This window comes from Leptothoe sp. LEGE 181152, assembly GCF_032906605.1.
Classification (GTDB): Bacteria; Cyanobacteriota; Cyanobacteriia; order Phormidesmidales; family Phormidesmidaceae; genus Leptothoe; species Leptothoe turfae.
Genome location: NZ_JASATU010000017.1, coordinates 749,728 through 839,842, shown reverse-complemented (window position 1 = coordinate 839,842; position 90,115 = coordinate 749,728). Strand labels below are relative to the sequence as shown.

Annotated in this window: 68 protein-coding genes, 2 pseudogenes and 1 riboswitch (1 of these 71 cut by a window edge); of the genes and pseudogenes, 29 read left to right on the top strand and 41 right to left on the bottom strand. The window is 46.8% G+C overall.

Going from position 1 to position 90,115, the window contains the following annotated elements:
- Positions 1-43: 43 nt before the first annotated feature.
- A complete protein-coding gene (locus tag QGP82_RS11770; protein ID WP_499059251.1) occupies positions 44-403 on the bottom strand; it encodes a hypothetical protein in 360 nt (119 codons plus the stop codon).
- 346 nt (positions 404-749) lie between these two features.
- Between QGP82_RS11770 and QGP82_RS11765 the strand changes: the two are divergent.
- Positions 750-1,717, top strand: a pseudogene (locus tag QGP82_RS11765) (integron integrase).
- A gap of 15 nt (positions 1,718-1,732) precedes the next feature.
- On the opposite strand, the gene QGP82_RS11760 reads toward QGP82_RS11765, so the two are convergent.
- The 5 genes from QGP82_RS11760 to crtL all read right to left on the bottom strand — a co-directional run bounded on the left by QGP82_RS11760 (position 1,733) and on the right by crtL (position 7,386).
- Entirely contained in the window at positions 1,733-2,581 is an 849-nt protein-coding gene (locus tag QGP82_RS11760) for a hypothetical protein (protein ID WP_163659343.1), read from the bottom strand.
- A 128-nt stretch (positions 2,582-2,709) separates the two neighbouring features.
- Positions 2,710-2,976 carry a hypothetical protein gene (locus QGP82_RS11755; RefSeq protein ID WP_163659342.1) on the bottom strand — a complete coding sequence of 89 codons (267 nt, stop codon included), beginning with the start codon at positions 2,974-2,976 and terminating at the stop codon, positions 2,710-2,712.
- Between the two features lie 274 nt (positions 2,977-3,250).
- The gene (locus tag QGP82_RS11750) at positions 3,251-5,152 is read right to left on the bottom strand and encodes a thiamine pyrophosphate-binding protein (RefSeq protein WP_499059246.1); all 1,902 of its coding nucleotides are present in this window, start codon (positions 5,150-5,152) and stop codon (positions 3,251-3,253) included.
- Positions 5,153-5,252: 100 nt separating this feature from the next.
- The gene (locus QGP82_RS11745) at positions 5,253-5,741 is read right to left on the bottom strand and encodes a response regulator (protein ID WP_499059244.1); all 489 of its coding nucleotides are present in this window, start codon (positions 5,739-5,741) and stop codon (positions 5,253-5,255) included.
- Positions 5,742-6,141: 400 nt separating this feature from the next.
- Positions 6,142-7,386: a lycopene beta cyclase gene (crtL, locus tag QGP82_RS11740; protein WP_499059242.1), complete on the bottom strand. Its 1,245-nt coding sequence runs from the start codon at positions 7,384-7,386 to the stop codon at positions 6,142-6,144.
- A gap of 271 nt (positions 7,387-7,657) precedes the next feature.
- Between crtL and QGP82_RS11735 the strand changes: the two genes are divergently transcribed.
- A complete protein-coding gene (locus tag QGP82_RS11735; RefSeq protein ID WP_499059240.1) occupies positions 7,658-8,938 on the top strand; it encodes a glycerate kinase type-2 family protein in 1,281 nt (426 codons plus the stop codon).
- A 118-nt stretch (positions 8,939-9,056) separates the two neighbouring features.
- Here QGP82_RS11735 and QGP82_RS11730 read toward each other — a convergent pair whose 3' ends face one another.
- Positions 9,057-9,383: an ArsR/SmtB family transcription factor gene (locus tag QGP82_RS11730; protein WP_163699212.1), complete on the bottom strand. Its 327-nt coding sequence runs from the start codon at positions 9,381-9,383 to the stop codon at positions 9,057-9,059.
- A gap of 168 nt (positions 9,384-9,551) precedes the next feature.
- Between QGP82_RS11730 and trxA the strand changes: the two genes are divergently transcribed.
- From trxA to QGP82_RS11705, 5 genes are all read left to right on the top strand, one after another.
- Positions 9,552-9,887: a thioredoxin gene (gene trxA, locus QGP82_RS11725; RefSeq protein WP_499059238.1), complete on the top strand. Its 336-nt coding sequence runs from the start codon at positions 9,552-9,554 to the stop codon at positions 9,885-9,887.
- 126 nt (positions 9,888-10,013) lie between these two features.
- Positions 10,014-10,319, top strand: a complete 306-nt coding sequence (locus tag QGP82_RS11720; RefSeq protein WP_163659336.1) for a DUF4342 domain-containing protein — start codon at positions 10,014-10,016, stop codon at positions 10,317-10,319.
- A 201-nt stretch (positions 10,320-10,520) separates the two neighbouring features.
- A complete protein-coding gene (locus tag QGP82_RS11715) occupies positions 10,521-11,540 on the top strand; it encodes a hypothetical protein (RefSeq protein WP_163699214.1) in 1,020 nt (339 codons plus the stop codon).
- A 149-nt stretch (positions 11,541-11,689) separates the two neighbouring features.
- A complete protein-coding gene (locus QGP82_RS11710; protein ID WP_499059235.1) occupies positions 11,690-12,313 on the top strand; it encodes a Crp/Fnr family transcriptional regulator in 624 nt (207 codons plus the stop codon).
- Between the two features lie 314 nt (positions 12,314-12,627).
- On the top strand, positions 12,628-14,367 hold the full coding sequence (locus tag QGP82_RS11705; RefSeq protein WP_499059233.1) for an ATP-binding protein: 1,740 nt from the start codon (positions 12,628-12,630) through the stop codon (positions 14,365-14,367).
- A gap of 78 nt (positions 14,368-14,445) precedes the next feature.
- Here the strand turns inward: QGP82_RS11705 and QGP82_RS11700 are convergent, their stop codons facing one another.
- The 4 genes from QGP82_RS11700 to QGP82_RS11685 form a co-directional block, all read right to left on the bottom strand.
- The gene (locus QGP82_RS11700; protein WP_499059231.1) at positions 14,446-15,516 is read right to left on the bottom strand and encodes a sensor histidine kinase; all 1,071 of its coding nucleotides are present in this window, start codon (positions 15,514-15,516) and stop codon (positions 14,446-14,448) included.
- 7 nt (positions 15,517-15,523) lie between these two features.
- Positions 15,524-16,678, bottom strand: coding sequence for an FIST signal transduction protein (locus QGP82_RS11695; protein ID WP_163659332.1), 1,155 nt, complete (start codon positions 16,676-16,678; stop codon positions 15,524-15,526).
- Between the two features lie 134 nt (positions 16,679-16,812).
- Positions 16,813-17,793, bottom strand: coding sequence for a hormogonium polysaccharide biosynthesis glycosyltransferase HpsE (hpsE, locus tag QGP82_RS11690; RefSeq protein WP_499059229.1), 981 nt, complete (start codon positions 17,791-17,793; stop codon positions 16,813-16,815).
- Positions 17,794-17,998: 205 nt separating this feature from the next.
- Positions 17,999-19,225: a CPBP family intramembrane glutamic endopeptidase gene (locus QGP82_RS11685; RefSeq protein ID WP_499059228.1), complete on the bottom strand. Its 1,227-nt coding sequence runs from the start codon at positions 19,223-19,225 to the stop codon at positions 17,999-18,001.
- 328 nt (positions 19,226-19,553) lie between these two features.
- Here QGP82_RS11685 and QGP82_RS11680 point away from each other — a divergent pair, with 328 nt between their 5' ends.
- Complete coding sequence (locus QGP82_RS11680; protein ID WP_499059225.1) at positions 19,554-19,769, top strand: tetratricopeptide repeat protein; 216 nt, start codon at positions 19,554-19,556, stop codon at positions 19,767-19,769.
- On the opposite strand, the gene QGP82_RS11675 is transcribed toward QGP82_RS11680, so the two are convergent.
- Positions 19,670-22,408, bottom strand: a complete 2,739-nt coding sequence (locus QGP82_RS11675; protein WP_499059222.1) for a WD40 repeat domain-containing protein — start codon at positions 22,406-22,408, stop codon at positions 19,670-19,672. The genes QGP82_RS11680 and QGP82_RS11675 overlap by 100 nt on opposite strands.
- A gap of 242 nt (positions 22,409-22,650) precedes the next feature.
- On the opposite strand from QGP82_RS11675, the gene QGP82_RS11670 reads away from it, so the two are divergent.
- Entirely contained in the window at positions 22,651-23,691 is a 1,041-nt protein-coding gene (locus QGP82_RS11670) for a serine hydrolase domain-containing protein (protein WP_499059220.1), read from the top strand.
- 69 nt (positions 23,692-23,760) lie between these two features.
- Positions 23,761-24,402 (top strand): YHS domain-containing (seleno)protein, encoded by a 642-nt coding sequence (locus QGP82_RS11665; RefSeq protein WP_490793053.1) that lies wholly within the window; start codon positions 23,761-23,763, stop codon positions 24,400-24,402.
- Between the two features lie 73 nt (positions 24,403-24,475).
- On the opposite strand, the gene QGP82_RS11660 is transcribed toward QGP82_RS11665, so the two are convergent.
- Positions 24,476-25,354, bottom strand: coding sequence for a response regulator transcription factor (locus QGP82_RS11660; RefSeq protein WP_499059218.1), 879 nt, complete (start codon positions 25,352-25,354; stop codon positions 24,476-24,478).
- 442 nt (positions 25,355-25,796) lie between these two features.
- Complete coding sequence (locus QGP82_RS11655) at positions 25,797-29,858, bottom strand: glycerophosphodiester phosphodiesterase family protein (RefSeq protein ID WP_499059216.1); 4,062 nt, start codon at positions 29,856-29,858, stop codon at positions 25,797-25,799.
- A gap of 415 nt (positions 29,859-30,273) precedes the next feature.
- Here QGP82_RS11655 and QGP82_RS11650 point away from each other — a divergent pair, with 415 nt between their 5' ends.
- Complete coding sequence (locus QGP82_RS11650) at positions 30,274-31,944, top strand: GspE/PulE family protein (RefSeq protein WP_499059214.1); 1,671 nt, start codon at positions 30,274-30,276, stop codon at positions 31,942-31,944.
- A gap of 147 nt (positions 31,945-32,091) precedes the next feature.
- On the opposite strand, the gene QGP82_RS11645 is transcribed toward QGP82_RS11650, so the two are convergent.
- The 6 genes from QGP82_RS11645 to QGP82_RS11620 form a co-directional block, all read right to left on the bottom strand.
- Positions 32,092-33,510, bottom strand: coding sequence for an alkaline phosphatase PhoX (locus QGP82_RS11645; protein WP_348917866.1), 1,419 nt, complete (start codon positions 33,508-33,510; stop codon positions 32,092-32,094).
- A gap of 346 nt (positions 33,511-33,856) precedes the next feature.
- A complete protein-coding gene (locus QGP82_RS11640) occupies positions 33,857-34,330 on the bottom strand; it encodes a hypothetical protein (protein ID WP_499059212.1) in 474 nt (157 codons plus the stop codon).
- 194 nt (positions 34,331-34,524) lie between these two features.
- Positions 34,525-35,079: a PEP-CTERM sorting domain-containing protein gene (locus QGP82_RS11635; protein ID WP_499059210.1), complete on the bottom strand. Its 555-nt coding sequence runs from the start codon at positions 35,077-35,079 to the stop codon at positions 34,525-34,527.
- A gap of 104 nt (positions 35,080-35,183) precedes the next feature.
- Positions 35,184-37,142, bottom strand: a complete 1,959-nt coding sequence (locus QGP82_RS11630; RefSeq protein WP_499059208.1) for a PhoX family protein — start codon at positions 37,140-37,142, stop codon at positions 35,184-35,186.
- A 144-nt stretch (positions 37,143-37,286) separates the two neighbouring features.
- Positions 37,287-37,778, bottom strand: a complete 492-nt coding sequence (locus QGP82_RS11625; RefSeq protein WP_163659320.1) for a hypothetical protein — start codon at positions 37,776-37,778, stop codon at positions 37,287-37,289.
- Between the two features lie 476 nt (positions 37,779-38,254).
- Complete coding sequence (locus tag QGP82_RS11620; RefSeq protein ID WP_499059206.1) at positions 38,255-41,497, bottom strand: CHRD domain-containing protein; 3,243 nt, start codon at positions 41,495-41,497, stop codon at positions 38,255-38,257.
- Positions 41,498-41,948: 451 nt separating this feature from the next.
- On the opposite strand from QGP82_RS11620, the gene QGP82_RS11615 reads away from it, so the two are divergent.
- The gene (locus tag QGP82_RS11615; RefSeq protein WP_499059204.1) at positions 41,949-42,683 is read left to right on the top strand and encodes an SDR family oxidoreductase; all 735 of its coding nucleotides are present in this window, start codon (positions 41,949-41,951) and stop codon (positions 42,681-42,683) included.
- A 580-nt stretch (positions 42,684-43,263) separates the two neighbouring features.
- On the opposite strand, the gene QGP82_RS11610 is transcribed toward QGP82_RS11615, so the two are convergent.
- Positions 43,264-43,863, bottom strand: a complete 600-nt coding sequence (locus QGP82_RS11610; protein WP_163700187.1) for a superoxide dismutase — start codon at positions 43,861-43,863, stop codon at positions 43,264-43,266.
- Between the two features lie 538 nt (positions 43,864-44,401).
- Here QGP82_RS11610 and QGP82_RS11605 point away from each other — a divergent pair.
- Both QGP82_RS11605 and QGP82_RS11600 read left to right on the top strand, forming a co-directional pair.
- A complete protein-coding gene (locus QGP82_RS11605) occupies positions 44,402-44,842 on the top strand; it encodes an Lrp/AsnC family transcriptional regulator (RefSeq protein WP_499059202.1) in 441 nt (146 codons plus the stop codon).
- A gap of 42 nt (positions 44,843-44,884) precedes the next feature.
- A complete protein-coding gene (locus tag QGP82_RS11600; RefSeq protein WP_163700180.1) occupies positions 44,885-45,229 on the top strand; it encodes a cupin domain-containing protein in 345 nt (114 codons plus the stop codon).
- A 191-nt stretch (positions 45,230-45,420) separates the two neighbouring features.
- On the opposite strand, the gene QGP82_RS11595 is transcribed toward QGP82_RS11600, so the two are convergent.
- The 8 genes and pseudogenes from QGP82_RS11595 to QGP82_RS11560 all read right to left on the bottom strand — a co-directional run bounded on the left by QGP82_RS11595 (position 45,421) and on the right by QGP82_RS11560 (position 57,632).
- Positions 45,421-45,795 (bottom strand): hypothetical protein, encoded by a 375-nt coding sequence (locus tag QGP82_RS11595; RefSeq protein ID WP_499059200.1) that lies wholly within the window; start codon positions 45,793-45,795, stop codon positions 45,421-45,423.
- A 193-nt stretch (positions 45,796-45,988) separates the two neighbouring features.
- A complete protein-coding gene (locus QGP82_RS11590) occupies positions 45,989-46,615 on the bottom strand; it encodes a hypothetical protein (RefSeq protein ID WP_499059198.1) in 627 nt (208 codons plus the stop codon).
- 321 nt (positions 46,616-46,936) lie between these two features.
- Entirely contained in the window at positions 46,937-47,893 is a 957-nt protein-coding gene (locus QGP82_RS11585) for a M48 family metallopeptidase (protein WP_499059196.1), read from the bottom strand.
- On the bottom strand, positions 47,884-48,234 hold the full coding sequence (locus tag QGP82_RS11580) for a zinc ribbon domain-containing protein (protein WP_499059194.1): 351 nt from the start codon (positions 48,232-48,234) through the stop codon (positions 47,884-47,886). Before QGP82_RS11580 ends, QGP82_RS11585 begins: the two co-directional genes overlap by 10 nt.
- Before the next feature lie 18 nt (positions 48,235-48,252).
- Positions 48,253-49,578 carry a toll/interleukin-1 receptor domain-containing protein gene (locus QGP82_RS11575; protein ID WP_499059192.1) on the bottom strand — a complete coding sequence of 442 codons (1,326 nt, stop codon included), beginning with the start codon at positions 49,576-49,578 and terminating at the stop codon, positions 48,253-48,255.
- A 484-nt stretch (positions 49,579-50,062) separates the two neighbouring features.
- A pseudogene (locus QGP82_RS11570) lies at positions 50,063-50,257 on the bottom strand (ACP S-malonyltransferase); the annotation flags it as partial.
- A gap of 291 nt (positions 50,258-50,548) precedes the next feature.
- On the bottom strand, positions 50,549-56,296 hold the full coding sequence (locus tag QGP82_RS11565) for a choice-of-anchor I family protein (protein WP_499059190.1): 5,748 nt from the start codon (positions 56,294-56,296) through the stop codon (positions 50,549-50,551).
- Positions 56,297-56,885: 589 nt separating this feature from the next.
- Positions 56,886-57,632 carry a hypothetical protein gene (locus tag QGP82_RS11560; protein ID WP_163659312.1) on the bottom strand — a complete coding sequence of 249 codons (747 nt, stop codon included), beginning with the start codon at positions 57,630-57,632 and terminating at the stop codon, positions 56,886-56,888.
- 440 nt (positions 57,633-58,072) lie between these two features.
- Between QGP82_RS11560 and QGP82_RS11555 the strand changes: the two genes are divergently transcribed.
- Complete coding sequence (locus QGP82_RS11555) at positions 58,073-58,426, top strand: response regulator transcription factor (RefSeq protein ID WP_499059186.1); 354 nt, start codon at positions 58,073-58,075, stop codon at positions 58,424-58,426.
- Positions 58,427-58,493: 67 nt separating this feature from the next.
- Here the strand turns inward: QGP82_RS11555 and QGP82_RS11550 are convergent, their stop codons facing one another.
- Positions 58,494-59,735: a response regulator gene (locus tag QGP82_RS11550; protein ID WP_163659310.1), complete on the bottom strand. Its 1,242-nt coding sequence runs from the start codon at positions 59,733-59,735 to the stop codon at positions 58,494-58,496.
- 1,120 nt (positions 59,736-60,855) lie between these two features.
- Here QGP82_RS11550 and QGP82_RS11545 point away from each other — a divergent pair.
- From QGP82_RS11545 to QGP82_RS11510, 8 genes are all read left to right on the top strand, one after another.
- The gene (locus QGP82_RS11545) at positions 60,856-62,742 is read left to right on the top strand and encodes a methyl-accepting chemotaxis protein (RefSeq protein WP_499059183.1); all 1,887 of its coding nucleotides are present in this window, start codon (positions 60,856-60,858) and stop codon (positions 62,740-62,742) included.
- Between the two features lie 91 nt (positions 62,743-62,833).
- Positions 62,834-65,905, top strand: a complete 3,072-nt coding sequence (locus QGP82_RS11540; protein WP_499059180.1) for a hybrid sensor histidine kinase/response regulator — start codon at positions 62,834-62,836, stop codon at positions 65,903-65,905.
- 23 nt (positions 65,906-65,928) lie between these two features.
- Complete coding sequence (gene cheB, locus QGP82_RS11535; protein ID WP_163659307.1) at positions 65,929-67,002, top strand: chemotaxis-specific protein-glutamate methyltransferase CheB; 1,074 nt, start codon at positions 65,929-65,931, stop codon at positions 67,000-67,002.
- A 37-nt stretch (positions 67,003-67,039) separates the two neighbouring features.
- Entirely contained in the window at positions 67,040-68,143 is a 1,104-nt protein-coding gene (locus QGP82_RS11530; protein ID WP_499059178.1) for a CheR family methyltransferase, read from the top strand.
- A 9-nt stretch (positions 68,144-68,152) separates the two neighbouring features.
- The gene (locus QGP82_RS11525; RefSeq protein ID WP_163659305.1) at positions 68,153-69,241 is read left to right on the top strand and encodes a chemotaxis protein CheW; all 1,089 of its coding nucleotides are present in this window, start codon (positions 68,153-68,155) and stop codon (positions 69,239-69,241) included.
- 550 nt (positions 69,242-69,791) lie between these two features.
- The gene (locus tag QGP82_RS11520; protein ID WP_499059176.1) at positions 69,792-71,165 is read left to right on the top strand and encodes a hypothetical protein; all 1,374 of its coding nucleotides are present in this window, start codon (positions 69,792-69,794) and stop codon (positions 71,163-71,165) included.
- 300 nt (positions 71,166-71,465) lie between these two features.
- Entirely contained in the window at positions 71,466-71,960 is a 495-nt protein-coding gene (locus QGP82_RS11515) for a DUF5946 family protein (protein WP_499059174.1), read from the top strand.
- Between the two features lie 56 nt (positions 71,961-72,016).
- Positions 72,017-73,000 carry a glycerophosphodiester phosphodiesterase family protein gene (locus QGP82_RS11510; RefSeq protein ID WP_499059172.1) on the top strand — a complete coding sequence of 328 codons (984 nt, stop codon included), beginning with the start codon at positions 72,017-72,019 and terminating at the stop codon, positions 72,998-73,000.
- A gap of 12 nt (positions 73,001-73,012) precedes the next feature.
- Here QGP82_RS11510 and QGP82_RS11505 read toward each other — a convergent pair whose 3' ends face one another.
- Complete coding sequence (locus QGP82_RS11505; protein ID WP_163659301.1) at positions 73,013-73,723, bottom strand: glutathione S-transferase family protein; 711 nt, start codon at positions 73,721-73,723, stop codon at positions 73,013-73,015.
- Positions 73,724-73,812: 89 nt separating this feature from the next.
- Between QGP82_RS11505 and QGP82_RS11500 the strand changes: the two genes are divergently transcribed.
- On the top strand, positions 73,813-74,175 hold the full coding sequence (locus QGP82_RS11500; RefSeq protein WP_250565850.1) for a winged helix-turn-helix transcriptional regulator: 363 nt from the start codon (positions 73,813-73,815) through the stop codon (positions 74,173-74,175).
- A 31-nt stretch (positions 74,176-74,206) separates the two neighbouring features.
- On the opposite strand, the gene QGP82_RS11495 is transcribed toward QGP82_RS11500, so the two are convergent.
- Positions 74,207-75,196 carry a Rieske 2Fe-2S domain-containing protein gene (locus QGP82_RS11495; protein WP_499059170.1) on the bottom strand — a complete coding sequence of 330 codons (990 nt, stop codon included), beginning with the start codon at positions 75,194-75,196 and terminating at the stop codon, positions 74,207-74,209.
- 52 nt (positions 75,197-75,248) lie between these two features.
- Here QGP82_RS11495 and QGP82_RS11490 point away from each other — a divergent pair, with 52 nt between their 5' ends.
- A complete protein-coding gene (locus QGP82_RS11490; protein WP_499059168.1) occupies positions 75,249-76,028 on the top strand; it encodes a TetR family transcriptional regulator in 780 nt (259 codons plus the stop codon).
- 21 nt (positions 76,029-76,049) lie between these two features.
- On the opposite strand, the gene QGP82_RS11485 is transcribed toward QGP82_RS11490, so the two are convergent.
- Positions 76,050-77,033: a phosphotransferase enzyme family protein gene (locus QGP82_RS11485; protein WP_499059166.1), complete on the bottom strand. Its 984-nt coding sequence runs from the start codon at positions 77,031-77,033 to the stop codon at positions 76,050-76,052.
- 169 nt (positions 77,034-77,202) lie between these two features.
- A riboswitch (cobalamin riboswitch) is annotated at positions 77,203-77,358 on the top strand.
- Between the two features lie 383 nt (positions 77,359-77,741).
- Between QGP82_RS11485 and QGP82_RS11480 the strand changes: the two genes are divergently transcribed.
- The 4 genes from QGP82_RS11480 (at position 77,742) to QGP82_RS11465 (ending at position 83,153) form a co-directional block, all read left to right on the top strand.
- Positions 77,742-79,781 (top strand): TonB-dependent receptor plug domain-containing protein, encoded by a 2,040-nt coding sequence (locus QGP82_RS11480; protein ID WP_499059164.1) that lies wholly within the window; start codon positions 77,742-77,744, stop codon positions 79,779-79,781.
- 23 nt (positions 79,782-79,804) lie between these two features.
- The gene (locus QGP82_RS11475; RefSeq protein ID WP_499059162.1) at positions 79,805-81,079 is read left to right on the top strand and encodes an ABC transporter substrate-binding protein; all 1,275 of its coding nucleotides are present in this window, start codon (positions 79,805-79,807) and stop codon (positions 81,077-81,079) included.
- Positions 81,076-81,849, top strand: coding sequence for a phosphodiesterase (locus QGP82_RS11470; protein WP_499059160.1), 774 nt, complete (start codon positions 81,076-81,078; stop codon positions 81,847-81,849). The genes QGP82_RS11475 and QGP82_RS11470 overlap by 4 nt, the downstream gene beginning before the upstream one ends.
- Positions 81,850-82,040: 191 nt before the next feature.
- A complete protein-coding gene (locus QGP82_RS11465; protein WP_499059158.1) occupies positions 82,041-83,153 on the top strand; it encodes an iron chelate uptake ABC transporter family permease subunit in 1,113 nt (370 codons plus the stop codon).
- Here QGP82_RS11465 and QGP82_RS11460 read toward each other — a convergent pair.
- The 8 genes from QGP82_RS11460 to QGP82_RS11425 all read right to left on the bottom strand — a co-directional run.
- On the bottom strand, positions 83,150-85,135 hold the full coding sequence (locus QGP82_RS11460) for an amylo-alpha-1,6-glucosidase (protein ID WP_499059156.1): 1,986 nt from the start codon (positions 85,133-85,135) through the stop codon (positions 83,150-83,152). The two genes, QGP82_RS11465 and QGP82_RS11460, sit on opposite strands and share 4 nt — an antisense overlap.
- A 277-nt stretch (positions 85,136-85,412) precedes the next feature.
- Entirely contained in the window at positions 85,413-86,276 is an 864-nt protein-coding gene (locus QGP82_RS11455) for an acyl-CoA desaturase (protein WP_499059154.1), read from the bottom strand.
- Between the two features lie 95 nt (positions 86,277-86,371).
- Positions 86,372-87,454: a photosystem II q(b) protein gene (gene psbA / locus QGP82_RS11450; protein WP_499059152.1), complete on the bottom strand. Its 1,083-nt coding sequence runs from the start codon at positions 87,452-87,454 to the stop codon at positions 86,372-86,374.
- 358 nt (positions 87,455-87,812) lie between these two features.
- On the bottom strand, positions 87,813-88,397 hold the full coding sequence (locus tag QGP82_RS11445; RefSeq protein WP_499059150.1) for a ferritin-like domain-containing protein: 585 nt from the start codon (positions 88,395-88,397) through the stop codon (positions 87,813-87,815).
- 57 nt (positions 88,398-88,454) lie between these two features.
- Positions 88,455-88,994, bottom strand: a complete 540-nt coding sequence (locus tag QGP82_RS11440) for a DUF3122 domain-containing protein (protein ID WP_163659290.1) — start codon at positions 88,992-88,994, stop codon at positions 88,455-88,457.
- A 39-nt stretch (positions 88,995-89,033) separates the two neighbouring features.
- Positions 89,034-89,633 carry a Tll0287-like domain-containing protein gene (locus QGP82_RS11435; protein WP_348918778.1) on the bottom strand — a complete coding sequence of 200 codons (600 nt, stop codon included), beginning with the start codon at positions 89,631-89,633 and terminating at the stop codon, positions 89,034-89,036.
- A complete protein-coding gene (locus QGP82_RS11430; protein ID WP_499059148.1) occupies positions 89,515-89,994 on the bottom strand; it encodes an ArsR/SmtB family transcription factor in 480 nt (159 codons plus the stop codon). Before QGP82_RS11430 ends, QGP82_RS11435 begins: the two co-directional genes overlap by 119 nt.
- A gap of 49 nt (positions 89,995-90,043) precedes the next feature.
- A protein-coding gene (locus QGP82_RS11425; RefSeq protein ID WP_499059146.1) for an NAD(P)/FAD-dependent oxidoreductase crosses the window boundary here: on the bottom strand, positions 90,044-90,115 show its 3' portion. It continues 1,233 nt past the right edge of the window; 72 of the gene's 1,305 nt are visible here — the last part of the coding sequence; its start codon lies off the right edge, out of view; it ends in the stop codon at positions 90,044-90,046.

Genomic DNA, 90,115 nt, shown 5'->3' with positions numbered 1-90,115 from the left:
AACACTCGTATCAAGGCATCTTTTGCCTCAGGGCTTAGGTCACTTAGGTCAGGAAGGTCTTGCATCCTTCTACACTACGATATTTTCTTATGGTTGCCATCCCCAGCGGGGGGAGTTGAGCAATTACATAATCAGCATCTGGCATAAACACTAACTGGGCCTTGGAATCAAGAATAAATCCAACAGAAGTTATCTCGATTTCAAAAGAACTATTGTTCACAACTTCGACTGACTTTGCCCAGACAATAGGGGGATCTATAAGAGCATCTCTTGCTGTTATTTTGAGCCTAACTGTATCTTTTTTCAGTTCTCTCAAAAAGTTTAGAGTAGCAAGTATTGCACCATATGAAGCAACTATAGCAGTCACATACAGCATTTGCTGAGGTTCTATATTCCAAGGCATTTTATGTCACTATGAAAGCTTCATTTTTTTTATATTACCAAGTCTTTTGATAGCAGATTCTATTTCAGTTGAATTATTGCTGTACGTACACTAGCTAAATGACTTGCCGCATAACTATATATTCAGCGTCAGATCTGACGGATAAGATCCATATTTCCGGATCTTATCCGTCAGTTTTAGGTAATAACACCCTTATTTACAGAACTTATATGCAACTCATGACGTATAACTCCGGGAAAATAGGGTGTTATCCGTCAGATTTGACAGTTAAGTATGGTGAATGGGGTACTTATCCGTCAGATTTGACAGTTAAGTCACTCCATACAGGAGTTATACGTCATGTACGATGGCAAAATCAAAGCCACCACGCTTACTTGATCAAGTTAGGGAAGTTGCTCGGCTAAAGCACTTTAGTCTTTCAACTGAAAAATCCTATGTCTATTACATTCGGGACTACATTTTGTTGCATAACAAGCGACACCCGAAAGACATGGGGGCATCTGAAATCAGAGCTTACTTATCGCATCTTGCTATCCACCGGAATGTGGCAGCATCGACTCAAACGGTGGCTCTCAGTGCGCTGTTATTTCTATATCGTCGGGTTCTCAATATAGAATTGCCTTACATAGATGATATTGAGCGTGCTAAACGCCCTCAACGCTTACCAACTGTCTTTACGCGCTCAGAAGTAAAACGCATTTTAGCCAATCTAGACGGCATTCAACATCTGATAGTCAGTTTGCTCTACGGTACAGGTATGCGCTTGATGGAAGGGCTGCGCTTACGCGTAAAGGATTTAGACTTTGAGTACCACCAAATTACAGTGCGAGATGGCAAAGGCCAGAAAGATCGTCGTACGATGTACCTGACTCATTGGTTGATCCATTACAGCAACAGTTGCAAAAAGCTAAACGTTTACATGACCAAGACTTAGCAATGGGGTACGGAACGGTTGAAATGCCCTATGCCCTAGAACGTAAATATCCCAATGCCCATAGCGAATGGAAATGGCAATTTGTGTTTCCCTCTTGGAAACGTTCTGTCGATCCTCGAACCAAGATTATCAGAAGACATCATGTTTATGAGCGCTCTATACAACGGGCGGTGAAACAGGCGCTTCAGCGTGCTGGTGTCACAAAATATGGTGGCTGTCATACCTTTCGCCATAGCTTTGCTACCCATCTTTTGGAAGATGGCTACGATATCCGCACCGTACAAGAACTATTAGGTCATAAGGATGTAAAAACAACCATCATTTATACCCATGTGCTTAATCGCGGTGGTCGTGGAGTCAAAAGCCCATTAGATACCTAATCTAAATAAGAAATTTCAGGGACCATCATGGGATACCTTACACCGCTGCAGATGCCTGCTGACCTTGTTACCATCTGAAAGAGTGTCCCACTCTACTCTGCCATTGACCATATCAATGTCCACCTTGCTGCCAAGGATTTCGATACTCTTGAGCAGCCAGTACAGAGAAAACGCCCATATACCTGCCCACTCAATCCACAAAACCAGGCGATCACCGATAATACTCGTACCAGTGGCCAGCCTCAGCAACAGCACTAGGCCAATGGAAATCGGCATCAGAAATCTGGCAACACTAAAGACGGCTGTCCAAAAAGCTCTCTTTTTTTCATCTTCAGTAATTTTGACCGTGTCCATTGCCGTGTAGATGTTGACCACCATAATCGCAATAAAAAATGCGATCGCAGCAATAAAATGAATCGACATCGGCAACCCTAGCAGTTCGCTAGGCACATAATCCACAAAACCCGGCGTGTCTTTACACGATGCCAGCATCTGAGGTTCAGGCCAGTCCGTCGGGAAAAAAGCCACACCGGCAAGACAAACACCGGCAATGTTGAGCAACCAGTTCTCTAGCTTGCCAAAGCCACTGTAGATTACACAGCAGGCTGCGATCGCAGCCAAAACACCAACAAATAAATCCCGATAAACACCCTCTAAAGCCGTACAGCTCGACCCAGCATAGTAGTAAGCACTCAGAGAATTCTGAACCGGCAGCGGTGCCGCAAGCCACCACCAGCTTCTAAGCCCACCAATCACAAGCAACAGAGGCAAAATAAAACCAAACACACTCATACACCAGCGCAGTACAGAATAGCTACGTAAGATATGAGTATCTAAATGCTCAGGGGAACCAGTAAATCGCATAATTCACGAGTTAATACCAATTAAAGTATGGAATACCCCAATAAAATTCACGTAGTACCCGTAGGGGTACTTTCCTTTTTTCACTTTTTTACCCTATAAATTTTTACCACCTCCCCATCTCGACATCTTCATTGCCGTACTAAGGAGAAATGTCTTACGGGAGAAAGTTCGAAATACATATAATCGACCCCGCCGTAACTCCTTAACGTAATGCGATTAGGAACAATCCAGTACGTTGGGTCGTAGGGTGTCGTCACGGCCCTACCCATGGGAAACCCCAATATGCCTAAAGGAGATAACTTAACTACTTCCAGAAAGAGAACTCGGAGGGACCCCAAGCAACCGGTTTTGCCTTTAACCAACAGCTCAGGTTCATAAAGTGAAAATTGATCCATAGCGAAGAGGGTTGCTCAGGGCTTTCCTCCCTGAAACCCTCCCTTTCGTGGGGGCCTAACTCCCCCACACCCCCCGACAGGGTGATCGCTCATAGCAATGATGCAGGTGTAGTGAGAGTTACGGTGAGGTCGATTGTTAAGGTTCACTATCTTTCTTTAAAGACTCTTTAGGCTTAGGTAAAGCCATTAATTTCAACATAAGAAAAAGCGGCAGAGCCTTCAAAGAGCTCTGCCGCTTTTTATCAAGAGAAAATCAAAAGATTATTCGCTGTAATTAACCCAGCATCTCTTTTACCTTAGCAACAATGCCAGTAGAATCAATCCCCTGGTGAGGGAACTGTTCCCAAAGACCACCGCCACCTTCAATGTGAGTACCAATGTAACCATACTTAGGCGTCAACCCCCGCTCCAGCAACCAGGAGCCCATGCGACTACCTAGACCAGTACGACGGTTAAAGGACTCAACCACAAGTACCATAGGAGTGTCACCAATTTTAGCAAGAGTCTCTTCATCTACAACATTAAGAGTACCCTTGTTGATTAGACCCACATCAATACCTTCTGCCTTAAGTTTCTCTACCGCATCTAGAGCACGGTAAAGCGCAGCACCAAAGGCAACAACGTAGCCTGCAGTACCCTCACGAACAATGTCATCCTTACCCGATGTGAACGTGTAGTCTCCTGCAAACATCTCGTTACCGTCAGTATCCAAAATCATGGGTACCTTAGAACGGGTAGAGAAGATAAAGCGCAGACCGGGAGCGTTAAAGATCGACTTCACGCAGGCCCGCATTTGGTTAGCGTCAGCAGGGAAGTAAATGTTAGTGGGATGACTGTCATCCAAACCATTGTCGGCGAACAGGTTGTTCATACCGAAGTGGCAGGTGTTGTCAGCCATGTCGTCAATGCCTGCGTGGGAGAAATGGCACAACAGGTTGGAGTAGTTGAGACGAGCCATGGTGATCTCAGAAATACACATTTCCAAGAACGCACTAAAGGTGGCAAAGATACCTTGCTTGCCTTTCTCCATACCAAAGCCAGCTGCCGCAGATAGGTTGCCGCGCTCCTGAATACCACCGCTGATAAAGACTTCTGGATGAGCTTCACGGATGGTGTTCAGACCACAAGAGCCTTCCAGGTCGCTGTCCACAACGAGAACGCTGTTCTTGCGCTCTTCTTCACCCATGGCACCGAGCATTTCTACCACAGCAGCACCAAAGACCTTACGGTTGGCATCCATTTTATCGGTGGAACCGGTGTAGGTGTTGGGATTCTTAGGTGTCTCAGTATTCTTGAGAATGTCGGCTGCTGCCTGGTGACCGCGAGCTTCTAGATACTTGATCGCAGCAGGAACAGAGATTACATCATGACCGTGGTTAGACCCCTCCAGGCCTTCAATGCCAGGACACATGGGACGCTTGAGGATAACAGCGATCGGCCCGGGAGTATTGATGGCCTCGCAGATGTTAGCGTATAGCGCATCGATATCTTCACCGTTGCACTCTAGAACCTTCAGACCGTGACCTTCTAGTGTCTTCTTAACACTGTAACCAGGCAAATACTTAGAAGGGTTACCCGCAATGGTGACGTCATTGTCATCAATGAGCAGCTTCACATTGATGTGCTGAGCTACCGCTAGACGAGCCGCTTCAGCGTCGTTACCTTCCTGCTGGGAACCGTCGGAACCAAGACAGAAAACAGTTTTGCCAGGGTTAGCTAGGGCAACGCCATTAACGTAGGGCCACATGTGCCCCAGACGACCAGAGCTGAATTTTACACCGGGGGTAAGACCCAGCTCAGGGTGTCCGGGGAGGTGAGAACCGGCAGCACGATAGTTCATGAGCTGCTCAGCAGGCAGGTCGCCATTCAGGGCAGACATTAGATACTGGGTACCCACACGGTGTCCGGCTTCATCAAAGAAGGTGGGAACATAGCTGTCAGGTGCACCCCGGAAAAGAGCATCCATGAGCATGACTTCGGGGACGGTATCGTAGGGGCCACCAGTATGACCGCCCACACCCCGCGCAGCACCGGTTGCTGTAAAGAAGACAATGGCATCGCGGCAAAGTTGAATATTTGCTTTGATAGCCTCACGCTGCTCATCAGTCAGCGTCGGTGTAGACGGATCAAGACTAATACGCTTGTAAGCGCCCAAGTCGATTGGAAATGCAGCCATGTCATATCTCCCTTGTGACGTTTGTTGTCAAGGGGTATTCTCGCATTCCATGGAACCGGATGCATGGAAATTAGACAGGTTTGTATTGAGGAATACTGATTTAACTAGCGCTCCATTCTTCAGAACAGCTATAGATGTATTGCAGATCAAGATATTGAGCGATGAGTTCAAACATTGTATAGGGCCGAATGGGTTTGGTAATAATGTCATCAAACCCGCCGACATTCACTTGATGGGCACAGGCCAATGCTGGTTGTGCAGTGAGGGCAATGATTTTTGTAAGGTTTTGCCGCTGCTCCATGGCTTCGGCGGTGCGAATCAGACGTGTGGCCTCGCGACCATCCATCCCAGGCATCAGCAAGTCCATAAATATGAGCTGGGGTTGCCACTGTTCCCAACGGGTGAAGGCATCGGCCCCATTAACGGCCTGGCTGACGGCAAAACCACTGCGTTGCAATAAACGCATCAATAAGGTGCGATTTACGGGATGGTCATCCACCACTAACACCCGGCATGAGGGGTGATCTGGACGAAGACGCGGTAGCAGACAGGGTAATCGTTTGAGGGTGGGCTTTGTTAGAAGTGCCATGGGTGACTGGAATTGCTAGCAACAAAACAACGGGTCAGCACTGCGTCAATTAGTAGATGGCCAAGCTTAAAATTAAAATCTAAACGGGTGGGAACAAGGTATAAAAACAGTTTGTGAATAAGCCTGACGCTGTACTAGCAATTTTGGGGAGGATGGTGAAAAGCTGAGTATTCAACGGCTCATTCACCCACGTAAAAATTCTTGCCCTGAAGGTTTACGATGCATCGCTCACCAAAAGTGTTTGATGTTTCCAGGTTGCCTCAAAGAGTGTGAAGTTATGGTGCCCCTTCATGGAAAACTCATAAAGATATTACGGGTAGATGGAAATCTCTTAAACTTACTGAGACTTTTCCTGATAATGCCAAACGCTTATATGAAAGGGCTTTAGCCGATGACTGAGTTAAACTTTACCCATCAGCGACTTGAATAACAGTTGTCCATCGGTGCCGACGCCCCCCATGAGTCCGCCGCGTACTGGGTTCGTTGTTTGGCTAAACATGGTGACCATGGCCATCACCAGTTCAAAGGGGGATAGGGTATCGGCTAAGAAGCCTGCCCACTTGGTCTGGGGTAGCTTGAAGAAGCTGTCAAAAAATTGGCACAGTTCACGATGGTTGAAGCGCATCAGGGTTTCTAACCCAAACTGATAAATGTGATGTTTGCGTAAACGTTCGGTGGTCCATAGGGTTTGCCAACCTGCTTGGGCAAGCGCTTCCCCCACGTCTCCGTTAGAAATAGCCGTGGCGATCGCAACCGCCACATCCGGAGCCCGCCGCAGCAGGGCCCCCACCATGTAACCCGTAGCTGGATGCACCATACTAGCTGCACCGCCAAACCCCAACACCCGCTGGTTCAAATCCGGCAGCGGCAGATTCATGGGAAACAGGCAATGTTCTGTGTGATGTACTGCGCTAATTTCCACACCATCTGCCTTAAGCCGCTTCTGTAGCCGGTCTTTTAGCGTGTCGTAGGCCATGGCCGGAGACAGGGCCAGGGAGGTTTCCTCCACAAAAAACACGTCATCGCCCATGTCCATGGCATAGAGGAAGGTGGGAGGACCGGCCAGTTCCTCGGCTGACAGATGCTCTGCCCGGTAGTCCATCAAGGAAAACTGCCCCGGTGCCACGGGAGGTTTGGAAAATTTGCCCACAACGCCATAGGCCACCTGGTAGGACACAGGCGGATTTTTAGGTGTAGGCCGCTGCACCAGAGCGGCATTGTGGCCAGTGGTATCAATCACTAGCTTGGCTTTGAGTTCTTCGCCCGCTTCAGTGGTCACACAGCTATGGTCGCTAGCGTGGGTCACAGTCGCAGCCTTGCCACAGTGCCAGGTCATGTCCCCCAGCTGATCTAGAAAATGCTGCTGTAGTTTGTCCTTATCAAATAGACCGTAGTCACGACGATGCTTTGTGGGTTGAGTGGCGGCTTCTCGGCCAAAGTAGCTGACGGTGTTTTGCCAGCTTTGCCCTAATAAGTCCTTAAGGCCCAGCTCTTCTAGTTCGTCACACCAGACGCCATAGGTATTGGGCCAGGGAGTATCTGGTTTTGTCGGAGCCAGGCCTTGGAGGGATAAACCATGGTTGGCTAAAGCGGATGCCATGATCAGTGCGGCAGGCCCTGCCCCGATGATTAATACGTCAAACACCGTGTTGATTCTCCCAAATATCCCTATGGTTATTATCACCCTAACGGGAAATTACCGATTGTAGAGACGTTCCATGGAACGTCTCTACAATCGGTGATCGCAAATTGGCGATTTTATGGATTCGTGATTTTAGGACAATATCCCTACGATTAGCCCGTCCGGAACATTTTGCTCACGGTGGTCAATCGATGATATCTGAAGCCACCTATATTGATTACTTAGAAATCAGGCTATGCTCTCCCCCACCCCAGTTGCACTACCAAACCAGACTATGTCGTCCGCTGACCTACTGCGAGAACTATTTGATGCTGCCGTTGCTGCGGCCATGCCCCAAGAACAGGTGGCCCGCGCCCTAGAGCCTTACTTAAAAACAAAACCCAGAGGACGTGTGGTGGTGGTTGGCATTGGTAAATCTGCCGCCGCCATGGCCAAGGCTGTGGAAAATACCTGGGCAAAGGCAGGCAATGCAGAACCCATGGAAGGTCTAGTGATCACTCGCTACGGTCACGTTGTCCCCACCCAATCCATCGAAGTGATCGAAGCAGGACATCCGGTGCCCGATGCCAACGGTATGCGGGGAGCCCAGCAAATTTTGCAGCGGGTGCAGACCTTGACCGCTGATGATTTGGTGATTTGCTTGATTTCCGGCGGCGGTTCGGCCCTGTTTACCCTGCCACCGGAGGGCATCAGTCTAAAAAATCTAGCGGACATCAACCGTCAACTGCTGGCGTCAGGGGCGGATATCGTTTCTATGAATACGGTGCGTAAGTCGTTGTCCTGTTCATCGGGGGGACGCCTATCGGCAGCGGCATATCCGGCCAAGGTGGTATCGCTGATTATTTCCGATGTGGCGGGGGACAGCCTCAGTGCCATCGCCTCTGGTCCCACCGTGGGAGATACGGCCACAGCCGCCGATGCCCTGGAAATCATCAACCGGTATCGGATCACCATTCCCAATCCCATTCGGGATTATCTAATGCGTAATCCTAACCCCGTCATTCCTCCGGAGGATGAGCGGCTGAGTACCACCACCAACCATCTGATTGCGACGCCGCAACAGTCATTGGAAGCAGCAGCCAAGGTTGCGATCGCAAGCGGCTATACTCCCCTGATCCTTAGCGATGCCATTGAAGGGGAAGCCCGCGATGTCGCCCTGGTGCACGGAGCCATTGCCCGTCAAGCCAAACGCCATCAGCAACCCATTGCCCCTCCCTGCGTCATCCTCTCCGGCGGCGAAACCACCGTTACCGTCAAACAAAACTTTGTTGGCAAAGGCGGCCGCAATAGCGAGTTTCTATTGGCCCTGGCTAGTTACCTGGACGGCGAAACCGGCATCACCGCCATTGCCTGCGACACCGACGGCATCGACGGTAGCGAAAACAATGCCGGAGCCCTGATTACACCAGACCTCTGGCGCACAGGACGTAACCCGCAGAAATATCTAAACACCCACGACAGCTATAGCTTTTTTGAATCCATTGGAGCACTAGTGGTGACCGGACCCACATTGACCAATGTGAATGACTTTCGGGCCATCGTTGTTGAAGGATAAAACCCTTTGTTGCCGCTGGTTTCGACTTCGCTCAACCAGCTAACGATACCCGTGGGGTGAGCGAAGCCGATTCTGCTTAACTCAAAACGATACCCGTGGGGTGAGCGAAGCCGAATCCCTACTCCTCACACACGTCCCCATCATCTGCTGCCGCCAGCACCGAGGCCAGCACACCTGGAAATTTGGCTTCCAGCTCATCTACGCGTAATGAATTCAAATGCTGGGTGCCCACCTTCTCGGTATGGACAATGCCAGCTTCGCGCAGAATTTTAAAGTGGTGCGACAGGGTGGATTTGGCAATCTCATCACCACCGCAGCTGCGACAAGCTTGCTCGCCTTTTTGGGCGATGGTTTTGACAATTTTCAGCCTGACTGGATCACCCAGGGCGTACAGCACCTCTGCCAGGGTTATTTGGTTTGTATCTGGATGGGAAATTGGACGCATACTTGCATTATGACACGGGGCTATGTCAGTAAAAATGGGAGTGGGCGGATGACCGTCCTTTGTTAGTTCAACTTTATGGAACTATAATTGATGCACTCAGTAAATGCAGAAGGGCCTCGATAGGGCTACTGTATTACTGGCGCGTTGGTTTTTCAGGAGGTCAAAAAGATGGCTACAAATGCATTGGTCAATGAAGTTTCAGATGCCGATTTTCAGAGTGATGTACTGGGCAGCGATACCCCTGTACTAGTCGATTTTTGGGCACCCTGGTGTGGCCCTTGTCGCATGGTGGCACCTGTCGTAGATGAGGTGGCTACTAAGTTTGAAGGCCGAGTCAAAGTCCTCAAGCTCAATGTAGACGATAATCCTAAAAGTGCCAGTGACTACGGTGTGCGCAGCATTCCCACACTGCTAATTTTCAAGGATGGTAAGGTTGCCGATACGGTCGTTGGTGCTGTACCCGCTAGCACCTTGTCAAGCACCCTTGAGAAATATTTGGATTAGGTTACGCATAACAGCGTAAAACTCAAAAGAAAGCTTAGAATTACAGCCTGTCTCTTGCTCTAGCCAGTATCAAAGGGACAGGTTTGTCTTTAGACATTCGTTTTTTAAAGTTAGGTTAGTCAACCCATGAGCTACTCTGATCCCTCTTCTCCCAACTCAACACCACCGGAATCTGATCCAGAAACGACTACAGAAGAATTTGTGGTAAATAGCGACAACCTGGTTAACAAAGTACAAGAGCTCATTAATGAGAGTAATGTGCGACGGATTTTGATTAAAAATGCTGAAGGCCGCACCTTGTTAGAAATTCCCCTGACAGCGGGCCTAGTGGGGGGAGCCGTGGGTCTGGCCTTTTTTGCACCGCTGGTTGCGATCGCATCCGTTGGCATGCTGGTTGCCCGTTTTACCCTAGTGGTCGAACGCCGTGCCTAGGCCATTGTCTCTTTTGTCACACTCACCTTTCTAGAGACACAGTAGAGGCAAAAAGTCTTACCCCTACCCTTGTTTCCACCCAGCCTGTCAGCGTAAAGGATTGGGTGGTTTTTTGTAACCTGTGGTCATATCATAGGCAGATTTTAGTGGCATACTGAAGCCTTATTTCTAGTCACTAATTTGTTGTTTCAAGCATTTACCATGTCAGGGTTAGACAAATGGGATAAACGATATTGGCTTATTTTCCTGCTGCTGGCGTCTGCAGGATTTTTCATACACTACAGTTTTTGGCACACACCGGCTGAAGAGCTTCAGGGCCATGATATGTACTATATCTGGCTAGAAGGCAAGCGAATTCTGGCTGGAGAAAACCCCTATGCCAGAGTTCTGGCAGGCAACCTCAGGGAAAATGATAAATATGCCACTTATTTTCCCATTGCCTATCTTGTATCTGCGCTAGTGCAAAAACTTGGTTTTCTAGACTATCGCGACTGGCTATACTTTTGGCGACCCACAGCCTTTATATTCCACATGGGTATTGTGGGTCTAACGCTACGATACTTTCAAAAGCGTCGGTTGTGGCTACTGGGGATAGCGGCCTCGCTTGTTCTCTTGCTAGGCCGCTGGAGTATTTATATTATTCGTGTCCATCATCTAGAATTTGCAGCCATTTTCTTTTTAGTATTCTCCCTGGTTCTTTTAAAGGAGAAACCACGACTCGCTCTGCTGATGTTTAGCATCTCCTTGGGTATCAAACAGATCGCGATATTTTTACTGCCGCTATATCTAATATATCTATGGAAAAAACGCGATAAGTACGCTAAAAACCTGATTATTGGCTTTTTGATTATTCTCAGTGTGCCGTTGATAACGTCCCTGCCCTTTATTATTTGGGATGCCGATGGCTTCTTTAAGTCTGTTTTGTTTTCAGCAACACGCCTAGGGGATAGCCATATTAGCGGTGCCCCATCTATCGATGTGATTCTATTTCAAAATTATCCGTGGCTGGTGGGCCTCAAGGCCAAAGCACTGATGCTATTTCTAATGGGGCTAGCCTATCTAAGTTTCTTGACAGAGCGGGTTGGCATCTTTGCAGCGTCTACAATCACCATGATGGCCTTCCTATACTTTAATTCCGTGTTGTTCTTGCAATACTTTATCTGGCCCCTAAGTTTGATTCCGTTTGCTATGGTGGAAGATAGAAAGGGATTTGCAGATTAGCTGATATCGTCTTAAGTTCCACCTGAATCACTGAGAGGCAAATTTTAAGTCAACCCTCAGCATAATTGAGGCTGGTTTTAGACAGCTATTGGGGAAGCTCTTAGATTAGTTGCTTACTTTGGACAGCATCGTAATCTAAGTGGTTTTCAATGGAATCATTGGATCGTTATCTTGAAGCCCTCAAGCGTTTGTTTGAGAAAGGCCTCATTGAGGCTCTTCCCAGTCTCTCAACAGTTAAAACCGGCGAGATTATCTTTCATGGTGAAGAACCAGCAGGGAAGATTTTTGGCGTCAAAACTGGAAAAGTACAGCTGGTGCGCTATCTGGAAAATGGCCAGATGAGTCACCAATACGCCATCGACAATGGCAGCTGGTTTGGCGAAAGCGCCTTGTTTCATGGCGTTTATGCTAATTCTGCGATCGCAACTGAGCTCTCTCTCATTGTTGCTATCCCCAAACAGGCATTTCTCACCCTATTACATCAAGATCCTGAGATTTCCCTTATTTTTATTAGTGAATTAACAGAACAGCTCCACATCGCCAAAAACCTCATGACATTGCGATGTATCCGTTCCGCTAGTGACCGTGTACTAGCCTATCTCTACAATTTAAAAACACCGGGGCAAAACATCTGTGTTCTCAATTGCCCGATCAAAGCCATTGCCGAGCAAATTTGCCTGACACCAGAGGTGGTTTCACGCTCGTTACGAAAATTGCAAGACGATGGCATTATTCAACGTAATCAGAGAAAAATTATATTTCTGGAGGGATAGGTGTAGCTAGTACGCTGTGGCGTAGGTTTGCCCACTATTACAGGTGGATGGGGGATGGGGGGATGCAATCGCTTTAGCTATCAGATATTGCAGCCCCCTTTTTCCACTTTTGAAGGCTTTGAGGGCAGACTCTAAGCAGTCAAATAACTTGTTAATGCCTGATGCAAGATTGCACCAACCTACTTACCGTAAGTCTTAAGAATATTTTTTAATTTCAGCCTGGGATTTCAATTTTCTTAACAAACTTGATTTGAATCATAGATTCTCAGGGTTTACTCATCTAAAATTCTGGGAAATCTCATCTAAGTGATTTCATGAGCGCGATGAATGAATCTCAGCTCCAGGTTGCCTGTATTCCCAATCATCAAATCCAGTCTCGATGGCTTTCAGCCTTAACGTCACTGCGCTATAGGGCTGGCCATTTAGAAGCGTATCTAGAAGAACTAGTTTCTGGATTGCGTCATGGCTTGGGGGCCAGTCGCGTGATGCTCGGTCAATACTTAGGGTCCGGTAAGTATGACTTCATTGTCAGTTCAGAACTGCAGCCAGGTAAACCTGAAAATTATGCCTATTGGAGTCGCTTAGCTGAAGATATTTTAACTCAGAGAAATTCAGCTACGGGGGTCTATATATTACAGGCCAATCTGAATGTGGCCTATTGCGGTGTGCCCGTAGTTACCCCTAAAGGTTGCTGCTGCGGTATCTTGCTGGCCCTAAGACCTGCCATCGAACCCTTTCAAACTGAAGATCAACAGATTTTGACGTTAATGGCCCATCAGGCCGCCATGGCCATTGAGCTAGAACGCTGCTGTCATTCTGTCAGCAACCATACCCTGGAGACAGTCAGCCCTAGGCACCCTCTACAGTTGCTCCAGGAAAAGCTGATGACCGTTAACCAGCAGCTGACCCAAAAATTAGATCACTATAGAACTGAGCTACAGCGGGTCTCAGCTCGACTACAGGTAGAAAGTATTGCTCATTCATCCTTAGAGCAGCGTTTTCGCAAAATTTTTGACGGGTCCAACGACGCTATCTTTGTGATTGACCCAGCCCAGGATCAAATTTTAGAGGCCAACCCAAGGGCGACCGAGCTACTCAACTATTCACACCAGGAGCTGCTAAACGCCATTAAAATCTCTCAGGTTCATCCAGACGAAATGCCTAAATTATTGGAATTTACCCGGAATGTTTTTCACAACGGTCGGGGCTGGACCGATGAACTGACCTGTTTAACAAAGTCGAAACATAAGCTGCCAGCGGAGATTTCTGCTGCACCCATTGAGTTTGAGGGACGGCAATGTATTCTCGCCATGGTTAGAGATATTAGCGAGAGAAGACGACTTGATGCCCAACGCCAGCAGGCCGAAGCCCATGCTAAAAAAGCACTCTCCCATTTAGCTGAAGTTGGCGAACTATCTTCCATGATTGTTCATGAAATTCGTAATCCTCTGACAACGGTGCTGATGGGGCTAACCAGCTTTCAGAAGCTAGACCTGGACGGTCGATTTAAAGCCCGGTTAGATATCGCCCTAGAAGAAGCCGATCGCTTAAAGCGATTGCTCAATGAAATTTTGCTGTTCTCTAAACCGCAAGCGCTGAATTGTAAGCCCTTAGAACTAAACACATGGAGTGCGGATCTTCTAAAATCTCTACAGTCTCATCCCTCCGTGGCAGATCAGGTGATCGAATTCCATGCAAATCCAATTTCAGCCATCGTTTCGGCAGATTCTGACAAACTCAAACAGGTCTTTATTAACTTACTGACCAATGCCTGTGAGGCGACAGCTGCCGGCGAGATCGTGACTTGGGAGATTACGTATCCATCCAAAGCTAATCACCTGACAGTGCAGATTCATAATGGAGGTAATCCCATTCCTCCATCTATTTTGGAGAAGATTACAACACCGTTTTTTACCACAAAACCCAATGGTAATGGCTTGGGTCTAGCCATTGTTAAACGAATCGTGAATGCCCATAAAGGTCAATTTTCCATAACTTCAGATGCCAAGTCCGGTACTACGGTTACGGTGATGTTACCGGTTCTTAAACGTTAATCACTGATGTTATGAACTATGGGTGCCAGGCTATAGATATCGAGCCCTTGGGGCGATATGGATGATTGCCTCACCAAGTCATTGCTTGATAGGAATGCTGACGATAAACTCAGTGCCTGATCCTACATTAGATCGACACTCTAAATTACCGCCGTGGTTTTCAACAATAATCTGATAGCTGATCGATAACCCCATGCCTGTTCCCTCGCCAGTAGGTTTTGTCGTGAAGAATGGATTAAATATCTTTTTGTAAATCTCTTCAGGCATTCCTAAGCCATTATCAGCAATGGATATGTTTATCCATTGTGAATTAATCGTAGATGTACAAATGGTAATTTGACCAGCTTCAAGCTTACCTGGATATTGTGATTGTTGTGTGTAGCGATCTTCAATAGCATCGACTGCATTGACTAAGATGTTCATAAAAACCTGATTGAGTTGCCCTGAAAAACAGGAGATTTGAGGTAACTGACTATAATTCTTAATGATGGTGATGTTAGGACGGTGGCCATACCCTTTGAATCGGTGCTGTAGAAGCATCAAGGTACTGTCCAAACCGTCATGCAAATCTGCTTCCTTATAATCAGCTTCATCAAGTCGTGAGAATGTTCTCAATCCTGACACAATCTTGCTAATGCGTTCACTACCTATTTGCATAGAATTCAAGAGCCTGAACAGGTCTTCAACAATAAAGTCCACCTCTAACTCTTCGCTGAGGGCCGTAATTTTGCTGTGTGGTTCAGGATAGATTTTCTGATAGAGATTGAGCAAATCTATTAAATCTTGCACATAGGCATAGGCATGGTCAATATTACAATAGATAAAACTGATGGGATTATTAATTTCATGGGCAATGCCTGCCACCAACATCCCCAGGGCAGACATCTTTTCAGATTGTATCAATTTTGTTTGCATCAGTTGCAAATTGGTGAAAGCTGCTTGTAACTCCTGACTACGAATCTCTGCCTCACTTCTGGATTTTTCTAATCCTTGAATAATTTGACGAACTAACTCTGATTGGATCTCGTAAGAATTTTCTAATTCTGCCCGATTGGCTTCCGAACGAGCCAATTTTTTCTGTAACAGCCGATTGTGTTTTTCTAACTTCTCAATGCGTTGTTGTAGCTGATCAGGGGCCATATTATCCATGAAGAAGCTACTCCATGCCTAACAGCAACGTTACAAAGGTTTCATTGTGAAATTGGGCTGCGCCATGGGTGCGGGACGGAGCGATTTCTCCATAGGTATAAAATCCAGCGCACGTCATGTTAGGTGGAATTGCCTGTCGTAAGACGTGATATTCTTCTTTAGTTCTGGTTCCTAAAACCCGCATACGCCCTGTGCAGGAGAATAATAAGGCTACGGTGGGATGAGTTCCAGGATAATGCTTAAGGGCTTGTCGCATGGATGAATTTGCCGAGGCCACCATTTCATCCCGACTGGAACGAACCACTTGTACCTCTGACTGGGGTGGGATATCGGCAAAGAAGGTGATACTGCCAGACTCTGAATCATAGGAGCCGTTAGACGCTCGCATATACCAACTGTTTTGATTTGGTTCAAACACAGCTAACCGGTAGGCAGGAGATGGACGAATATCGCCTAAATAATCTCGATAAAACTCTAAAATGGGCTGTCCATTAACTTCATGAAGAACATTACCATCGACTTTAGTTACTTTTCCTTTTTTTCCTATCGGGGTCCAACCCGTGGACACCCCATGGCCCCAGAGTACAGGCCCTGACAATAGCAAAATGGGCAGAGCATCACTTAAAACTTCTTGCCCAAAAAATTGGTAGGTTTGTCGAAATTTCCATTGGTCACAGGTGGTCCCCCCGATAATGGGAGTTGTTTCTCCTAAGGCTTGTTGCAAGCCATCCAGAATTAACAGTCCACTGGTCGTTAAACTTTCAGGTGTGGTGATACATAAAGCTGTTGGGCGTTGGGACTGTGCTTGGGCTAATTGAACGGTTTGCTGAGCAATTGCAACAGGGTTTGAGGAAACATGGCGACCAACAGCGGCATGAAAGCCCACTTGGTCGGAGTACAACAACATTAAGACTAGAGAGTCTTGCTGAAATTCTAGGATAGATGAAATTTCACCGTCAGTTGTGCCGCCAATGAGTTGAATGCCTGGAAATGTTTGGTTAATACGTTGAAGGATTTCAGTATGCTCAAAATCAAGGGCGGCTAACAAAATGCCTGCCTGGGGCTTAATCCCTGCTAAGGCAGTCAGACATTGCTCTAAGACTTCTGCGATCGCAAACGTCGTATCTGGGTCATTGCTATGACCAACTACTGCTTTTAGCATAGCTTCTACGCAAAACGTTGATATCTACTCTTCCATTAGTCAGCATACCCAACTAATTAAATATCCACTTAATCTTGTACATACGATGGATATATTTCAAATCAGTAGAATTGCGATGTGTTCAAATTATCGTTTTAGCCTCGGAATATGGGCGTATCTATGCTTCTAAATGTCTGGCCTACCGATAATCCATGGATGGGACTCATAAAACTGTGAACCAGTAATGTTCGTTCACAGGCCGTGACAATATCGGTTGGGTGGAACTGTTTGGTTTTAAGGATATGGATGATCAGTTTGCGCAGGTCATTGAGGCCATGTGCGAGGAGCATCAAAGGACGCTGCCACCGACGATAGCGCACACAACGTAGGGGATACCGACTGACACCAATGGATTGAAACAGGTCTAGCAAATAGGCTGGGCGCAGACGATTGGCCGGAATTGAGTGGAGCAGGCGCATCTGGGGATTATGCCAAATGGGCCAACCTCCCTGGCGTATATGGCTTAGGGTTTCAATATCTTCCCCCTTGGTTTTTAGGCTCGTGCCACATACGCCACTGAGGGCTGGCTCTGTGGGGACACAGGTGAACCAGGCTCGGCGTCGAACCACCATACCCGCCCCGGCGGGTAAAACCCCTTGCTTGGTGTGGTATTGAAAGGGCGTATCTCCCCGCTGAATGACGGCCAGACAGCTGGCAATACGCTCAAAACCTTCTGGGGGTTTGCTTTCGTATTGTCCATCAATGGCACTGCCATAGGCTCCTGCCTGGGGATGGAGTTGACCAAATTGATAGGCCTGAGCAACCCAATCCTCGGCGGGTAAGGTGTCGTCATCTAAAAAACCGACAAGGTCACTGCTGACAGAGCCCATGGCGCAACGGCGGGCATAGGCAAGGCCCTGACGAGGCTCAAACAGGTATCGCAGGGGAATATGCTTAGGCCACTGGTGCTGATAGTCGCGAATACATTGAGCCGTCTGGTCGTGACTGTTGTTGTCAACGATGAGGATTTCCCAGGTTAGGGACTTGGGGGTGAGTTGCGATCGCAATCGCTCTAATAATATAGGCAGACGACGCTCACCGTTATAGGTGCAGATAACAACAGAAAAGTCAGTCACAATCCGAGGGAATACACAAGCCTTTAATTTTTATGAAAAAATGCCTCAAATACATCCGGGACAACGCCCAAAACCTATTTTGGGTGACCCTGCATTCGGCCCTTAAATAGTAGGCTCCCAAGGTTAAGCCTAGACCAAGAAAAGGTAGTCATTCGGTCATCACGCAAAGGGATTCATTAGAGCGTAACCTGCATAAAGTTAGGACTTACCCCTGAGCCAAACCACAATTCTTGAGATAGGGCATGGGGGCTATAGACCGGGGGCGTAGCTGGAAAAACAGATACACCAACAAAAAGAAAGACACAATAGCCAGGACAATGTATTGGTTTAATACGGGAGATACCAGAGCCTGATAATCACTGATTGATAGCGTTATCCCTCTTTCAGCCACAGGTTTACCAAAAAAATCAACCGCATTCCAGACCACCACTGCCGCATTAAACAACCCGTGACAAAGCATGGGAGCCACCAAACTAGAGGTTCTTAAATACAGGAACGCCAGAAAAACTCCATCAATAAATAACGAAATCAGATCAAACCGAACATGAATAACCGCAAACAGTAACGACGATACGACTATTCCCCACCGTAGCCCCCACTTAAGTCCCCACTTCTGGAGAAAAATGCCGCGAAACAAGATCTCTTCTAGCAACGGTGCCAGGATAATGGCACTAACAGCAAACAGAATTAGCTCCAAGATATTGGTGAAACGTTGTACACCTTCAAAGTAGTCTTCAACATAGCCTGGCCAGACATAGGACAAACCATACAGCGTGATCCTGTCAAAGCTCAGGGAAAATAAAAACAAAGTTGTCGCTACTAAACAAGTTAAGAGACCCTCGCGGGCACTAATGCCCCCCTTAAGACCCAATGCAGACAGATCAAATTTGGCGGCTCGCAGTAATCTAAACAGAAGAACAATAAAATGAGTCGATATCACCAGACCTATTACATTTGCAAACAGGGCTGTGATCTGATATTCATCAAAATTCTGTCCGGTCAGTTTGACATAGGCCAAAACCATAAAAATGGCATAGAGTGTGGCCAAGGCCACATACTTTAGACCGATTTCTAAAAGGCTGACTCGATCAAATGCCGTTTCCGGTGTAGCTGTTTGCATGTCAGGAGAAGGCTTGCAGCGGTTGGGAATGATCATCAGCACCGACAACCCAATCCAACTAAACAGGCCTAGCCATCCCCATCGTTTGCCATAGCCTCGGGATTGGGCATAGTTTCCACAGCCTTTGATAAAGGGAATATGCCCGGCAATCAGAGATATCAGAGCTGCAACAGCCAGGAGTGTATAAACAATAAAATATGTACCCACCCCCTCTTCCCTAGGGGATGGTAGCAATCCAAAAATGATAATTGGCCCGAACATGATCGCCAGACCCATAAGAATCTGTCTGATATAGTTTGGCTGAGTTTTCATTAGCTACACCTTCGATGTAATTAACGTCAGATAATCGACCTGCGCGATAGGTCGTCACACGACCTTCTGCTACAGATATAGACGGTGAATAGCTACACTAAAAGACCTAGCAGTTACGCTTAAGCCATCAGCGTAAATCTCTAAACCAGGTAAGTTGTTAGATGTATCATCTTAATTTATTGGCCATGGAGGCGACTGTAGTGTGATGGGGTATCCTCGTGAAGGTGAATGCCTATGGGGACGCTCATCCCGATGTGGCTGCCAGCTTAAATTTGCTAGGGCTTATTTACCAAGATCAAGGTAATACCTAGTTAAGAATCTGGGGACATTGGCTTACGCGCAAAATGATCTGCCCCAAGCTCAGGAGTATCTGGATCAAGCGCTGAGCATGGCCAAGGAAACTCTTGGAGAAGATCATCTCTCCCATCCGCAAACAACGCTCTATCACCGTCGCCACCACGTCTTAACAGGAGCTGTCTCCAACTTCCTCAACAAAACATCCCTTTGCGTAATCTCCACCCAGGGCATCACCGTCCCAATATAATGGGTCTTCCGCCGTTTCTTTAGCGCCAACAATGCCACCCGTATATTAATCGCCTCATTTGGCAACCCCCGACACAGCTCCACCACCGTCGCTGATGTCACTTTAGACATCGCCGCTAGCGCAATTGCCGCATTCATCACACCGCTGTGCTTTAATTTCGACAACAACGGCACCAACTCGGCTTCCGTCAAATCAAATGCCTCAATCACCTGCAGTGCTTCTGCAATAGAAATATTATTGGCCATCCCATTTTGCGAACCATTGCGCTGACGCCTCACCTCATCCGGCAACAATGCATCAATGATGTCAAAGATCTTATCCAGCATCCCCTTTACCGTGTGGAACTCACTGCTCTGCTTTATGCCGTTATACCGCAGAAATGCCAGAATTTTCTCGTAAATAGTCAGAATCAGCTGACTCGTATAAATATCTACCTCAATATCTCGTTGAAATCGTTCCAGCGCCTGGGGATAGCTATCATCATCTAACCGCATACGGCTATGGATAAACTCATAGAGAGACGACAATGCTGCTGAAACATTATCCCTGAGATCCTGCAACGCAGGCAGATACAGTTCACCATTTTCCAAATCAGCCAGATAGGGACTAATGGTTTGGTAGTTCTTCTCAGCACTGGCTACCAAGAAAAATAAAGCTTCCAGTAAAAGATTAGTCTCTAAAATAGGTGCATTGTATTTAGCCGATAAACCACCCTGTTCAGCTTTGGCCAACATAAACTCATAGAAACTGCTGACATTTGCCTGTTCTATCCGCCAAGCCTTAAAAAAGACCTCAGCTTTGTTCATTTGAACAAGGGAAGACTCTTCGACTTGGGGATTAGCTGCAGTACTTTCATCTTCACTTGCATCTTCAACAAGCTTGGGTAAATCCAGTAACTTCACTGTGCCATCTAAAGAGGCTGTAGCAAGGTACGAGCGATTGGCCGCAAAGGATAGGGCAATGGCGTGGGCATCATGGGCAATGGTGGTAACGCGTCTACCGGTAGCAACTTTGATTATGTTAGCGGTTTGATCTGACGATGCTGTGGCCAGGTATCCTCCATCGGCAGAGAACGCGACGGCATTAACGTCCTCTTCGTGCTTAATGGTATAAACGTTTCTGCCGCCTGTTTTAGTGACTACTTTGATGAGTTTAATTGTATTATTCCATGAGCCAATGGCTAGATAGGTACCAAAGGGAGATGATGATATACCCCGCAGTTTACCCTGATGAGAGATAGAGGTGATTTTCTCACCGGTGGATATCTTTGTAATTTCGGTGTTTGAGCCAGTGGTTGTGGCAATGTAAGCCTCGTCTGGCGAAAAGCAAAGGACATCGGCTGAACTTGTATGGGAAAATGCTGTAACCTCATGGCCAGTGGCAACAGCCAATATCTTTATTGTTTTATCACTGGGAACGGCCAGATATGTCCCCCTGGGCGAAAAGCATATGGACTTTGATATGTCTGCTTCATTTTTGCTATGGGCCAGGGTACGAATCGTCTTGCCTGTAGCTACCTCAACAATTTTGATGGCTTTGTCAATAGAAACTGCGGCTAAGTGAGTGCCATCTGGAGAGAAGCAGGTTTTCTGTACGATACCTTGGTGCTGCACGGCAGCAAATTCTTTACCCGTCGATACGTCTATGACCTTAAAAAGATGGTCTAATACAATGGCCAGATACGCACCATCCGTTGAAAACGACATGGCTGTAAGCCAACCTTTATAGGTGATTGTTCTCAGCTCTTCACCTGTTTCCACCTCAATGATCTTAGCAGTGGTCGCTGATATGCTTTCTTCACCAGGCACTTGCCTCAAGTAGTAAACCCCGTTGGGAGAAAAGAAACCCACTGGGACATCAGACCTATTTGTAATAGTTGAGAAATTATCACTAGCACTCGCTTTATTGGTGGTGATTTTTGCATTGGGCTTAACCAATTCAATAAAGATATTGGAGAGCAGAGAATTTAGTCGCTGCTTCCCTGCCAAGTTGGAAGAAGTCTGGCCAATATCTTCTGGGTAGATCAGGGTAAAGGTTTCTTGTAGGGATGTGAGCTGTTGTCTAACAACGTAGAGCTTGGGGTCATCAATTCTAGCGTCATGTTGTAGACCTGAAATCTTCCTCGCTCCGTAGGAAGCATATTGGGTGCTTTCGTTATCATTAGTAATATCTTGTCGAATGCTTTCTATAGCAATATCTCGTGACTGACTCAGTTTTTCTCGTGTTTTGATAAACTCATATAGCGTAGAAAGGGCGGTATCAATGCTGTCTTTGCAATTTTGCAATTGCTCTGCCTTGAGATATTCTTCACAGGTGATTAATAATGAATTGATCGTTGCCAAGGCAAGATTCGTTTCTAAGATTAGTAGAACATTCTGTTCTATGGGGTTATCCGACTCAGCTGCTTTTTCAACCGCTTGTTTGATGCCATCCTTGGTGTATAGATAAAAGGTGGCGTGGGTAGCTTGCTTAGTATCCCGAAGGTGCTTCCAGTGCAGGTAGTTTTGGTTAAGCTGTTTGATGACATCCAAAAACTGGTGCGGTAAATTATTTCTATCTTCTGGCGTGATATCGATATTGATAAAGTCGTCGTGGATAACGTCTGGTGAAAACTTGGATGACGATATTAAGGAAAGCATGCTTCAAGAACTTGAGGGTGCTTATGGCTGATAAGAGGCCACTACAGCTAGATACAATCCCTTTATGGATGATTCCTTAAGGTTTGAGCCCTCAATCAAATTGCGTCCCAAAGCGCTGTCGTTCTGAAATAGGGCTTTGTACAGTTATTATGGCACCAAGGTTTTTTAGTTAGTCAGACTACTGAAGCAATTATATGTGTCGATCAAAGTTGTCCCTATGGTTAGCTGGAGTAGTCATCATTATGTTCGGTACTGGATGCCAGCCAAAAGCACAACCACTGCCGATAAGTGCTCCGTTTGATCAGCGATTAGATACTGCCCTAGCAGAAATTGAAGCACAAAATCTAAATGTTATTATCGCCGTCTCTCACCATAGCGAGCCTATTCAATTCAAAGAGTTTGGGGCTCCAGCCATTGACACAATACCACCCGAACAAACCTTGATTGACATCAATTCCATCACAAAAACTGTGACTGGAGTGATGGCAGCAAAACTTGTGCAACAAGGCAAGGTCAGTTTTGATGAAACCCTTGGTGATATTTTTGACAACGTACCAGCCGATAAATCGAACATCACAGTACATCAGTTATTGACACACTCCGCTGGATTTAGCGAATCTATTGGTCCAGATCCAGAACAGCTGAGTAAAGATGAATTTCTCATTCGAGCATTTGAATCGTCGCTTGAATTCCTTCCAGGAGAAACATATCAATATTCCAACACCGGATTTGGCATTGTCGCCGCGATCATCGAAGCACGCTCTGGTAAATCTTATGAAGCCTATTTGCGCGAAGATGTGATTGCAGGACTAGGGCTAGAAAATACTGGGTACGAGTCTGTTTATGACAATAGCCGTTCACTAAAAACCAGGCAAGACGAGACAATTCGCCAGGCTAGTTGGGGAAACGACAAACCTTATTGGAATCTCATTGGTAATGGTGGCTTAGTCTCAACGGTGGAAGATATGATTCAATTTCGTCAAACGGTTGTTGCTGGTCAAGTCATATCTCCAGATATGCTTACTATTGTGCAAACGCCGCATATTCGGGAATTTGAAGACGATGAGAGCTTTTATGGCTATGGGCTTGTGGTTGAAGAATTAGACGGCATTGGGCAAGTCTATTGGCACGATGGTGGTAATGAAGTGTTTTCGGCCCAATGGATAGATTACGTAGAGCAGGGTGATTTAATTTTTACAGCTGGTACTGACGAGGATGCTACCAAAGCTATAGCTTCGTTGGAAAATCATTTGTATGGTGGTAGTGAAAATAGTTCAGAATAATTGTTTTGTCTAAGCCCAGATTAAGGTTTCTGTGATTAGCTATGGCCATAGTCAAAACTACTTTTATTTATGTACATAAATTCCTCAGGTAAATTCACAGCCACACTACTTGCAAGCTTAGTTCTAGCAGTAGGATGTGCCGCTAATCCATCGAGTCAATCCGTGGATACCACTGTAACTAGCGATATCCAAGACAGTTCGGCCATAGCCACTGAAGTTGCAACTACGCCTAATCCCTGTGCTGGGGCAAATCCCTGTGCTGGAGCAAATCCCTGTGCTGGGCCAGATACAACTGCAGCCGTAGAAACTATTGCACCTGAAACCCAAAATATCCAATATTTTGCAGATAATAGTGGACTGGCCATCCGTGGCACTGACCCCGTTGCTTACTTTACCCAAGGTGGACCGGTTGCGGGTAGTTCAGAGTTTACCTATACCTGGAACAATGCCACATGGCAGTTTGTCAGTGCAGAAAATCGAGACTTATTTGCAGCTAATCCTGCACAGTATGCTCCACAATATGGTGGATACTGTGCCTGGGCCGTGAGCCAGGGATATACTGCGTCCATTGATCCTAATGCCTGGAAAATTGTGGATGGCAAACTCTATCTTAACTACAGCAGAGGGGTACAAAGACGGTGGGAACAAGATATTCCCGGCCATATCAGCAACGCCAATGCCAACTGGCCTGGAGTCCTTGAAGAATCTTAGGAAGGGCGGCTATCCATAGAATGTGAGAGAATGTGAGCGGTCTCAGGGCTACCCTAGATTCAACAGCAATCGTCTATCCTAGACCCACTAACTTCAAGAATTCACCTTGATAAGATCGTTCAGCAAGATGCTGATCATTTGATGCCAGGTATTTGTTAAGCACCTTGAGAATCTTTTCTTTCTTAACAGGCTTGCTAAAGAATCCAGATGCACCCACTAATCTGGCGCGTACTCGGTCAATCAGGCCATTGTTGCTGGTTACCATGATTACAGGTGTTCTCCGTAAGGATGCAGTCCGGCGAATTTGAGCACACAGTTCGTAACCATTGGTATAGGGCATCACCAAATCTAAAAAAATCAGCTGAGGCCTGAATTCTAAGAGTCTTGGCATGGTCTCTAAGGGCTTAGAGATATTTTGATAACCATAGCCTGCCCCTTGAATAATTGCCGCCATGGCCTGGCTATCTAATGGACTATCTTCAATGTAAACCACCTGATTTTGAGATGCTGACAACAATCCTTGGGATAAGCGCGAAGGATTGGGAAAGAGTAGAGAATTTGTTGTTTCTGAAGCGATGGGAACAGGACCTAACAGCGTTTTTACTGTAGCTAAAATACTCTGTAGATCAACGGGTTTTAACTCACACGCATCACAGCCAGATTTCTGCACTTTGGTTCGCTCAGCTTCAGTTGTACAAACTGTCAAGGCAACTATGGGGATCTTTTGCGTAACTGTTGATGCTTTAAGAATTTTAATTGTTTGCCAACCACTGATAACAGGCAGGTCTGTGTCAATTAAAATAATATCTGGTGCTTCAGTAACTGCCAATAAAATACCTTCATCGCCCCCTTGTGTAGCTAGAACTATCTCATAGTTACATTGGGTAAACCATGATCGAAGGGTATTACAGAGCGATTCATCGCTCGTTATTAATAAGATTTTCTTGGTCATAAAAAAGATTCACGAGCCATTTCCTAATGCACTTGAGTTTCCACGAGAACCAGTGAATCTGTTCCAAACGGACAAATTCATTGTCTCTAGTTCTGCTCAAACCGGTGGCAGGTCTGCCAGCGAAGCGATTAGCATACAGGCCATAAAAAATCATGGCCTGTACAGTTGGAGCTATAACTAGCAAGCAATAAACATGCCCGATGCCAGTGTGAGTAGTAGGACACTCATATCAAGTACGACCAATGAAGTAGTTCAAAGTTGCCAATGGTTGAACCGCTTCAGTCGTTTGACGTATGCAATCTTGGATAAATTGCGCAAAAAACGTTTGCGTAATATCAACGCCCCTTAGGGCTGAGCTTGTGAACCTGGTTAGGATATGCGTCAAAGCGGTCTACAGTTTGAGTTGCTTGAACTGTAGACCGTCTACATGCCTAAACTATGCCTAAACCACAGTAAATGCAGTTTCAGTTAGAGCTGAAGCAGCTACGCCATTTAGTAGAGCCAGATCCTCAGTGCCAAAGGAAATTACCGCAGCATCGCCACGCTGACCAAGGGATAGATCTGAGAAGGACAAGCCATCGGCCAGACCGATCAGGTCAGTGCCCACTTCGAAGTCAAGGATAGTATCCGTACCTTGACCTACGGCCAGGACAAATGTGTCAGCACCTCGACCACGACCAAAGTCGTCACCCACTAGGGTGTCGTTACCCAGGCCGCCCTGTAGCAGGTCATCACCGTCGTCACCCCAAATGTGATCATCGCCAGCATCGCCGAATAGCTCGTCGTTGCCACCTTTACCGCCGATTCGATCATTGCCTGCACCACCAAAGATCAGGTCATCGCCACCGATACCGCGCTGGGAATCGCGGCTATTGAGGTCACCCCGCAGGATGTCATCACCGTCACCGCCAGCGATCATGTCAGCGCCTAAACCGCCTGCAATCGTGTTGTCACTGACAGTGCCAACCAGGGTATTGTCAGAATCATCACCCACAGTGACTGATTCTGGTATCGATGCCACACCTAAACGCGGATCTAGATTTAATGGCTCATCCAGTGCCAATGTGATGATTTCGTTGTTGTCAATTTCGGTACCCGAGAAATCACGACCAATGGAGAATGGATAGTTGTTGTCATTCGCCACCAGAATGGTGTTCTCATCAAGCACCAGGACATCTTCAATGGTGACAAAGGGGAAGGAGAATGTGGTGCTACCATCACCATTGAGATCATTAGGATCGGCAATGTCCAATAGATCAGCAACCAGCTCTCTTTCTACAAAGCCATTTTCATCAACATTAGAGATATCGATTTTGTAGATGCGCTTAAATTCGGCAGCTTCACCCTGACGACCATCCCGCTCAATCACTAAGAATTCAGTCTCGTTGATGGGGGTGAGGTCACCAATGGCATGGTTGGGGGCATCCAGCTGATACAGGCCGATAATGCCCTCAAATGAGCGGCTGGCTACATCAAATTCATAGATGCGCAGAGACCCTTCAGGATCGCCAAGGACTGCGCCTTCTAGCATGGGATAGAGGGTACTCCGGTCGGGGCTAAAGCCCATGCCTTCGTAACCCCGTGAACCGCTTAGGTTAGCAAACTCTTCAGCGGTTTCAAACTGTTCAACTATAATCCGTCCAGTTTCAGGGAAGTCGGTGAAGAAGCCATCCACACCCAGTTCAATCAGCTGACGAAACTCATCTCCAGATGTCTGGGGGGTACCATCCTCATTTAAGGTGAGAAAACGCTCTTCATCCCGCAGGGTGTAGGGGTGAACTTGCAGCCCTGCATCGTGGGCAAAGTCAACTAGAGGAAAGATCTCTCCAGTCAGGCGAGTGGTGATTTCCGCAATACCGTCACCGTTACCGTCTACGGGTGTTGCCAGGGGCTCACGCAGCAGGATGTTGTTTTTCCAGGGGCCAATTCCGTCGGCATAGCTGCTAATTTCAGTAATGGCTTCAGCATTGGCCAGGGAGTTATAGCCTGGGTTTTCAAAATCTAGGAAGGGGAGCAGGTCACCGTAGATGGCCCCTTTCTCAGCTTCAGATAGATCGGCATTGGCCACCAGGTCATAGGGCACGGAGAAACCGCCACCGCCTTCATTGATAAAGGCACCTTCAGTATCACCAAAGAGCTGCACCAATTGCAGGTCGTCTAAACCAGCCTCAGGGAGGATTTCATGCCGTAGCTCCAGCAGGTTCTGAATTTCGAAGGACTGGATAAAGATGCGATCGCGATCCGTAAATCCAGTATCCACCAGGGTTTGCACCAGGGGTTCTTCTAACGATAGCCCTTGTTGATCAAAGAAGGTGGGGTGCTTGGTTTCGGGATAGATACCAATGTCACGGCCCACTGCGGCGCTGACTTCCTGAACCAGTTCGATGACTTCCTCAAACGTAGGAATTTCAAACTCGTTGTTAAATTCCTGATTGCGGTACGGACGGGACTGAATCGCCCGTAGCTGCTTGATTTCTGCCAGGGTGAAGTCTTCAGCAAAATAAGCCGTGAGTTCTTCCCCATCCAACATCTTGGTGGACATGCGTTCAGCACCAAACACCTCGGCCACGTTTGTGGTGTCGTCAAGCATAGGCTCGTGGCGAGCGATGAGAACACCATCAGAGGTGATCACCAGGTCAGGCTCAACAAAATCAGCCCCTTGATAAATGGCTAAACGATAGGCTTCTAAGGTGTGCTCAGGAAAATCACCGCTGGCCCCCCGGTGACCAATCACTAATGGAGTTTGACCATTCAGGGTATTAAAGTCAAAATCAGGATTATTGGGAGAGCGCACCTCGTCAGACGTCAACCGATCTACGACAGGATCTCCCGTGCGAGGGAAGTCAGTGAAGAAGCCATCGGCACCAATGTCAACCAGCTGCTGAAACTCTTGCTCTGGTGTTTGGGGTGTGCCGTCAGGATTTAGGGTGAGAAAACGTTCTTCATCGCGCAGGGTATAGGGATGCACCTGCAAATCAGCGCCATGGGCATCATCAATGAAGGAGGTAACTTCCCCGGTGAGACGAGTTGTGATTTCGGCCACACCGTCACCATTACCATCCACTGGAGTCTCCAGAGCTTCCCGGATAAGAATATTGTTCTTCCAAGGACCTGCCCCTTCGGCATATTGCTCGCTGATCACCTGCAAAAATTCAGCGCTATCCAGATCGCTATATACGGTGGTGCTGGATAGGGGATTCTCAACCGCCGCTAAAAAGTCTGCACCATAAATGGTTTCTAGATCGTTACCCTGCTCCACATTAAAGCGAATGTCGTAGGGAGCCGAGAAACCGTTATCTACAGGTGCACCGGGCAAGGTGTTGCCATATAGCTGCACCAGGGGAATATTGCCCAGACCTTCTGCATCTAGCTGGTCCTGAAGTTCGATCAGGTTCTGGAACTCAAAGGACTGGATAAAGATGCGGTTGGGATCGGTAAATCCGGTCCGCTGTAGGGTTTCAATTAAAGGCTCTTCTAGAGACAGTCCCTGCTGGTCAAAGAAGGTGGGGTGCTTGGTCTCAGGATAGATACCAACTTGAACACCGGTTTCAGCTTCAACTGCTTGCACCAGTTCGATCACTTCCTCAAAGGTGGGAATCTCAAACAATCCATCAAAGGCCGGATCGCGAAAGTCACGGGATTGGACGGCCCGCAGTTGTTTAATCTCTTCTAGGGTAAAATCTTCGGCAAAGTAGCCAGTGATCTCAACACCGTCCAATAGTTTTGTGGCCATGCGCTCGGGTCCAAACACCTCGGCCACGTTAGTGGTGTCATCTAAAAGCGGCTCATGGCGGGCAATGAGAACACCGTCAGAGGTGGTGACTAAGTCGGGTTCAATAAAGTCAGCCCCCGCTGCGATCGCAGCCCGATACGCTGCTAAGGTGTGCTCTGGAAAGTCACCGCTAGCTCCTCGATGCCCAATGACTAAAGGATCTTGACCATTAAGGGTGTTGAGATCAACTGGATTGGGAGTGGCAATGGGTGCTTCTAAGAGTTCACCCTCACTGTTGAAGTGCAATAGATAAGGACCAAACTCCTCACCCACCCAGATATCACCGTTATTATCAATAACAAATGACTCAATATCAAAGTCAGCACCGGTCAAAAGACGCTCGGCACTCTCTTCATTTTGAATATCGAAGGGAATTAAATTATCGGGATCGCTCAGTTGAACAAACCCTTGCAGATCTACGCTACCATCACCACCTTGACCCTGAAAATTTGGTCGAGCCTGGTAAATGCGCAACAGATAGTCGGTACTGTTACTTTCACCGCCAAAGCCGTTGTCAGATAAAAACCAAAATGTTCTAGCGTCGGTATCAGGCGCGAATTGTACGGCACTAAACCCCTGCACTGGCTGGCCATTAAAGGGACCGGTGCGGCCATTTGCAGAGATGGGTTGAATGCGATTGGCCGCATCAATCCGACCGTTGTCTGTCCCAGACGGAGGACCATCAGCGAAAGTGTCGGCTGATAGGGAAGCAAACCCTCTTAAGGTGACCATCTTTACCTCTGAACTATGTGATTAGTAGATAACTATTGATGTGGAGAACTTGAACACTCCCAGTAAGGAAGTGAAGAACAATCTCCGTCGTTCCGGGTGGTAACAATCCCCCAGGAGGTAATATTCAGGAGCAAGGTTAACAAAACATTTTCGAACCATTAAACAAACTGGCTACGGGTGCCAGATTATCGTTCAAGGCATGTGGTGCAAATGGTGTAAGAATTATGTTGGCCAATAATTTTCGTAAAGTTGCTGCGATTATTGGCAGCGGCGACTAAACCTTAACCTGTTTTAATCTCTTCTTCATCCACATCAGGAATAATCTAAACGGGGGTTAAGCATGGGTGTCAGCGCTTTTGAACACAGTGTAGGGCCATGCTTATGTCCATCCTCTTTAACTGGCAATGGGTTTTCTATGGTGCTTGATTCCGATTTATTGACGGCGTGGCAACAGCTTAGAAATGGTCAAATTGACTGTCAGCGCGCATTACAGCTGTTGCGGGATGACCAGGGAGCCCTGAATCTAACCCTGCTGGATGACGAAGTCTGCCAACGATTTTTTCAGCTGTTCCCTGACGCACAGCAACTGCCGCCGGTGGTGCCCCTATTGCTGTGGCGCAATTGTTACTATCTGGGCAGTCCTGTTGCCCTGACCCCTGAGGTAGAACAGCAGGTTTGCGATCGCACCCTCACCCAGGTCAAAATTTTATCCATTACAGAAAAAAGCTATCGCTGCTGGCACCACACCCGCCACTTTGACGTAAATTGCATCGGTGCGGCCCCTTTAGTTAACCCCCTCACCGGTAGCCAGGACGCAGAAGATATTAGCGAAACAACAGAGCTATTTTTGTCAAAGGCGGCAGGCCAGATCGAGCGGATTAAAACCATTATTGCCAGTGCTCTACGCAACCGGGCCAGCGACATTCATCTAGAGCCCACCACCGAAGGTCTACAGGTGCGCTATCGCATTGATGGCGTCCTGCGTAACGTCACAAAACTACCCTTAGACATTAGTCGCCGGGTGATTGTTGCCCTCAAGGTAATGGCCAGCATGGACATTGCCGACAGCCGTCGACCCCATGATGGCCGCATTGGTGAACAATATATGTCTGGGGATGGCAATGCCCTGGGCATGGATATGCGAGTCAGTACGCTTCCCTGTGTCTGTGGAGAAAAGGCCGTTATCCGGCTTTTACCCCGCAAAAATCCGTTCTCCACCATTGATAAACTGGGGTTTTCTCCCAAAGTATTGCCCATCTACAAAACCTGGTTAGAACAGCCCCAGGGCCTAATTATCTTCACCGGTCCCACCGGCTCTGGTAAAACCAGTACCCTATACACCAGTTTGCAGGCCATTGCTAAAGAGCATGTCAATGTGGTCACCGTGGAAGACCCGGTGGAATATGTTCTGCCCCGGATTACCCAAACCCAGGTAAATGAAGCAGCCGGCATGACCTTTGCCGCAGGATTACGGGCCATTCTCCGGCAAGATCCTGACATTATTATGTTAGGCGAAGTGCGGGATCACGAGACAGCAGAAACTGCCGTGCGAGCGGCTTTAACGGGTCACCTCGTCTTTACTACGCTCCATACTAACGATGCCGTTGGCGCAATTCCCCGGCTTCAGGATATTGGTCCCGATCCTAGCTTGATCAGCGATGCACTGCTGGGTGTCGTGGCCCAGCGGCTAGTCCGTCGTATTTGTCCCCACTGCATAGAGTCTTATCCAGCTACCGAGACAGACTTTAAACGATTAGGGATACTGCCATCCCAGATTAAAGCCAACCCTGTTTTACACCGAGGTCGTGGCTGCAACCATTGTTTAGGTTCAGGTTATCTAGGTCGTGAGGCAATTGTGGAACTGCTTGAAGTGGATGAACCCATTCGGGAAATTATCCACAGTGGCAACATGATCGACTTACACCGTTACTTAAGGGAAACTGACTTTATGTCCTTCCGTCAGGCCGCCATCGAAAAAGTATTTGCCGGTGTCACCAGCATTGATGAAGTTTTTCGCGTCTTACCCCGCAGTGCTCTGCGTGTAACCAATTCACAGCACAAGCAATTATCACAACTAACGGCTTAGGCCCAGGATACAGTGCCCTGTTGGGAGCGGATCAAGAAACAATAAGGTACTCTCAAATTTCGGCTCAAGAAAAACAATATCTCTCATAAAAAAGGGCCTCAGGACTAATCCCAAGACCCATTCGCTCATCCGTCACAAACACCAAATCTATACAGTGATGGGTTGACCGTCGGTTCTGTACATCATGATAGTGATACCAGGTGTTTGAATGTTAAAGAACATCTTGGTGCCATCAGCAGAGAAACATCCGCCAGCAAACTCACTGCCTTCAAAGCCAGGCGTAATGTTCTTCGCAAATTTGAACAGACCACCGTCGGGAGTAACTCCAACAACAAAGATGTCGCCGCCGCCATCTTCAAATAGATAGAGACTGCCATCGGCGGGAGAAACAGTAATGTTGTCTGGGTTATCCAGTACCGCTTCGTCAGTGGACTCCACAAAGAGTGTAGCGGTTTCAGTCACATCGTCATAGCACCAGACTTGACCCTGACCAGCATCACCACCGCTGGTACAGACCCAGTAAATCTTGTCATTGCCAGCCCAGGCACCTTCACCACGGGCAAAGATGGCACCGCCCAGTCCCTGAGCATCAAAGCGGAGGGTATCTGTATCGGGATTAACGTTGACACCATTAGCGGTGAGGCTCACCCATCTTACCCGTTGGGGCTGATTTAACAGAGAAAGCACACCAGTACGAGTGTCCTGGAGACCACTTTCAAAGGTGAGTACCTGTAGTTCACCGCCATCTGTCAGATTACCTGGAGTGTTGGGGATATAGCGATAAATGCAGCTGTCGCCACGGTCTTCAGTCTCATAGACATAGCCAGTGGCAGGATCGACAGCGACAGCTTCGTGGTTAAAGCGACCCATTTCAATCAGGGGCACGGGGTTAACTAAACCGCCACGGGCAGGCACTTCAAAGTTAAAGCCGTGCTTTTGAGTAATGGCAGGGTTGTCAGCAGGAACACTAGTGTTCTCTTCACAGCTAATCCAGCTTCCCCAGGGAGTCGGACCACCGGCACAGTTACGGATAGTACCTGCTAGAGAAACATAATCCCGTAGAACTTGACCACGATCGGTAATGATCATGGTGGACGTACCACCAGCCCCTACACCGGGACCCCCATCACCGTCAAATCTGTCGTAGGCTCTCTGTAAACCAGTACCGTCAGTAAAACCGGAACCATCATCTTCACCAGGGCTGAGTTCGTGGTTTTGCACTAGAATATGTGTACCGCGAGGGCCTTGAAAACAAGCCATACCATCATGGTCACTGGGGCAAGGCTTACCATCACTCATCTTCATGCCACTGACGTGGAAAACGCAGTATTCAAAATCAGCAGGTACCTCTAAAATTGCTCCTGCGGACTGGAGATTGTAGACTGGGCTGAACCGAGGGTCAATATTTGCAGGTAGCTTAGGAACCAGAGGACCAAATGGGTCAGCAGTAGGGTTTTGCCCAAAGGCTTTTTTAGCGACAAGGGCCTGTAGGGGGGCAATAGCCAGTGCGCCAGCAGCACCAGCCCCCATATAACCAAAAAACTTACGGCGAGATAGGGAAACCACTATGTTCTCTCCTCTCTAAGAACACATACAAAAATCAAGGCATTAACTCACACGGAACTCCCATCGACAGATGGCAACTGAGGCCATGGTTATGACGACTAAGATAAGAATGCTTTCGAGATATCAGGCGGCAGCCACACTACAGATATCCATCAAAAAAGAGCAGTTTAAAATCACTCTTTTTATAAACCAGCTGCCATGCCTATGGAATAGAATGTTCAGATTCTAGCAACCGTTTTAGGATAAGTAGTTAAGGTGGGATTAAAGAGAGTTTAGTGTTTTTTCTTCTTTGGGTAGGGGGCTACATTTCAGTTGATGCGATCTCTAATCATGCGCCCTCTTCCCACTAATCAAGCTCATCAATAAAAGCCGCATTTTCAATAATGGGTCGACGACGCGCCACCTGAGAACGAGGGGGCGTTGAGTTGGGTTGGGTATATCCCAACAACATTCGGACACTTGGACTATAGTGAGCCCAGTTTTGAATATCAGGTTGCTGTTGCCACTGGTCACGAGAAATGTCTGCTACTAAAATGGGCAGCACCTGTCCATTGCGATGGACAAGGACAGTTAACTTAATGGGAGCCGCATCAGGATTTGTTGCGAAGGCATCAGAAATAGTATCATTTGCCGTGCCGATCACCTGCTCGATCAAACGTCCATAGGTGCGCACCTGATCTGCTGAGATGGTAACAGTCAGCGATGGGGATGCTGCCTGATTAGTCGGTACTTGCGCTACCGTCGTTGCTCCTGAAATCCGGCATCCCAACAACACTAGTAGACCAGTTAAACACAAGCCAGACAAGAGTTTTAGCATCATCGCATATCCTTTGGTGTTGTGACTTAGTTAAAAGAGACACCAAACATTAGGCAAACGCCTTGAACATTCCAATAAGAGGACGTTAATAAAGGGTTAGGACAAGACTATTAACCACAATCTTTAAAGCACAAAACCCCAGGCAACTGCCTGGGGTTTTGTATTAAAAAGTCAATTTTTTCGGCTTAACAGTTTAATTAAGCCGCTTGCTTTTGACGCTTGGCTACAGCTGCTGCTCCTGCTACGGCCAAAAGACCCAGTAGAGTCGCAGGCTCAGGAACAGGTTCAGGATCAGAGACTGAAATTGTACCAAGTGCAGTTAGATCACCATCGGAAATTGCACCTGCACCAAAGTTGTCTACAAACAAAAACTCTAGATCAAGACCAAAATCATCAGAGCTGTAGAGACCCTGATCAAGACCGTCAGTCAACCCAAGTTCATTAGGTGTACCGTCTACAAAGAAGCCAGTATTGTCAAACAAACTGGCAAACTCACCGTCAGAAGAGGAAATAGTAAATGCGTCTACTTCGCTATTACCACTCCAGCTCCATTGCCAAGAATCAAACTCATTACCGGAGACAACACCATCAGTGGCAGCTGTTCCTTCAGCAATAAAGAAACCACTAATGAAAGCATCTTCAGCAAAAAAACCAGTGTAGTCAACACTCCACTTGAAGAGAGCCGCATCGGCAGGTGCTGCAAAAGCCATGACGCCCAGTGCCGCCGCCGCTGCAAAAACAATTCGTTTCATAATTCTGTCTATGAATAAACCAGGTAAATAAATGGACTAAACTGCGTCAAGTCCCCCAAAGCTCGCCCTGTTCTGGCTCAAACCAGAACAGGGTGGGATACTAATTAGGAGCCAACAATGCCGCCATCCTTACGGGTGATGACAATCGTACAATCGCGAGGAATTGTAATACCATCCGTCGGTGCCGGGAAGTTGGTTGCTACTGGATCGCCGTTACCAGGATGCTGGGTATTGATGAACAGAGTCTTGCGATCAGGCGTGTATGCGACACCAGTGATTTCATCACCACTCACACCAACAAAGAGACGACGAATCTCACCTGTTTCAGGATTAGCAACCAAGCACTGGTCTTGCAGCCCCTTCTGCTGACCACCATCGGTTTCAATGAACAAACGCCCATCGGGGTCAGCCCATAGACCATCGGGATCGCTAAACGTCCGCTCATCGCCTTCAGCGTGGGTCTCATCTGCAAAGATGACGTGTTCCCAGGTAAATGTGGTGCCAACGTGATTATTTGAGTCCCGTGTTTTCAGAATGTAACCATCGGGGTTGGGTGCCCGGAGATTTACAGCATCCGCTGTTTCACGTCGGCTGTTGTTGGTCATCGCCCAGAAACAATCACCAGTTGGTCCGACGGTTACCCACTCAGGACGATCCATGGGAGTTGCTCCCAAGATGTCAGCCGCCACACGAGTAAATACCAGGACGTCTCCCTGATTTCTAAATAGAGATTGTCCCTGTTCGTCTACAGCATCACGGATGGCAGGATTACTGTATGTAATTTCCATCCACTCGCCGGTATTATCATCATTGAACTTCGCGACATATAGCTTACCGTAGTCCAATGGACTCAGACCGCGAGCAACCATGGAACGCCAACTTGCCTGAGACACAAACTTGTAGCAGTAGTCGAAGCGCTGGTCATCACCCATGTAACCAACGTAACGACCACCTGCACCCACGGTCCCACCAACACCTTCGTGTTTAAAGCGACCCATCGCCGTCCGCTTCACAGGCTTTGCAGTTGGGTTTTCTGGATCAATTTCCACAACCCATCCAAAACGATTACGCTCATTCACATAACCAGGATTAGAGGTATCACAACGGACATCAAAAACGGTGCCATTGTTACCGCCCCATGCATACCCAAAGCCTTCAGCCGTTACACCGTAGCGCTCATCAGCCCCGGTGAGAGGGCTCCCCTCACCCAACGCAGGATCATCGGGAGGGTTAGACTGGTCGACTTGAGAGTTGTTGAAGTAACCGTTAAAGTTCTCTTCACAGGTCAGGTAAGTGCCCCAAGGTGTGAAGCCGTTGGCACAGTTATTGACAGTTCCTTTGAACTCATTACCAGCAGGGTTTTGCAATAGAGAGCTATTGGCTGCAGGGCCGCTGAAAGCAACCGGTGTGTTGAAGGTGACTCGACGATTCTTGGGGCTGTCCAATACAACCTGCCACGTACCGTTAACTTTCTGAATTTCCACACAGGCAACGCCGTGGGCATGCTCCATCGTGCGAACATCTGCCAGCGACTCAGGAAGATCCTTGCCCAGGACATGGGGAGTACGGCCAAACTCATGGTTAATGCACAGTACACCCTTTGTATTGCTGGTGCCATTCTCAGGGAAGAAGTGCATCCCGTCGTGACCAATACCCACTTGCTTTAGCTGAGCATCAGCGGTAGTTCGGTTGACCGGATCCCCTGCATATTCTGGGACGCCAGACTCCAGTGGAGTTCCCCAAGGAATCAGGACATCGTACTGATAATCAGAGGAGATGTGGGGCACTCTGCTGTCCACAATAGCCTCTGCAATAGTCACTGGACTAAAGCCAATGTCAGGGCTAAGACTCTGAGCAAAAAGAGACTCGGTTAAACTAGTTCCAGGAGAACTTGCAGCGGCGGTTTTACTGGTTAAACCGTTGCCTACAAGCGCACTAGCAAAACTTGCGGCAGACAAGACAGCACTGCGCTTTAACAGATTGCGCCGTGACATGTTTGCCTTCAATACATCATGGAAAGGGCGATTGCCCGAGCGATTGCTGGGGATTTCATCATGAAGCATGGAAATTTGATCTCCTCTCTTGAATCGTAGTTGCACTATCAAAGAACGGGGGCTTAAACCCTCCATAGCTGACCCTTCAGAGCTGACAAGTTGCAGTCTCCTAATGAGAAGCCTTTCTTACCAAAGACACCTTGTTGTGAACAGCTAATCCACAAAATCCACATAGGACTGCACAGTTCTACCATTCAGTCGACCGGCGTCAAACTGTCGATCAAACTGGGTCGCAATCCCCCGCGACGCAACAGGCGAGGAACGACGAGATGGCGAAGCGGCCACCTGGGGAGGCGACTGGCTATCATGTCGTCGAATCAAAGCATATGCGCTGTAGTACTTGGTCCAAGCACTTACTTGCGGTTTCTCTTGCCACTGTGTCCGAGAAACGGTTGTGGTTAAAACTGGTATCACATCGCCATTACGACTACCCAACACAACAATTTCGATCGCAGCCAAGCTGGGATCGGCATCAAAGTGCTGGTTAATTTCTTGGCTCACCATAGACTCAGCGCGACTAATCAAGTCATCGCTAGATGTCCGACTATAAATGGGCATCTCCAAAAGAACTGGCCCATCTGAATTCGCTAAAGCTGATTCGAAAAACGCACCTATGGAAAACGTGCCAGCAAGGCAGGCTGCCATAGAGATACCGCCTAGCAAGAGCTTGCTAGACCACATAGAAAGACGATTAGCCAACATATTTGGCAGTACTTGTGTAATAAAAAATCAGACAGCACCAGTAATCTGGCTCAGCCCATTTATCCCCTACAGCCTATGGTTCCACAAACAAACTTTTTACAGGTTAATGGGAGGTTAATGGGAGATTTTAACTAGTTAAAGAGTGTAAGTATTTTTACAAAGACAACTATTGATAAAAGCTATAAAAGTGCTTTTATCAAAGAATATAACCTATGCGCACAGGAATGTATGCGTCCTTGATCCCTGGCTGTTTTAATTGTATTTTTAGATTTCCTAGGTAAATATCTGTAAAAAGGGGTATTCTCCAGCGGTTCTCAACAATAGCTTCTTTTATGTAGTGTTAGCTTGGTCTTTGAAGTGAATGCAAACAAACGCAGCTGAGTTAGCCCTCAGCTGCGTTTGTTTTAGCGCTACAGAATCTAGAGATTGGTAAAGCTATTCTCTGTAAGCTCTTCTGTGGCCACACCTTTCAGAGTTGCTAACACTTCGTTGCCAGCAATGATGTCATTCCCCGATAGGGTGAGTTGATTAAAGCTCAGACCGCTGGATAGGCCAATGCGGTCGATGTCAACTGCAAAATCAGTGATGGTATCAATACCGCCGCCAATCATCAAGACAAAGGTGTCATAGCCTTTACCGCCAGAGAGCTGATCATCACCAGCACCACCGTCTAAGACGTCATTGCCTGAACTACCCAGTAACACGTCGTTACCTTCGCCACCTTTTAGGATGTCGTTACCGATACCACCCTGAATAATATCGTGGCCGACGTTACCCGAAAGATGGTCGTTACCCATACCACCTTTTACAACATCGTTGCCGTTGCCGCCTTTAAGGGTATCATCGCCCTGGCCACCAAATAGCTTGTCGTCGCCCGCCTCACCCTTCAGCGAGTCGTCACCAACACCACCATCTAGATCATCGTTACCGCTGCCGCCTTTCAAGGTGTCGTCACCAATGCCGCCCTGGAGGAAATCATCGCCATTGTTGCCAGAAATATAGTCGTCGCCCATGCCACCTTTCAAGATGTCATCGCCATTACCGCCTTTGAGCGCATCATTGTCCTGGCCACCAAACAACTTGTCATTACCCGCCTCACCGTTAAGCAGATCGTTACCGGTACTACCCTCTAGCTCGTCGTTGCCATCTCCACCTTTGAGGGTGTCGTCACCCGTGCCGCCTTTGAGGATATCGTGGCCATCGTCCCCCAAAATCCGGTCGTTGCCGGGGCCGCCCCTTAAGGTGTCATTGCCACCTTTACCGCGAATACGTTGGTTACCTGGGCCGCCAACAATGGTGTCACCAGCATCAGTACCAATAATGGTTTCTGTCGGTGGCGTCGTCAGCAAAGGTTTGTCTGAGTCGAACAAGGGTGTCACTTGCCCGCGAATTGCACCGGGAGTTCCCAACTTGTCGGACTCAGCAGTGTGAATCTGAATGTAGAGTTTGCCGGATTGCAGCTCATTGATAAACTCGCTGAGGGGTTTAGTTTCTGGACCGTCATCGGTGTCACCATCTCCGTTTAGATCGGTGGCATCGCTATCGTTCCAAATACCAGTGATGATGCCATTTTCAAAGTCCACCACAAGATTGTCGTCATCCTCACTGGGTAGCCCAAAAATATTTAGGGTATGGGGACCATTTTTGCCTTCAGGACCTACATGTAAGTGAATGCGAGTAACATCATTGAGTTCAGTGCGATCAGTAATGTTTTGTTTTAGGGTAATCCCGTCCAGTTTGATTTGGTACGCGAGGCCGCTGCCATCCTCTGCCAGGATAAAGGTGGCGGTTGCTCTGGCAGTGGAATCAGGAATTACTGCATCCTGAACCACCTGTGCGCCATCGGCTACCAGAGTAAAGATATTTGCCTTGAGAGGTTGTTCAATCTGACCGCGAATGGTGTCCGGTGTGCCTAGCTGATCAGCTACTACGTCGTGGATCTGGCGATCAAGATCCCCAGCTTCTAGTTCATCAATCGGCTGGCTAAGAGGTTGGGTCTCATTGGGGTCACTGGTGTCGCCATCACCCCTTAAGTCGCTGACGTCATGGTCGTCCCCCACCGCTTTGATGATGCCCTTGTCAAATGAGTCGATGGGGGTGATTTGGCCACGGGCACTGCCGGGTGTGCCCAGTCTGTCGGCAGCGGCGTCGTGGATTTGGATGTAAAGGTCCCCGGCCCGCAGTGCTTGAATAAACTGGCTGAGGGGTTTGGTTTCAGGACCATCATCGGTGTCACCATCCCCGTTTAGGTCGGTGGCATCGTTGTTGTCCCACATGCCGGTAATGATGCCGTTTTCGTAGTCCACCACGAGATTATTGTCGTCTTCGCTGGGTAACCCGAAAATATTCAGGGTATGGGGACCGTTGGCACCGTGTTCACCCGCATGGATATGAATCTTGGTAACATCGTGGTCTTCGGTGCGAGCGGCGGGATCTGCTTTGAGGGTGAAACCGTTGAGTTTGATTTGGTAGGCTAAACCGCTGCCGTCTTCTGCCAGGATAAAGGTGATTTTGGCGGTGCCGGTGCCATCGGTGATGGTTGGATCTTGAACAACCTGGGGGCCGTTTGCGATCGCAACAAAAATCTCCTGCGATGATGCCTTGGGTTCAGTCACCGAAGTATCCAGCTGCCCCCGAATAGTCCCTGGAGTACCTAGCTTATCGGCAGCTACATCATGAATCTGTAGATAAAGCTGACGCGCCTCTAGCTCGTCAATCAGTTGACTCAGGGGTTTGGTTTCAGGACCATCATCGGTATCCCCATCACCATTTAGGTCAGTGGCATCATCATCGCCCCAGACACCAGTAATAACGTTACTCCCATAGTCAACGAGAAGATTATTATCGTCTTCGCTAGGCTTCCCAAAGATATTCAGAGCGTGGGGACCGTTTTGGCCCTCACCTCCCTGGTGAACATGAATCTTGGTAACATCATTATCTGCCGTGCGGCTAGCTGGATCCTCTTTTAGATCTAGACCATCAAATTCGATTTGATAGGCCAGCAACTCACCCCCTTTGAGGGGCGTAAACGTAGCCGTGGCCGTGGCCGTTGCATCAGGAATTGCGGTATCCTGCACCACCTTTTCACCTTCAGCCAAGAGAGTAAAGCTGTTTTCTGATTTTAGAGGCGTAATCTGACCGCGCACTGCACCGGGCGTCCTCAACTTATCAGATGCCACATCGTGAACCTGGATATAGAGTTCGCCAGCCTTCAGAGCCTCAAGAAAATCGCTGAGGGGTTTTGACTCGGGACCATCATCCGTATCGCCATCACCATTCAGGTCTCTAGCGTCACTATCTTCCCAGAGACCTGTAATGATGCCGTTTTCATAGTCAACAACGAGATCATCGTCGTCTTCACTAGGACGTCCAAAAATATTTAGGGTATGTCCACCGTTGGTACCGGGTGCACCTATATGGAAGTGGATTTTAGTAACATCGTTATCTGCTGTGCGGCTGAGGGGATCTTCCTTGAGGGCTAGGCCGTTGAGTTGAATCTTGTAAGTCAGACCACTACCATCCTCAGCCAGAATGAAATTCACGATGGCAGTAGCCGTGGAATCAATAATAGTGTCGTCTTGCACCACCTGCTCACCATCAGCTAAGGCAATAAAGGCAGGTGTTGATTGGTGTACTCCCGAGTGTATCAGGCGATCAGTCATGGTTTCTGTAAAACGGCTAAACAATTCCTACGCGAAAATGCTGACCCTGGTAAGACTTTAACTAAATTGAAAGCTGTAAGTATCAAGAGGATGTCAAATTTAGTAAGGGCAAATAAAAATAAGTTATGAAGCCTTCACCATGGGCAAAACCCAAAAAATCCAAAGCTAGCGGAGGATTAAGGCTGACTATGCCTACTTTTCCTGACCCTGTGGATCCGGTGCTATGGGCAATACAGTCTTAGCGACGTTGGATTTACAGGTTATGAACGTTCACGGCTTCATAGTCAGCGATCGCATGCTTGAGAAAATTAGGCAATGATCTGCGAGGTTTGTGTATTTAGAGTTAGCTGCGCCAAACCTATGATGAACTCATCCAAAAACGCAATGAAAGGATAAGGCAATGGCTCTATTGCCGGTTCGAGCCATTGTGTCGTACATAAGGAAAGTCATCATGTTAAATGCAAAAAACAAAATCATTGCTATCACGGGAGCCAGTAGTGGTATTGGCGAAGTGAGCGCCAAGTTGCTGGCCCAGAACGGTGCGAAAGTTGTTCTAGGGGCACGACGAACCCAAAAGCTAGAAAAAATTGTCGCAGCGATTTGTGCCCAAGGTGGCACAGCAGAATACAAAGCTTTGGATGTCACCGACCGTGAGGATATGAAAGCGTTTATTCACTTTGCTAAAGACCAGTTTGGTCGCGTCGATGTCATCTTCAACAATGCGGGCATCATGCCACTCTCCCCCATGAATGCTCTCAAAGTCGAGGAGTGGGACAAGATGATCAATGTCAACATTCACGGCGTGTTAAATGGAATTGCAGCCGGTTTGCCAATCATGGAGGCGCAAGGCGGCGGACAATTCATCAATACGGCATCGATCGGCGCGCATGTTGTCGTCCCGACTGGCGCAGTCTATTGCGCCACTAAGTATGCCGTTTGGGCAATCTCGGAAGGACTACGTCAGGAGTCGCAGACTATTCGCGTTACCACGATCTCTCCTGGTGTAGTAGACACGGAACTGGGCTCTGACATTACGGAATCGTCGGCAAAAGACGCTTTGCAGGAATTTCGCAAAATTTCACTCATCCCAGATGCGATCGCTAGAGCTGTCTTGTACGCCGTATCTCAACCCGACGATGTTGACGTAAATGAAATTATTGTCCGACCGACCGCCAGCGCATTCTGAAGAGAATCACTCAAAGTATAAGACCGTTATTGTAGCGAAGCAAAACCATAAACAGAAAACTCTCAGCGGTCATCGTAGCGAGGGGAATGGTAACAAAGATCGCCCTGACGATCTTTCAAAATGGAGCGAGCTTTTCTGTTCAACTGATATTTCTGACTAACTCCGATAAGCAAGAAAGGTCATTATCATGATTAAACCATTTCGTTCTCACACACTCACACAATATTGATAGAAGGGTGCCTCAATCGAGCATCAACGTATTTCTTAGCTCTCTTGATAGCATCTGTTCGGGTTAAAGCACAGGGGACAGCGACAGCACAGCCCATCTTGTAATTCGCCCATACGGAATAAAAGATTTGACCGTTTTCCTCACTTTGGTCTACATCTAGCCGCCATTCTCGGTAAGTAAACGACCAAATAATATGAGGGAAATCAGGGTTCAACATCATGACTAGGTTGTATAAGCATTATTGAACAGCTCCACCCCGCTGAGGTAGAGCTGTGTAGTAAGACCTCAAGCCAAACTACAGAGTCAGATTGGCACTAGGATTTGAAGAAGATAGTATAGACTCTGTATTCCTTAGGCCACTGCGAGGTTTTGAGCGGCAAAATCCCAATTTACCAGGTTATCTAAGAAGGCTCCAATGTAGTCAGGTCGCTTATTTTGGTAATCCAAATAGTAAGCATGCTCCCAGACATCCATGGTCAGTAGAGGAACCTGTCCATGGGTGAGGGGGTTATCGGCATTCAGGGTTTTTGTCACCTTGAGTGTGCCGTTATCCAAGACTAACCAAGCCCAGCCACTGCCGAACTGACTGGCCCCAGCAGTTTTGAAAGCTTCTGCAAATTTCTCAAGGCTACCAAAATCAGTCTCAATTTTCTTGGCCAAATCGCCTGTGGGCTTACCGCCACCATTTGGCTTCATGCTGTTCCAATAAAAGGTATGGTTCCAAGCTTGGGCAGCGTTGTTAAACACTCCGGTTTTTTCAGCATCGCCTGCGATTGCTTTAATGACATCTTCAATGGGCTTGTTGTCTAAGTCTGTCCCTTGAACAGCGGCATTGAACTTACTGACGTAAGCTGCGTGATGCTTGTCGTGGTGAAACTCCAAGGTGCTCTTTGAGATGTAAGGTTCAAGAGCGGTGTAGTCGTAAGGTAAAACCGGAAGCTTGTAAGCCATAAGTTCTGAATCCTCTCTCAACAAAACAAAATATGCTGCCTATGGACAGGCAGAATTGAGACGCAGTCAACAGTTCAAAAAATGCATTTATGCAGCATTTCAACTATGCGACAGCTTAAAAGCATAAGCTTGATACTGTGACTAACACAGCCTCAAACTATCAAATCATCTAAAGAAGATCTATACCCCTAGGAGGCATATGTTTAGCCAGCGATAACAGCACCCATGGCTGCCCTAAGCACAAGCTCAGCAGTGACAGCTAACGTCGAAGTTGTGCGGCTGTGCAGTACTTTCCAATCTTAGCCGATACTTTCCGCTCAAACCGCTCCAACGTAGTGTTATGCGGTTCACTCTCTTATCCCAAGCTGACGTTTCGTCAGCCCAGAGCTGCTTAAACAGATATTGCCCCTACAGCAAATGACGTTTCGTCAGACTTTGAGTATTTTTATTTACAACAATATATTTTAGGGCTTAAGTTTGATGACGAAGCGTTGATAAAATTGCCTATGTATACAACTTTAGTTTGATAATTCTAGAGATGGATATAACCGACCGACAGATTATCAGCCTTTTACGGCAGAATAGTCGGCTTAGCCAAGAGCAAATTGCACGAGCCGTGAATCTCTCTAGACCGGCTATTCATGAACGACTCAAGCGATTAGAAGCAAATCGAGTCATCCGTGGTTACACAGCATTAATAGATTGGAGTGCGATTGAATTATCTTTAACTGTTTTCATTGGGATCGGCATTGATTTAACTCCCTGCACAGAAGTATTTGCAGAGATCAAAGCGCTGAGTAATGATGAAGTATTTGTTGAAGAATGTCATCGTGTTACTGGTGAATGGTGTTTGCTTCTAAAAGTTCATGCATCTTCAACAAAATCTCTCCAGGATTTTCTGGATCATCTTCGTGCAATCCCTGGCATTAAAAGCACAATGACAAATATCGCACTCTCTACCCTTGGCGAAGCTTTATAGGGGCTCACAAATTTAACGTCTTGAATAAATGGAGGAAATATAATGTTGGGTCAACTTGGGCAGCTACAGAAGCTAGATATAAACAATTTGACAGAAGATATCAGAGAGGAGTGGAAAAACTTTGAGGTCAGCGATATCAATGATCATGTTGTTCGACTCAGCGTTACCCAAAAAGAATTTCACTGGCACTCTCACACTAACAGTGATGAATTTTTCTTTGTCATTGATGGAGAATTATTCATTGATTTAGAAGATCGAACTGAAAGGCTAAGTTCGGGCCAAATGATGACAATTCCCAAAACTGTCAAGCATCGAACTAGGGCCAATCGACGAACAATCGTTCTTTGTTTTGAATCAAAAGATAATGACGTACAAGGAGATGGATAGATGAGTTGATATCGCCCTTCATGGGTTCTACTCACGGTAGGGGCGATCGTTTAAGCTCAAACCTGTATAACGCCTGTGATGGAGCAGTCGCAGCGATTAAATGTAATATTAAAAGCGGCCCGAACTGCGGCTTGGGTCCATTGTCATGTTATGCCACGATTGATACCCAAAGAGGTAACAACGTATCATAGTTATAGCGTCGGTTCATCCATATTGGAAGTTTTGTTCGGTCGCCAAATCTCTTGCCAATTCGGAAATGCAGCGGCCCAGTTCTGGACATCCTCTTGAGTCTGGAACCAGCATCGTTCATCTTCCTTTAGCCGTCGAACAACTTCTGGATGATACGCGACCTTGGGGCGAAAATTCTCAACGTGCATTACACTAACGACGCAGGTTATGAATTTTCGGCTCTTGCGATGAAGCCCAACGCACACCACACCGTCGCAAGTCCCAGCGTAACAACCGCCAATGTAAACCTTTGTGCCGCCACGAAATTGTCTAGTTCCAGATTTCGATTCAATACCACCTTCGCCATATGGGTGATCGCGTTTGATGTTTGCCACCACGCACCAAACTCCTCCTGTGATTTGCAACGCGTCATCGATCATGTTTTTTGAGCCTCGATGATATCCTGACCCTAAGGTATTCATCCGCCAATTGGCATAACGGTTGCGGTCAGCGGTTGTCATCAATTTTACATTCATAGCCAGCGACTGATTACAATCCGTTGCACCGCAATTGTTATACGGCTGGCATACTCTAAATTTCTATATGCCGCCTTCCAATCTTAAAACAATCATCAAATTTCTGAAATAACTCGTTTGACCCTGTAAAGCCAATGTCTTGCGCCCAGCTTTTGATAGAAAACAGAAATGCCTGAAGTTCTTGTTCCACAAGCATCAATGCCCTCTTAAAATAAGGTCGTAAAACATCAATATAAGACGCATTCGTGGTTGGTTCGATACCACCATCTGACCAAACACGAATGACATTGCCTTGACTCTCAACCCACGGACTTGGATCGTGCCCTAACCAAGGTGAATTGCCCGTTTTCAGAAAGTCTATCCATTCGCGCCATGTTTCTAGTCCACAACAACAACTTGGAGAAATAACTTTTTTCTTAGATACGATTTGTATTCCACCTGGTAATACTAAACTCTCTGCTTCCAGGATCTGCTCTAAGACAGCTTGTTTGCCATTTTCAAGTTTTATTTGATTATATTCAGCCAGTTGAGCAAAAACCAAACCAATTTCTAAATATGTCATTTTCCCGCACAAATGGATCAGCGAAAAGGGTTTGAAGTATGGAACCGGCCAAGGACAAAGAAATTCACCTTCGTAATAAGGCGCTTCTATGACAGCTTGCATCTGAATCAACGAATTCATCGGTGCTTAAAGTTCTAAAAATCTGAAATGCCTACAAATAAATTTCAGGATATGCCCCTACCCATAACTTAAGCCGGATAACTATATATTCAGTGTCAGATCTGACGGATAAGATCCATATTTCCGGATCTTATCCGTCAGTTTTAGGTAATAAAACCCTTATTTACAGAACTTATAGGCAACTCTTGACGTCTAACTCCGGGAAAACAGGGTGTTATACGTCACACTTAACAGTTAAGTATGGTGGATAGGTGCTCATACATCACATTTGACAGTAGCTAACGACTAAGTTGTGCAGCTCCAAGAAAAGGGAATTGAAGCTTAGGTAGATACTTTTTGTCCACAGCTTGGACAGAAAGTATTGGAAAACTCAAGCTTAAATCCACAATGCCGACAGAAATTAGCTGGTAGTGCTGGCTTTATCTTTGTTTGACGTTCTAGGACTTCTTGATACTCTCCAGAATCAGTCCACTTTAGGAGTTCACTTGCACGTGAAATAATGAAAGATTGATCTTTTGACATTAAATTAAACATTTTAAGAATTTTTGTGTAAGTAGTATCGCCAAAGCCCTCATATTCTCTTGCTTGAATGACAAAGTCATCAATATTAAAAGAATCAAAATACTTTCTAGGTAGTCCTGCCATTTTTGCCATTACTTTCATAGCAACAGTCAAATCTTGGCAGGCTAGAAGTCCGGCTCGATCAAGAGTAAATCCTGACCACCTAGACCACTGCAATAATGCAAAGCCCAATCCAGATGTCATCGGTTTAGTAAAATCTACTGCAACTGCACTTGTCACCAATTCACTAACAATTGGAAGTAAAGCAGCGATCTCATTGTAGAAAATATGCTGGCTCTTAATACGACCTATCTCGCAACCAAGCACAAACAACAATTCCCGCCTTGATAAACTATCAATGCATTCAGTACTAATAATAACTAGTGGATGATCGACTCCTACAGTAATTCCCTGAAAATCGCTAGACTGACCGATCAACGAACGATCACAACATACATAAAGCTCTGGCGTTGCCTTTAAGTTTAAAGTCTCACAAACATCCTCTAGCACCTCATAAATATTAGGAAGACTGCTAGGAGTTACTTTCACGCTGCTACCAACTAATTGCAGCTGCAACAGCTTCGACAAACCCAGCTCATAAAACTTATTAACGAAAAAGTCTAATCCAGGCGTTTTCTGCAACGTATCGAGTGCCCTCTTATCCAAGGGATGTTCATACTCAAGAGGATTAAGCCCCTCTATCTTTACTATTTCCATAAGCTTTGATCACCTTTAGCAACTCGATAAGCGTCTACAACTGACCAAACCACCATAGGAAACCAGGCAATCCCAGCAGTAGGAATGGCTAAAATCCCTACACCAATAAACATAAATATTCCTTTCAGAAAATCACCATTGTAGACTTGCCCCAATCCTATGAAGAAAAAAGACAGAACGCTAGCAAAAACTGGATTTTTGCCTTGAGCATACCTCTTGTTTGCTAGTGGAGATCTACGAACTCCCTCATCAACAGGAGCAATAATTGCTAAGGACTCACCACAATTTATGCAAAACTTTGAATCTTGTCTATTATCAGTTTGACATTTTGGACATTTCATACAGATTCCCCTTTTACCTTAAAGACTAAAACCTGATATTTTGGCTAACTTACCGTTGGCAGGAAAAAAGATACGAATATTACCCTCGACTCCCCCTAAATCCTCTTTGCGAGCAATAGTATACTTTTCTTCTTTACCATTTTCTTTCTCCCCTCTTAAACCGAGCTTTATTCTTCCTGTATAGACACTTCTAATAATTTCAATAGGTTGTTTATATAGATTCAATCTTGTAATTGCCACATTAAAGCAAATCTTACGAAAAGTTGAATCAATTTGACCGTTTCGAAGTAAAGATTGATGAGCAATTTCTTTAAAGTTTTGAATACTTATCTCGGCGTTAGGGGTAGATAAAATATCGAATAGTCTATTAATAAGGTCAAGGGCAATTTCTTCTTTACTAAGGAGTTCTGAAGTTTCAAAATTATGGTTGTCGGCTTTTCGCTTTTCTTGCTCTCGATCCCGTTGTTTCCCTTGTTCAAGTAATGCCTCAGGTTTGGTCAATCGCTGCCCCTTACTTTGGTAGTGTAATTCTGCCTGGTCAAGGATTGGCTTTGAAGCCTTAGCAGCATCCTCAGGCTTTAACCCTAAATCTCTCTGGCGATTTTCTAAATCCTTCTGAATCTCTCCACTAAAGGGATAGTAACCCTTCTCAATTAGCCTATTAAGCGTCTGTTTGTATTTATTCAGGCTCTCTTCATACCTACTAAAAGGTTCATACGCATTAGCTTCAATCTCTTCTGCCTCGTCTAATGTTAAGCCCAGAGTTTCTCGAAGCTCATCTAGCGTATCTCTTTCTACAATCGAGATCACACCATCGGAAAGAACCTCCTCAACTTTTTGCAGATATTGGGACCAAATTAACTGCTTTTGCTCTGCTTGTTGTTTACGATAAGTCTGCATCAATTGGGCTGCTGTCCGAATACCCTGTGCAACGCTGACAAAAGCTTCATCCTGATTGGCCCAAGTAGTTATAGGTTTAGCATCTTTGGGGAATGCTTGAAGCTTAGCAAAAGGTGCACTAGTCCAATCAAACGGACGCAGAATAACTGGGACAACAGAAGCCTGCTTCGCCTCATGTCGCTTTAGTGCTATTGGGATCTCGGTATCGCGGCAATATTTTGATGCAATAAAGTCTGGGCTGATAAGTAATAAGATAATATCAGCAGATTCAAGCTCAGTTTTAATTCTGTTATCCCATTCTGTTCCAGCAATAAGTTTACGATCATACCAACTAGATATCACACCATCCCAACGTAGGTTACTCAGATGGGTGTCGAGCTTATCTCGCAGTTCTTCATCTTTATGAGAGTAAGAAATAAATACTCTAACTGAGTTGCCTTCCATATGTCTCCAGAAGTTGCCGAGAATAACATGAAAACTTATCTTTATTTTTTCTCCAATCTCAATAACTTGTCAGGCTGTTTTCCTGAAACAGTAACGGTATAATTAAAGGCTTTTTAGTGTCTGTTGTTCCTAGAGGCCGTCAAAAGTCCCATATCTTTCCTAACTTTAAATTTTAAACATGTAAGTGATTTTTTTCGAATATGTTGATTTTTTAAACTATCCAATCTACATAATCCCCTGACATCGTTTCGAGCGAAGCAACTAGCGAAAAAATATGCCGTCGCAATTTTTACATTAACTGGATTGATATAGTTTGAGGAGTACCCATAGGGGTACCTTCGATGATTGATGCCGCAGAACGATTGAGTTCAGCGATGATTAATAGCCTTGTTATTCGACCGAGCATCTTTAAATCACTACTGCACCGATTTGTTATGCTATGCTATCGCCGATTCTCCCACTATCTCTCTTTTGGTTTAATCCACTATGGAATAAAGACACGCCTTGCACCTTGATAACTATCAAGACTGAGCGCAATCTCAACTAGGCTTTCAACACACCGCCCTCGATAGTCAGGATCGTTAAGCAGTCGATCGGAATTGCTAATGGTGAGCACGGGGAGTGACTCACCTGTACTTTCCTCGCGCATTACTTGCTCCAAGGAATCTTTACCTTTCATATATATCTACCTACGGGATTTATACGGCTAGGCAGCTGCTGTTTTGACCGTTATACCGTTTCTATAACCCTATGGGCATGGGCAAGCCTAACGCATAGTATCTCCAATAGAGTTAGCCAACACTTCAATGAGCGGAGTCGAAGGGGACGCTTATAAAAACAGGTTGATGCGTCATTGCCTCGCGCATCAACCTGTTTTTAAGTCACTCCTTGCAGGCACTCGGGACGATCGGTTTGCGGTAGAAGATGCTATCGCTTAAACCAACCACTCTGAATGCCTGCTAATAGAGCATTAAGCAATTAGCTGAGTAAAGGACGTCTCATCCAATAAAGTTGTTACGTTCTGAACCACAGCTAGATTCTCACCCCCCGTGCTTAACAACAAATCATTGCCTTGCACTGTCTGGGTGATGGCTCCAAAGCTTAAATCTCCCAGCAGACCAATAAAGTCGGTACCCACTTCAAAGTCAGTAATGGTGTCAGTGCCGTGACCCACTGCAAAGGCAAAGGTATCACTACCTTGACCACCGGAGAAGTTATCGCCAGTGAGAGTGTCGTTGCCGACGCCGCCATGGAGCAGGTCATCGCCGTCGTCACCCCAGATCAGGTCATCCCCTTCATCCCCAAACAGCAGGTCGTCACCGCCCTTACCGCCGATACGGTCATTGCCGGCACCGCCAAAGATGGCATCATCGCCACCTCTACGGCCCTGGGGATAGCGGTTGTTGAGGTCACCGCGAAGAATGTCATCACCATCGCCACCGCTAATGGTTTGGTCACCCTCACCACCTGCGAGGGTATCAGCTGCGTCGGTACCGACAACATCGGCATCGGGCTCAACACCGCCATTACCGCCGCCATTGCTACCGCCATCAATAACGGTATCCTCACGGAAGGCCAGGTTCTGGATGCGAGTATCCTCTTCTCGACCAGCATCAGCATTGTTAAAGGCAGTCTCCTCTGTGCCAAAGTTGGCGGCTAGATATTCTGCCAATGCATCTTGCTCAGAACCATCGGGGGCAAATGTGGCCGCACCGGTACGGGCCGCATCGTCTTCTTGGGCCAGCTGGACTACATCGCGGTCAGGGAAGGGATAACCATCGCCACCGCCTGCTAGGAAGTTAAGGGTAACCATGCGGAAGGTGCGGCTGGGGTCACCCACCAGTTCACCATTTTGAACAATCACATCGGCGTCGTTGCCGTCTTCGTCAAGAACAACTAGAGATTGTACCCGGTCATTGGGGTCAGCTGTCAGGTCAAAGCTAAATTCTAAACCACTTACCTGGGGGAAGCGTCCTTGGGTATTGCTGTCATCGGGGCTGCTGGCGGCAATACCGTGTTCGATAACGGCAAGCAATTCTTCGGCGGTAATTGTCAACAGGGTAAGGCCATTGTTAAACCGCAGGCTATTGACAATGTCGTTTTCAGAAATGCCACCTTCGGGTTTCACTCCAGGAATCTCTTCGTTGGGTAGCAGATCTGGCTCACCAGTGCCACCGGCGGGAACAACGACGCGACCGATGTCATCACGGATACCGCCACCGTTCTTGATGGAGATAACGACATCGGAATCAGTTTCTTTTGCGATCGCAAGATTTGCATCCGCCGTCAGATTACCCAAATTAGTTTCTTGGGTGCGTACGCTGCCGCGCACACCGTTGAGGTACACATCGCTAACCCCAAAGACATTGCTTTCCTTAGCAACAATCACCTCTTCCAGGGCATCGACAATCTCCTGAATGTCAGGATCCACCAAGTTCTCTGCATTCAGATCAGCCACACCCTGTTCATCAGTGGCATAGGCACCGCTCACCTCAGAGTCATAGCTTTCAGGGATAATGATGCCATTCTCATCAAAGTCAATCACCAAACGACCCACATACTTGTAGTTGCCATCGGTATTGACAATGGCGACGGGATTACCATCAGCATCGGTGGTGAAAATGGGGTAAGTGCCCTGGTCAGTGTCACCATCACGGGGACGGTCGTTTTCATCAAACAGACGGGTGTTAGACCCACCGGCAACAATTACGTCCACATTACTTAGACGCGTGGCCAGCTCTTGCTCAATGCCAATTTGTTGCATGTGAGAGAGAACAATCACCTTGTTCAACCCAGGGTTGAGGGCCAGCATCTCATCCACGTCTTGCTGGATCTCTGCTGCTAGGGCATCCAGCTGCTCAGACGTAGGTACACCATCAAACGGCTGGGGTAAAACAGTCACATCACCAGGATTAGAGATGCGAACATTCACATTGTTGATGGTGGGGGTGGTGGCACCGACAACGCCAATCTGTTCACCCACCACGTCAATCACCGTGGTGGCTGCGATGCTGTTGGGCTCAGGAGCCTGATCGTCGGGGACTACCAGGTCTGCCAGATTTTCATCGGTGCTGAAGTCCAGGTTGGAGCTGAGATAGGGGAACAGAGCACCCTCAAATGACTCATCTACATCTGGTGTCGTGGGGTCATCTTCAGCACCGGCAATCAGGTCGCGCACCAGGTCGGTATCCAGGTCAAACTCATGGTTACCAAAGGCGATGGCCTCAAATCCGAGTTCATTCTGAATCAGAATGTCAGCACGACCGGCACCGCCAAAAGCCTCTTCACTGGCGGAGAAGAACAAGCCAGGAATAATGGCATCACCGGATGACAGGGTAATGGTGTTATCAAAGTCATCCCGCAGGGCGTTAAGGACGGCGGAGAATCGGGGGGCATCTTCTAAAGCAGGAATGCCAGCTTCTTGGTCCGCTGCATGGAGTAGCTGTAGGGTAAAGGTAGAGGGTGCAGTCACAGTTTCTTCTAAGGTAAATCTTGCTACTAAAGGTTCATGGTCACTAGCCACAACAGTGTCAGTAAACTGTGCACCGTTGTCATCGCGGGGGAAGTCGTTATTGACATGCACGATGTCGAATTCGGCTCCGTCTAACAACGAGTCGGTGACAAATATGTGGTCCAGAACCTGACTGTTGCCATCAAAGATAAAGGTGTAGGCATCATCATCGGCAACAGCTTGATCCACCAGGTTGGTTAGCACTCGCTCATCGCCAGTACCGGGCAGAATCTCAGCCAGGTCGTTGGTGAACTCAAAGGTATTGAGGTCGCCCAACACAATTACCTTGGCATCGGGATTGGTGGCCACAATGTTGTCTACAAAATCGTTGAGAGCCTGAGCTTGGGCTTCGCGTTCTTCTTCGCCTGCTTGTACAAAGGGTTGAGGTCCGCCGTAAACAGGAGAAGAACCAAAGCGAGAGGTGAGGTGATTATTGACCACGGTCACCAGATTGCCGTTAAACTCAAAGTTGGCCACCAGTGGCAGGCGAGTGCCATCAAAGGCAGGGGCTTGATCGATAGTGGCAAAGGAGTCTAGGGTGACCCGGTCGGGGTTGTACAGGTAAGCGTTGCGGATGTTGCCACCGGGAACGCCGCCCTGGGTGCCATCTTCTGGAGCCACGTCGAAGAACTCGTAGGTGGGACCGCCAGCAGCTGCGATCGCATCCACCAAAGCCTGTAATGTGGCCGTCGCATCCACGGTGCCGTCATTGGTCACACCGCTGTCATCCTGAATCTCTTGCAAAGCAATAATGTCAGGACTATTGAGATTGTTAACCACTTGCTGACCCAGCAGTTCAAACTGTGCTGTATCAGTACCGTCGGCGGCCAGGTTGAGCACATTGTAGCTAGCAACAGTGAGATCATTGTCGCCACCTACCAGATCAGTAACCTCCTGCTCTAGACCGCTGGGGGTAATGTCAAACTCTTCGGTAACATTTACCTCAAAGTTGCCAAAGCTATAGCCAACAACACCGGTCACATCACCCAGCTGATCGCCCACGGTGAGGGCGGGGGTATCAAAGCCCTCAGGCAACAGGTTGGGATTGAACTGAATCTGCACCCGCTCGGGATTTTGATCGCCTGTATTATCAGGACCAGAGTTGAGATTAATGCTGCCCCGCGCAGTCAAACCATCTTCAGGAGTGACGCCTGCACCCTGGTTAGGTAAGGTAACCGCCTCAGCAGAGAATCTACCAAATACCCGGGTGGGAGATACAGCCACTGCATCCTCAACCGTAACGCGCATGCCCTCTAAACTCTCGTAAAAGTCAATGGCATCTTCATCGGGGTCAAAGTTGCCACCGGGTTCCTGTAGGTTGACCGGTAGTTCATCATCACTGATGACAATTTCACTGGGCGCAACTCGGCCGCTTTCACCAATCACCGTGGCTTCTGGTAAATCATTTCCAGAGGAGAGGATGACCACATCTGGATCAATGAGCTGGGTAGTAGAGAGTTCGTTGGTGCGAGAAACCACTTCACTGACTTCACCAAACAGACGCACCTCGTCCCCAATGCTAACGGTGGGACTGCCGCTAGTGGAGATAAACAAGCCTTCGGATGTGGCATCATTGCCATCATCAACAGCAGATTGCACATAGAAGCCACGGAAGTCAACGGCTGTGACAATACCTTCGGTTTGTACCAACTCACCTTCTAACGGAGAGACATGACTTGCACCCTGAATCTCAGAGATGGTAGCAGCCTGCACATTAGTTTCATACACTGCGAAGGTATTGGACTCTTCGTTGGCAATTGTTAGCAACGGCTGACCGGTGGGGCTGTCTTCTGCCGAGATAAAGGTCAAACCCTCAGGGGCAATATCCTCATCACTGCGGGCATACTGCACAAATTCAGGGTTGGTGGGATCGCTCAGGTCATACACCAACACACCCCCGCCAGCCCGCTCTAGACCCACAAAAGCAAAGGGACGACCACCAATTTCGCCCACCGTAACTGCCTCAGGCTCAGCCCCCTTGTTGTCAGAGCGGTTGTCAACCTCAGCGGGGTCACCATCGTTGGCATTAAACAGATCGGGAGTCAGTTCAGCCGTAATCTCAGCAATCTGGCTACCGCTGTCAAACACCTGGTTGCCATTGTCATCCCAGATGGAGAAAGAGCGAGCCCCGTAGGAGAACAGCTGATCGATGTCGCCATCGCCATCAATGTCGCCGTCGATGGAGGAAATTGTTAGGCGGCCCAGATTTTCGTCGTCAGCGATGGCTGGATCAAAGCGCTCGTCGAGGGACAATCCACTACGGCCAAAGGAGGTAACGTCACCTAAATCACCCACACGGATCGCATCGCCACGGGCATCTTCGTCTGCATCTCCCCGGTCATCACCTTCATTAGCGGTGATGTAGAAGGTTTGACCATTCACCTCAAAGGAGGCAATGGAGTCTGGCATGTACATGCCAAACACAGGTTCGGTATCGATGTTGATGCCGCCATCGCGATCGCTAGCATCTAAGCCTACCTGACTAAAGTCCTTAAGCCCCAGGGGAACAATCCCCTCAACTTCATTCGTTGCCAGATTGATCACAGCCAGGGCATTGTTTTCTTGCAGTGTGACAAATGCCTGGGTGCCATCGGGAGAAACCGCCACATACTCGGGTTCAAGATCCTGAGCAACTGTGGCATCGGGAAAGATGCGCACACCATCAGCCCGTAGGTCGTTCTCACGACCGTTGAAGGCTTCAAACCCAACAGTGGTGACACTTGCCTGAGAAATACCGGTCAAGCCACCGGATATGTCAATAATGCTAATGGACCCGTTGGGGTCCACACCGTCATCGGGCTCGCCTTCGTTGGCGGTCAGCAGCTTGGTCCCATCAGGGCTAAAGACAACGTTGTCGGGCAAAGCCCCCACCTGCACAACCTGGAATGCGTTAGGCTCACCCGCGATCACAGCGTCGATGTCGGCAACCGCGACAAAACCAGGGTCGGTTTGAGGGTCAGCACTAACTGCGATCGCAACCACCCCATTGGCAACCGCGACACTGTTTACCCCATCAATGTTAGGAATAAAATCCGCAACATCTAACACACTAAGCAGATCAGGGTTATGGGGGTCAGCCAGGCTCAGCAACTGTACTTCAGTATCACCACTCACCATGAACACAGCATTGGTAGCTGAATCAAAGGCCGCAATCTCAGCACCAATATCACTGGTAAAACTACCAATTCTCTCTAAAAAATCCGTCATGGTTTCTCCCAGAAATTAAATAATTGCTAGCGGACTACATTTCCATGGCCCCAGGGGAGAAGATAGGCTGATGAGCTGCTCCCCATGGCGGGCGACTGTTGTTACGTTTGAACGAAGGATCTCATTGTCAGGGCAGTTATACCTTGCACCCAAGCCTCATCAGCAGTACCCGTCGGATAGGAATAAAACTTGGCATGATAAACAGGAAGCCTGACTTTAAAAGCAGGCAACGCGATGAGCATAACTAGCTCCGTATAACAGTTCAGTAGAACCGTGTCCCCCAAGCAGTAGTAAACGCTAGCCCGACAGACAAAGTAATGCTTCCAGGTAAAGATGGGTTTATGGAAACGTTATCGTCGGAGGAAACAATCCGGATAGAACGGTGAAGTTTACAGAAACTTTTTTAATCAATCATTTCTTTTTGGTTTAAATATGATGTTGCGAAGCTTGAATGTGGTACCCAGAAATAATTCAGATTAATATTGAATATTCTCGCAATGGTACCCCCAGGGAGAGAACACCATGGGTACCATTGAGTACATACGGGGGCATTCCTGTTTGCGATCACCACCATCAGACACGCTAAAGACTACTCAACCTCAGCCCCATTGATGTCATCTGTAGTTAGCTCTCGATTAATGGCAGAATCACGTTGTCTATCCTGCGCTTCCTGCTGAACCGTAGCTTGGAGCAGTAAAATTTCGGCATCTATGCGCTCACGTCTGGCAGTCCAGACTCGATTTAGAGATGCAACACCAGCCTCATGGGCAATGATTTCGTCATTGTCAATTTCCTTAGCAATTTGAAACTGGCGTTTCCGAAATGCAACTTCCTGAGAGGTTACCGTTGGTTCAGAAAGAGGTAATGCCATATCCTTTGCTTCCAGCAACTGCTTAGCGTGCAGCACCATGATTTCGCAATCAAGTCGAAATTTTTCAATCGACAGTACATCCCGTTTAGCAGTTAGGGCTGCCTGGCGATCTAACTCTGCTTGCTCCTCTATATATTTAGCAAAATCAGTCTGATACTGCCGTAATTGAATTTCCTCTTCAGTAATGATTGAAGGAATGATCGGGACTGAGCAGGTTGATGGCACCGCATAGACACCAGGCAAAGCACGGGCAATCAGCCTAACGTCGGATGACGACTGAGATGATTCAGAAGAAGATTCCAAACTAGATTGCCCATCTCCTCCGTTAGAAGAGTGTAGTGGGAACGAAGCAGGCATTCGCGCTCCCATGGCTGACACACTAGCCAAGCCAATGCACAAAATAGCCACAATCAGTGATTGCAATACATTAGGGGCAAATCGCCATGTTCTCTGACTATTCTTCATCTCAAGTCTTGGGCACCAAACAAAACAATATTGACTATTGACATCTTTCAATGTGTGCCGAGCATTTTCTGGGAAGCTCCGGCCCTACTGACGCAAAATTCCCCAAGGAAACGTATCGTCACTAACAATATAAAAATTTTGCCCACACTAGCATTCCCAACAGACTGTCAAGTCAAATTTTAGCGCTCGGCGTCTTGATTACTCTATGGGTATTGGCGTACAACCCCATGCTCTTAAACATTTTTTGATCAAAAACACAAGGGCTATTTAAATAATTCACATTCAGCATAAAGTTTGAACCATCATTTCCTGTGGTTCCATCTTTCTAGGCTTTTTATCCCATAAATACCGCCCAAGTACTGAATACATCTAAGTTTGTTGCCCGAGCCTTTCACCGTCTGCTGTAATGAAGTAGTAATTTACTACAGCCTTAATACACAGTGGCAACTATCCTGATTGTCGAAGATGAGCCTCAAATTACAGCCTTTCTAACGAAAGGGTTTCGCCGGGCTGGGTATGAAATATATACGGCCCAAAGCGGTGTTCAAGCTCTATCGCTAGCCACTTCAAACAATTTTGACCTCATTTTGTTAGATTTAGGGTTACCTGACCTGGATGGTCTGTCGATTCTTAGTGCAACTCGCTCTCAAGGGGTGCAGACACCGATCATTGTCATAACAGCACGAGACAGTGATAATGATCGACAACAATCCCTATCATTGGGAGCCAGTGATTACATCACCAAACCGTTTAGATTTAGCGAGCTTTTACGCTACGTTCGTGCTTACATCTAAGAAATAGCCGCCGATAGGTTCAACTGTTAGGGCACCTCATTTAAATAATCACCCCATTACCCCATCCCTAATTCGATAATGGTTGGAGATATTTACGAATCATACTGAGCAGTTCGTTAGGCTCTGGTGGTTTCACCAAGAATTCTGTTGCACCGGCCATACTGGCCCGCGCCCGATCAACGGGTCTACTGCGCCCAGTCAGAATAATAATCGGTGTGTTTTTAAAGGTGGGTGTGTCTCTTAAGAATCGACATATATTATAGCCATCAGCGTTGGGTAGCATGACATCCAACAGTATTAATCTAGGTACATGCTCAATCAGCTGAGAAAAACCCTGCATGGGTTCTTGAATAATCAACGTGCGATAGCCAGCCGTAGCCAATATTTTCTTGAGACTGTGAGCCAGCACAGGACTGTCATCAATGCAGGCAATTAGAGGTTGGTCATCTGTGGCTTGGGGAGCCGGTGCAGACTCAATAAATGATGAGACAGGTTTTTCCAGTTTTGCTGAAATGGTCGACGCCGAAAATGTTCTTGATTTACGGGATACAGATGACGTTGTTGAACGAGTTGAAGTCTTTGAGGACTGCGATATGGAGAGTTTAGCTTTGGATAGTGGTAAGTCAGGTATAGTCCTTAATTCTAATGCCTGATTCTTAATCAGGGGCAGTAGATGCTGGGTGACCTCGACAATGGACTTATCAAGCTTTACGGCAATATCCCACAGTGTGTTTCGACCAGTGAAATATTGTTGGGGCAATTGCAATATTTGTGGTTCTACAAACGTTTTCAGGACAGGAGATAGGCTAGGGTTAAGCCCCATTAATCCTGTTGCCTGCCATTGCTGTCGCAGGTTTTGAACTGTACGATGCGTCATCTTGGTTTCCCAAGTGGATAGCGCCAGACTTCGAGATACTTGGGACAGTGACAATTTGCTTGGCTGCCAGTGATGTTGGAGAAACTTACACAGGCTTAACTCAAATAAGCATTCTTGGATAATTGCACGAATCATTAGTTTGGCGCGAATCAAACTTAAATGTTTTTGACTCACTCCAAAATCTAGCCACTGCATCTGCCAGGGCTCATCCGTTGAGGGGTGTATTTCTGTATTAGCCCAACTCACGTTAGGACAATACTTTTCAAAGTTTCTGTTCCAGCGTCGAACAACATGTGTATTATCCACAGCGTAGAGCAATTGTCCTTGGATGACGGTGAGCTTCCAGCTCAACTGTTGATTGCTGAAAATCAAGTATCCATCCAGGTTTGTGTTGGGAAGCTTTAACAGCTGAGTCAGCTCTGTAATTTCCATCGGTAACAGTATTTAAGGGTGCGATGATTGCCAAGAAGCTCCTGATTTTAAGCGCTTCTCGATTGAGATGAATACACGCTGGGATAGTGGTTAAGGGGAATGCATTGGCAGTCCTTTAACCAAAAAGTATCAATAATATAAATAAGACTATGAATAGTGTTTAACCAACAAACCATCCACGTAAGAGAGGATTATAGCCAACTCAAATAAAGTATCTCGCACTAAAAACAAAAGCTTAATGCGAATTAACAATTAACCAATGATGGCTTTGATGATAAATTCTAGAGATCAATCGGACTAATATCACTCCACTGATAATTAGTAATATTTTCAAAGCTAATCGTTTTTGGCTAGGTAAAGCACCTGTCTTGCTTGAACTTTAATCCTATCAGCAACTTTTTTAAAGATGTAGTAAATCAGCCCAAATCACGAATATAATTTTCAGTTTCGCAGTGAGTTATAGAGAATTTCTAATGGTTTTCAATGGAAATAACTATTAGACTTTTGTCTATACAAATTGCTAGATCCTTTGAATAAAGGTGATTTGCCATCCTTGGTGGAGATAGGTACTAGACTTTTGTCTAGAAAGGTAGCTGCAACCAATTGAAATAGAGGGCTTCTGGTGTTCTTTATTATGAACATATATCTTTCATTATCCCTCTCTGAGCTGCTAAAACTATAGCTTAATTTTGGCTTTTTTAGAGGATTAATAGTCAAATATAGTTCTTATTCTTGGATAAATAAAACAGTTAGATCAGATACAAAAAGCTTTCGTTTTTAGGTGCTCCCATAAATGAGAAAATTTTTATTTTTGGGTTGCTTTTAGAGATTTTTTAGATGAGAAATCTTTCATGTTTTAATTGTTCTGATGGTGCCTGAGTTTTATTTTTTATTTTTTATTTTTTTTTTGATATCTATCCTGATTCTGACTCATTAGGAAGTCATGTTTTGGTGTGTCTAATTAAAGTTGATAGATTCACTTAATGGGATAGGCAACAATATTGGCTGAAGTCTCAAATATGCATTGAATCAGCGAAATTGCAGCGTCTCCTCATTCTTTGCACCTCATTCTCAGTTTTCGTCTAATTTTTAGTTTCTTAATCTCAGAAGAGCACTCACCATGTTTGCAAACATCTTTGGCAGCTTCCAAAAACTTAAAATCCAGCAGCAGCTTCTACTTCTGATTATCTTGAGCGCAGCAATTCCAGCCTCAGTCGTTGGACTATTGGGTACAACCTCTGCCAGTAATACCCTAGGCAACAATGCGACCGAGTTACTACAGGAAGAGGCGCAGGAAACTACTGATGAAATTAGTACTTTTTTGACAGGGCTCAATGAGGATGTTCTGTTTCTGAGTAAGCTGCCTCCAGTTCAGGGGATGATCCGTGCCCGTGCCAACGGTGGTACCGATCCTCAAGATAATTCTTCCTATGATGAATGGGCTGGTCGTCTACAGGATGTCTTTCAGAGCATCATGGAGGAGAAGCCTCAATATATGCAGCTGCGGTATATTGATGAGTCTGGCGAAGAGCTGGTGCGGGTAGATTCTGATGGTACTTCAGTGACTCCCATTCCGAGGTCTCAGTTGCAGAATAAAGGGGACCGGGGTTATTTTACTGAGACGGTCTCGTTATCACCCGGTAGCGTTTATACATCACCCGTGAATCTCAACCAGGAACAGGGAGAGATTGAAGTCCCCTTTAAACCGGTTATTCGCTATGCTACGCCTGTGGTAGATGCATCCGGTCAGCAGCGGGGCATTATCATTTCCAATGTATTTGCCAATAAGTTTTTAGAGTTTCTGAGTGATTCAGAGGAACTGCAGGACGAGGAGCTACAGCTAGTTAACCAAGAGGGTTATTTTCTCGCTCACCCAGACTCTGACAAGTTGTGGGGCTTTGACTTGGGTAAAGAGGAAACCCTGGCAACTGATTATTCCCCAGAGCTGGCGGAACAAATCCTGTCCAGTGAATCGGGCATTATTAACCTGGATCAACACATTATTGCTTATAAACGGTTTGTGCCTAATCCAGATCGAGCCTATGCACTGACTGCGATCGCAAAAGTACCCCGTAGCGAAGTATTTGCCTCGGTTAACTCATTCAAACTTTTTGCAGGTTTAACCGTTGTGTTATCTCTGGGGCTGGTGATTCCGTTTGCGATTTGGCGTGGACGGCAGTTAGTATTGGTGCTCGAAAAAGTATCTTCTAACATTGCTACGTCTACCCAAGAAATGGCCTCCACTGTGGCCCAGCAAGAACGGATTGCTAACCAGCAGGCTGTTTCGGTGAATGAAACGACCACCACGATGGACGAGCTAGAAGCGTCTTCTCGTCACGCGGCTGAACAGGCAAGTGCCGCCGTTGAAGCCGCAAAACTGGCTTTTTCGGCCTCGGAAGAAGGGGCGAATTCATTGAATGCCAGCTTGGAGGGTATGTTTAGTCTGGAGCAGAAGGTAGATGAGATCGCAGAGCAAATTGTTAATCTCAGTAGCCAGGCGGATCAAATTAGTAATATCTCCCAACTGGTGATTGACTTTGCCAACCAAACCAATATGCTTGCGCTTAACTCATCGGTTGAAGCCGTCCGAGCAGGAGAACATGGTAAGGGATTTGCTGTCGTTGCCAACGAAATTCGTAAGCTGGCAGACCAAAGCCAGCAATCAGCTGACAAAATCAACAACCTGGTGTCTGACATTCAAAAAGCAATTAATGAAACCGTCATGGTGACAGAGGAAGGTACCAAAACTGTGAAAACAGGTGTGGAAATCGCCAAGCGCACAGAATCAGCCTTCAATCAAATCCAGGACTCTGTCAATCAGGTGGTGATCAATAACCAGCAAGTGTCACTGAACCTCAAACAGCAGGTAGATGCCATCAAACAGGTTGTCCACGCGATGGAACTGATTAACCGGGGTGCTCAGGAAACGGCTGGTGGTTTGAACCAAACCAAAGTAGGTACAGATCAGCTAAATGAGGCCGCTCTAGACCTGGAAAAGATCATCTAGGCCCTGACTGCATCATGGCTCCCTGGCTGAGCCAGGGAGTTTGCCGAACCAGGCGAATTCACCGTAATCTCTAACCCGATGACTCAAACGCATGATGATCCAAGATGCAGAACTGCGCAGCCTCTATCAAGAAACCAGCACACAGCGACTCAACACCCTGGAAGTTAGTCTGCTACAGTTAACAGAAGATCCCCATAATTCAATTATTCTCGAAGATTCGCGGCGAGAATTTCACAGTCTTAAGGGCGACTCCAAAGTCATTGGTCTAGATGCTGTTGCGATCCTGGCTCAGGAACTAGAGGAGTTAATCAAAGCCCTGCAACAACAGGCTGAGTTTACCCCGGATATCAGCGATTGCTTTTATCAGGGTATTTATGCCATTGGTCAACTGGTGCACGAGGCGGTTACGGGTGACTCCATTGATATAGATTATAATCAGACCCTGGATTTTCTCAAGGCGGTTGTAGCCTCAACCACTATTACACCAGCCCCTGGCTTAGACCCCACGGTCAAAACTCTTTACATCGACGATGATGAGCTGCGAGAGATCTATCGGATAACCAGTCATGATCGTCTGCAAGCCTTAAAAGCTAGCCTTCAACAGCTAGGGCACAGTCCGGATGATGCCACCACCCTGGAGCTAATGCGACGGGAAACCCATAGTCTCAAAGGTGACTCTAGGGCGACTGAACTGGACGAGATTGCCGATCTTGTCGAAGTTATTGAAGAGATTGTCAACAATATTCAGCGTCAAACCATCTCCTTTACCGCTCACATTGGCAGTTGTTTGGAAGATGCGTTAGATGCCATCAGTCAGCTGATCCACGAAGCCACGACCGGTGAACCCAGCCAGGTAGTGTTATCTCAAGTGTTTGAACGGTTAGATGAGGTGACAGAAGGGTTCGAGGTGCCAGCCACACCACTCCCTGCACCTGATGCGATCGTCAGCGCCAATTTGATCGCTGACCCTGAACTGCGACAGATTTATCAAACGACTACGGCAGAACGACTGCAAGTACTAGAGTCCAATCTTCTAAATTTAGAGCAGACTCCTGACGATCAGGAGTCTTTATCGGTATTGTTACGGGAGGCCCATAGTCTGAAAGGGGATGCCAGAAGTGCAGGCCTTGAATCGATAGAAGCCCTTACCCATCGGGTGGAGGACATTTTGGGTGGTATTCAAAATCAGGCTCTGTCGCTGGATGCGGTGGTCAGCGATCACTTGTATGCAGGTCTAGATGCGATCGCTGATTTGGCCCATGAAGCCGTCACTGGTATACCCACCAACGTCGACACTGAACAGCTCCTGGAAACCCTTACCAGACTCCTACCGCCAACCGCCATTCCCACAGGCGTTGACATTCCTACCGATGTTGCAACGTTAGCCGACGTCGACACCAACGCGCTGCCAACGCTGGAACTCACCCCAGCCAACCCAGCTGGCAATAAAGACACCCCCCAAACCGAAACCATTCGGGTTCAACTGCGCGATCTTGATAGCTTAACGACCCAAGCAGAAGAGTTAGCCGTCACCCGTATTCAAATCGCCCAAACCTCGACCCAAACTGATCAGCTAATGACGCTTTGGGAAGAATGGCAAGCCAACAAAAATAAACCGCAGGCTGTCCCAGGCCAGTCCTATGAAGATCGCTTAGAAACCCTGATCTTAAACTTGAGATCTACCCTGCAAAGCAACAGCACTAAGCTTGAGCTGGTCTCCGAAGAGTTAAGAAATCAGGTTCGTAAACTACAGCTGCTGCCCTTATCCACCCTCTTTCAACCCCTACAGCGTGTCGTTCGTGATCTAGCCAAACAACAGTCTAAAACCATCAATCTCACCATTGAAGGGGCAGAATCCACCGGTGACAAGCGGCTATTAGAAGGCATCAAAGACTCCCTTATGCATCTTGTGCGCAATGCCATCGACCACGGGATTGAACCCTCAGCCGAACGCGAAACCCTGGGTAAACCCGCTGTGGCTACCCTACGGCTCAAAGCTTATCAAACGGCTATGAGTCTAATCATTGAAATCACAGACGATGGTAGAGGCCTAGATTTAGAAAAAATCAAACAAACCGCTGTTCGACGGAAACTCTATAGCTCAGATGAACTGGACACCATGTCCACCAGCCAAATTCAACGGCTAATTCTGGCACCTGGTTTTTCAACCCGTAGCTTTATTACTGAAATCTCTGGTAGAGGTGTCGGGTTAGATATTGTCCGCAACCAGGTCGAAAAACTCAAAGGAAATATTCAGATCGAATCTACCCTCGGGCAAGGCACCACGTTTCGCCTACAACTTAGCACAGCTCTAAGTACAGCCAATGTGGTGCTAGTGGAAACCCAGGGCATGATGTTTGCTGCACCCATTGAGTTTCTAAAAACAACCCTACTGATCTCTCCTCAGCAAATTATGACCAGCGATGGAGAATACACAATTATGTTAGGCGACCAGGCTATTCCAGTGGCCAATTTAACCGATGTTTTAGAGCTATCTAACTCTCCCATCTACGATTGGGTTGCTCAACCAGGCTTAAGTTCTGATGATACCCGACCTTGTATGATCCTCAATGCTGGTAATGATCACGTCGGTTTCTTTATCGATCGATTGATTAGTCAACAGGAGGTGGTGAGCCAACCTCTGGGTAAGCTACTCAAGCGGGTGCGCAATGTTTCTGGGACGACCGTCTTGGGTTCAGGAGAAATCTGTATGATTCTCAATGCGCCAGACCTACTTAAGTCGGTACAGCAACAGTCGCGATCTGAAACACTCACTATAACTAAATCAAACACCCAGAGAAAACCTGTCATTCTCTTAGTGGAGGATTCACCGCCTGTTCGAATTCAGGAAAAACGATTGTTTGAGGGTGCTGGTTATGTCGTCGTTACAGCTAACAATGGTCTCGAAGGTTACAACACTCTCCAGAGTGGCACATTTGATGCCGTTGTCTCTGATGTAGAAATGCCCTACCTTGATGGGTTTTCCCTGGCCACCAAAATTCGTCAGCACCAAAAATTTGAAAATTTACCCATTATTCTAGTAACCACGTTAGACTCGGCTGCTGATCGCCAGCGCGGTGCAGATGCAGGGGCAAGTGCCTATATTCTTAAAGGTCGATTTAATCAGGAGGCCCTTTTAGAAACCTTAGCAAAACTTATTTAGTACCTATTTATTCTTAGCACCTGATGTCTATTCGTGTTCTAGTTGTTGAAGACTCTCCCGTTGCCCTGGCAATTCTCAAAAAAATTCTCAGTTCCTCACCTGATATTGAAATTGTGGGGACAGCACGAACTGGACTGGAAGGATTACACCTTATTCCTGACACACGTCCCGATGTGATTTGCACCGATTTTTTCATGCCCCATATGAATGGTCTTGAATTCACATCCCAGGTCATGCTGCGCTACCCACTACCTATACTTGTGGTCAGTGCTTCAGTGCAAGAAGAAGAAGATACTCATCGTATTTTTCAACTGCTAGAGGCTGGAGCAGTGGACATTTTACCTAAACCAAAAGCTGGATTAGACAGCGACAATATACGACTTAAGCAAGCTCTGATTGATAAAATAAAGATACTATCTGGTGTCAAAGTTTTTAAGAAAAAACAACAAAAATCTAAGCCTCATCAGGCATTGCTCCGTCATAATCAAATCGCCTCATCCATAAAACTAAGTAGCAGACCCAAAATTTTAGCAGTGGGCTCTTCCACCGGTGGTCCCCTGGCATTACAGCAGATATTAACATCGCTACCTGCAGATTTCCCCCTACCGATAGTCTGTGTGCAGCATATCAGCCTTGGATTTTTACAGGGACTGATAGACTGGCTGGATGAATCCTGTCACCTCTCAATCCAGATCGCCCCAGCCGGAGAACGCCCTAAACCTGGCAACATTTATTTTCCACCCGAGCGTCAACACCTAGAGATTGATCATCAAGGCCGATTTATTCACTCAAAATCACCTCTGGTCAATGGACATTGTCCTTCTGTGACTACCTTATTTAAATCAATTGCCCAATTTTATGGACGTAGAGCCATTGGAATTTTATTAACAGGAATGGGATGTGATGGTGCAGATGGAATGAAAGCTATCACCGATGCAGGGGGGCTAACTATTGCCCAAGATGAAGCAACGTCCATTGTGTTTGGGATGCCTAAAGAAGCCATTGACCTGGGGGCAGCCCAACAGGTTTTACCCATCCAGGCTATTGGGCCGACCGTTTTAAGAGTTGTTCAACAGTTTTCGCTCGAACTCCAATAATTAGTCCTTATCTTAAAATTCAGAGTAAAAACCCACTGTGTCATCCATAGAGCCCTTAAGTCCAGAGCTGACTCAAGCTTTTATCCAGCTGATTGTCAAGCGCACTGGCATCATTATTAGAGAAAACGATCAGGCAGTCTTCAAAGAAACGATTACCCGCAGGGCTAAGATCATAGGTTCAGATTCCATAACAGCCTATTATCGATTACTGGCCACCGAGACATACAAAAGTCAGCAGGAGTGGGGCAGTTTAACCACAGCAATCACGAATACCGAGAGTTTCTTTTTTCGAGATAAAGGGCAGTTTAATTTATTAAGAAATCATATTTTTCCAGATTTACTTAAACGTAAGGCTCAGACAAAAACAATTCGTATTTGCAGTGCCGGTTGTTCAACGGGTGAGGAGCCCTATTCAATCGCCATGCTGCTTTACGATTTAATCCCAAATATCAAGGACTGGGATCTGACAATTTTGGGGGTAGACATTAACTCGGTAGCACTGGAGAAAGCCAGCAAAGGACTCTATCGTCCCTGGTCTTTTCGGGGAATTGATCCAGAGATTCAGAAACGTTTTTTTAGACAAGCAAACAATCAGTATCATATTAACGATGACATCAAAACTATGGTCAGCTTTCAAATTGGCAACCTACTCGATAACTCATCTTTAAATCCATTCTGTTATTTCAGAGATATGGATTTAATATTGTGTCGCAATGTCTTTATTTACTTTAGTGACGCAGCTGTCAAAACGGCGTTAGATAAATTCCATAATGCGCTTGCTCCCTTGGGTTATCTCCTGGTGGGACACACTGAGCTTCACAGTCAAAATCCTGATAAGTTTTGGGTCAAAATGTTTGAAGAATCTATTACTTACCAGCGGCCAGCAGATACGGTTATCAAACCCATAGCCAGCGAATCATTAGCTCTGCCCCAGCAACAGCTCCCACAGGCAACGGTCATAACTGAGGATAGACTTCAGGTTCTAGATGATTCCCTGGAAGATGTTAGCCTGCAAATGCAAAAAACAGCCCTCAATCTTCTTCGACAACTTCCTGGAGACACTAGAATCGCCAAATTTGGGAATCTCACAGCTGCTGAAATTATTCAGCAGTACGAACAAGCTTCAAAGGAAATCGATTAGAGAACAATTATGGAAACATCCTATTGCCTTTTTGAAATCAATCAGTGTCAAGCCGCAGTGGACACAGCTTACGTTGAGGAAGTATTTGCTTTACCGGAGCTTGTACTCATTCCGAATGCACCCCTGGGTGTCATTGGAGTCCTTGATCGACGCGGGGACACCTTACCTATTGTTGACCTCCAAGTTAATAGTGAGTCCCAACCGCGACATTATCATCTGAGCGACAGCATTATTGTTCTCCAACAGGCAGATTTAAACATAGGCATCATTGTGAACTCAGTCCAAGGAATTAAAGAATTATCTGCATCAGATATCAAAGCTGATATGGATAAACAACAAGAGGAATCCAATCTTAACCTAAAAAGATTTTTCTCAGGCATGGTCACAGATGAAAGCGATATTTTGATCTTAAACTCTCCCCAAGCCTGGTTCAAAACTGGGGAAATCCAGCAGGTCATCTCTGTTACTCGCTCTTTAGCCGATGATTTTTATCGCGCTCAACCTGAGAAAGCACTTTCTGAAACACAGTTATTAGATGATACTTCTATAACAACATTTGCACCTGCGGTCACTCCTGAGGATCGAGCAATCTTTCATCAGCGGGCTAAAAACCTGAGGCAGTCACTTGATGAGAAAAGCGCAATTACGGAGTCTAGAGCCTTAATCGTCGTCTCTTTAGGTGATAATCTTTTTGGTATTGACTCCAATCTGGTGCGAGAATTTATCACTATCAGCCAGGCAACTCCTGTTCCTTGCTGTCCAAAACACATTATTGGGGCTATCAATTTACGAGGCAAAGTTTTAGTTGTGATCGATATTACTCAGTCCTTAGGGTTGCCCCTAAAGGCGTTACAAAGATTGCCTAAAGCTATTGTTGTAGAGTATCAGGACAGTCTTATAGCTATTGTTGTAGAAGAGATTCGTGATGCACTATTTTCTGCAACTTTAAGCGATATTCAAGAAGTCACTGATAATGCTCAAATTATGGGCAGTGACTATGCTCAAGGACAAGTGCCTTATGGGGATCAGATTATACAAATACTGGATTTACCCAAGCTTTTAGACGTTAGCGAACTTATAGTCAGCGAATCCTTCTAAAAATGCTCTAAATACTTTCTTAAAGGCTATTTTTGCAGGGAATTAGTATCAATTACATTTATAATAATAGGTATTTAGTATTATAAATGTGGATTCTTTTTCATTATTTAAACACAATAAAAATCACAAACTTCATTATCAGTATTACACCGTAACTATACCGCAAATTGTATAGATATACAGACATATAGACAGGTATGTATACGTACAAAAAAGCATTTGTTTTTATCGAAAAAAGAAAAATAACAACGTATTTCCAGGGGTTTTGCTAACAACAGGATAAATAAGCTTCAAAATTACAAAAAAATAATATTGTTAATGATTCCATGTTTTTTGCGTAGTCTAAAGTATGTTTTTTTACTAAAAAAACTTTAAAATACGGAATATTACTGAAAAAAATCGTCTTTTTTTGACAAGCTTAAGGCGGAATTATCTAAGTAATTTCAACAGGGGGTCCCTTTGTAATAAATTTCATGTGGTCTTAGATCAAGAAAATTCTATAAATATTAAGTAATATCGCTTATGTACACGTACAAATCTCAGCTCTACCATGACTCTTTTGCCCCAAGATCAAGAGCAAATTCTGTCTGATAAATCGTCTCATTCCAAAGAGATTTTGCCCCGTAAGAAAAATTTTCTTTTATGGTTTTTAGTCCCCGCAATTATTTCAGGTTCAGGATTCTTGTTGTTTATTAGTCGTTATAGCAATAAGAATATTGAGCAGATGGCGCTCCAAACGCCAGCCGAAGATTCCACCTTTGTCGGCTCAACTATTGGTTTTCAGGTTGGCGATAATTATCAAACAGATGTCACATTTGACATTGTTGGTCCTGATGGAGAAACAACCCTTAATCTACGTAATATCGATCTCAGCCGGCTTATTCCCCAAGTGCCAGAGTTTGCTAAGAATAACCCTGCATTGAGACGATGGTTTTTGACCGAACGTGAGTTTAATCGCCAGCGGGTGATATTTGCTGCTGGCTCTGAACACATTGATATTCCGGGTGGATTAGGTGGTTACAGCGCTGATCAATTGTCAATTGGCCTCACCAATAATTGTTTGGGCGCAAGTTACTGGGAACTGGCAATCTACGCTGAAACACCGTCGGGTCAGGAAACTATTTATCAGGGATATTTCGATTTCCCTCGGGGTGCTTATGCCGATATCGTTTCGGATCTTAACCCTGTTAGCTATTGGTCACAGGCACGCAATCTGGAGGCTTGGCCAAAATTTGGTTTCCTTAAAGGCATGCAGCTTGATTTAGGTGCTTTTCGAGATGTGGTCAAAGAGTCGGAGGTCACGGCTACCGATTTAGCTGATGCAGAGATTATGGCCCTTGGAGAACAAGATAAAAAGTCAAACCTGATTGTTGGCGACATCGTTGGAACTACTTGGGCAGATCTCCGCAGTTCGGATCTACAGTTTCATAGCTTTGTGCCCCCTGGTACCTATGATGAAAACCGGCTGTGGGGGTCTGACTATAGCCAAATTGAAACTCTCGATAAAGTAATCGGGCGGGAAATTGACTCCCCCTTAGCCACTGAACCTCTCAAGGAGGTGGAGATTGTATTCAATGGCAGTGAAGGTACGCGCAAGCTGATCTTAACTGGATTGGATATGGACGCAATTCCTCAGCTAGCTCCTGAAGACTATAGTGATGGCATTTATAGACCTTTAGGCTTTGGGACACCCTTTACGCAAGACTATGAAGATTTAAAGCGGATCAATCCAACGGAACATCCATTTATGGCTATGGTGCTTGATGGTGATGATCGGGTCGTTGATTATCGCATCGATATTGGTCTCAATGGTGTTGTACTACACCGAGACCAGGAGAATCCCAATCTTTTGCATGTGTATCCGATGTCCTATGAGAGAATCACGCTGGTGGGACACTACACGGTAGATATGGGAGAGGTTTAAGTAGGTTGGGTCTTCTTGGTTAAGTAGATAAGTGTTAAGGGATCTGTGAATAAATAAAATCCCCGGTGGTGTCAGGTGATAGGTGTTCGGTGTTAGGGACTAGGTCATTTAGCCTCATCCAAGTGACTGGAAGGTAGACCTAAAAACTAGAACCTTAGACCTTTTACGACAATCTTTTATGGGGGACTTTATTTTTGAGCATATCCCTTATTTCTCTTGCAACCGAGTTGAGCAATTACAACATCTTTAAAGCTATGGCTATACTGATGGGTGTCCCGATCAATTATGGGAATCGTGGCTATGGCATTGATCAAGTGTTTCTCCTGTGGGGCTGAAACAGACGATATTGATGGGGCTGCCCACAGCTATCTGTTATCCACACCGGGGTGCTGGGCAACGTATGGCGAAGTGCTTGCCCGCGAGTATTCTGATTTTGCCTATTGGGCCGTTCATGATCTGACGGTAGACACCTATTCGATTCAACATCCAGGTCAACCAAGTCGTCAGACCATCAGCTCGTTAAATGTTCATTTATCGAGTCTATATGCCTATTTTAAGTTAGATGTTTCGGCTGGCGAGCTTTCTAACATAAAGGTAAAGGTGGTTCAACACAAAGATCAGTTTGTCTGGTTAGAGCCGCCCGATTGTTTAGGTCATTTAACAATTAATGACATTCTGCGAGCGGAGAATGCCACCCAGCATTATGAGCTGGTAAACCAGTGGGCAGAGGACGTCTTTAATCAATGGCAGGACTTTCATCCTGTTGTTCAGGCATTACTGGAAACAAGCATGTAATGACAATTGGGTGTTGTTCATTTATGGTCAGGAAACGGCGTAATTTTTGGAAGCTAATGGCTATCATGCTCATGGCAGCCATCGGTTTTCTCTATTTTAGTAATGCTTCTTTTTGGGTGAAACCCATTGGTCTTTCTCCGATATTGGTGGCCCATCGTGGGTTGAGTCAAGGCTATGATCGCCAGGGGTTAACCAATGATACGTGCACGGCTGAGCGGATGTTACCCGTGCCCCATGACTATCTTGAAAATACGCTGCCGTCGATGAAAGCGGCGTTTGACTATGGCGCTGACATCGTTGAGTTGGATGTTCACCCAACGACTGATGGGCATTTTGCTGTATTTCACGATTGGACCATTGACTGTCGTACTAATGGTGCTGGTGTTACCCGTGAGCAAACTCTAGATAGTCTACAGGCTCTTGACATTGGTTATGGGTATACCGTCGATGGCGGAAAAACCTATCCATTTCGTGGACGAGGTGTTGGTATGATGCCGTCACTGGAAGAGGTGTTCAATGCTTTTCCTGATCGTAATTTTGTTATTAACGTGAAAAGCCAGGATCCAAAGGAGGGTGAGCTTTTAGCTGAGCGATTAGCGATGCTACCTCCTGAACGTCAGGCACAATTTATGGTGTATGGTGCAGACCAGCCGACTAGCATTATTCGTGAACAATTTCCCACGATTCGGACGCTGTGGCCACGTCGACTAAAACAATGTTTGATTCGCTATGTAGCTTTGGGTTGGACTGGGTGGGTACCGGATAGGTGCGATCGCAACATGCTTCTGGTCCCTGCCAACGTTGCCCCCTGGTTATGGGGCTGGCCCAACCGATTTCTGCAACGCATGCACAATGTGGGCACCAAGGTTTTCCTGGTGGGCGACTATAACGGCGAAGGCTTCTCCCAAGGTTTTGATGATCCGGAGCGACTTCAAGATTTACCAGCAACCTATGCGGGGGGTATTTGGACCGATCGGATTGACTTAATTGGTCCAGCCGTTCATGCAATCAATTCTTCTGATAATTTCATCGAAGGTTAAATTTGCCATACTTCATTGATTAACATCACTTTTGAAACGATCAGCATTAGCAGCTTCCGATGTTGCCACATCTCCCTTGCCAAAGAAGGCAGGAAACGGCTTGGGAATCTCAAGGGCGCGCTGAGTGGCGGGTCGAGCATCGATGCGTTCAAACCAGGCTTTTAGACTGTTTAACCCATCTACTGAGACCTTGGCCCAATAGTAGGATCTTGCCCACGGGTACATAGCGATATCAGCGATGCTAAAGTCATCACCAACAAGATAATCTTTATTGTCAAGCTGGTTGTTTAACACTTCAAGCAGTCTGCGTGACTCTGCCCCATAGCGGTTGATGGCAAACTCATCTCGATGTCCTTGAGGTTCGGCGATTCTCTGGAAATACATGGCTTGTCCCATCATGGGACCAATTCCGCTCATTTGAAACATGAGCCATTGGAGGGTTTGCGATCGCAAATTTCTATCCTCAGGCAAAAACTTCCCATATTTTTCCGCTAAGTACCAGAGAATGGCCCCCGATTCAAAGACAACAAAATCATCATTACTTCGGTCCACAATCGTAGGAATACGTCCGTTCGGATTCAGCCGCATATACCAATCAGACTTCTGTTCTTTTTGACTAAAGTCAATCGGCGTTAGTTCATAGCCAACCTCTGCTTCTTCTAAAAAAATCAGTGGCTTCCAACCGTTCATCGTTGAAGCCGTATACAGATGAATATCGTGCATGGGAGTTCCTTTAAGGAATAAAAACCAGACACGCATACCGTACAAATCTAAGATACGATAGTCAACCAGTATACTTTTAGTAACCAGTCATGGGCTTGGCCATAGAAATTGAAACCGATAGTCATGGTCGTAAACGGGCAGTTGAGCCTTGCCTGGAGCCTTGCTCCATTGAACGAGGAATGAGAGTTTTAGGGGGAAAGTGGAAAGGCTCAATTCTCTGGCATCTCAAAGATGGCCCCGTGCGATTTAATGATCTCGCTCGTCAGATTGGCGGTGCTAGCAAGAAAATGGTGAACCAGCGTCTTAAAGAGATGGAAGACGCAGGACTCGTGAAACGCCAGGTAATCAGCACAAGACCCATTGCCGTGGCTTACGAAATCACAACGTTTGGTTGTACTGCCCTAGGCTTTCTAGAAGAGTTAAAAAAATGGTCAGAAGATAACAATCTCTAAGCAAAATTTCAATATAGCTTGTTACCTTCCATTACTTTGAAAGATTAGGTTCGACAACAGTTGGAAAACTTTCAAAGTTACGACGTACCCAGTCCATACCCACTTCATTGTTGAGCTTGATTTTTCTAGGTGTATCAGAGTAAATTTTGCCCAGAATATCTGCATCTTGTTCGACAACCACTTTGCTAAAGCTAAGAAAGCTGTCACCTAGCAGATTAAATAGAGGGTGTTTTGCCTGACCAAACAACAAAATATATGTGCGAGTTCGGTTTTCCGCTTCAGGTATAAAGAGATGACATTGAGCAATTTTACCCAATGGAGTTTCTCCATGAAAAATAACCAAAGATGGAAAATGGTTCTCCAGATGAGCTTTTAGCCTATTAGGCAATAGAAAGAGATCTGGCTTTCTCACTTTCTCTAATAGAGAATAAGGTTCAGTGGGCATTTCATAAAACGCATGGGAGTGATGCCCCTGATCAACAAACTGATGAAATTCTACCTCAGTAATCCGAAATAAATCTCGGTGAGTACCGTTTTGATGGTTATAGTCATGCATGTTGAGCAGCATCGTCAGTAAATCAGTTTCAACCCTGATATCAGCGGTATGACCCACAAAGTTATATGTTTTGGCCACATCATCCAACACTGTGGGAATCCCAATTTTTGGCTGATGATCCCCATAGGACCAGATAAAATCGCCCTGAATAAAGAGTTTTAACGGCTTTAATTGAGGCAGCGTTTTCTTACCTGACCCAGGCAATACCGTACAGCCCTTGCCATCAAAGGCAAGGGCATGAAATGGACAGGTTACCTTACTGGTGCCGCTGTTGGTTTCACACCATCCTTCTGACAGCATGGCTCCCATGTGAGGGCAAGCATTGGGCAGTGCATGAATGTCTCCAATGGCATCCTTCCACATCACGTAGTCACTGCCATACAGCGACATTTTGCGCGGCTGATCCACTGCCAGCATAGACCTGTGCGCCAATAACCAGGGCGCACCAAAAAGCATAGACTTCATGGGGGTCTCCGTTAGTTATAAAATTGTGAGGAATCCGTCGTGTTTTAAAAATATGACAGACCAGTCGCATTTGTCAAAAAATCTTCGTCGCCAGCCCAAGCAAGAGCGGGGCAAAGAACGGGTGGAAAAAATTTTAGATGCGGCGGCGGCAGTTTTTGATGAGGTTGGTTATAACGCTGCCACCACCCATCAAATTGCAGCGAAAGCTGGGACAGCCATTGGGTCTGTGTATCAGTTTTTTGCAGATAAAGCGGCTATTTTTAACGCGATGGAGCTGCGCCATGTGGAACGCGTCAAGCAGTTTTGGGCCCATATTAATACGCCAGAAATTGTGCAGCTACCCCTGCGGCCAATGATTCATGCCCTTATATCTTCAGCAGTAGAGCTGTTTGAGCAGCCTGTATCTAGAGTGGTGTTTGTCCAGTTTTACACCGCTCGCGATATGTTCCAGTCGATTGACGACAGCATGACCCAAGAAGCCATTGACTTCCTGGCCAACATTCTACAACAGCGCAATTCATCATTAGGGCAAGCCCAATGTGACCTTCTGGCCGAAGTGTGTGTGCACAGTTCTAATGCCTTGATTCTGAAGGCTCTACACACCTCTGACCAAGAGCATCGTCAGCGCTTGACACAGCAGATTGAGGACCTACTAGTGTCATATTTAGAACCGCATGTTGGGAATGATCGTGCCACCAATGTAATGAAAGTAATGATATGCCCGCACTGTCAGTCAAAACGACTATCAAAAAATGGTCGTCGTCGAGGAAAGCAGTGCTATCTCTGTAAGGATTGTGGTAAACAGTTTGTCCAGTCGCTTGCGAGCGATTAGCCTGTCCACCCTTAGGTCTAATTAGCTACCTGAGCTGATCTTTTCAGATATCTGTTTGAGAAAATTTAGATGAAAATTAATATAGTCATCATTGAGCCAGTCCTGGGCCAGGGAATGACCGGTATTAAGCCCAAAGAACCAAATATCTCGTATGGCAATAAACGGTTCGACAAGACTTAAATCCAAATCAGAAATCTCTCTCTTTGACCTATATCCCTCTAGAAAACTTGACCATAGGGCATCTTCTTTGCCAAGCAGCCTAATCACCCACCTAAATGTGGCCAGATCATAAATGCGCCAACCCAGGCCACAGCAGTCAAAATCAAAGTGTGTGACCTTGCCACCATGCTCATGGGCATTCTCTCCATGAACGTCACCATGGCAAAACCCATAGTCCAACTTACCTACCTCTGTAGCATTAACAATTGTAAAAAGACTGTTGGCTAACTCACTTAAGAACTCCCAGTCTGAGGGCCTTTCTGCTAAATAAGGTTGGATCTTGACCAAAGGCTCATCTATAAGATGTTTGAGGTCTAATGTATAGCGGCTAGCATTGGACTCAAACCCTGAAGAACAACTGTGTATTTCTGCCACTGCCTGACCAAGGAGAGTTGCATCTTTTGGATCGTTAAACTCTAAGATATTTCCTTGGGCAAACTGAGTGATAATAACGTGTCGTTCTCCTTCTGGAGCCATAATCGGGGTAATAAACCCTCCTTGCTTTCTCTCAATAGGAATAGCAACAGCTGCCCCCTGCTTATGTAAGTGCATCAGTGCCGCTAGTTCAAACTCTATGTCTGAGCGTGTCCTCCAATTGTGTCGATACACCCGCAATATAAAATCATCTTTTTCGGAAGATAATTTATAGGTGTCATTGAGCCCCCTATGCCAAAACTCGCAGGAGACAGGATTCGGCATTTTATATTGCGGTGCTACTTTACTCAAAAGCTCAGATGCACTCAAGGTCGAATACGTCGCTTTAATAGTCAAGCTGGGCTGAGGCATAGTAAACAGATTAATGATCGCCGTTGCAAATTTATAGAATGGTGGGGAGCGACCTGGATAGGCATTGGTTATCCAGGTCGCTCACAAGGTGGCTCAGGCAAAAGTCTTTTGAGGAGGCCAACAGTATCTAGGTATTTAATCTGAACATCTCACTTTAGATCAGTGTGATATGATTTTACTCTGGATCGGTTCTAGTGGGGAACAGCCACTGGAGTTAATGGGGAAAGCGTAGTGAAAATCTACCACTGTCCCGCAGCTGTGAAAGAGGTTCTAAACCTTGTTTATGCCTCTCAGTCAGAACGCCCGCCGATGCTGTGACCTAAGATATCTGCGAGGTACGGATGTGAATCAAATCTTTTTTGCCCGGTCCAGGCTCCAACGGCGAGTTTGTTGTCGATATGTCTATAGCCCTTGAAACAGAATTGACTAGAGTCTATGTATACGGTCTTTAGCTTCAGTGGCATAGCTAAATAGTCATCTGAAGCATGGCTCTAGCCTTAACTTTTGTCTGCAAGTTGCTTTGGCCTCCACACCTTAAATCCCTCTCCTTCTCCTCAAGGAGAGAATTTTTGGCTTGAAAGAATTTGTTTTTCTCAAAAAATCTCCTCTCTTACTGCCTTCCTTCTTCAGGAGAAGGGTTTGGGGGATAAAGGTGATCCTTTGGTTGTTCGTTTCTCCACACAATACACACTTAAAACCAAAAGACCAATGTCTACTATGTCCAAGTTCCCTGCTTCTCTAACGCTTTTATCTTTTCTATTGGCATCACCTGCCTGGGCTGGAGAAACAACCAAACTAGAAAATTCTGAATTAGCTCAGACTCCTGAGGTAGATGACGTTATTCGGATTAATGTTGTTGAAAGTATCCTTGATCAGCCCGTTTACTCTCCTTTTCGTCGTGAAGGTACTGTTCGTGAGTCAACACAGCCTGTTTATGTGATTAATCGCGAACAAATTGAAACGCAGGGAGCCCGCACTGTTGATGAAGCCCTACTCTATCTGCCCGGAATATTGAGCGAAGGTACAGCCGGTGGTCAGTTGGGCTCTCAGAGTGGTCAGTTTATTCGGGGAGGTGGAACAGCTCAAACCCTGATTTTGCTAGATGGTCGTCCGATAAACGAGATCGGTGCAGCAGGTGGATTTGATCTCTCGACCTTTACAACCGATGCGGTCGAACAAATTGAGGTGCTGCCAGGGGGGGGCTCAGTACTGTATGGATCCAATGCCATTGGTGGTGTCATCAATATCATTACCCGCAGGCCGCTGGAAGAAGCAGGGATAGAGGCAACCACTAGCTTAGATCTTGGCAGCTTTGGCTATAACAGTCAGGCACTACAGGTGCGGGGAAACACTGGCAATGTTGATTGGAGACTCGGTTATAACCGTACCGATTCAGAAAATGATTTTCCTTTTAGCCTAAGCACAACAGACTTTGAGGGTGATCGCAGCAATGCGGAGGTGCTTTATAACAATCTTAATTTTCAGTTGGCAGCTGATATTAATGAACGCAATCGGGTAAGTCTGGGGGCATTGTATCTCACCAAAGATTTAAATGTTCCTGGTGGTGTGCCGACTCCTAGCGGCTTTGGTGCGTTCAATACACTGACTGAAGATGATAGTCAGTATACAGAAAATTTATTACTGGATTTAACCTATGAATCCAAGCTGGGGCAAGGGGATAACTCATTGCTAACAGCACGATTATTTGGTGATTTCCTTGACCTTACCTTCGAGGATCCCATTGCCGATAGCAGTTTTGATACGCCTTCAGAAGATAGGATCGATCAAATTTCCCTAGGTGGGCAATTGCAGCATACCTGGCAGTTTGCTGATAATCAGAACATTACCTACGGTGTCGACTACCGTAATGTTCAAGCAGAAAACGAAACAACTAATTTGTTGACAGATTTAACCACTGAGGCCTATGACAAAAGCATTAATCAAACCGGTATTTTTGCTCGATACCAGGCTGATATCACCTCTCGCGTCAGTGTTAATGCCGGTATTCGGCAAGATTTTAATGATCTGGCTGATGAAGACTCTTTTACTTCATTTAACTTAGGTACACGGGTGGCTTTAACCGATACCACGAATTTTCGGGCTAACTTTGCTCGCAATTTTCGTGTGCCTACCTTATCGGATCTTTTTCTGACCACATTCAACACCAACAACCCAAACCTTGAACCTGAAACTGGCATTAGCTTTGACGTAGGTATTGATCAACAAATCGGCGACCGGGGCTTATTTAGGGTTACCTTCTATCGCAATGAAATTAAGGATGCCATTAACTTTGACAGTGATACCATGAGGTTCGAAAACATTGATCGAGTGGAGGCCATCGGGATTGAGACGGAGCTAAACTACCAAGTGCTTGACGGTGTGTTTGCCTTTGCAAATTACACGTGGAATCGTCCAGAAATTAGGGAAAGTGATAACCCCGATGATCGAGGTAATTCTTTGCCGTTTACCAATGCCGACAGCTTTAATTTAGGTCTGGCTTATGAACCTGGCGATGGGGTATACGCGGCTCTATTCTTACGCTCCATCAGTGATACTTTTGTTGATCGGGGTAATTCAGAAACCCTTGATGGGCGAACAACCTTGGACTTTAAGCTACGGTTGCCTCTAAGCGACAGCTGGGCATTGAATGCCAGCTTAGACAACATTTTTGATGAGCAGTTTGAAGAGTTTCCTGGGTTCCCTGGCATAGGTCGGAGTGTTCAGGTGGGTTTGAAAGGAACTTTCTAATCAAGTAGGGAGAGGGGGTAACAATGGATCGATTTGAAAAGCAGGACTCTGTCCTCCTTGTAAAGGGGGACTATAGGGGGGGCTCGACCACGGCAAAACCATCTATCCAAAAGTCTGTAACAACCGTCTTGCTATTAGGGCTGTTGGCGACGGCTGGCTGCCGACAACTTCCATCAGAGCCTGCCACAGCTGATAATCATGCTGCCTGCGTCACAGACTACAACCCTGCCACAGACTACTTTCCCAACAAAGTTCAGCCTGAATACGCAACTGGCTTTTCCGTTGACTATTATAACCACTACAAGGTCGTTACCGTTACTCAGCCCTGGCAAGCGGCTAATGAGACTTTTGAGTATCTACTAGTGCAGTGCGGAACTCCGGTTCCAGAAGGGTTTGAAGAGGCTCAAGTCATACAAGTCCCGGTCAATACAGTGGTTACACTTTCTACCACCTACCTGCCTCACCTAGAACTGCTGAACCAGTTAGATGGGCTTGTAGGTATGGATGATTTCAGCTTTGTGTATACTCCTAGCGTTCGTCAAAAAATTGAACAAGGGGAACTCATAGCCTTTAGCTCTGGTAAAACTCTCGATCTAGAGCGACTCCTCGTGAGTGAACCAGAGCTGATCATGACCTATGGTATAGGCGACCCGGATGTTGATGGCTACAGTCGTCTGATACAGGCAGGCTTGCCAGTGGTCCTGGCAGGAGAATATGTGGAAAACTCTCCCCTCGGACGCGCTGAGTGGCTGCTGTTTACAGCTCTGTTCTTTAACCAGGAGGCTAAAGCTCAGCAGGTCTTTACAGATATTTCGACTGAGTATGAATCTCTAGTGGAGCTGACGGCTGGTCTGTTAGACCGGCCAACGGTCTTTTCTGGTTTCAGTTATGAGGGTACCTGGTACATGCCAGGTGGCAAGAGCTACGCCGCCCAGTTACTCAGAGATGCAGGTTCTGCTTATCTGTGGGAAGAGAATGAGTCTACGGTTACTATACCGCTTGATTTTGAGTCTGTCGTTGACCAGGCGGCGACAGCTGATGTCTGGGTAAATGTCAGTCAAGATTGGTTCAGTTATGGCGATGCGATCGCAACCGACCCTCGCTATGGCAGTTTTGATGCCTTTAAGCAGGGCAACGTCTTTAACAACAATGCCCGCATCAATGACACTGGCGGCAATGACTACTGGGAGAGTGGGGCCGTTAAACCCCACTTGCTCCTGGCAGATTTAGTTAAGATCTTTCATCCACAGCTATTACCTGACCATGAACTGGTTTATTACCAAAAGCTAGAACCATGAGCCATTCTATTCTCTTAGCCCAAGTGACTGATAGCCATTTGTTAGCCAAAACCACGGACCAGCTGCGGGGCTGTAATACTTGGCAGACCTTTAACGCAGTGTTACGGGAAGTTACCCAGTGTAAGCCTGATGGATTGCTATTGACGGGTGACTTGGCTGAACAGGGAGAGGCTGAGGCCTATGGGAATTTGGTGGATGCACTCTCACCTCTGCAAATTCCCACCTACTGGCTACCTGGTAATCACGATCGTTTAGACATGCTGCAGCAAGTACTCCAGGTTCTGCCCGCTAGTCAGGGGCTGAGCTCCATTGACCTGGGTCCATGGCAACTGATTTTGCTTGATTCAGTTTTTCTAGATGCCACCTTTGGCGAAGGTCATCTTTCTGCACAGCAGTTACAAAAACTGCGTTTTTATTTAACCCATCATCCGCCCAAGCCCACTTTAATTGCACTGCATCATCATCCCGTCTCTGTGGGCATCGATTGGGTAGATCAAATAGGCGTGAAAAATGCCGATGAGTTTTTCGCGCTGATTGAGCAATTTTCGCAGGTGAAGTTAGTTGTTTTTGGACATATTCACCATGAATTTCAACACAAAACAGCCAGGGGCATTGGGGTTTATGGGTGTCCGTCGACTTGTTTGCAGGTGACACCAGCGGTTACGGCTATGGATGATACTCAGCCAGGGTTCCGGTTGGTTCGGTTGTATGGGGATGGGAGGTATGAGACAGAGGTGAGGAGGGTGAATATTGTGGATGGGGAGCGGTGAGTAGGGATGGGGGTTGCTCAGGGCTTTCCTCCCTGAAACCCTCCTGATGTGGGGACCTCAACGTCCCCACGCCCCTCGCATTAGAGGGGTAGGGAGAAGAACTCCGCAGTGCACCTCAAAAAGGGGGGGTTGGGAAGTTCCTAATCATAAAGACTATCTCACTAAAAACTTACCTCACCCACCCAAAAACTATGGCCAACAAAATCTACACCCTCAACTCCACCCATACAAAACACCCAACTATCTCCCAGCCAAAAAAAATATTCAACAAACTAACTAATCACCGACTTAAATCACTTTCCATCAGCCACCTCGGTGGCCTTACCCTCCTCACCCTGGCGCTCATTATCATATTTCTTGCTAGCCTCGCCCTAGGCTCCGTCGCCATTCCCCCCCATGAAGTGCTGACCATTCTCTTTGGCGGCACCGCCGTTAAGCCCGCCTGGCAAGAAATTATCCTTAATTTCCGTCTCCCCCGTTCCCTAACCGCCATGGCAGCAGGCTCAGCCCTGGCCATCAGCGGACTCCAACTCCAAGCTCTATTTCGTAACCCCCTGGCCGGACCGTCAGTCCTTGGTATCAATGCCGGTGCTAGTCTGGGCGCGGCCCTGATTGTCTTAACCGGCGGCAGTATTGGCTGGTGGGGACAGCTAAGCGTGGTCGGAGCCGCCAGTGTGGGCGCTGCGATCGCAATGTTCCTGATCCTGTTCATGGCCCACCAAATACGTAGCTCCCTGGCCCTGCTAGTGTTTGGGCTGATGCTGGGCTACATCACCACTGCCCTGGTGACTATCCTGTTGCACTTTAGCCACCTTGAACAAACCCTCACCTATCTAAACTGGACCTTTGGCAGCTTTAGCGGCGTCACCTGGCAACAACTACCGATTTTGCTCTCCGTCGTCATCCTTGGACTCACCATTGCCCAACTTGCCTGTAAACCCTTAAATCTCTTACTCCTGGGAGAAGAACAAGCCATCAGCCTGGGATTATCCATTACCATGGTTCGCTGTTATCTGATCTTTAGCGCCTCTTTGCTAGCGGGCAGCATCACCGCTTTTTGCGGCCCCATTGCATTTCTAGGCGTTGCCGTTCCTCACCTGGGGCGCAGTCTTTACCGCACCCAAGATCATCGTGTGCTGGTTCCCGCCGTTGCCTTACTAGGAGCCCTGTTGGCCCTGGTGGCCAACAGTATTGCCCAAGTGCCTGGCAGCCAAACGGTCTTACCCCTTAATGCCGTCATGGCACTGCTAGGAGCCCCGGTGCTCATCTGGCTGATGCTCAAACATGGAAAACACCAGGTTTAACCCAACCATTGCCAAACCCTCAGCACTTCTGCCACCGTCCACGCCTGGGCCATACACCCCCGCGGTGTCATCGGTGCATCCCCGTCAAAAATCTCACTGAGACTACCAATACAGCCCCCATGGAGATGCTGCACCAGGGGTTTAAGTAACTCCCTGGCCCGAGCCGCATCCTGATATACCCGAAAGTGTGCCTGCACATAGGGACCCAACAGCCACCCCCAGGTAGTGCCCTGGTGATAAGCACCATCACGCTCCAGCGAATCACCACCGTAGGTACCAACATATTGAGGATGGGTGGGCGTTAGCGATCGCAACCCGTGGGACGTTAGCAGTTCTCGACCACACACATCAACCACAGATCGTTGTTGCTCCGGCTCCAATAAGGCCCCCCCAGCCTCACCGCCAGCAAAGGGTAGGGAAATGGCAAAAATCTGATTCGGACGCATCGCCGCATCATGGCCCTCGGGACCATCTAGAACGTCATAGCAGTAGGCCCCGTACCAAAACCGTTGGAACCCGATTAACGTATGCTGTGCCAGGGTTTTATAATCCTGTGCTGGCTTCCCTAAAACCCGCGCAAACAGTTCCATACAGCGCAATGCATTGTACCAAAGCGCACTAATTTCAATCGGCTTGCCAATGCGGGGAGTGACCACCCAATCCTCCACCTTGGCATCCATCCAAGTTAGCTGCACACCGGGCTCGCCAGCATAGATTAAGCCATCGCTATCCAGATGAATGTTGTAGCGAGTACCGCATTGATGCCAGTCAATCACCGCCGCCAACTCTGACCAAATCTCCCTCAGCAGCGCATCATCTCCAGTGGCTGCATAGTACGCTCGAATTGCCTCAAAATACCAGAGAATCGCATCCACCGTATTGTATTCAGGGGTTTCTCCAGCATCAGGAAACAGATTAGGTAACATCCCCTGATCCAGATAGCGAGAAAAGGTCCGAATAATCGTACGCGCGATTTGGGGACGCCCCGTTGCCAAGGTTAGCCCCGGCAAACTAATCATCGTATCCCGTCCCCAATCACCAAACCATGGATAACCGGCAATCACAGTTTTACCCTCAGGTTCATTCACCAAGGGACGATCAACAATAAACTGGTCGGCAGCTAAAACAAGCTGTTGAAACTCCCCTGACGTGGATAATGGATACTGTTGTTCTGATATGTTGAATGCCTGGGTCAACAACTGGCGTTCATAGGTTTGCCGCATGGCCAGGGCCGACTCCCCGTCTAAAGACGGTGCAGCCACGGTACTAGCTGCAACTAATAATGATTCACCTGGAGCCAGTTCTACGGCTAAACTGGCAACACATAGGTGATCATCTATATGGGTCAAGCCTCGATACCGCTCTAGGGAAAGCTCAAATTTCTGATACCAATCATGGTGTAATTGAAACTGGCCGCGATCGCTAAAAAGATAATAGGGAACCGCATCAGAAAAAGCTTGAACACAAAGGCCATGGGGAACACATCCGGTCTCCATCTGCCAGCTTCGTGCTTGGGTGTTGCCGTGATAATCTCGATAGTTAACCAACGCTTTTAGCGACAATTCCACCGCGTTGCCCCGATGCAAGTAATATCGGACATAGGTTGTATTGGCCCCAGGCTGCATCCAAATACGTTTTTCTAATAAGGCATCGTCTAGGGCAAACGTCCAAACTGGTATGCTCCCATCAAGCCGAAAGCTTTCGATAAACCGATAGCCCTGGGGAGAAACACTGCCATCTATCCAACGATTGGTGCTCAACTCATAGGACTTATTGGTATAGACTGCTTCTTCTAATTTGGTTACCAACAGCGTGCGCCCCAGGGGTGGTTGCAGAGCCGCGACCAATAAGCCATGGTAACGCCGGGTAAGCATGCCTGCCACTGTACCAGCGGCATAACCACCCATACCATTTGTTACCAGCCATTCTCGAGTTTCAGCCGTCGCCAAATCTCCACAAAGCTCTCGTCCAAATGTCAGCATTGCACGGCCATCCCTACCATATAAAAACCTTAGATTCAAATCTTAAAGCATGGTATTTACTGGAAGAGTCCCATGGCAAAACTGACCAGGGAGACAGCCCTCTTTTGTAGGGTTAAGGGCTCTGTCTCCCTGGTCAGCAGCGGTGTGGCGCTAAACGATGTCTGGGGCTATTCACTTCGGAACGGTTACCCCATACTGTTGAGGTGATTCGGGGAAAGACTTTTCCATCTTACGGTCAGTGGAATGATGACTCTGCTTGCTAACTTGTAAAGAGTGATCAAAAAATCTGTTTGAGTGTTGGCTTCACATGGGCAGGTATTTTGACAACTTTTGTAGCAAGTCCGAGCGTTTTCAATACCCAAATCGCCCACCAGGTGACATCAATTTCCCACCACTGCCATCCAGCTCGAGCGACATTAGGATAGGCATGGTGGTTGTTGTGCCAGCCTTCTCCATAGGTGAAGATAGCAGCCCACCAGAGATTCCGAGAATTATCCTCAGTAGTAAAGGTGCGATACCCCCACACGTGGGTAACTGAGTTAATAAACCAGGTGCTATGCCATAGCAGCACCGCCCGCAAAAAGATACCGTAAATCACAAAGGACCATCCACCTAGGCCATAGAGCAATAATCCTAGAGGGATTTGCAAGAGTATAAAGTTACGATTTAACCATCGATAAACAGGATCTCTTGCTAACTCTGGAGCATAGCGGCTGTATAGGTCTGAGTCAAAAAACTTTGCTTCGGGATATAACATCCAGAGCATGTGGCTCCACCAGAATCCTCGCTTAGCAGAATAGGGATCCTCCTGTTCATCTTCCGTATGGGCATGGTGTAGACGATGGCCGGCAACCCAGAAGATTGGCCCTCCCTGCAACGCTAATGTCCCGACCAAGGCAATCAAATATTCCAACCATTTTGGCACTTGGAAACTGCGATGACTGAGGAGCCGATGATATCCCAAGCAAATGCCAATGCTGCCAAAGAGCCAGTGGAGCAATAGGGTAAGGCCCAAAGCCTGCCATGAAAAATACCAGGGAGCTAGCAAAGCAAGAAGATGAACAAGTGTAAAAAAGGTAACAGTTGTCCAATTCAAGGGCGGCTTGGTTGCTGTGTTTTTCGAGACTGAATTTTCTGTCATATAGATGCTTTACACGAATTGTTGACAAAAGAGGGGAGCATTAAACTCCCCACGGTGAATGACTTAAGTTTTGAATTAAGGAACCAATTTTGATCTTATGCGGCGATAGCGGGTGCTGTCAGCGCAACGGGAGACGCTTCTCCAGACGCCAAATCCAGGGGAAAGTTGTGGGCATTACGCTCATGGATAACTTCAATGCCTAAATTGGCGCGATTCAGCACATCGGCCCAGGTATTCACCACGCGCCCTTCACTGTCTAGAATGGACTGGTTAAAGTTGAACCCATTGAGATTAAAGGCCATGGAGCAGATGCCCAGGGAGGCGAACCAAATCCCGACCACCGGCCAGGCGGCCAGTAGAAAGTGCAACGAGCGACTGTTATTAAACGAAGCATATTGAAAGATCAAGCGTCCAAAGTAGCCATGGGCGGCGACCAGGTTATAGGTTTCTTCTTCTTGACCAAAGCGATAGCCAGCATTTTGGGATTCAAGTTCGGTGGTTTCCCGCACTAACGACGAGGTGACCAAGGAGCCATGCATGGCCGAGAACAAGGCCCCCCCGAAGACACCGATGACTCCCAGCATATGGAAGGGATGCATGAGAATGTTGTGCTCGGCTGTAAACACAATCATAAAGTTGAAGGTGCCCGAGATGCCGAGCATCAAGCCATCTGAAAAACTGCCTTGGCCGATGGGGTAAATCAGTAACACAGAAGTAGCCGCTGCCACTGGAGCCGAATAGGCCACGGCAATCCAGGGTCTCATGCCTAAGCGATAGCTCAGTTCCCACTGACGGCCCATATAGGCATAGGCAGCAATGAGAAAGTGAAAGATAATCATCTGGTATGGGCCACCGTTGTAAAGCCACTCATCTAGACTGGCGGCTTCCCAGATGGGATAAAAGTGGAGGCCAATGGCATTGGAGGAGGGCACCACGGTGGCGGTAATCATATTGTTACCGTAGAGCAAGGAGCCGCTAATGGGCTCTCGAATCCCATCCATATCCACGGGGGGTGCCGCCACCATGGCCAGGACAAAAACAACCGTAGCGACCAGGGCTGTGGGAATCAAAAGGGTCCCGAACCAGCCAACATATAATCGATTTTCAGTGCTGGTGATCCATGCGCAAAAGCGTTCCCATGGACTAATCTGTTGATATTTCTGAAGTGTATTATTCATGAGTCCATATTGTTTGTAGCGAAAACAAACTGGCAAAGAAATTTGCACTTAATGTAGCGCTATATAATTATATAACTATGTAGCGAAGTATTTAACAAAATAAATGGAAAAACTTTTGTCATTTATTTCTACACTAATCGCTATGACGCTCTAGATGCATGCATCTAGAGCGTCATAGCGATTAGTAACGTGCCAATGGTGTGCTAGACCACTTGCGCTTAAATAATCACCCTATTACCTACCCCATCACTATTTGATAATGGGCAACCTTACGCCACAGAGTACTAGGCAATGAACCCTGGGTCAGGACAATAACTAGTGCGGCGAGATGTTGTCCTGACCCAGGCTAGAACTTCACTCAGATGCTGGAGAACCAGCTGAGGCAGCGTTCAAATGCTGGCTGATGATTATTTTTTGAAACGTTACGAAACTGGGTAAACGTTGCCCTCAGCTCAGGCTCCTCAACAAATTCAAGAAAGCTATCATACATTTGTACATTAGCAATTTCTGTTTCAACGGCCATTTCACAAGCTGCTTGCAGAGTTTCAGGGGCCTTTACATTACCCGCAAACGTATCTTCAGGAATGGGGAGACCACACTGTGTAAATAAGGTGTGCCAACGCTGAGCATGGCGCTCCTCTGATTGAATAATATTACTAAATGGCTGAATGGCTCCGTACTTTTCAATGACGGCAGTGTAAAGTGCCCTCGCTTGATACTCATCATTCATGGCATCAATCATTGCTTGTTGAGTTCTCTCATCAAGACTAGAACTAGCGGATATAGGAGATGCTGATGCTAGGAACGCCATTCTACAAAGTCCAGTGGCACCTAGTCTGCGCCGATGTTGTTGACGATAACCTTGTTGCCGGTGGCCTTGTTGCCGGTGGCCTTGTTGCCGACGACCTTGTTGCCGGTGGCCTTGTTGACATCTACGTTTCATACTTTTTTCTCTCAAATTGAATATCTTGGTTGTGCAAATTTTAGGGTCTATGGTTGTTTAGGATTGAGTAACCAGGACCTGCCACTCCTTGACAAGAGCTGGGGATACCAGAAGTTCGACTGGCTCACCTTGAGTGGTTGGGAGACTTAGCTTCAAGGGGATTACCGCCCTTAACTCAGATACAATCGGTGCCAAATCATATTGACCAACATTGGGTTCCGGTGCATCCGCATCCGTGAAAATTTTTCGAGAGGCGTCGTTTGCAGTTAGGGTGTTGCCTAAAGAGTCGGTTAACACCAGGGGCTGTGAACGATCAATGGCCGCAGTGCCGGGAAAACCAACCAGCCGGAGATAGAAAAAGGTGCTGCCATCTGGGCGAATGCGTTTAAATGCGATCGCTTGCCAACTATTGTTATGCTGATCGTGCAGGGTCTGACGTGACTGATAAACAAATTGACCAGGAGCCTCTTCCAATTGGCGAATCGCGGCAGATGCTGGCAGCACCGTGAGATTTTCAATCCCTGTCAGGCTCAGGACTAATAGTATGCTGAAAGTGAGCAGCCAAAGCATCAGCTGGCGTACACGTGACCACATCATAAAAATCTCCCAATGATGCCTGTTTATACTATTACTAGCTTATTCGCCCAGGGCAGCTTGAACCGACTGCTGCACTGAATCGGGAATAAACACCGCATAAACTCCTCGTAAGTCACCCACTTTGAAGTCGTATGCCAAATCTTGGGGATAGTTATTCTTGACAAACTGAGGACGATTGTCTTTGAGCCCATGGCAGGCTAAACAACTTGCTTCCACATTGATGCGACGATAATAGCGAGTGCCACTTTGGTCGCTCAAGGTTTCTTTTTCCCAGAATCCCATTAACTCTGGGGATTGCTCAAATGTAGACAGGGCATTAGTAGCGGCAAGATTATCGGGTTTATGGGCTGGATTACGATACTTTTTGGCCATTTGCTTTACCTGCCACCCGTTCTCTTGACTGAGTTGCATGGCTTTCATGCCAACGGGTTTACACACTTTCTTCATGGTCTCCGCCGTCGGTGGTTCTGGCGCATCTTTCAGGTAATCGGCTAGTCCGCTGCGCATAGCGTCTAAATTTTCAATCTCCTGAACAGCTTTGGCTAGCTGAGCGGGTTCCGGCTGAGCTTGAGCGATTGCTGGGCAGACAAGAACAACGAGAATGATTAGCGAAAAACCCAGTATGATCTTGGATAGAATTCTGAACATGGATATCGTCCCTTAGATTGGGGGATAAGCTAAATTGTTCGATCTCCGTTAGGGATCTGGCACAGAGTGATAGTAGATCTTTATCGATAATCCGATAATAGCGACAACTGCCGACGCGTCGACAGGTGACAACACCCGAGCATTTAAGCAACTGTAGGTGTTTAGAGACATTGGCCTGATTTAAACCAGCTCGCTGGCAAATCTCAGTGACATTGCGTTCCTGGCTGCAAATAGCAGAGATAATTCGTAACCGACTGGGATCGCTTAGCAGTTTGAATCGCTCTGCTATTTGTTCAAAGTGGTTTTCCAGCAGAGCTGAAAGGGGTTCCACTTGGTGCGGCTGAGTCTCCATAATTTGGGGGGAGTATCAAAAAAAGGCCAAATCTCAATCGATGGAATGCTTAAGGGCTAACTGTTGTTTGTTCGTAGTTGGTGGTGGTGGGCTTCAGCATCTGTAGACCGAAGATAACGCG

What these genes read in the sequence shown, in the direction of transcription:
- QGP82_RS11770 (WP_499059251.1), bottom strand. Translation starts at nt 403, where the DNA reads ATGCCTTGGAATATAGAACCTCAGCAAATGCTGTATGTGACTGCTATA.
- QGP82_RS11760 (WP_163659343.1), bottom strand. Translation starts at nt 2,581, where the DNA reads ATGCGATTTACTGGTTCCCCTGAGCATTTAGATACTCATATCTTACGT.
- QGP82_RS11755 (WP_163659342.1), bottom strand. Translation starts at nt 2,976, where the DNA reads ATGGATCAATTTTCACTTTATGAACCTGAGCTGTTGGTTAAAGGCAAA.
- QGP82_RS11750 (WP_499059246.1), bottom strand. Translation starts at nt 5,152, where the DNA reads ATGGCTGCATTTCCAATCGACTTGGGCGCTTACAAGCGTATTAGTCTT.
- QGP82_RS11745 (WP_499059244.1), bottom strand. Translation starts at nt 5,741, where the DNA reads ATGGCACTTCTAACAAAGCCCACCCTCAAACGATTACCCTGTCTGCTA.
- QGP82_RS11735 (WP_499059240.1), top strand. Translation starts at nt 7,658, where the DNA reads ATGTCGTCCGCTGACCTACTGCGAGAACTATTTGATGCTGCCGTTGCT.
- QGP82_RS11730 (WP_163699212.1), bottom strand. Translation starts at nt 9,383, where the DNA reads ATGCGTCCAATTTCCCATCCAGATACAAACCAAATAACCCTGGCAGAG.
- trxA (WP_499059238.1), top strand. Translation starts at nt 9,552, where the DNA reads ATGGCTACAAATGCATTGGTCAATGAAGTTTCAGATGCCGATTTTCAG.
- QGP82_RS11720 (WP_163659336.1), top strand. Translation starts at nt 10,014, where the DNA reads ATGAGCTACTCTGATCCCTCTTCTCCCAACTCAACACCACCGGAATCT.
- QGP82_RS11715 (WP_163699214.1), top strand. Translation starts at nt 10,521, where the DNA reads ATGTCAGGGTTAGACAAATGGGATAAACGATATTGGCTTATTTTCCTG.
- QGP82_RS11710 (WP_499059235.1), top strand. Translation starts at nt 11,690, where the DNA reads ATGGAATCATTGGATCGTTATCTTGAAGCCCTCAAGCGTTTGTTTGAG.
- QGP82_RS11705 (WP_499059233.1), top strand. Translation starts at nt 12,628, where the DNA reads ATGAGCGCGATGAATGAATCTCAGCTCCAGGTTGCCTGTATTCCCAAT.
- QGP82_RS11700 (WP_499059231.1), bottom strand. Translation starts at nt 15,516, where the DNA reads ATGGATAATATGGCCCCTGATCAGCTACAACAACGCATTGAGAAGTTA.
- QGP82_RS11695 (WP_163659332.1), bottom strand. Translation starts at nt 16,678, where the DNA reads ATGCTAAAAGCAGTAGTTGGTCATAGCAATGACCCAGATACGACGTTT.
- QGP82_RS11685 (WP_499059228.1), bottom strand. Translation starts at nt 19,225, where the DNA reads ATGAAAACTCAGCCAAACTATATCAGACAGATTCTTATGGGTCTGGCG.
- QGP82_RS11675 (WP_499059222.1), bottom strand. Translation starts at nt 22,408, where the DNA reads ATGCTTTCCTTAATATCGTCATCCAAGTTTTCACCAGACGTTATCCAC.
- QGP82_RS11670 (WP_499059220.1), top strand. Translation starts at nt 22,651, where the DNA reads ATGTTCGGTACTGGATGCCAGCCAAAAGCACAACCACTGCCGATAAGT.
- QGP82_RS11665 (WP_490793053.1), top strand. Translation starts at nt 23,761, where the DNA reads ATGTACATAAATTCCTCAGGTAAATTCACAGCCACACTACTTGCAAGC.
- QGP82_RS11660 (WP_499059218.1), bottom strand. Translation starts at nt 25,354, where the DNA reads ATGACCAAGAAAATCTTATTAATAACGAGCGATGAATCGCTCTGTAAT.
- QGP82_RS11655 (WP_499059216.1), bottom strand. Translation starts at nt 29,858, where the DNA reads ATGGTCACCTTAAGAGGGTTTGCTTCCCTATCAGCCGACACTTTCGCT.
- QGP82_RS11650 (WP_499059214.1), top strand. Translation starts at nt 30,274, where the DNA reads ATGGTGCTTGATTCCGATTTATTGACGGCGTGGCAACAGCTTAGAAAT.
- QGP82_RS11640 (WP_499059212.1), bottom strand. Translation starts at nt 34,330, where the DNA reads ATGATGCTAAAACTCTTGTCTGGCTTGTGTTTAACTGGTCTACTAGTG.
- QGP82_RS11635 (WP_499059210.1), bottom strand. Translation starts at nt 35,079, where the DNA reads ATGAAACGAATTGTTTTTGCAGCGGCGGCGGCACTGGGCGTCATGGCT.
- QGP82_RS11630 (WP_499059208.1), bottom strand. Translation starts at nt 37,142, where the DNA reads ATGCTTCATGATGAAATCCCCAGCAATCGCTCGGGCAATCGCCCTTTC.
- QGP82_RS11625 (WP_163659320.1), bottom strand. Translation starts at nt 37,778, where the DNA reads ATGGCAGCCTGCCTTGCTGGCACGTTTTCCATAGGTGCGTTTTTCGAA.
- QGP82_RS11620 (WP_499059206.1), bottom strand. Translation starts at nt 41,497, where the DNA reads ATGACTGATCGCCTGATACACTCGGGAGTACACCAATCAACACCTGCC.
- QGP82_RS11615 (WP_499059204.1), top strand. Translation starts at nt 41,949, where the DNA reads ATGTTAAATGCAAAAAACAAAATCATTGCTATCACGGGAGCCAGTAGT.
- QGP82_RS11610 (WP_163700187.1), bottom strand. Translation starts at nt 43,863, where the DNA reads ATGGCTTACAAGCTTCCGGTTTTACCTTACGACTACACCGCTCTTGAA.
- QGP82_RS11605 (WP_499059202.1), top strand. Translation starts at nt 44,402, where the DNA reads ATGGATATAACCGACCGACAGATTATCAGCCTTTTACGGCAGAATAGT.
- QGP82_RS11600 (WP_163700180.1), top strand. Translation starts at nt 44,885, where the DNA reads ATGTTGGGTCAACTTGGGCAGCTACAGAAGCTAGATATAAACAATTTG.
- QGP82_RS11590 (WP_499059198.1), bottom strand. Translation starts at nt 46,615, where the DNA reads ATGAATTCGTTGATTCAGATGCAAGCTGTCATAGAAGCGCCTTATTAC.
- QGP82_RS11585 (WP_499059196.1), bottom strand. Translation starts at nt 47,893, where the DNA reads ATGGAAATAGTAAAGATAGAGGGGCTTAATCCTCTTGAGTATGAACAT.
- QGP82_RS11580 (WP_499059194.1), bottom strand. Translation starts at nt 48,234, where the DNA reads ATGAAATGTCCAAAATGTCAAACTGATAATAGACAAGATTCAAAGTTT.
- QGP82_RS11575 (WP_499059192.1), bottom strand. Translation starts at nt 49,578, where the DNA reads ATGGAAGGCAACTCAGTTAGAGTATTTATTTCTTACTCTCATAAAGAT.
- QGP82_RS11565 (WP_499059190.1), bottom strand. Translation starts at nt 56,296, where the DNA reads ATGACGGATTTTTTAGAGAGAATTGGTAGTTTTACCAGTGATATTGGT.
- QGP82_RS11560 (WP_163659312.1), bottom strand. Translation starts at nt 57,632, where the DNA reads ATGAAGAATAGTCAGAGAACATGGCGATTTGCCCCTAATGTATTGCAA.
- QGP82_RS11550 (WP_163659310.1), bottom strand. Translation starts at nt 59,735, where the DNA reads ATGGAAATTACAGAGCTGACTCAGCTGTTAAAGCTTCCCAACACAAAC.
- QGP82_RS11545 (WP_499059183.1), top strand. Translation starts at nt 60,856, where the DNA reads ATGTTTGCAAACATCTTTGGCAGCTTCCAAAAACTTAAAATCCAGCAG.
- QGP82_RS11540 (WP_499059180.1), top strand. Translation starts at nt 62,834, where the DNA reads ATGATGATCCAAGATGCAGAACTGCGCAGCCTCTATCAAGAAACCAGC.
- cheB (WP_163659307.1), top strand. Translation starts at nt 65,929, where the DNA reads ATGTCTATTCGTGTTCTAGTTGTTGAAGACTCTCCCGTTGCCCTGGCA.
- QGP82_RS11525 (WP_163659305.1), top strand. Translation starts at nt 68,153, where the DNA reads ATGGAAACATCCTATTGCCTTTTTGAAATCAATCAGTGTCAAGCCGCA.
- QGP82_RS11520 (WP_499059176.1), top strand. Translation starts at nt 69,792, where the DNA reads ATGACTCTTTTGCCCCAAGATCAAGAGCAAATTCTGTCTGATAAATCG.
- QGP82_RS11515 (WP_499059174.1), top strand. Translation starts at nt 71,466, where the DNA reads ATGGCATTGATCAAGTGTTTCTCCTGTGGGGCTGAAACAGACGATATT.
- QGP82_RS11510 (WP_499059172.1), top strand. Translation starts at nt 72,017, where the DNA reads ATGGCTATCATGCTCATGGCAGCCATCGGTTTTCTCTATTTTAGTAAT.
- QGP82_RS11505 (WP_163659301.1), bottom strand. Translation starts at nt 73,723, where the DNA reads ATGCACGATATTCATCTGTATACGGCTTCAACGATGAACGGTTGGAAG.
- QGP82_RS11500 (WP_250565850.1), top strand. Translation starts at nt 73,813, where the DNA reads ATGGGCTTGGCCATAGAAATTGAAACCGATAGTCATGGTCGTAAACGG.
- QGP82_RS11495 (WP_499059170.1), bottom strand. Translation starts at nt 75,196, where the DNA reads ATGAAGTCTATGCTTTTTGGTGCGCCCTGGTTATTGGCGCACAGGTCT.
- QGP82_RS11490 (WP_499059168.1), top strand. Translation starts at nt 75,249, where the DNA reads ATGACAGACCAGTCGCATTTGTCAAAAAATCTTCGTCGCCAGCCCAAG.
- QGP82_RS11485 (WP_499059166.1), bottom strand. Translation starts at nt 77,033, where the DNA reads ATGCCTCAGCCCAGCTTGACTATTAAAGCGACGTATTCGACCTTGAGT.
- QGP82_RS11480 (WP_499059164.1), top strand. Translation starts at nt 77,742, where the DNA reads ATGTCTACTATGTCCAAGTTCCCTGCTTCTCTAACGCTTTTATCTTTT.
- QGP82_RS11475 (WP_499059162.1), top strand. Translation starts at nt 79,805, where the DNA reads ATGGATCGATTTGAAAAGCAGGACTCTGTCCTCCTTGTAAAGGGGGAC.
- QGP82_RS11470 (WP_499059160.1), top strand. Translation starts at nt 81,076, where the DNA reads ATGAGCCATTCTATTCTCTTAGCCCAAGTGACTGATAGCCATTTGTTA.
- QGP82_RS11465 (WP_499059158.1), top strand. Translation starts at nt 82,041, where the DNA reads ATGGCCAACAAAATCTACACCCTCAACTCCACCCATACAAAACACCCA.
- QGP82_RS11460 (WP_499059156.1), bottom strand. Translation starts at nt 85,135, where the DNA reads ATGCTGACATTTGGACGAGAGCTTTGTGGAGATTTGGCGACGGCTGAA.
- QGP82_RS11455 (WP_499059154.1), bottom strand. Translation starts at nt 86,276, where the DNA reads ATGACAGAAAATTCAGTCTCGAAAAACACAGCAACCAAGCCGCCCTTG.
- psbA (WP_499059152.1), bottom strand. Translation starts at nt 87,454, where the DNA reads ATGAATAATACACTTCAGAAATATCAACAGATTAGTCCATGGGAACGC.
- QGP82_RS11445 (WP_499059150.1), bottom strand. Translation starts at nt 88,397, where the DNA reads ATGAAACGTAGATGTCAACAAGGCCACCGGCAACAAGGTCGTCGGCAA.
- QGP82_RS11440 (WP_163659290.1), bottom strand. Translation starts at nt 88,994, where the DNA reads ATGATGTGGTCACGTGTACGCCAGCTGATGCTTTGGCTGCTCACTTTC.
- QGP82_RS11430 (WP_499059148.1), bottom strand. Translation starts at nt 89,994, where the DNA reads ATGGAGACTCAGCCGCACCAAGTGGAACCCCTTTCAGCTCTGCTGGAA.